At 57.7% G+C, this 115,343-nt stretch carries 102 protein-coding genes and 1 tRNA gene (2 of these 103 running past the window's edge); 54 read left to right on the top strand and 49 right to left on the bottom strand.

The annotated features are described in order from the left end of the window. The 11 genes from bioA to hutI form a co-directional block, all read right to left on the bottom strand. Positions 1 to 450, bottom strand: the 5' portion of a protein-coding gene (gene bioA, locus ACR0L4_RS08315) for an adenosylmethionine--8-amino-7-oxononanoate transaminase (RefSeq protein WP_480512073.1). It extends 837 nt beyond the left edge of the window; only the first 450 of its 1,287 coding nucleotides appear in the window; it begins with the start codon at positions 448 to 450; its stop codon lies off the left edge, out of view. Beyond that, complete coding sequence (bioD, locus tag ACR0L4_RS08310) at positions 447 to 1,067, bottom strand: dethiobiotin synthase (protein ID WP_170749423.1); 621 nt, start codon at positions 1,065 to 1,067, stop codon at positions 447 to 449. Before bioD ends, bioA begins: the two co-directional genes overlap by 4 nt. Further along, on the bottom strand, positions 1,064 to 2,197 hold the full coding sequence (locus tag ACR0L4_RS08305) for an 8-amino-7-oxononanoate synthase (protein WP_480512071.1): 1,134 nt from the start codon (positions 2,195 to 2,197) through the stop codon (positions 1,064 to 1,066). The genes bioD and ACR0L4_RS08305 overlap by 4 nt, the downstream gene beginning before the upstream one ends. Further along, positions 2,194 to 3,174, bottom strand: coding sequence for a biotin synthase BioB (gene bioB, locus ACR0L4_RS08300; RefSeq protein ID WP_480512069.1), 981 nt, complete (start codon positions 3,172 to 3,174; stop codon positions 2,194 to 2,196). Before bioB ends, ACR0L4_RS08305 begins: the two co-directional genes overlap by 4 nt. Before the next feature lie 111 nt (positions 3,175 to 3,285). After that, entirely contained in the window at positions 3,286 to 4,134 is an 849-nt protein-coding gene (nadC, locus tag ACR0L4_RS08295) for a carboxylating nicotinate-nucleotide diphosphorylase (RefSeq protein WP_480512067.1), read from the bottom strand. Then, positions 4,131 to 5,699, bottom strand: coding sequence for an L-aspartate oxidase (locus tag ACR0L4_RS08290; RefSeq protein WP_480512065.1), 1,569 nt, complete (start codon positions 5,697 to 5,699; stop codon positions 4,131 to 4,133). The genes nadC and ACR0L4_RS08290 overlap by 4 nt, the downstream gene beginning before the upstream one ends. Positions 5,700 to 5,705: 6 nt before the next feature. Beyond that, entirely contained in the window at positions 5,706 to 6,755 is a 1,050-nt protein-coding gene (gene nadA, locus ACR0L4_RS08285) for a quinolinate synthase NadA (protein WP_480512063.1), read from the bottom strand. A 140-nt stretch (positions 6,756 to 6,895) separates the two neighbouring features. Beyond that, positions 6,896 to 8,578, bottom strand: coding sequence for a urocanate hydratase (gene hutU / locus ACR0L4_RS08280; protein WP_480512061.1), 1,683 nt, complete (start codon positions 8,576 to 8,578; stop codon positions 6,896 to 6,898). Next, the gene (gene hutG, locus ACR0L4_RS08275) at positions 8,575 to 9,369 is read right to left on the bottom strand and encodes an N-formylglutamate deformylase (RefSeq protein WP_480512059.1); all 795 of its coding nucleotides are present in this window, start codon (positions 9,367 to 9,369) and stop codon (positions 8,575 to 8,577) included. The genes hutU and hutG overlap by 4 nt, the downstream gene beginning before the upstream one ends. Next, positions 9,366 to 10,904 carry a histidine ammonia-lyase gene (gene hutH, locus ACR0L4_RS08270; RefSeq protein WP_480512057.1) on the bottom strand — a complete coding sequence of 513 codons (1,539 nt, stop codon included), beginning with the start codon at positions 10,902 to 10,904 and terminating at the stop codon, positions 9,366 to 9,368. Before hutH ends, hutG begins: the two co-directional genes overlap by 4 nt. Beyond that, positions 10,901 to 12,109 carry an imidazolonepropionase gene (hutI, locus tag ACR0L4_RS08265; protein ID WP_480512055.1) on the bottom strand — a complete coding sequence of 403 codons (1,209 nt, stop codon included), beginning with the start codon at positions 12,107 to 12,109 and terminating at the stop codon, positions 10,901 to 10,903. Before hutI ends, hutH begins: the two co-directional genes overlap by 4 nt. A gap of 82 nt (positions 12,110 to 12,191) precedes the next feature. On the opposite strand from hutI, the gene ACR0L4_RS08260 reads away from it, so the two are divergent. Both ACR0L4_RS08260 and ACR0L4_RS08255 read left to right on the top strand, forming a co-directional pair. Then, positions 12,192 to 13,556, top strand: coding sequence for a formimidoylglutamate deiminase (locus ACR0L4_RS08260; protein WP_480512053.1), 1,365 nt, complete (start codon positions 12,192 to 12,194; stop codon positions 13,554 to 13,556). 125 nt (positions 13,557 to 13,681) lie between these two features. Beyond that, on the top strand, positions 13,682 to 14,383 hold the full coding sequence (locus ACR0L4_RS08255; RefSeq protein ID WP_170749434.1) for a GntR family transcriptional regulator: 702 nt from the start codon (positions 13,682 to 13,684) through the stop codon (positions 14,381 to 14,383). Here ACR0L4_RS08255 and phnY read toward each other — a convergent pair. After that, entirely contained in the window at positions 14,377 to 15,822 is a 1,446-nt protein-coding gene (gene phnY / locus ACR0L4_RS08250) for a phosphonoacetaldehyde dehydrogenase (RefSeq protein ID WP_480512051.1), read from the bottom strand. The genes ACR0L4_RS08255 and phnY overlap by 7 nt on opposite strands. Between phnY and ACR0L4_RS08245 the strand changes: the two genes are divergently transcribed. After that, positions 15,821 to 15,997 (top strand): hypothetical protein, encoded by a 177-nt coding sequence (locus ACR0L4_RS08245; RefSeq protein ID WP_480512049.1) that lies wholly within the window; start codon positions 15,821 to 15,823, stop codon positions 15,995 to 15,997. The two genes, phnY and ACR0L4_RS08245, sit on opposite strands and share 2 nt — an antisense overlap. Here ACR0L4_RS08245 and ACR0L4_RS08240 read toward each other — a convergent pair. Next, on the bottom strand, positions 15,994 to 16,611 hold the full coding sequence (locus tag ACR0L4_RS08240) for a TetR/AcrR family transcriptional regulator (protein WP_170749437.1): 618 nt from the start codon (positions 16,609 to 16,611) through the stop codon (positions 15,994 to 15,996). The genes ACR0L4_RS08245 and ACR0L4_RS08240 overlap by 4 nt on opposite strands. Positions 16,612 to 16,769: 158 nt before the next feature. Here ACR0L4_RS08240 and ACR0L4_RS08235 point away from each other — a divergent pair, with 158 nt between their 5' ends. The 4 genes from ACR0L4_RS08235 (at position 16,770) to ACR0L4_RS08220 (ending at position 20,551) form a co-directional block, all read left to right on the top strand. After that, a complete protein-coding gene (locus ACR0L4_RS08235; protein ID WP_480512047.1) occupies positions 16,770 to 17,699 on the top strand; it encodes an AEC family transporter in 930 nt (309 codons plus the stop codon). A 105-nt stretch (positions 17,700 to 17,804) separates the two neighbouring features. After that, entirely contained in the window at positions 17,805 to 18,638 is an 834-nt protein-coding gene (gene fghA / locus ACR0L4_RS08230) for an S-formylglutathione hydrolase (protein ID WP_480512045.1), read from the top strand. A 3-nt stretch (positions 18,639 to 18,641) separates the two neighbouring features. Beyond that, positions 18,642 to 20,099 carry a Si-specific NAD(P)(+) transhydrogenase gene (gene sthA / locus ACR0L4_RS08225; protein WP_170749440.1) on the top strand — a complete coding sequence of 486 codons (1,458 nt, stop codon included), beginning with the start codon at positions 18,642 to 18,644 and terminating at the stop codon, positions 20,097 to 20,099. Further along, a complete protein-coding gene (locus tag ACR0L4_RS08220) occupies positions 20,096 to 20,551 on the top strand; it encodes a YaiI/YqxD family protein (protein WP_170749441.1) in 456 nt (151 codons plus the stop codon). Before sthA ends, ACR0L4_RS08220 begins: the two co-directional genes overlap by 4 nt. 106 nt (positions 20,552 to 20,657) lie before the next feature. On the opposite strand, the gene ACR0L4_RS08215 is transcribed toward ACR0L4_RS08220, so the two are convergent. Continuing rightward, entirely contained in the window at positions 20,658 to 21,899 is a 1,242-nt protein-coding gene (locus ACR0L4_RS08215) for an MFS transporter (RefSeq protein ID WP_170749442.1), read from the bottom strand. A gap of 150 nt (positions 21,900 to 22,049) precedes the next feature. Between ACR0L4_RS08215 and zapE the strand changes: the two genes are divergently transcribed. After that, complete coding sequence (gene zapE, locus ACR0L4_RS08210) at positions 22,050 to 23,108, top strand: cell division protein ZapE (RefSeq protein WP_480512042.1); 1,059 nt, start codon at positions 22,050 to 22,052, stop codon at positions 23,106 to 23,108. A 75-nt stretch (positions 23,109 to 23,183) separates the two neighbouring features. On the opposite strand, the gene ACR0L4_RS08205 is transcribed toward zapE, so the two are convergent. Genes ACR0L4_RS08205 through ACR0L4_RS08190 form a run of 4 tightly spaced genes read right to left on the bottom strand, consistent with a single transcriptional unit; the run spans position 23,184 to position 29,437 of the window. Further along, positions 23,184 to 24,458, bottom strand: a complete 1,275-nt coding sequence (locus ACR0L4_RS08205) for a bifunctional folylpolyglutamate synthase/dihydrofolate synthase (RefSeq protein ID WP_170749444.1) — start codon at positions 24,456 to 24,458, stop codon at positions 23,184 to 23,186. Continuing rightward, a complete protein-coding gene (accD, locus tag ACR0L4_RS08200) occupies positions 24,455 to 25,387 on the bottom strand; it encodes an acetyl-CoA carboxylase, carboxyltransferase subunit beta (RefSeq protein WP_480512040.1) in 933 nt (310 codons plus the stop codon). The genes ACR0L4_RS08205 and accD overlap by 4 nt, the downstream gene beginning before the upstream one ends. 59 nt (positions 25,388 to 25,446) lie before the next feature. After that, complete coding sequence (locus ACR0L4_RS08195; protein ID WP_170749446.1) at positions 25,447 to 26,337, bottom strand: type II CAAX endopeptidase family protein; 891 nt, start codon at positions 26,335 to 26,337, stop codon at positions 25,447 to 25,449. After that, positions 26,330 to 29,437: an ABC transporter transmembrane domain-containing protein gene (locus ACR0L4_RS08190; protein WP_170749447.1), complete on the bottom strand. Its 3,108-nt coding sequence runs from the start codon at positions 29,435 to 29,437 to the stop codon at positions 26,330 to 26,332. Before ACR0L4_RS08190 ends, ACR0L4_RS08195 begins: the two co-directional genes overlap by 8 nt. 216 nt (positions 29,438 to 29,653) lie before the next feature. Here ACR0L4_RS08190 and ACR0L4_RS08185 point away from each other — a divergent pair, with 216 nt between their 5' ends. The 3 genes from ACR0L4_RS08185 to ACR0L4_RS08175 all read left to right on the top strand — a co-directional run bounded on the left by ACR0L4_RS08185 (position 29,654) and on the right by ACR0L4_RS08175 (position 32,392). Further along, positions 29,654 to 30,415 (top strand): DUF6478 family protein, encoded by a 762-nt coding sequence (locus ACR0L4_RS08185; protein ID WP_480512347.1) that lies wholly within the window; start codon positions 29,654 to 29,656, stop codon positions 30,413 to 30,415. 75 nt (positions 30,416 to 30,490) lie between these two features. Beyond that, positions 30,491 to 30,787 (top strand): hypothetical protein, encoded by a 297-nt coding sequence (locus tag ACR0L4_RS08180; protein WP_480512037.1) that lies wholly within the window; start codon positions 30,491 to 30,493, stop codon positions 30,785 to 30,787. Between the two features lie 78 nt (positions 30,788 to 30,865). Further along, positions 30,866 to 32,392 carry an MFS transporter gene (locus ACR0L4_RS08175; RefSeq protein WP_480512035.1) on the top strand — a complete coding sequence of 509 codons (1,527 nt, stop codon included), beginning with the start codon at positions 30,866 to 30,868 and terminating at the stop codon, positions 32,390 to 32,392. A 31-nt stretch (positions 32,393 to 32,423) separates the two neighbouring features. On the opposite strand, the gene ACR0L4_RS08170 is transcribed toward ACR0L4_RS08175, so the two are convergent. From ACR0L4_RS08170 to ACR0L4_RS08145, 6 genes are all read right to left on the bottom strand, one after another. Further along, entirely contained in the window at positions 32,424 to 33,764 is a 1,341-nt protein-coding gene (locus tag ACR0L4_RS08170) for a S41 family peptidase (RefSeq protein WP_170749451.1), read from the bottom strand. Between the two features lie 6 nt (positions 33,765 to 33,770). Further along, entirely contained in the window at positions 33,771 to 34,901 is a 1,131-nt protein-coding gene (locus ACR0L4_RS08165; RefSeq protein WP_480512033.1) for a murein hydrolase activator EnvC family protein, read from the bottom strand. Further along, positions 34,898 to 36,412, bottom strand: a complete 1,515-nt coding sequence (gpmI, locus tag ACR0L4_RS08160; RefSeq protein WP_480512031.1) for a 2,3-bisphosphoglycerate-independent phosphoglycerate mutase — start codon at positions 36,410 to 36,412, stop codon at positions 34,898 to 34,900. Before gpmI ends, ACR0L4_RS08165 begins: the two co-directional genes overlap by 4 nt. A 309-nt stretch (positions 36,413 to 36,721) precedes the next feature. Continuing rightward, on the bottom strand, positions 36,722 to 36,958 hold the full coding sequence (nqrM, locus tag ACR0L4_RS08155; RefSeq protein WP_480512029.1) for a (Na+)-NQR maturation NqrM: 237 nt from the start codon (positions 36,956 to 36,958) through the stop codon (positions 36,722 to 36,724). Between the two features lie 14 nt (positions 36,959 to 36,972). Further along, positions 36,973 to 37,998 carry an FAD:protein FMN transferase gene (locus tag ACR0L4_RS08150; protein ID WP_480512027.1) on the bottom strand — a complete coding sequence of 342 codons (1,026 nt, stop codon included), beginning with the start codon at positions 37,996 to 37,998 and terminating at the stop codon, positions 36,973 to 36,975. Positions 37,999 to 38,064: 66 nt separating this feature from the next. Further along, positions 38,065 to 38,250, bottom strand: a complete 186-nt coding sequence (locus ACR0L4_RS08145; RefSeq protein ID WP_170749456.1) for a hypothetical protein — start codon at positions 38,248 to 38,250, stop codon at positions 38,065 to 38,067. A gap of 112 nt (positions 38,251 to 38,362) precedes the next feature. Between ACR0L4_RS08145 and ACR0L4_RS08140 the strand changes: the two genes are divergently transcribed. Beyond that, positions 38,363 to 38,887, top strand: a complete 525-nt coding sequence (locus ACR0L4_RS08140; RefSeq protein WP_170749457.1) for a CBS domain-containing protein — start codon at positions 38,363 to 38,365, stop codon at positions 38,885 to 38,887. 42 nt (positions 38,888 to 38,929) lie between these two features. On the opposite strand, the gene ACR0L4_RS08135 is transcribed toward ACR0L4_RS08140, so the two are convergent. After that, the gene (locus ACR0L4_RS08135; RefSeq protein ID WP_480512025.1) at positions 38,930 to 39,673 is read right to left on the bottom strand and encodes a metallophosphoesterase; all 744 of its coding nucleotides are present in this window, start codon (positions 39,671 to 39,673) and stop codon (positions 38,930 to 38,932) included. 158 nt (positions 39,674 to 39,831) lie between these two features. Between ACR0L4_RS08135 and ACR0L4_RS08130 the strand changes: the two genes are divergently transcribed. Further along, positions 39,832 to 40,845: an NAD-dependent epimerase/dehydratase family protein gene (locus ACR0L4_RS08130; protein ID WP_480512023.1), complete on the top strand. Its 1,014-nt coding sequence runs from the start codon at positions 39,832 to 39,834 to the stop codon at positions 40,843 to 40,845. 66 nt (positions 40,846 to 40,911) lie between these two features. Here ACR0L4_RS08130 and nqrF read toward each other — a convergent pair whose 3' ends face one another. From nqrF to ACR0L4_RS08100, 6 genes are read right to left on the bottom strand one after another with little or no spacing between them, the layout of a single operon-like run. Then, positions 40,912 to 42,135, bottom strand: a complete 1,224-nt coding sequence (gene nqrF / locus ACR0L4_RS08125; protein ID WP_170749460.1) for an NADH:ubiquinone reductase (Na(+)-transporting) subunit F — start codon at positions 42,133 to 42,135, stop codon at positions 40,912 to 40,914. Between the two features lie 10 nt (positions 42,136 to 42,145). Further along, positions 42,146 to 42,754, bottom strand: a complete 609-nt coding sequence (gene nqrE, locus ACR0L4_RS08120; protein WP_039526851.1) for an NADH:ubiquinone reductase (Na(+)-transporting) subunit E — start codon at positions 42,752 to 42,754, stop codon at positions 42,146 to 42,148. Next, entirely contained in the window at positions 42,754 to 43,407 is a 654-nt protein-coding gene (locus ACR0L4_RS08115) for an NADH:ubiquinone reductase (Na(+)-transporting) subunit D (protein ID WP_480512020.1), read from the bottom strand. The genes nqrE and ACR0L4_RS08115 overlap by 1 nt, the downstream gene beginning before the upstream one ends. Further along, complete coding sequence (locus ACR0L4_RS08110; protein WP_170749462.1) at positions 43,407 to 44,222, bottom strand: Na(+)-translocating NADH-quinone reductase subunit C; 816 nt, start codon at positions 44,220 to 44,222, stop codon at positions 43,407 to 43,409. The genes ACR0L4_RS08115 and ACR0L4_RS08110 overlap by 1 nt, the downstream gene beginning before the upstream one ends. Further along, the gene (locus ACR0L4_RS08105) at positions 44,215 to 45,423 is read right to left on the bottom strand and encodes an NADH:ubiquinone reductase (Na(+)-transporting) subunit B (protein ID WP_170749463.1); all 1,209 of its coding nucleotides are present in this window, start codon (positions 45,421 to 45,423) and stop codon (positions 44,215 to 44,217) included. The genes ACR0L4_RS08110 and ACR0L4_RS08105 overlap by 8 nt, the downstream gene beginning before the upstream one ends. 5 nt (positions 45,424 to 45,428) lie before the next feature. Next, on the bottom strand, positions 45,429 to 46,772 hold the full coding sequence (locus tag ACR0L4_RS08100) for a Na(+)-translocating NADH-quinone reductase subunit A (RefSeq protein WP_480512345.1): 1,344 nt from the start codon (positions 46,770 to 46,772) through the stop codon (positions 45,429 to 45,431). 298 nt (positions 46,773 to 47,070) lie between these two features. Between ACR0L4_RS08100 and ACR0L4_RS08095 the strand changes: the two genes are divergently transcribed. From ACR0L4_RS08095 to ACR0L4_RS08055, 9 genes are all read left to right on the top strand, one after another. After that, a complete protein-coding gene (locus ACR0L4_RS08095; protein ID WP_480512018.1) occupies positions 47,071 to 48,186 on the top strand; it encodes a THUMP domain-containing class I SAM-dependent RNA methyltransferase in 1,116 nt (371 codons plus the stop codon). A 104-nt stretch (positions 48,187 to 48,290) separates the two neighbouring features. Then, positions 48,291 to 48,367: transfer RNA gene (locus tag ACR0L4_RS08090), tRNA-Pro, on the top strand. 29 nt (positions 48,368 to 48,396) lie between these two features. Then, on the top strand, positions 48,397 to 48,597 hold the full coding sequence (locus tag ACR0L4_RS08085) for a hypothetical protein (protein WP_480512016.1): 201 nt from the start codon (positions 48,397 to 48,399) through the stop codon (positions 48,595 to 48,597). Then, the gene (locus ACR0L4_RS08080; protein ID WP_480512014.1) at positions 48,590 to 49,366 is read left to right on the top strand and encodes a helix-turn-helix domain-containing protein; all 777 of its coding nucleotides are present in this window, start codon (positions 48,590 to 48,592) and stop codon (positions 49,364 to 49,366) included. Before ACR0L4_RS08085 ends, ACR0L4_RS08080 begins: the two co-directional genes overlap by 8 nt. Positions 49,367 to 49,385: 19 nt before the next feature. Continuing rightward, a complete protein-coding gene (locus tag ACR0L4_RS08075; protein ID WP_480512011.1) occupies positions 49,386 to 49,814 on the top strand; it encodes a plasmid mobilization protein in 429 nt (142 codons plus the stop codon). After that, the gene (locus tag ACR0L4_RS08070; protein ID WP_480512009.1) at positions 49,808 to 51,370 is read left to right on the top strand and encodes a relaxase family protein; all 1,563 of its coding nucleotides are present in this window, start codon (positions 49,808 to 49,810) and stop codon (positions 51,368 to 51,370) included. The genes ACR0L4_RS08075 and ACR0L4_RS08070 overlap by 7 nt, the downstream gene beginning before the upstream one ends. 16 nt (positions 51,371 to 51,386) lie before the next feature. After that, positions 51,387 to 51,680: a hypothetical protein gene (locus ACR0L4_RS08065; protein WP_170417284.1), complete on the top strand. Its 294-nt coding sequence runs from the start codon at positions 51,387 to 51,389 to the stop codon at positions 51,678 to 51,680. A 315-nt stretch (positions 51,681 to 51,995) separates the two neighbouring features. After that, complete coding sequence (locus ACR0L4_RS08060) at positions 51,996 to 52,334, top strand: helix-turn-helix domain-containing protein (protein WP_480512007.1); 339 nt, start codon at positions 51,996 to 51,998, stop codon at positions 52,332 to 52,334. Then, positions 52,331 to 52,954 (top strand): mobile mystery protein B, encoded by a 624-nt coding sequence (locus ACR0L4_RS08055; RefSeq protein WP_480512005.1) that lies wholly within the window; start codon positions 52,331 to 52,333, stop codon positions 52,952 to 52,954. The genes ACR0L4_RS08060 and ACR0L4_RS08055 overlap by 4 nt, the downstream gene beginning before the upstream one ends. Before the next feature lie 194 nt (positions 52,955 to 53,148). Here ACR0L4_RS08055 and ACR0L4_RS08050 read toward each other — a convergent pair whose 3' ends face one another. Further along, positions 53,149 to 53,838, bottom strand: coding sequence for an HhH-GPD family protein (locus ACR0L4_RS08050; protein WP_480512343.1), 690 nt, complete (start codon positions 53,836 to 53,838; stop codon positions 53,149 to 53,151). Between the two features lie 253 nt (positions 53,839 to 54,091). Here ACR0L4_RS08050 and ACR0L4_RS08045 point away from each other — a divergent pair, with 253 nt between their 5' ends. Continuing rightward, entirely contained in the window at positions 54,092 to 55,570 is a 1,479-nt protein-coding gene (locus tag ACR0L4_RS08045) for a DNA cytosine methyltransferase (protein WP_480512003.1), read from the top strand. 26 nt (positions 55,571 to 55,596) lie between these two features. Here the strand turns inward: ACR0L4_RS08045 and ACR0L4_RS08040 are convergent, their stop codons facing one another. The 5 genes from ACR0L4_RS08040 to ACR0L4_RS08020 form a co-directional block, all read right to left on the bottom strand. Next, positions 55,597 to 61,227, bottom strand: a complete 5,631-nt coding sequence (locus ACR0L4_RS08040; RefSeq protein WP_480512001.1) for an ATP-binding protein — start codon at positions 61,225 to 61,227, stop codon at positions 55,597 to 55,599. Positions 61,228 to 61,230: 3 nt separating this feature from the next. Then, the gene (locus ACR0L4_RS08035) at positions 61,231 to 62,709 is read right to left on the bottom strand and encodes a hypothetical protein (RefSeq protein ID WP_480511999.1); all 1,479 of its coding nucleotides are present in this window, start codon (positions 62,707 to 62,709) and stop codon (positions 61,231 to 61,233) included. Between the two features lie 12 nt (positions 62,710 to 62,721). Further along, positions 62,722 to 64,878: a hypothetical protein gene (locus tag ACR0L4_RS08030; RefSeq protein ID WP_480511997.1), complete on the bottom strand. Its 2,157-nt coding sequence runs from the start codon at positions 64,876 to 64,878 to the stop codon at positions 62,722 to 62,724. 475 nt (positions 64,879 to 65,353) lie between these two features. Beyond that, the gene (locus ACR0L4_RS08025) at positions 65,354 to 65,929 is read right to left on the bottom strand and encodes a hypothetical protein (RefSeq protein ID WP_480511995.1); all 576 of its coding nucleotides are present in this window, start codon (positions 65,927 to 65,929) and stop codon (positions 65,354 to 65,356) included. After that, a complete protein-coding gene (locus ACR0L4_RS08020; protein ID WP_170417167.1) occupies positions 65,929 to 66,363 on the bottom strand; it encodes a helix-turn-helix domain-containing protein in 435 nt (144 codons plus the stop codon). The genes ACR0L4_RS08025 and ACR0L4_RS08020 overlap by 1 nt, the downstream gene beginning before the upstream one ends. 358 nt (positions 66,364 to 66,721) lie before the next feature. Here ACR0L4_RS08020 and ACR0L4_RS08015 point away from each other — a divergent pair, with 358 nt between their 5' ends. From ACR0L4_RS08015 to ACR0L4_RS07990, 6 genes are all read left to right on the top strand, one after another. Next, entirely contained in the window at positions 66,722 to 67,816 is a 1,095-nt protein-coding gene (locus ACR0L4_RS08015; protein WP_480511993.1) for a tyrosine-type recombinase/integrase, read from the top strand. A 588-nt stretch (positions 67,817 to 68,404) separates the two neighbouring features. Then, the gene (locus ACR0L4_RS08010) at positions 68,405 to 69,535 is read left to right on the top strand and encodes an ABC transporter substrate-binding protein (protein WP_480511991.1); all 1,131 of its coding nucleotides are present in this window, start codon (positions 68,405 to 68,407) and stop codon (positions 69,533 to 69,535) included. Positions 69,536 to 69,586: 51 nt separating this feature from the next. Continuing rightward, positions 69,587 to 70,507, top strand: a complete 921-nt coding sequence (locus ACR0L4_RS08005; RefSeq protein WP_480511989.1) for a branched-chain amino acid ABC transporter permease — start codon at positions 69,587 to 69,589, stop codon at positions 70,505 to 70,507. After that, positions 70,504 to 71,490 (top strand): branched-chain amino acid ABC transporter permease, encoded by a 987-nt coding sequence (locus tag ACR0L4_RS08000; RefSeq protein WP_480511987.1) that lies wholly within the window; start codon positions 70,504 to 70,506, stop codon positions 71,488 to 71,490. Before ACR0L4_RS08005 ends, ACR0L4_RS08000 begins: the two co-directional genes overlap by 4 nt. After that, the gene (locus ACR0L4_RS07995) at positions 71,483 to 72,232 is read left to right on the top strand and encodes an ABC transporter ATP-binding protein (RefSeq protein WP_480511985.1); all 750 of its coding nucleotides are present in this window, start codon (positions 71,483 to 71,485) and stop codon (positions 72,230 to 72,232) included. The genes ACR0L4_RS08000 and ACR0L4_RS07995 overlap by 8 nt, the downstream gene beginning before the upstream one ends. Beyond that, on the top strand, positions 72,229 to 72,915 hold the full coding sequence (locus ACR0L4_RS07990; protein WP_480511983.1) for an ABC transporter ATP-binding protein: 687 nt from the start codon (positions 72,229 to 72,231) through the stop codon (positions 72,913 to 72,915). The genes ACR0L4_RS07995 and ACR0L4_RS07990 overlap by 4 nt, the downstream gene beginning before the upstream one ends. Positions 72,916 to 72,976: 61 nt before the next feature. On the opposite strand, the gene ACR0L4_RS07985 is transcribed toward ACR0L4_RS07990, so the two are convergent. Next, a complete protein-coding gene (locus tag ACR0L4_RS07985) occupies positions 72,977 to 73,594 on the bottom strand; it encodes a helix-turn-helix transcriptional regulator (protein WP_480511981.1) in 618 nt (205 codons plus the stop codon). A 3-nt stretch (positions 73,595 to 73,597) separates the two neighbouring features. Then, on the bottom strand, positions 73,598 to 74,731 hold the full coding sequence (locus tag ACR0L4_RS07980; RefSeq protein WP_480511979.1) for an aminotransferase class I/II-fold pyridoxal phosphate-dependent enzyme: 1,134 nt from the start codon (positions 74,729 to 74,731) through the stop codon (positions 73,598 to 73,600). A gap of 397 nt (positions 74,732 to 75,128) precedes the next feature. Here ACR0L4_RS07980 and ACR0L4_RS07975 point away from each other — a divergent pair, with 397 nt between their 5' ends. Then, positions 75,129 to 77,156, top strand: coding sequence for an adenylate/guanylate cyclase domain-containing protein (locus ACR0L4_RS07975; protein WP_480511977.1), 2,028 nt, complete (start codon positions 75,129 to 75,131; stop codon positions 77,154 to 77,156). Here the strand turns inward: ACR0L4_RS07975 and ACR0L4_RS07970 are convergent. Beyond that, entirely contained in the window at positions 77,153 to 79,297 is a 2,145-nt protein-coding gene (locus ACR0L4_RS07970; protein ID WP_480511975.1) for an ATP-binding protein, read from the bottom strand. The genes ACR0L4_RS07975 and ACR0L4_RS07970 overlap by 4 nt on opposite strands. Continuing rightward, positions 79,294 to 80,001 carry a response regulator transcription factor gene (locus ACR0L4_RS07965; RefSeq protein ID WP_170749476.1) on the bottom strand — a complete coding sequence of 236 codons (708 nt, stop codon included), beginning with the start codon at positions 79,999 to 80,001 and terminating at the stop codon, positions 79,294 to 79,296. Before ACR0L4_RS07965 ends, ACR0L4_RS07970 begins: the two co-directional genes overlap by 4 nt. A 217-nt stretch (positions 80,002 to 80,218) precedes the next feature. Here ACR0L4_RS07965 and ACR0L4_RS07960 point away from each other — a divergent pair, with 217 nt between their 5' ends. Further along, entirely contained in the window at positions 80,219 to 80,947 is a 729-nt protein-coding gene (locus ACR0L4_RS07960; protein WP_170749477.1) for an adenylate/guanylate cyclase domain-containing protein, read from the top strand. A gap of 144 nt (positions 80,948 to 81,091) precedes the next feature. Here the strand turns inward: ACR0L4_RS07960 and ACR0L4_RS07955 are convergent, their stop codons facing one another. Then, a complete protein-coding gene (locus ACR0L4_RS07955; protein ID WP_480511972.1) occupies positions 81,092 to 81,772 on the bottom strand; it encodes a DUF5765 domain-containing protein in 681 nt (226 codons plus the stop codon). Positions 81,773 to 81,932: 160 nt separating this feature from the next. Here ACR0L4_RS07955 and ACR0L4_RS07950 point away from each other — a divergent pair, with 160 nt between their 5' ends. Beyond that, complete coding sequence (locus ACR0L4_RS07950; RefSeq protein ID WP_480511970.1) at positions 81,933 to 82,769, top strand: class I SAM-dependent methyltransferase; 837 nt, start codon at positions 81,933 to 81,935, stop codon at positions 82,767 to 82,769. A 72-nt stretch (positions 82,770 to 82,841) separates the two neighbouring features. Continuing rightward, a complete protein-coding gene (locus tag ACR0L4_RS07945) occupies positions 82,842 to 83,846 on the top strand; it encodes a fatty acid desaturase (protein ID WP_480511968.1) in 1,005 nt (334 codons plus the stop codon). Between the two features lie 45 nt (positions 83,847 to 83,891). Here the strand turns inward: ACR0L4_RS07945 and ACR0L4_RS07940 are convergent, their stop codons facing one another. Both ACR0L4_RS07940 and ACR0L4_RS07935 read right to left on the bottom strand, forming a co-directional pair. Next, on the bottom strand, positions 83,892 to 84,902 hold the full coding sequence (locus ACR0L4_RS07940; RefSeq protein WP_480511966.1) for a cytochrome d ubiquinol oxidase subunit II: 1,011 nt from the start codon (positions 84,900 to 84,902) through the stop codon (positions 83,892 to 83,894). A gap of 6 nt (positions 84,903 to 84,908) precedes the next feature. After that, positions 84,909 to 86,282 carry a cytochrome ubiquinol oxidase subunit I gene (locus tag ACR0L4_RS07935; RefSeq protein WP_480511964.1) on the bottom strand — a complete coding sequence of 458 codons (1,374 nt, stop codon included), beginning with the start codon at positions 86,280 to 86,282 and terminating at the stop codon, positions 84,909 to 84,911. A 625-nt stretch (positions 86,283 to 86,907) separates the two neighbouring features. Here ACR0L4_RS07935 and ACR0L4_RS07930 point away from each other — a divergent pair. The 9 genes from ACR0L4_RS07930 to ACR0L4_RS07890 all read left to right on the top strand — a co-directional run bounded on the left by ACR0L4_RS07930 (position 86,908) and on the right by ACR0L4_RS07890 (position 98,282). Continuing rightward, the gene (locus tag ACR0L4_RS07930; RefSeq protein ID WP_480511962.1) at positions 86,908 to 88,395 is read left to right on the top strand and encodes a YfcC family protein; all 1,488 of its coding nucleotides are present in this window, start codon (positions 86,908 to 86,910) and stop codon (positions 88,393 to 88,395) included. Positions 88,396 to 88,404: 9 nt separating this feature from the next. Beyond that, a complete protein-coding gene (locus ACR0L4_RS07925) occupies positions 88,405 to 89,784 on the top strand; it encodes an amino acid permease (protein ID WP_480511960.1) in 1,380 nt (459 codons plus the stop codon). After that, the gene (locus ACR0L4_RS07920) at positions 89,781 to 91,007 is read left to right on the top strand and encodes an arginine deiminase (protein ID WP_480511958.1); all 1,227 of its coding nucleotides are present in this window, start codon (positions 89,781 to 89,783) and stop codon (positions 91,005 to 91,007) included. The genes ACR0L4_RS07925 and ACR0L4_RS07920 overlap by 4 nt, the downstream gene beginning before the upstream one ends. A gap of 56 nt (positions 91,008 to 91,063) precedes the next feature. Then, positions 91,064 to 92,062, top strand: a complete 999-nt coding sequence (gene argF / locus ACR0L4_RS07915) for an ornithine carbamoyltransferase (RefSeq protein WP_480511956.1) — start codon at positions 91,064 to 91,066, stop codon at positions 92,060 to 92,062. A 3-nt stretch (positions 92,063 to 92,065) separates the two neighbouring features. Next, positions 92,066 to 93,004: a carbamate kinase gene (arcC, locus tag ACR0L4_RS07910; protein WP_480511954.1), complete on the top strand. Its 939-nt coding sequence runs from the start codon at positions 92,066 to 92,068 to the stop codon at positions 93,002 to 93,004. 1,352 nt (positions 93,005 to 94,356) lie between these two features. Further along, positions 94,357 to 95,775, top strand: coding sequence for a circularly permuted type 2 ATP-grasp protein (locus tag ACR0L4_RS07905; protein ID WP_170749487.1), 1,419 nt, complete (start codon positions 94,357 to 94,359; stop codon positions 95,773 to 95,775). Positions 95,776 to 95,777: 2 nt separating this feature from the next. Further along, on the top strand, positions 95,778 to 96,719 hold the full coding sequence (locus ACR0L4_RS07900; RefSeq protein WP_480511951.1) for an alpha-E domain-containing protein: 942 nt from the start codon (positions 95,778 to 95,780) through the stop codon (positions 96,717 to 96,719). A gap of 4 nt (positions 96,720 to 96,723) precedes the next feature. Further along, positions 96,724 to 97,521, top strand: coding sequence for a transglutaminase family protein (locus ACR0L4_RS07895; RefSeq protein ID WP_480511949.1), 798 nt, complete (start codon positions 96,724 to 96,726; stop codon positions 97,519 to 97,521). Between the two features lie 11 nt (positions 97,522 to 97,532). Continuing rightward, positions 97,533 to 98,282, top strand: coding sequence for a proteasome-type protease (locus ACR0L4_RS07890; RefSeq protein WP_480511947.1), 750 nt, complete (start codon positions 97,533 to 97,535; stop codon positions 98,280 to 98,282). Positions 98,283 to 98,380: 98 nt separating this feature from the next. Here the strand turns inward: ACR0L4_RS07890 and ACR0L4_RS07885 are convergent, their stop codons facing one another. Continuing rightward, entirely contained in the window at positions 98,381 to 99,061 is a 681-nt protein-coding gene (locus ACR0L4_RS07885) for a GntR family transcriptional regulator (protein WP_480511945.1), read from the bottom strand. 122 nt (positions 99,062 to 99,183) lie between these two features. Here ACR0L4_RS07885 and ACR0L4_RS07880 point away from each other — a divergent pair, with 122 nt between their 5' ends. The 8 genes from ACR0L4_RS07880 to rplQ all read left to right on the top strand — a co-directional run bounded on the left by ACR0L4_RS07880 (position 99,184) and on the right by rplQ (position 105,949). Further along, the gene (locus ACR0L4_RS07880) at positions 99,184 to 100,203 is read left to right on the top strand and encodes an AbrB family transcriptional regulator (protein ID WP_480511943.1); all 1,020 of its coding nucleotides are present in this window, start codon (positions 99,184 to 99,186) and stop codon (positions 100,201 to 100,203) included. Between the two features lie 285 nt (positions 100,204 to 100,488). After that, on the top strand, positions 100,489 to 100,962 hold the full coding sequence (rplO, locus tag ACR0L4_RS07875; RefSeq protein WP_480511941.1) for a 50S ribosomal protein L15: 474 nt from the start codon (positions 100,489 to 100,491) through the stop codon (positions 100,960 to 100,962). Positions 100,963 to 101,071: 109 nt separating this feature from the next. Next, positions 101,072 to 102,436 (top strand): preprotein translocase subunit SecY, encoded by a 1,365-nt coding sequence (gene secY / locus ACR0L4_RS07870; protein WP_170749494.1) that lies wholly within the window; start codon positions 101,072 to 101,074, stop codon positions 102,434 to 102,436. Further along, positions 102,433 to 103,077, top strand: a complete 645-nt coding sequence (locus ACR0L4_RS07865; RefSeq protein ID WP_480511939.1) for an adenylate kinase — start codon at positions 102,433 to 102,435, stop codon at positions 103,075 to 103,077. Before secY ends, ACR0L4_RS07865 begins: the two co-directional genes overlap by 4 nt. A 413-nt stretch (positions 103,078 to 103,490) precedes the next feature. Beyond that, positions 103,491 to 103,859, top strand: a complete 369-nt coding sequence (rpsM, locus tag ACR0L4_RS07860; RefSeq protein ID WP_008757392.1) for a 30S ribosomal protein S13 — start codon at positions 103,491 to 103,493, stop codon at positions 103,857 to 103,859. A 15-nt stretch (positions 103,860 to 103,874) separates the two neighbouring features. Beyond that, positions 103,875 to 104,264: a 30S ribosomal protein S11 gene (gene rpsK / locus ACR0L4_RS07855; protein ID WP_008757289.1), complete on the top strand. Its 390-nt coding sequence runs from the start codon at positions 103,875 to 103,877 to the stop codon at positions 104,262 to 104,264. A gap of 115 nt (positions 104,265 to 104,379) precedes the next feature. Next, a complete protein-coding gene (locus ACR0L4_RS07850) occupies positions 104,380 to 105,396 on the top strand; it encodes a DNA-directed RNA polymerase subunit alpha (RefSeq protein WP_170377644.1) in 1,017 nt (338 codons plus the stop codon). A 130-nt stretch (positions 105,397 to 105,526) separates the two neighbouring features. Then, complete coding sequence (gene rplQ, locus ACR0L4_RS07845) at positions 105,527 to 105,949, top strand: 50S ribosomal protein L17 (RefSeq protein ID WP_170749497.1); 423 nt, start codon at positions 105,527 to 105,529, stop codon at positions 105,947 to 105,949. Between the two features lie 135 nt (positions 105,950 to 106,084). On the opposite strand, the gene ACR0L4_RS07840 is transcribed toward rplQ, so the two are convergent. Together ACR0L4_RS07840 and ACR0L4_RS07835 are read right to left on the bottom strand one after the other, a co-directional pair. After that, positions 106,085 to 107,029, bottom strand: a complete 945-nt coding sequence (locus ACR0L4_RS07840; RefSeq protein WP_480511936.1) for an alpha/beta fold hydrolase — start codon at positions 107,027 to 107,029, stop codon at positions 106,085 to 106,087. A 1-nt stretch (position 107,030) separates the two neighbouring features. Continuing rightward, positions 107,031 to 108,503, bottom strand: coding sequence for a flavin-containing monooxygenase (locus ACR0L4_RS07835; RefSeq protein ID WP_480511934.1), 1,473 nt, complete (start codon positions 108,501 to 108,503; stop codon positions 107,031 to 107,033). A 472-nt stretch (positions 108,504 to 108,975) separates the two neighbouring features. Between ACR0L4_RS07835 and ACR0L4_RS07830 the strand changes: the two genes are divergently transcribed. The 4 genes from ACR0L4_RS07830 to ACR0L4_RS07815 all read left to right on the top strand — a co-directional run bounded on the left by ACR0L4_RS07830 (position 108,976) and on the right by ACR0L4_RS07815 (position 114,000). Beyond that, the gene (locus tag ACR0L4_RS07830) at positions 108,976 to 110,802 is read left to right on the top strand and encodes a BCCT family transporter (protein ID WP_170749500.1); all 1,827 of its coding nucleotides are present in this window, start codon (positions 108,976 to 108,978) and stop codon (positions 110,800 to 110,802) included. Between the two features lie 143 nt (positions 110,803 to 110,945). Further along, positions 110,946 to 112,493, top strand: coding sequence for a trimethylamine methyltransferase family protein (locus ACR0L4_RS07825; protein WP_480511932.1), 1,548 nt, complete (start codon positions 110,946 to 110,948; stop codon positions 112,491 to 112,493). 44 nt (positions 112,494 to 112,537) lie between these two features. Then, positions 112,538 to 113,269, top strand: coding sequence for an SDR family NAD(P)-dependent oxidoreductase (locus tag ACR0L4_RS07820; protein WP_480511929.1), 732 nt, complete (start codon positions 112,538 to 112,540; stop codon positions 113,267 to 113,269). Further along, complete coding sequence (locus tag ACR0L4_RS07815; RefSeq protein WP_480511927.1) at positions 113,266 to 114,000, top strand: SDR family NAD(P)-dependent oxidoreductase; 735 nt, start codon at positions 113,266 to 113,268, stop codon at positions 113,998 to 114,000. Before ACR0L4_RS07820 ends, ACR0L4_RS07815 begins: the two co-directional genes overlap by 4 nt. Here ACR0L4_RS07815 and ACR0L4_RS07810 read toward each other — a convergent pair whose 3' ends face one another. Together ACR0L4_RS07810 and ACR0L4_RS07805 are read right to left on the bottom strand one after the other, a co-directional pair. After that, complete coding sequence (locus ACR0L4_RS07810; RefSeq protein WP_480511925.1) at positions 114,001 to 115,341, bottom strand: NAD(P)/FAD-dependent oxidoreductase; 1,341 nt, start codon at positions 115,339 to 115,341, stop codon at positions 114,001 to 114,003. Next, positions 115,338 to 115,343, bottom strand: partial view of an aldehyde dehydrogenase gene (locus tag ACR0L4_RS07805; protein WP_480511923.1) — the 3' end only. Its footprint extends 1,491 nt past the window's final position; the window shows 6 of its 1,497 coding nt (coding positions 1,492-1,497); its start codon lies off the right edge, out of view — the gene reads right to left on this strand; it ends in the stop codon at positions 115,338 to 115,340. Before ACR0L4_RS07805 ends, ACR0L4_RS07810 begins: the two co-directional genes overlap by 4 nt.

The following is a 115,343-nucleotide window of genomic DNA, read 5'->3' as shown; positions in this document are numbered from 1 at the left end:
CGCCTTCCAGGTGTCGCCGTGATAACCGCCCCGGATAGTGGCAAACTCGACCTTGCCGGTGCGACCATGCGCCATCTGATACTGTACGGCCATCTTCATCGAAACTTCGACCGCAACCGATCCGCTGTCACAGTAGAATATCCGGTCGAGTCCCTGAGGCAGCATCGCGACCATTCTGCGCCCCAGATCAATGGCCGGTTGATGCGTCAGACCCCCAAACATCACATGCGGCATCTTCTCCAGCTGTTGTTGCATCGCAGAAGTGATCTTTGGATGTTTGTGTCCATGAATTGCGCACCACCAAGAAGACATGGCGTCGATCATCTTTGCGCCGTCCTCGAGGTGCAGATACACGCCTTCTGCCCGGTCGATCAGGTGCATCGGCCCCGGGTCGGCCACATTGGTATAGGGGTGCCACAGATGTCGGGCGTCAAATTCCAGCGGGGTCATAGCGCCCTCCGGATGGTATCGACATCAATGGCCGAGAATGCGCCGGCGACTGTGTCGCGCGAGAGCTGGGACACCAAGGCCAGACGACCCAGATGGCGTATGTCACTCATCTGAACAATGGTCTGCTCAACATCAGGCTCGGGGTCTCCGACAAAGGCAACGCCGACGACACCGCAACCCGCAGTCTGCAAGGCCATCAGGGAGAGCGTGGTATGGTTGATCGTACCCAAGGAGGTGCGGGCCACCAAAATAACCGGAGCCTGCCATTTGGCGATCAGGTCCAGATAGTAGGTCCTGCGGTTCAACGGCACCATCAGTCCGCCGGCCCCTTCGACGACCAGCGGCCCTTCTACCTGCGGCAATCTCAGTCGCGCCGGATCGATCTCGACACCCATATCCTCGGCAGAGAGATGCGGCGAGGCAGGCATATTCAGGCGATAGGCTTCGGGCAGGACCGTGGCCCCTGACAATCGCTGCACGATATCGGTATCGGTTTCGTCCCCAAGCCCAGACTGTACAGGCTTCCAGTACGTGGCGCCCAAAGCGGCGGTCAGCCCCGCCGAAAAGACGGTTTTGCCGACACCTGTGTCGGTGCCGACAACGATCAGCGCGCTCATGCGGCCTCCGATTTTTGACGAGCCAAAATGGTGAACAGGTCCGAGATGTCCGCGTGATCTACATTGCCGGTGATCGAAATACGCAGCCGGGATGAGCCGCGCGGAACAGTCGGCGGGCGGATCCCGCGCACGTCATAACCCAGCCCTTGCAGGGCCGAGGCCCTGGCCATCGTTCGCGCCTCATCCCCCAGTATGACCGGGATGATCTGACTGTTCAGAGCGGTTTCAGGAACACCGTGCCGACGCGCCACCGCATGCGCATGACGGGTGCGATCCTGCGCGGCCTGAATAAGACTGGGATCTGCCGCCAGCGCCTGCAGGGCAGCGCGCACCAGGGCCGCGTTCAAAGGTGACGGCGCAGTGGCAAAAATGAACGGTCGCGCACGGTTGATCAAAGCATCGATCATCACCTGAGGTCCACAAATCAAACCGCCAGAGACACCCAGACCTTTGCCACAGGTGTGCAGCGTCAACAGCTGCGCCTTAAGATCGTGGGCCAGACCCGCGCCACGCGCACCGAACACACCGGTGGCATGCGCCTCATCCACAACCAGAACCGCATCTGTGTCCCGTGCCAAGGCGGCGAGGTCGTGCAGGGGTGCAAGATCGCCCTCCATCGAATAAACGCTTTCAACGGCAATCCAGATTTGACCCATACCGCCCGCAGCCCGCCATTTGGCCGCAATGCTGCGGGCATCTTCAACGTCATTGTGCCGGAACGGGCGCAGATCCGCGCGGTTGCTGCGCATCCCATCATGTGCGCTAGCGTGAACCAAAGCGTCGTGCAGCACCAGATCGCCAGCAGCCGGCAATGTGGAAAAGATCGCCTGATTGGCCTGAAACCCACCGCCCATGAACAAGGCCGCTTCTGCCGCGAAAAAGGCAGCGGCCTCGTGTTCCAGGGCTTCATGCTCGGCGTGATTTCCACGTAGCAGGCGCGAGCCGCCGGAACCCACAGCCACACCTCGCGCCAACGCATCTTGCGCGGCCTTCAGCAGCAGGTGCGAACCCGCAAGGCCCAGATAATCATTCGATGCAAAATCCAAGCCCTGTGGTGGCGCCAAACGGCGGCGGCGATGGCGGGCATCCAGCACGCCCAGCATGGATTGCAGCCGGTCGACCGCTGTCATTCCGCAGCTTCCGTCTGAGCATGATCTGCGGTGCGCTCGGCCTGAAGGCCCAGTTTGGCAAAGAGGATTGCGTCTTTATCCTCTTCCGGGTTCTCGGCGGTCAGCAGAGTTTCACCGACGAAAATCGAATTGGCACCGGCAAAGAAACACATGGTCTGCATCTCATCACTCATATCGCTGCGACCGGCAGAGAGACGCACATAGGATTTGGGCATAAGGATGCGAGCCAATGCGATAATGCGTACAAATTCGATCGGGTCGATCGGCTCGGCATCGGCCAGTGGCGTGTCGGCCTGTGGCATCAGCATGTTGATCGGAACCGAATCCGGTGCAGGGTGCATATTGGCCAGCGTCAGTAACATGTCGATGCGGTCGCCGGTACGCTCGCCCATACCCAGAATACCGCCTGAACACACTTTGATCCCTGCGTCCTGCACCCGGTTCATCGTGTCGATCCTGTCGGCAAAGGTCCGGGTTGTGATCACCTCGGAGTAGTAGCGTTCCGAGGTGTCGATATTGTGGTTGTAGTAGTCCAGCCCGGCATCGCGCAGTTGCACGACCTGAGTGTCGTCCAGCATCCCCAGCGTCATGCAGGTTTCCATCCCCATCGCCTTGACACCCTCAACCATGGCCACCAGCGCCTCCATGTCCCGCGCTTTGGGTTCGCGCCATGCGGCACCCATGCAGAATCGTGTCGCCCCGCCATCCTTGGCTTTCTTTGCCTCTGCCAGAACACGCTGAACCTCGATCAGTTTCGATGCTGTCAAGGTCGACCCGTTGCGGGCCGATTGCGAGCAATAGGCGCAATTTTCGGCGCAGCCCCCGGTTTTGATCGACAACAGTTTCGACGTCTGGATCTTGTTTGGATCGAAGTGATCGCGATGTACGGTCTGTGCCCGGAAAAGCAGATCCATCAACGGAAGGTCATAGACAGTTTGCGCAGATTTACGGGTCCAGCCGGAATGGGGAATGATCATTTTATCTATAAAATATCCTGCAGCTTGCGTTGGCTCCAATTTATTATCAATAAAAAATCAACACGCAAGCAATCTGGCAGGATTCATCCAATTTGACGCATCAAAGCCCGGCTAAAAATCCAACCCCAGATCAACCGTGCGCACCGAGTGGGTCAAGGCACCAGACGAGATATAGTTCACGCCTGTCGCCGCAATTGACGCGATACGCTCCAGCGTCACATTCCCGCTGGCCTCTGTGGTCAGACGCCCGTCCACCATGGCCACTGCCTCGCGCAGCGTGTCGTTGTCCATGTTGTCCAAAAGAACAACCGAGGCCCCGCCGACCTCCAATACCTCAGCCAGCTGATCCAGACGGTCCACCTCGATCTCGACGGCCATCATGTGGCTTGCATGCGCTTTGGCGGCGTCCAATACCTGACGCACCCCACCCGCAGCGGCGATGTGATTGTCCTTGATCAGGATCGCATCGGACAATGAATAGCGATGATTGAAACCGCCGCCATGCAGCACTGCCAGTTTTTGAACAATCCGCAATCCCGGTGTTGTTTTGCGTGTGCAGGTGATCCGCGCCTCCGTGCCTTTGGTGCGATCGACAAAGGCAGCGGTTTGCGTCGCAATGCCGGTCAAACACCCGGCGAAATTCAGCGCCACGCGCTCGCCTGACAGGATCGACGCGGCAGAGCCCTTGATGGTCATCAGCGTGTCCCCACGCTGACACGGGGCACCGTCCTTTACATGCGTCTCAATCTCCAGCGCGGGATCAACGAGACGAAAGGCAAGCGCAGCCACCTGCATGCCTGACACAACGGCCTCTTCTCGCGCGTTCAGCCGCGCCTGGTACGTGATGCTATCCGGGATGACGGCACGTGTGGTCACGTCTCCGTAGCTGCCCAGGTCTTCCATCAGCGCAGCGCGGACCATCGGCTCCAGAACCAGATCAGGCAGGGTAGCAAAACTCATGTCAATTCCTTGCAGGCTTGGGCCCGAACGGCAAGCGCCTCGGGCAGATACATCCATGAACGTTTGCCGGGTTCTGAGGCGGTATCGGGAAAGTCCGAGCGCTCATGGGCGCCGCGGCTTTCTTCCCGAAGCAATGCTCCCGCTGCGATCAGGGTTGCCGTGGCGCACATGTTCACGAACGACGCGCAATCGACGTTTTCCTCTTCCAGCGCCGCAATCTTTTGCAGCGCCCGGATCAACCCGGAACGGTCGCGCACCACGCCGACATGGCGGGTCATCGTTTCGCGTAGCTCATGTACCGCCTTGGCCGTATCCAGCCCTGCGTCTTTGTCAAAACGAATGTCCAAAACGTCGGCCTGACAGACCGCAGGCCCGCCGCTGGCGATGTCCTCGGCACAGATACGGGCAAACACCAAAGCCTCAAGCAAACCGTTTGAGGCCAGCCGGTTCGCGCCATGCAGTCCGGTCGACGAGGCCTCGCCGCAAACCCACAACCCTTCCAATGTTGCACGGCCCTTCGTATCGGTAGCAATGCCGCCCATATGATAGTGGGCCGCCGGGGCAACGGGTATGGCTTGGGTCACTGGGTCAATGCCATTGCGTGCGCAATACTCGGCCACTGCTGGAAACAGATCCGTGATGCGGGCGCCCAAGGCAGGGCGCGTGTCCAGCACAGGGCGGTTCTCAGCCTGAATTTCAGCGAAAATTGCACGGGCCACAACGTCGCGCGGGGCAAGCTCGGCATCCGGATGAACGGTCTGCATAAAGCGTGCGCCATGTTTGTTGGTGAGAATCGCCCCTTCGCCCCGCAACGCCTCGGTTGCCAATGGTGCCGGGTCTTCTCCTACATCCATTGCCGTCGGGTGAAACTGAACAAACTCGGCATCGGCGATCTGCGCCCCGGCGCGCGCCGCCATTCCGATCACTTGTCCCCGAATGCGTGGCGGATTGGTGGTGAGCGCATAGAGACCGCCAGACCCGCCCCCCGCCAATAGAACGGCAGAGCCCCGCAACACCACGGTTTCCGATCCGGTCTCGGACGCCTCTTGAAGCGCAACTCCGGTTACTTGCCCGTTCGACACATCCAACCCAACGGCCAGAACCCCCTCAAGAACCTGAACTGAAGGCGTTTCGCGGACCTTTTCGATCAGGGCCGCCATGATCTCGGCGCCAGCCTGATCGCCCTTCACCCGCACAACCCGCGCAAAGCTATGGGCGGCCTCGCGTGATAGCACATAGTCTCCGTCTCCGGTGCGATCAAAAGGCGTGCCCATCGTTGTCAGGTCCAGAATGTAGTCGCGCGCCTCGCGGGTCACGAGGTCGGCAACTTCAGGAGCAACGGTGCCCGCCCCGGCATTGACCGTGTCCGAGGCATGGCTTTCCGGGCTGTCGGCCACATCCATTGCCGCCGCGACACCGCCTTGGGCCCAGGCCGAGCTGGCCCCCTGCCCCAACGGGTCCGGCGAGATCATAACCACTGACCGAGGCGCCAGTTTCAGCGCTGCATAAAGCGCGCCAATGCCAGCCCCCACGATGACAACGCGATCCGTGGTGATGTCTTGCATTTTGGATCAGAGACCCAGCTTACGCGACAGATCAATCATCGCCTGCACCGACTTGCGCGCCTTCACGGCGACATCCTCGGCAACCTCGACCTGCCCCTCCATCGTGTGCAGGGCATAGAGGATTTTCTCGAGCGTTATCTTTTTCATGTACGGGCACATGTTGCAGGGCCCGACAAAATCGACCTCGGGCAGCTCATCCGCGATATTGGAGGCCATCGAGCATTCGGTGATCAGCATTGCCTTTTCGGGCTTTTCATCATGCACATATTTGATGATCCCGCTGGTCGAGCCCGAATAGTCGGCCTCGGCCACAACGTCCGGCGGACATTCGGGATGGGCAATCAGACGCGTGCCTGGATTCCATTCTCGGAAATCTCGCAGGTCCTGGGCCGTGTATTGCTCGTGCACGATGCAGGAGCCCGGCCAATAGACCACGTTCTTGTGACTCTGGTTCGCAACGTTCTGCGCCAGATACTGGTCCGGCGTCATGATTACCGTGTCGCTGTCCATTGCATTCACGATCTGCAACGCGTTAGACGAAGTGCAGCAGATATCCGAGCCCGCTTTTACCTCAGCCGTGGTGTTTACATAGGAAACGACCGGAGCGCCGGGGTACTTTGCCCGCATCTCCTCGATTCCATCGGCGGTGATCGATTCCGCCAGCGAACAACCCGCCTGCATGTCCGGCATAAGAACGGTCTTTTGCGGACTCAGGATCTTTGACGTCTCGGCCATGAAGTGCACACCAGCCTGAACGATCACGTCCTCTTCAACCTCACTTGCCTTGATCGCAAGCTGCAGGCTGTCGCCGACAAAATCCGACACGCCATGGAAAATCTCGGGTGTCATGTAATTGTGCCCCAGGATCACGGCGTTACGCTGTTTCTTGAGCGCATTGATCGCACGTATATAGGGCGCGTAGACAGCCCAATCTGGTGGGGTGACCACGCGGTCCATTCGGGCATAAACATGCTGCATCTCATTGGCCAGCGTGGCCGATGGTGCAAGGTCGTAATGGTCCGCGAGAACCGAGCGAACGTTCGTAAGATCGAGCAACGGGCGAGCTACCTTTTCAGCTGTCGTTTACCTAGCGGGCTGCTTAAGAACGTAGGCCTAGCCGATACATTTCCTATATAAAACCGGAAAATTCGTCGTTAGCGCTAAGAAAGGCGGCCAAACTGCCGCGAACGCGGCGATCAGCCCAGGATTCCCGGCAACCGCAGCCCATATTCGCGCGCGCAGGCCCTGGCATCCTCATATCCTGCATCTGCGTGGCGCCACACACCCGAGGCAGGATCGTTCCACAACACGCGCTCCAAACGCTTGTCCGCGGCGTCAGTCCCGTCGGCGCAGATGACAACGCCCGCATGTTGGCTGAAGCCCATGCCGACACCGCCGCCATGGTGCAAGGATACCCAGGTTGCGCCCGAGGCTGTGTTCACCAGCGCATTCAACAAAGGCCAATCGGAAACAGCGTCCGAGCCGTCCTTCATCGCCTCGGTTTCACGGTTGGGCGAAGCGACCGAACCGCTGTCAAGATGGTCACGACCAATCACAACCGGCGCTTTCAGCTCGCCGTTGCGCACCATCTCGTTGAAGGCCAACCCTGCCTTGTGCCGGTCTCCCAGCCCGATCCAGCAAATGCGCGCCGGCAGGCCCTGAAAGGCGATGCGCTCTTGCGCCATGTCGAGCCAATTGTGCAGATGCGTGTTCTCGGGGAACAATTCCTTCATCTTGGCATCGGTCTTGTAGATATCTTCCGGATCACCGGACAACGCGCACCAGCGGAACGGGCCGATACCACGGCAGAACAGCGGGCGGATATAGGCGGGCACAAAGCCGGGGAAAGCAAAGGCGTTTTCAAGTCCTTCATCCTGTGCCACCTGCCGGATATTGTTGCCATAATCCAGCGTGGGCACGCCTGCGTTCCAGAAATCAACCATCGCGGCCACGTGCTGCTTCATCGAGGCGCGGGCCGCTTTCTCGACCGCCTTGGGATCGCTTTCACGCTTGTCCTTCCATTGCGCCATGGTCCAGCCCAGCGGCAGATACCCGTTTACAGGATCATGCGCGCTGGTCTGGTCGGTGACGATATCGGGGCGCATGCCGCCCTCAGACATCCGCCTATAGATTTCGGGGAAGATGTCCGCAGCATTGCCCAGCAGGCCAATAGATTTTGCCTCGCCCGCCTTGGTCCAGCGGTCGATCATCTGAAGCGCCTCGTCCAGCGTCTCGGCCTTTTCATCAAGATATTTGGTGCGCAGCCGGAAATCGATACTGTCCGGGTTGCATTCGACCGCCAGACAGCACGCCCCGGCAAAAACAGCCGCCAGAGGCTGCGCGCCGCCCATACCACCCAAACCGCCGGTCAAGATCCACTTGCCCGTCAGATCGCCGCCATAGTGCTGACGCCCGGCCTCGGCAAAGGTCTCATAGGTGCCCTGCACGATGCCCTGCGTGCCAATATAAATCCACGAGCCGGCAGTCATCTGGCCGTACATCATCAGCCCCTTCTTATCCAGCTCGTTGAAATGATCCCAATTCGCCCAGTGGGGCACGAGATTCGAGTTGGCGATCAGTACACGGGGCGCATCCGAGTGGGTGCGCACGATGGCCACCGGCTTGCCAGACTGCACCACCAGCGTCTCGTCCTCTTCCAGATCCTTGAGGCTGGCGACAATCGTGTCAAAATCGGTCCACGTCCGCGCCGCGCGACCGATGCCGCCATAGACCACCAGCTCATGCGGGTTTTCGGCCACATCCGGGTGCAAGTTGTTCATCAGCATCCGCAGTGGCGCTTCGGTCATCCAGCTTTTGGCATTCAGCTCGGGCCCGGTCGGGGGATAGACGTCGCGGGTGTTCTTTCGGGGATCAGTCATGGGGCAATCTCCAATGCGGTATCCTGGATCGCATCCAGTATGTCTTTGAGCCAACGGCGCAGGCGGTCGGCCTTTTGGCTGTCATAGGTCCAGGGCGCGGCTTCGGCGCTCAGATAGGTGGATTGGGCAAGTTCCATTTGTATGGCGTGCAGACCCTCGGCCGGTCGGCCATAGTGCCGGGTCGTCCACCCCCCCTTGAACCGCCCGTTCAATACGGTGCTGTAGGGAGACGAGGCCGCGAATTCATAGGCAACGGCCTCGATCTGAGACGCGCAGGTCACGCCAGTGTTGGTGCCCAGGTTCATGTCGGGCAGCGCCCCGTCAAACAGGAACGGGATATGGCTACGGATCGAATGGCAGTCATAGAGGACGGCAAAACCGTGCAACGCCTTCACCCGCGCCAATTGGGCCTCGAGGGCAGCGTGATAGGGCGCATGGAAAGCCGCGCGGCGCTCGGCGATCTCCACCTCGGATGGCGGCTGGTTCCAGATGTCCTGCCCGTCAAAATCGGTCAGCGGCACCAGCGTCGTGGTGTTTTGACCGGGATAGAGCGATAGACCCGACGGGTCGCGGTTGGCGTCGATCACATAGCGGTGGAACGTTGCGCGAACGGTGGTGGCACCGGGCAGCAGACCGTCATAAAGCCTGTGGATATGCCAATCCGTGTCGGCCAGCTCTTTGCCCCGTTTGTTCAGTTTGGCTTTGATCTCGGGCGGCACATTTGTGCCCGTGTGGGGTAGGCCCAGAACAAGGGGGCCGTCGCCCTGTACGACGTCCACAGGGCCAGTCACGCGCCCAACTCCGGCATGGCGACGCCTGTATTGCGGGCGATTTCACCACTGGCGATCAGGGTCGAGGCCGCCTCGATATCCGGCGCAATATAGCGGTCATCGCCCAAGGGCGGCACAACCGCGCGCAGGCGGGCCATCACACTCTGCAAGGCGTCGCTGGTGGGCAGCGGGGCGCGGAACTCGACGCCTTGCGCCGCGCAGAGCAGTTCAACCCCCAGAATGCGTTCCAGGTTGGTCACCATCTGCCCTAGACGCCGCGCCCCGTGGGCGGCCATCGACACGTGATCCTCCTGATTGGCCGAGGTCGGCGTTGAATCCGTTACGCAGGGGTTGGCCAGATGCTTGTTCTCGCTCATCAAAGCCGCGGTTGTGACCTCGGCAATCATCAGGCCCGAATTCAGCCCCGGGTTGGGCGACAGAAAGGGCGGCAGATCAAAGCTGAGCACAGGATCGACAATCAACGCGATGCGACGTTGGGCAATTGCGCCGATCTCGGCCACGGCCAGCGCAATCATGTCGGCGGCAAAGCCGACCGGCTCGGCGTGAAAATTGCCGCCCGAAACAATCAGCCCGGACTCGGACAAGACCAGAGGGTTGTCGGTGGCCGCATTGGCCTCGATCTCAAGCGTCACAGAGGCCTGACGCAGCACATCCATCGCCGCGCCGACCACCTGAGGCTGGCAGCGAATGCAATAGGGGTCCTGCACCCGGGTATCGCCCTCACGATGACTTTCGCGGATTACCGATCCGGCCAGCAGGGCACGCATGGTGGACCCGGCTTCGATCTGGCCGCGATGACCCCGTAGGGTGTGGATCTCGGGCTGCAGCGGTGCGGTCGAGCCCATAATGGCATCGGTGGTCAGCGCCGAAGTCACCAGTGCGCTTTGCGCCGCTTGCCAAGCGTCAAAGAGACCCGCAAGCGCGAAAGCAGTCGAGAATTGAGTGCCGTTGATCAGCGCAAGCCCTTCCTTGGGACCGAGGTTCACAGATGTCAGGCCGGATGCGGCCAGAGCATCACCTCCGGGCATCACTACGCCGCCGAATTCAGCCTCGCCTGCGCCCATCATCACGGCAGCCATGTGTGAAAGCGGGGCCAGATCGCCGGATGCCCCCACCGAACCCTGTGCCGGGATCACCGGGGTCACACCTTTTTCCAGCATCGCTTCCAGCAGGTCGATCAGTTCAAGCCGCACACCCGAGGCCCCACGCCCAAGGCTGAGCAGTTTCAGCGCGATCATCAACCGCGCATGAGCGCGCGGGATCGCAGGACCCACACCGCAACAATGAGACAGGATCAGGTTGCGCTGCAGGGTCGCCGTATCCTCGGCCGCAATCTTGACGCTGGCCAGTTTGCCAAAGCCGGTATTGACCCCGTAAACCGCCGCATCCCCTGCCGCCGCGACGGCTATGCGTGCATGGGCCGCCTGAATACCCGGGCGACAGGCAGGGTCGAGTCGCACTGCACATTCTTTACGGTAAACCTGTTCCAGCTGCACCAGCGAGACCGCGCCGGGGGTAAGGGTCAGGGTGGTCAAATTGCGCCTCCAAATATGCGGGTATGAAGCGGATTGAAGCCGACACGATAGGCCAGTTCAGCCGGATGAGTGACATCCCAGACAGCCAGATCGGCACGCAGACCGGGAGCGATCCGACCGCAATCTTCCAGACCCAGAGCGCGCGCGGCGTGAGTGGTAACCCCCGCCAGTGCCTCCTCTGGCGTCATGCGGAACAAGGTGCAGCCCATATTCATAGTCAGCAGCAAAGACGTGACCGGGGCCGAACCCGGATTGCAATCGGTCGCCAGCGCCATTGGTACGCGATGTGTGCGCAGCAGATCGATCGGTGGGGGCTGCGTTTCCCGCAAAGTATAGAAGGCACCGGGCAGGATCACACCGACGGTACCGGCCCCGGCCATGGCAATCACGCCGTCTTCGTCCAGGTATTCGATGTGATCAGCAGACAATGCGCCGTAGCTGGCTGCCAGCTGTGCTCCGCCAAGATTGGACAATTGTTCGGCATGAATCTTGATCGGCAGTCCCAGCTCCTGCGCGACATCAAACAAAGGCACCAGTTGATCGGGCAGGAACGCTATTTTTTCGCAAAACGCATCCACTGCGTCTACGAGCCCTTCGTCATGCGCCGCGCGTAGGGTCGGGATACAGATTTTGGAGAGATACGCGTCCGGGCGATTTTTGAACTCCACCGGCACAGCATGGGCGCCCAGAAAGCTGGTTTTCACGCGCACCGGGCGAAGCTCGGGCAGGGACCGAGCTGCGCGCAGCATGTTCAGTTCGGTGTCACGATCCAGACCGTAGCCCGACTTGACCTCGATAACCGCGACACCTTCCGCCAACATGGCATCCACACGCGGCAAGGCCTGCGCAATCAGATCGTCCACACTGGCCGCACGGGTGGCGGTCACGGTCGAGATGATCCCGCCTCCGGCGCGCGCGACATCTTCATAACTGGCCCCGTTCAGGCGCATCTCGAATTCAACAGCGCGATGGCCGCCATGTACCACATGGGTATGGCAGTCGATGAATGCGGGCGTCACAAGACGCCCCTCAAGCGTCGTTCTGGGCAGCGCTGCTTGGTCGGTGGGCAACTCTGTCCGAGGTCCAACCCAGACGATCTGACCATCCTGAACGGCAATCGCCGCGTCCTGTATCAAACCGTATGCGTTCCCACCTACAAAAGTGGCGGCGTGCAGATCGGTGAACAGCTGATCGCGGGCCTGCATTCGATTCCCTTTTCTCCGAAGATAGTTCTTTTCTAGTACAAGTCTTTATGCAATATGTCTATTCATAAAATCGGAGGATCGTATGACGTCGATATTCGCAAACCGCGCCCTGTTGGCGACAGGATGGGCAGAAGATCTGCGGCTTGAGATCGAAGACGGAAAAATAACCCAGTTGGCTCCGAACGCGGTGGCGCAGGGTCGCGATACGCGGGTTGACACTTTGCTACCGGCACTGGCCAATCTACACAGCCATGCCCTTCAGCGCGCCATGGCCGGGATGACCGAGTACCGTCTGGCGGGCCGCGACAGCTTCTGGACCTGGCGCGACCTGATGTATCGCTTCACGGCCCATCTCAGCCCAGAACAGGTGCAGGCCATCGCCGCGCTGGTGTATCTTGAAATGCAAGAGGCTGGATACGCTTCGGTTGGCGAATTCCACTATCTGCATCACCAGCCAGATGGGCAGCCTTATGACCGTCTCGCCGAACTCAGCGACCGGATCATGGCGGCGGCGGCCGAAACCGGGATCGGACTGACCCATCTGCCAGTGCTCTATTCGTATTCGGGCGTCGGGAAAGAACCGTTGGAGCCGGGACAGGCCCGGTTCGGCAATGACGTTGAGCGCTTTTGTTCGCTGGTTGAACAAGCCCACACTGCGCTCAGCCATCTGCCCACCGACTGCCGCGTCGGCATTGCGCCACATTCCCTGCGCGCCACCGCACCCGACGATCTGCGGCAGGTCCTGGCAGCGCAGGGTACGGGTCCGGTTCACATTCACATCTCTGAGCAGCCCAGGGAAGTCGCCGAAGTGCAGGCCGGTCTGGGTGCCCGCCCCGTCGAATGGCTATTGGACAACGCGCCGGTCGACGCCAAATGGTGCCTGATCCACGCGACCCACATGACCGAAGATGAGACCCGGACCATGGCCGCGAGCGGGGCTGTGGCAGGCCTGTGTCCTGTGACCGAGGCCAATCTGGGCGACGGGCCCTTCAATGGTTCCACCTATCTGAACGCGGGCGGGGTGTTCGGTGTGGGGTCGGATTCCAACATACTGATTTCTCTGACGGAAGAGCTGCGAACGCTGGAGTATTCCCAACGCCTGCGCGACCTGTCGCGGAACGTGCTTGTGGTCGGGGAGGGATCGGTTGGACGAACGCTGTACGCAGGTGCTGCCCAAGGTGGCGCACAGGCTCTGGACCGTGCCGCCGGGCAAATCACCAAAGGGATGCTGGCTGATCTGGTCGCGATAGACAGCCAGGACCCCGCGCTATGTGCGTTGACGCAGGACCAACTGCTGGACGGGCTGGTTTTTGCAGCCAAGGATCACGTGATCACCGACCTTTGGTCGGCAGGCCGCCATAAGGTGCAAAATGGGCGCCACGTGGATCGCACGCGGATCGTCGCCCGTTACCGAACAGCCATGGAAGGATTGATGTCAGCGCTCTAGGCCGGGATTGTCAAAAATTAGACCCGCTGCGCTCAGGCGCCCGTTCATGACGAGCGAAACCTTTGCATAGATTCAATAATACGGACATAATATGAATATGACCACTATAATACTGCGAGCAAGATGTGACTGAGCAGAAAATTGTCGGCTTTCAGGATATCCGCGAGGAAGTTCTGAACCGCATCCAGACCCGCATCTGGCCGCAAGGCAGCCTGCTGCCCACCGAACTGGAGCTTGCCGCCGAGTTTGGCTGCGCCCGCGCCACCGTCAACCGCGCCCTACGCGAACTGGCGGATCAAGGTATTGTCACCCGCAAGCGCAAAGGTGGGACGCGGGTCGTCACCACCCCGGTCAAGCAGGCCAAACTGCCGATCACTGTTGTGCGCCAGACCATCGAGGATATGAACGCCCGGTACCGCTATGCTCTGGTCAGCCGAACCGTCCTGGGTTGCCCGGCCTGGCTGCAGGCCAAGCTTGGGCTGGCAGAGGGCGCTCAGGTTCTGCATCTGCGTTGTATGCATCACGCGGACAACCGTCCCTTTCAGTTCGAGGAACGCTGGATCAATGTCAGCGCCGTGCCCGATGTCGTGGACGAGGATTTCCTGACGGTTGGACCCAACGAATGGCTCTTGGCCCAGGTTCCGTTTTCGGATGCTGAAATCGCGTTCTCGGCCGTTCCGGCGACCGGAGAACTACAGGAGTTCCTATCGGTGCCTCCGGGAACGCCCCTGTTTCAGATGGAGCGCACCACATGGTTCCGCAAGGACCCTGTAACCTTTGTGCGTATGACTTTTCATCAGGGCTATCAGATGCGCACAACCTATTGAGGCCAAGGCAAAGAATAGGTCTTTACGTTGGTAAAGAACTTCATCGCTTCGATGACGCCTTCCTTAACGCCATTGCCGCTGTCTTTGATACCACCAAAGGGTGACATTTCAATCCGATAGCCCGGCTGTTCCCAGATGTTGCAGGTTCCCACGTCAAGCCCGTTGATAAAGGCGATCGCACGGTTCATATCGTTGGTACAAACACCCGAGGACAGGCCGAACGGCGTGCCGTTGGAAATCTTCATCACCGCGGCGTCATCGTCTGGAACACGCAGGATAGGTATGATCGGGCCAAAGGTCTCCTCCATGACCAAATCGCTGTCATAAGGGACACGATCAACCACAATCGGGGGCAGCAAGGCCCCTCGCCGCTCCGGGTGGTAGAGGATCTGCGCGCCCTGTTTCTCAGCGCTTAGTACACGGGTTTCGAACAGCGCGGCGGCTTCGGCGTGTATCACGCAACCCAGTTCGGTCTCTGGGTCCTGCGGGTCGCCAAATCGGATGGCCGTGGCTTTTTCCACAATCATAGGCACAAAGCGGTCGGCCACGCTGTGCTGAACCAGAATACGTTTGATGGCCGTGCAACGCTGACCGGAATTGCCTGTCGCGCCGGCCACGGCGATGGCAGCAGCCCTGTCCAGATCGGCGTCGCTCAGATCATTCAGGACGATCAGGGGGTCATTGCCGCCCAGTTCCAGCGCCTGACGTTTGAAACCTGCCTTGGTGGCGATCATCTTGCCGACCGGAACACCGCCTGTGAAGGTGACGATGTCGATGTTGTCGTTGGTGATCATCTCGTCCCCGATCTGACCCGGCCATCCGGTGACGACCTGAAACATCTCCGGCGGCAACCCGGCCTCATAAAGGATATCCGCAAGGCTTATCGCGGTCAGCGGGGTCAATTCTGTCGGTTTGCAGACCATGCAATTGTTCGTCGCGATCGATGGCGCAATCTTGTGTGCAACCATGTTCAGCGGATGATTGAAGGGTGTGATCGCACTGATGGCGCGCACGGGTTCGCGTTTGGTGAAAATCTTGCGTGCCTTGCCGTTATGCGTCAGATCGCACGAGAACACTTCGGCATCATCCCGCAGCGCTTCTGCAGCAGCGAATTGAAACACATCCTGCGCGCGTCTGGTCTCGTAAACGGCGTGCTGATGACAGATTCCAAGCTCAAGCGTCAGCCATTTCGCAAGTTCCATGTGTCGTTCGCCGATCAGCTGACCTGCGCACTGTAGAATCCGACTGCGGTCATAGCGCGTCAGACGGGGCGTAAACCCAGCCGCAATCTCAAAGGCCTGCCGCACATGATCCGCTGAACCCGCCGGAACGGAACCTATCAATTCATTCGTGTAGGGATAGTGAACTGGAATAGTTGCATCGGTAAACACCACTTGGCCGCCAATGCGCATCCCTTCGTGTCGAATGTCCAAGGCCATGAACCCGCTCCTGTTTGTGCTGGATCAACCGATAGAGCGGCCCTTTGCGTCGCGTCAAGAAACCTCAGACATCGACAAACCTTGGATCGGCCAAATCATCCGCATCCGGTGGTCTGCCGTGGCGCTGGCGGATACTCCGCAGGGGCGTGGGTATGGGTTCTTTTGCGGCCTTTAGACGCCGTAGCGTGCCATGAACATATCGACGGCCTGAAGCGCAATCTCATCAATCTCGGTCTGCGCAAAACTCTTCTGTATGCCAAAGGCCGCACGCACCCACAGACGCACTTTGCACAATTCGGCAAACTGTTCTGCCGCAATCTGTACATCCTCTATTGCCAGTTCACCCTTGGCGACAGCCTTCTTCAGATATTCTTCCATCTTGCGCTGACCGTTTTGAGGGCCTGCTTCGTAAAAGGCCTGCCCCAGTTCAGGGAACCGGTCCCTCTCGGCCACGCACACGCGGAAGACCTGCTGGTTGAAATCCGACACAAAGAATGTGACCAGCTGAGTTGCCGTGATAGTCAGAACTTCGCGCGCCGGTTTGCTTTCGTCGATCATCGAGATCACACGTTCGGCCATACGGCTGCATTCGGTCTGCGCCACTTCGACAAACAACAGGCGCTTGTCGGGGAAGTAACTATAAAGCGTCGCTTTGGACACACCTGCGGCGCGCGCGATGTCATCCACACTGGCGCCTTCGAACCCATCCGCCATAAAAACCTCTCGGGCCCCGCGCAGAACCTGGTCGAATTTTCGCCCGGTGCGCAGGATGGTGGCGGTCTGGGACATGATCTCTCCTTCGGTGGGCTGTGACACGAATTTATAAACCGTTCGGTTCAGATACAACGATTCGCAGGGCTTTCTGACGGAGCGTCCCAAAAAAAGCCGGGTTTTTAAGTATCATACCGTGACTTGCGGCCCGCGCAAACCGTGCTAGGAGGGTATCCATGGTCGAGATCTTTTTGCGCACTCTCCCGTTTTTTGTGATCATCGGCCTGGGTTACTGGGCTGGACGCACGCGTTTTTTCACAGAAGACGCCACAGCCTATCTGACCAAATTCGTCTTCTACTTTGCCTTGTCGGCCATGCTTTTTCGCTTTGCCGCCACCCTGCCCTTTGACGAAATCTTCAACGGGCGATTAATTGTCGGATACCTGATCGGCACACTCGCCGTTTATGCACTGGCCACTCTGGTGGCCTGGCTTCGCGGGCTTGATATCCCCACAGCAGCGGTTGAAGCGCAATGCGCCGCCATCGGGAATGTCGGCTTTCTGGGTTTGCCAATGTTGGCGCTTTTGCTAACCGAAGCTGCGATCGGACCGGTCATGTTGATCCTCGCGGTCGATTTGGTGGTGTTTTCTTCCCTCATTGTAATCCTGATCAACGGCGGGCGGGACGGAAAACTGACTGTGTCGACGCTGCGCCTGATTGGTCTCGGGTTGCTGAAAAACCCGATGATCGTGTCGATCTCTGCCGGGTTGATCTGGTCCGCGCTGCGAATCCCCGTCCCCAGCCCTATGAACGACTTTCTGACCATTCTGGGCGGTGCCGCAACACCCGGCGCCTTGTTCGCAATCGGGGCGTCGCTGGCCGGCAAATCCGCGGAACGTATCCACATCGCGGGTTGGCTGAGCTTTTGCAAACTGGTTATCCACCCAGCCTGCGTCGCCATCGCGCTGCTTTGGCTTGTTCCCGTGGACACATTTTCGGCCACTGTTGCCATTGCCGCCGCGGCTCTGCCGGTGGCGGGCAATGTCTACATGCTGGCGGCCCACTATCGGGTTGCACCCCATCGCGCCTCGGCGGCCATCCTGCTCTCGACAGTTGCCAGTATTCTGACCGTGCCGCTGGTTATCGGCTGGGTCTCGACACTCTGACCCCAAAAACCGGGCAAAAAATCCTGATCTGTACGACCTGCATACTTTACGGCATGCGCGCGGACCGTTAGCCATGACGCGACCCTAACCTAAGGACACTGTCAGATGGAAACCCTTTCGGAAAATGCCTGTTTCGGTGGCGTGCAAGACGTCTATCGTCATGCCTCGACGGCCTGCCAATGTGATATGACCTTTGGTTTGTTTCTGCCCGCCGAGGCAAAAGACGGTCCGGTTCCGATCCTGTGGTACCTGTCGGGTCTGACATGCACGCATGAAAACGCCATGACCAAGGCGGGCGCTCAGGCCTGGGCTGCCGAGCAGGGTATTGCAGTTATCTTCCCCGACACCTCACCGCGCGGTGATGGCGTGGCCGACCACGAGGACTATGATCTGGGTCAGGGTGCCGGGTTCTACGTGAACGCAACGCAGACCCCCTGGGCCCCGCATTTCAACATGTGGGACTACGTGGCTGACGAACTGCCTGCCCTTCTGGCCGAGAACTTTGCAATTGATATGGACCGTCAGGCCATCACTGGTCATTCGATGGGTGGCCACGGCGCGCTGACGCTGGCGATGAACCTGCCGGGGCGGTATCGTTCGGTCTCGGCCTTTGCGCCGATCTCGAACCCGACTGGCGCGGATTGGGGGCGCAAACAGCTGAGCGCCTATCTGGGCGAAGACGAGAGCACGTGGTCCAAGCATGACGCGTCCTTGATGATGAGGGAAGTCGGCTTCGACGGTCCCGTCCTGATCGATACCGGTGCCAGCGACCAGTTCATCGATCTGCTGCGCCCCGAAACACTGGCCTCGGCCATCGCCGAACGACGCCAGCAGGCGACCTATCGCCTGCAACCGGGATATGACCATTCCTATTTCTTCGTTTCTACCTTCATGGAAGATCATATTACCTTCCACGCCGAAGCGTTGTACGGAGAATAAGGCATGAGCGGGTACGACTATGATCTGATCATCATCGGGTCCGGTCCATCGGGCCGGTCTGCAGCCATCCAGGCCGGTAAACTGAAACGCCGGGTACTGGTGATTGATCGCAAGGATCGGTTCGGGGGTGTCTCGGTTCATACAGGCACCATCCCGTCCAAAACGCTTCGCGAAACGGTGCTTAACCTGTCGGGTTGGCGCGAACGCAGTTTTTATGGGCGATCCTACCGAGTCAAGGACCAGATCCGGGCCGAGGACCTCAAGGCACGTCTGCATATGACGCTGGATCACGAGGTTGACGTGTTGGAACACCAGTTCAACCGCAACCATGTCGAAACCCTGAACGGGCTGGCCAGATTTGTCGGCCCGCACCAGGTTGAGGTCGCCACGGATGCAGGCGAGAAAACCCGTCTGAGTGCAGCCAAGTTCCTGATTGCGACCGGAACCAAAACCTATCGCCCGGAGTATGTGCCTTTTAATGGCAAGACCGTGGTCGATGGCGACGACTTTCTGGAGATGGCGGAAATTCCCCGCTCGCTGGTCGTGATCGGTGCCGGGGTTATTGGCGTGGAATATGCCACCATGTTTTCGGCTCTGGATGTGCGGGTCACGTTGATAGAACCGCGTGAGAGCTTTCTGGATTTCATCGACAAACGCCTGATACATGATTTCACTCATCAGATTCGTGAAAACGGCGTCGATCTGCGGTTGGGCTCTTCTGTTGAAAGGATCGAAGACGCGGGCGATCATGTCGAAGTCACACTGGACAACGGACGTCATGTCCGGGCCGAAATGCTGCTGTTCGCGGCGGGTCGGATGGGTGCGACCTCGGCGCTGAACCTGGATGCGGTTGGATTGGAAACCGATCATCGCAACCGGATCAAGGTGGACCGCAAGACGTATCAGACGACGGTTCCGCATATTTACGCAACCGGTGATGTGATCGGGCACCCCTCGTTGGCCTCGACCTCGCTTCAGCAAGGCCGCGTCGCTGCCTGTCACGCTCTGGAAACACCGACCCTGCCGGAAAGCCCGTGGTACCCTTATGGCATCTATTCGGTGCCCGAGATTTCCACCTGCGGCATGTCCGAAGAGGAATTGCAGGAACGCGACATCCCCTATGAGGTGGGTGTGGCGCGGTTCCGCGAAACCTCGCGCGGACATATCATGGGGCTGGAGCATGGCATGCTGAAAATGCTGTTCTCATTGAAAACCCGCCGGGTCCTGGGTGTGCAGATCGTTGGTGAAGGTGCCACCGAACTGATCCACATCGCCCAGGCCGTCCTGAACCTGAAGGGCACGGTGGACTACTTCGTGCAAAACACGTTCAACTACCCGACACTTGCCGAAGCCTACAAAATCGCGGGTCTTGACGCGTTCAATCGGATGCCGATCCCGGATGAATTCAAGGTGAAGAAGAAGCCGCCTGCCCCGACCCAGAAAGAGGCCAAGAAGGCGTGACGACACTCTATGTCGATGGCGATGCCTGTCCCGTGAAAGCCGAGGCCGAGCGGGTGGCCACCCGACACAAAGTGCCAATGGCACTGGTGTCGAATGGTGGGTTGCGGCCATCGGCGAACCCCATCGTGCAGGTGGTCATCGTGGATGAAGGCGCGGATGAGGCGGACAAATGGATCGCAGAGCGCTGTGGGGACGGGGATGTGGTGGTCACTTCGGACATTCCTCTGGCAGCCAAATGTGTCGAGGCGGGCGCGCGCGTATTGCGGCACAATGGCGAGGCGTTTACGGCGGCGAATATCGGCCAGCAACTGGCGATGCGTGATCTGATGGCGGATTTGCGCGCCGCCAACCCCCTTGGTTCCGGAGGAGGTGGCAAACCCTTTGGCAAAGCGGATCGATCGCGATTTCTGGATGCGTTGGAGCGGGAACTGCGCGCCGCAATGCGGGGTTAGCGCTCCCGTCAGGTGAAGTCGCATCACAGATGCGCCTCCGCCTGTTGGGCCAGGCAGCGCTGCGCGCTGCGATGGGGCTGTTTCTACCGGGTGCCGCGTTATCTACCTAAGCGGCGACGGGTGTCGGCCCCCGATTTTCTCGGATGGGCAGATGGACAATCGCGCTGAACGCACCCACGGCGACGCCGATCCACCAGACCATGGTGTAATCGCCATAAATGTCGTACATCCGCCCACCCAGCCAAACTCCGAGGAAGCCCCCGATCTGGTGGCTGAGAAAAATGAACCCGTACAAAGTTCCCATATAGCGCAGCCCGTAGAGATGCGCGACAAGACCCGAGGTCAACGGAACGGTTGCCAGCCATAGCGACCCCATGACAATCGAGAAAACGATCACAGATGTGGGCGTGATCGGCATCAGGATGAAGGCGGCCGCTGCAATTGTGCGGGCTGTATAAATCGCGGCCAGCAGGTACTTTTTAGGGAAGTGGTTACCGGCCCACCCGGCAAGCAACGTACCGCCGATATTTGCCAGCCCGACGAGTGAGATCGCCACCGCGCCGAGAGCCGACGTTGTGGTGATCCCCAGTGAATGCAGGACCCCACCGGGCTGGATAGGGCCGCACATCTCGGTCACAAAGGCCGGGAAATGTGCAGTGATGAAGGCCAACTGATAGCCGCAGCTGAAAAACCCAAGGAAGATCAATGCGTAAGACGGATCTCGGAACGCGCGCCCCAGGATCTGACTCATGCTCTCTTCCAGTTCGGCCTTGCTGACCGGTTGTGGCGCGCGCATGAAGGGCAGCGTTAGAACAAGCGCAAGGACCGCAACGGCAAAGACGATGAAAACCTGCTGCCATGGCAGGAAGGTGAGTAGCCATTCGGCGGTGGGCGCTCCGATCACCTGACCGAAGCTGCCCGCAGCGGTCACAATTGCCAGTGACATCGACCTGTTCTTGTCTGACGAAGCGCGCCCAACCACGGCCAGAACAACGCCAAACCCGGTTCCTGCGATACCAAACCCGACCAACCACGCATACATCTGATGCCCGAACGGCGTGATGGACCAAGCCGACAACACCATGCCCGCGGCATAGGTCAAAGCGCCCAGAATGATTGCCTTGCGATCCCCGATCTTCTCTGCAATTGCGGCAAAGATCGGTTGTCCGATGCCCCATGCCAGGTTCTGAATCGCAATCGCCAGCGAAAAATCGGTACGTAGCCACCCGAATTCATCCGCAATCGGAATCTGGAATACGCCGAACGATGCCCGAACGGCGAAACTGACCGTGATGATGATACATCCCACAATCAGAATTGGATTCAGCAGGCGGACTGAGTGCGACATGGAAACCTCGGGCGCTTCGGTCAGGCGGACGTTAGCGAAATTGTGCAGCCCGTCAATTCAGCAGATTTGCGGTCACGGATCAGGAAATTTGATGTGTCATCGAAAATGGTCGCTTTTCAACCGCCAACACGGGCGCTATGGCTCCGGCTTATGACGGATCTGATTTCGCTGTACAACGCCCGCATTTCCGAGGGCACTCTGACACGGGATGACGCGCAAGAAGCAGTCCTGCCGCAATTCGAGCGCATTCGGGCGGATTTGGCCGCGCCGGTCAAACGGGGGTTTTTTCGCAAGGCTCCGCCTGCGCCCAAGGGGTTGTATCTTTGGGGTGGCGTGGGTCGTGGGAAATCCATGCTGATGGATATGTTCGTTGATGCGTTGCACGACGTTCCGGCGAGACGCGTGCATTTCCATGCCTTCATGCAGGAAATTCATGCCGGCATGCACAAGGCGCGTCAGGATGGGGTCGAGGATGCGCTGGCTCCGGTCGCGCAGGATGTGGTGAAATCAGTCAAATTGCTTGCCTTTGACGAAATGCAGATCACCGACATCACGGACGCGATGATCGTCGGGCGCCTGTTCGACATGCTGCATGCGGGTGGCGTTGTGGTTGTCACAACATCGAACCGACACCCGGATGATCTGTATAAGGACGGGCTGAACCGGCAGCTGTTTTTGCCCTTCATAGCGCATATCAAAGAGCAGCTGCAAATCTGGGAACTGGTCTCGCCCACAGACTACCGGCAGAACCGGCTAGAGGGTGCACCGGTCTATTTCACACCGATCGGGCCTGAGGCCCGAGCCCGAATTCGCAGCGTATGGCAAGACCTGTCCGGAGGAAGCGCCGAGCCGCTGATATTGCAGGTCAAGGGTCGGGCGGTGGAGTTGCCCGCCTTTCGGAACGGCGTGGGGCGGGCCTCGTTCTACGATCTTTGCGGGCGTATGTTGGGACCTGCGGATTACTTGGCAATCGCCGAGGAATTGAAGGTTTTGGTGCTGGAGGACATTCCGCGCCTGTCTCGCAACAACTTCAACGAAGCCAAACGGTTCGTCACCTTGATTGACGCCTTGTACGAGGCGAAAGTTCGATTGATTTGCTCGGCGGCAGCAGAACCCGAGATGCTGTATGTTGAAGGTGAAGGCACATTTGAATTTGAACGCACTGCCTCACGTCTACGCGAGATGCAGGATCAGAATTGGGGATCATAGGGGCTCTGCCCCCGCCGCCTCTGGCAGCTCCCCCGGAATATCTTTGGCCAGATCAAGCCCTGCGGGCGGAAACCCCTAGCCGTTTTCTCGCAGAATATTTCCCGCCAGGTAAAGCGAGCCGCAGATCAGCACGCGGGCGTGGGGGGCGTTGGTCAGGATCGCGTGAAGCGCGTCTGTGACGCTGTCCGCGGTTGAGGCCGGCAGATCAACCTTGGCCGCAGCTGCGGCGGTTTCCTCGGCGCTGAGCGTCGCAGCCTCACCGGGGATTGATACGGCAGTCAGGCTGTTGGCCTGTGCTGCCAGAGGCGCAAGGTAGCCGGTTACATCCTTGGTGTTCAGCATCCCACAGATCATATGGGTCGGGCGTTTGGGCAGTTTGCGCAGAACGTCGGCCAATGCGATACCAGCGGCGGCGTTGTGCCCCCCGTCCAGCCAGAGCTCGGCCTTTGGCGCTGACTCCACAAGTGGGCCGGTTTTCAGGCGTTGCATGCGGGCAGGCCACTCTGCCTTGGTCACAGCAGCCTCATAGGCGTCGTCACCGAGATCGAGGTGGCGCAGAACGGCCAGTGCCGCACCCGCGTTCTGAATCTGGTGCGTCCCCAGCAAGTTGGGCAACGGCAAGTCGCACAGGCCGGTTTCATCCTGATAGATCAAGCGCCCGTTTTCCTCGGACACATGCCAATGCTGTCCGCAGGCAATCAGCGGCGCACCAAGCCGGGTGGCTGTCTGTTCGATGACCTCCATCGCCTCTTCGGCTTGCGGGCCAACGACGCAGGGCACGCCACGCTTGATAATCCCGGCCTTTTCGGCCGCGATCTTGGCCAGCGTGTTGCCCAGAAACTGTTCATGGTCGATCGAGACCGGGGTGATCACCGTGACGGCAGGTTTGTCAATAACGTTGGTCGCATCGAGCCGCCCGCCCAGACCAACCTCGAGCAGCGTGTAATCCGCCCGAGCGCGCGCAAAGGCCAGCAGGGCAGCGCAGGTCGTGATTTCAAAATAGGTGATGTCTTGTCCGCCATTGGCGGCATAACACTCATCCAGAATCGCCGTCAGATCGGGTTCCGAGATCAGCTCTCCGGCCAAGCGAATACGTTCGTGGAATCGTGCCAGATGCGGTGACGTATAGGCATGCGTCGACAGTCCTGCCCCTTCCAGCCCGGCGCGTATCATCGCCTGAGTTGATCCTTTGCCATTGGTCCCCGCGATATGGATCACAGGTGGCAGCTTGGTCTGAGGGTTGTCCAACGCGGCCAGCAAACGCCAGACGCGATCCAAGGTCAGGTCTATGATCTTGGGGTGCAGCGCCATCATCCGGTCGAGGATGGCGTCCGATGTCTGTGCCGTCATTTCTGGTCCGTGTCTTCGGCAACAGCCTCAGCCGCGGGTTCTTCCGGCTCTGGCGCCGGCAGGTCGCCCATGATCGCCGGGGGCTGGTTCATCAGCATTCGGGTGATGGTGATCAACTCGTCGCGCATTTCGGTCCGTTTGGTAACCCGGTCCAGCATGCCGTGATCCAGCAGATACTCGGCGCGCTGAAACCCTTCGGGCAGTTTCTCGCGGATGGTCTGTTCGATAACGCGCGGTCCGGCAAAGCAGATCAGCGCATTGGGTTCGGAGATATGGACATCGCCCAGCATCGCATAAGACGCCGTTACGCCACCCGTGGTTGGGTGGGTCAAAACAACGATGTAAGGCAGGTTGGCCTCTTTCAGCATTTCAACCGCAACGGTGGTGCGCGGCATTTGCATCAGGCTCAGGATACCCTCCTGCATCCGCGCGCCGCCAGCGGCAGAGAACAGGATCAGGGGGCGTTTGAGCTTTACGGCCTCTTGCGCTGCGGCGATGATCGCGTTGCCGACATACATGCCCATCGACCCGCCCATGAATGAAAAATCCTGAGCCGCCGCCACGATCGGAGTGCGCCCGATTTCCCCGGAGGCGACAAGCATTGCCTCTTTCTCGCCCGTGTTCTTCTGTGCCGCTTTCATGCGATCCGGGTATTTCTTCTGGTCGCGGAATTGCAGGGGGTCTGCCAAAGGGGCAGGAACCTCGACCTCGGTGAAGATACCGCCGTCAAACAGATGCTTGAACCGGTCACGCGGGGTGATCGCCATATGATGGTCGCACTGGGTGCACACGTTCTGGTTCTCGGCCAGCTCACGGTGGAACAGCATTGTTCCGCATTCCGAACACTTGTGCCAGAGGTTTTCAGGCACTTCGCGGCGCGAGAAGATCGAGTTGATCCGTGGGCGGACGTAGTTTGAGATCCAGTTCATGTCGGAACCTTGCTTGAACGGCGTTGACGTCAAATAAGACGCAACGGAAGGAAATGCAATCAGCGCCTGATCGCAAACCGCGCTGTTAGCCAACCGACGATCATCGCAATGAAATCCACCAGAAGCCATTGCCTCAGCATCCCGGTTTCCGACATGTCGTAGGGCAGCAGATACAGCGCCAGCCCGCTGAGTGTGTCGGGAAGCGAGATGAATAACAGCGCAATAACATTGTTAAAGAAATGCAATGCGATAGCGGGACCCAAAGTGCCTGACCGGGCCGTCAGATCAGAGGCCAGAAATCCAAACACACAGGCCCACACCGCGACCAGCAACGCATTTTCGCCGGCAACACCGGGGGCATAGTGACCGGCTGCAAAAAGGGCCGAGGGCAAACCCATCCAGACTATCGGAGACTTAAACCGCGCGGCCAGGGTCTGTTGGATGTACCCACGAAACAGGATCTCTTCGGCGCTGGTTTGAATCAGCACCGCGCTGGCTGCAAAAGGCAACAGCATCAGCCACTTTGACCATGAAATGTTCTGGGTCAAAGGCTCGCCCATGCCGTAAGGTGGCAGGGCCAGCATCACCAGGCCAAGGATCACCAAAGCCAGCAAAACCCGCGTAAACTGCCGGAGTGCCAGGCCACGTGACCCCACAATCGCTGATAGCGACCGCTTTTGCATCTGCCGGGCGGCAACCGCGACACCCAACGTCAGAAAGCCGAAGCTGGCAAGCAGTGTAAGTGTCGCAAAAGATGAAGTGCCGCGTAAAAACCCCTGGGTCTGCGAGGGCGGGATCACATTGCTGATGGCCGCAAACAGAACGGCATTCAGTGCCACGTAAAGTGCACCAACAATGATCAAGCCAGCCAGCAACCGCCAAAGTTCAGGCCGGGTGCGGGCATCGCGGACCAGCTGATCATGTGGCGAATACGGGGTCAGGTTAGACATTCCTGTCGACCTCTTCCAACGATGAGACCTGTTCTATGTCCGGAAAGACATCGGCAGGGTTCTTGGCTGTGGTGATCCGCGTCGAAAGCGTGGTCAGATATCCCGCTACGGTCCGCAACAGTTGCGTTGCCACCGTAGCGTCGCTTTCGACAACCGCCCTCAGTTCTTCCGCCCCGATCCGAAGGAAGGCGCAATCCTCGGTGGCAACCAGATCCAATTGTCGGGGCTCACCGGTGATGATCGACAAATCACCGATCAACCTGCCCGGCTCGACGATCGAGACTGTGCGTTTGCTGCCATCATCATCAGACCAATCCAATCGGGCCTGACCCTTGATGCAAAGATAAGCGGCATCCGCCGCCTGCCCGCGTGAAAAGATCGCCTGCCCCGCTGCGACGTCGTACCATTGCGCGGAAAAAGCCAGCAGACGTTGGTTGCGCGCGTCAATGCCAGAGAACAACTCGGTGGATGAGATGATCTCAAGCTTGCGGCTCAGATCGGCGGTCGCCCCTTCCTGATTGGTGACACGCGTGCGCGACACACCATCGATGCGACCATCTTTAACCTCGATAAACAGATCATAGGCTTCGGGATGAGCGAAATGGTCTTCCATGAAGATCATGATCGAGTCCGGCAACAATTCGCGCAAACGTAGCCGGGTACGCAGACGACTTTCCGAGTCGTGACTGGCAAGGGCCTTGTCGAGTATCAGAATATCCGGCCGCTTGATGCCGGCGCGGGAAAATGCAGCCCGTTCCTGAAACACCGTCGGCAGATTGTTCCCGCCCAGCCCTGTCGGCAAATCAAACAAGGTGGCCGCGGCCCGCCGCCGAAGCCCGGCCCGATTCATGGCGTCGGCAACCACATCCTCGATGTCTTCTGCACGCGCCCCTGCCATCAGCGAGACGCGCCCATACAGAACGTTCTCCATCACGGTGAGGCGCGGGAAATAGACGTCAGGGGACAATGGAACGAACATTCCGTCAAGCGCGTCATGCAAAAACTCGGATTGCTCTTTGCGGATTGCAAGGATCTTGTCTTTGTACTGGTCGGGGAAGTCGGGTCCGATCTGCTCGGCAGTCAACAGGAACGGCACCGTCAACATCAGCGCCCAGTCCTGTTCGGAAATTGCAGCATCGCCCTTGGCCTTGAGACGATCCCGGATGTCCAGCAACCGGTGATACATGCCCTTGGACATACCCAGACGCAGGAACAGAGGGTGATCCGTGCCATCACGGCCAAAAGCCTGATCCAACGTCTCGATCACCGCCTTGGCCATATTCATGGCCTCGTCCGCCAGATCATGGGAACTGAGCATGTTGCGAAAGCGCCCGTCGTCGGCCAGTGAGTCCGGTGTAATGTCCCGCGCGGGCGTGGCAAACAGCAGATTGCCCCCCAGGGGTACGGCCGGGTTGAATCGGTCCGGATCGAACCGGTAGACATATCGATCCAGCCCTTTTTCGCGAAGACGTTCGGCCACGGTCTCTCGCAGTTTCACAACCTCTTCGGCCAGAACAGGGTGCAGTTTCGGGTCGAACTGGGTCCGCAACGTGCGGCGCAACATCAATTCATCCGTGCCCATCGCCTCGACCAATTGGAACCACCAGTCCCGGATGTCGTCCACGCCATCCAACCCCGCCAGCCCTGGATCGATCCATTCATCCTCGATTGAATCCACAGGATTGCCTGAGCGCGCGGATTCGATCTGACGCCGCGTCGGGGCTTTGATCGGATCGACCTTGCGCTGCGGATGTGGGCGCAACGGCATCAAAAGATTGTCGCCCAAGGTGCCATCGAACAGATAGGGCCGCGAATACGCATAGCCGATCCGCGCCGCTATGACCGCCTGGTGCAGTTCGTTCAGCTTATGCCCGGCCAAGATCACATCACCCTGAACAGGAACCATTTCTCGTGTCAGAACCTGCGCCAGGGCACTCCGTTCTGCCGCATTGCTCGATTGGATCGCCACCCGTGCACCCGCAGGAATTTTCAGGTCGATGTCTTCCAGAATGGTTTTGCCATCATCATCGCGCACCGTGACATTGCGCAGTTCGATGTCGCCGGTCAAACGTGGAATCGACTCGGGGCGGCCATCGAACAGAGTCTCTGGGATCATGTTGGAGGGTGCAAACCGCTCGGTCACGATTTCCCAGCGCAGCGACATGTCCTGCACCTGATTATAGTAGGTCAGCAGGTCCTTCCACGGGCCGCTCAGGTCCTTGTATGCCGCCAGCGCAGCGACCAACGCACCCACAGTCACCTCACCCTTGATCGCCAGATAACCGCCCACCGAATAAAAGAAAAACGGCGTCATCTGAGTGATCAGATTGTTGAGAAACTTCATGAAGAACTTTTTGTTGTAGATCTTGGAGCGGATCTCGAACAGAGTGCCCAGCCGATAGCTGAACTGGGCCAACCGATAGCGCCAGCCGCCATTGGTGCGCAAATCGCTGATGCCGGCCGCACTTTCACCGATCTCGGAGCTCAGGTGGCGGACTTCTTGAATACGATCCTTGTTCAGCAGGTTGATCTGGCGTTGCAGCTTAGGGATCAGCCAGGCCTGCAAGGGGATCAGCGCAATACTGGCCAGGCCAAACCAGACGCTTTGCATAAATAGAAACGTGACGATGGTCATCATCTGGCCAAACTGGAAAACCGGCTGCGCGATGGCGTCCCCCATCAGACCCCCCATCGGCTCGGCCTCGGAGGTGATCATCGACACCAGTTCACCCTGACTGGTGGTCGCGAAATAGGACCTTGGAAACCGCATCGAACGATTGATGAGCGTATAGCGCAGACGTCGCAACATCCGCTCGGCCAGAACGCCTTTCATCGTGTTGATCCGCATCTTCATCAGACCGCTTGCAAGTACCGTGGCCAGGAACGCGCAACACAGGATCAGCAGGTATTGAATCTGCGTGACCGATACACCCCAAATCGTCACCGTATTCGACGGCGCACCAATAGCATCGTTGATAATCTGCTTGGGCAATTCAAGCGAAGCATAAAGAAACGGAAAAGACAGGACGGTCAAAGCCAACAGCACAAGCTGCTGTTTTTTGGAGTATTTCCAAATGAACGAGAACAGGGTGGGTTCCATGACCGGGCCTTGTCGAAAGAAAAACTGATGCGTGGCGTGGTTGCTGGCGACCCACTTTTTCAGGAGGCTGACGGTAAGCACTGACCAAGGGCTTTGCAAGAACGCTTGGAGTATTGTTGATCCGATTCCGGGCCCTGATACGGGGTTGATTTGAAATCCGGGTTTGTCCCTCGTCCCTTCTTTGACTAAAGAGGTGCAACTTTGGACGATGGGACCATGGGCAGGATTCTGGATCGCTATTTTCACCGCACGGTTCTGGCACGCTGGCGCAAGGCCGCGCAATCGGCCACCGAAGCCCCCAAGGCACAGCTGCGCCGGCAGCGTGATCGCGCTCGGGCGTTGCGCGTGCATCTGACACATTTGATCCATACTGCGGACATGCGTCTCAGCGATCCGCAGATCGGATCGGCGCAATTTCCCAAACCGGTCGGAACAGATTGGAGCTGGCGTCCCGACCTCTGGCGGTGGCCGCTGGGCACACCCGGTCTCGCCTCACCCCAGCGCAAAGCGACAATCGATGATCAGGTGACGTTGTTTCATGATTGCCCGCAGGCCGAGATTGCCGTGCGGCAAAACCGGAACCGACGCCATAGTGATCTTGCGCCTTTCAGCTTGTCGGTTGAAGTTTTTGGCTTTGACGGCACCTTCCTGTCCCTTTCGATCGCATTGCCGATGGACGTGGCGCAGGACCTGACGCTCCAGCATCTGATCCGGCTGGACACACTGATCGACAGCGAGCAGACCACAGGCGTGTTTGCCCGCCTAAACATCAGAAGCGGACCCAATACCGAACAGGTGGTGCGGAAGTTGGATTTGTCACACTCCTCTCAAAGCGTGGATTTTGATCTGGCCCATCTGCCGTTGAACGAAAAGCGGATCGAAAGACTGTGGCTGGACCTGATCGTTGAACATCCCGGCATGAACAGCATTACATTGCGCGACCTGACATTCTGCCGTCGTCACCGTGCAGATTTGTGAGATACCCAGAACATGACTGAAGCGACACTAACGCAAACCCGGTTTGAAAATGGCCTCTGGCACGGGCATCTCCGCATGGATACCAGACCGGATATTCAGGTGCTTTATCGGGGTGAAACACTTGAGGATGTGACTCTGACCGCAGAGGAAGACGGCTGGACATTGACCGTCTCCGTTCCTGTCTCGGCCCTGTCGGATGGCGTACACAGCTTTGTCATCACCGAACGGGCGGAGCATCGGAAATTGGGCGATTTCACCATCATCGCGGGCACTCCGGCTGCCGATGACCTGCGCACCGAGATCGAGTTGCTGCGGGGGGAGCTGGATGTGCTGAAACGCGCATTTCGACGGATGTGTCGGGACGACGCCTAGAGTTCGCACCCGGGTTTTTCTGTCTTTTTGGCCGTTTCCATGCATCAATGAGGCATTCGCAACAGCCCGGATGCCACCATGGACCGAAATAGCATCGTCAAAGTCATCGCCCTGATGATCACGGGATTTGGCATTGGGATCGACTTTACCGGGGCATTGATGCTGGTTCCGGCCATCGAAAACAGCTTTGACGCCGATATCACCAGTACCCAGTGGGTTCTGAATATCTACGCGTTGTTCTTTGCCATGACGATGGTCGCAGGCGGGCGGCTTGGCGACATGTACGGTCATCGCAGGATCATGATCATCGGCCTGACGATCTTTCTGTTTGCCTCGGTGATGTGCTTTTTCGCCCCCAGTCTCGACTTTCTGGTCGGAGCACGGGCGTTGCAAGGGATCGGAGCCGGTTGCGTCTGGCCCTGCACACTGGCCTTCGGGGCAACCAAGGTTTCGAAACAGGAGCACCGTGCCCTTGTCATGGGCCTGATCCTGGCGGGCGTTACCTCTGGCAACGTCTTTGGTCCCATGATCAGCGGCTTGGCGGTGAGTTTTGGCGAATGGCGCTATTTCTTCCTCGCCAATGTGGTCTTTTCCTGCATCTCGATGACGTCCGCCTTGCTGCTGATGGAGCGGGAGACCCAGCACAAACAAGGCGAGCATATCGACTTTGCCGGTATGGGGATTCTGTCCTTTGCCGTTTTGTTGCTGCTTTACGGACTGGATGTGGGGGCGGATTGGGGCTGGTCTTCGGTCCCGCTATTGCTGCTGTTCTTTGTCAGCGCGGTTCTGTTCCTGTTGTTCCCAAGGATCGAGAAGCGCGTGAAAGAGCCGTTGCTGTTGCCGCAGATGATGCAAAACCGTGAGTTCCTCATCACACTCGGCTTGAACATGTTCAACGTCTCTGCCGCTTTTGTCGCCCTGCTATATTTCCCGCAATACATGCAAAAAGTGTTGGGTTGGTCGACGTTCCAATCGGCACTGGGGCTGGCCCCTTTGACAATTCTGCTGGCAGTCGGCTCGGTGGTCTCGGGCACTTTGTACAATGACTTTGGGCCCAAACGGCTGCTGTTCTGGGGCTATGTAGTGGCGACCCTTGGGTCCGCCAGCATCGTAATTCTGCCCAGCGGACTGGGGTATTTCCAGATTCTACCCGGCATGGCGATGATCGGTCTTGGGGCGACGCTGACAGTCGGCCCGTCCGGGACTGCAGCGGTCTGCGCAGTCAAACCCGAACGCGCCGGACTGGTTGGCGGCCTCAGTTTCATGACACATCTTGTTTACGGCGCCATATCTGTCGCCGTCGCGACGGCCATCATGTATGTTGCATCTCTGGCCAGCCTGCGGGACAAACTGGCCACAAGCGGCATATCCCTGACGGATGCAGAGCAGCGCACCATCAACGGCGGAACGCTCAGCACCGATTCAGCCAAGGCTGTCTTGGCCAAACTGAACCCGGATCAGGTCGAGACAGTCAAATCCGCCATCGCGGTCGCGTTTGACAGCGGCATGAGCATGGCGTTTGTCTTTTCCACGATTTCCGTATCCGTTGGCATCGTGCTTGCGTTGATGCTGGACGAAAGCAAGTTGCACAAGATCGAAAGCTGAAAAGGCCGCGACCTGCGCGGCCCTGCTTGCCTTATTGAGATGGTCCATCCGGATTGAAAGCCGATAGACCTTTGAGGATATCTATCGCATAGGCCATCTGATAATCTTCCTCCCGCAGTTCGGCAGTGGCTTCTGCCTTGGCACGGTCTTCTTCAATCTGGCGGATTTCATCTTCGCTGAGACTGTCATTGTTCAAACTGCCGCGCAGGTCCGCCTCAGACCGGGTTGGACGATCCGAGTCTTCCTCTTCAGAAGCAGGGGCCGGGCGAGGCTGTTCAACGATAATATCGGGGCTGACGCCCAGAGCCTGGATAGAACGGCCCGATGGGGTGTAATAGCGCGACGTCGTCAAGCGCATCGCCCCGTCGCCCCGCAGCGGCATCACAGTCTGAACCGAACCTTTGCCAAAACTTTTGGTGCCCACAACGATCGCCCGGCGGTGATCCTGCAACGCACCGGCCACAATTTCAGAAGCCGAAGCCGAGCCGCCGTTGATCAGCACGACGATAGGCTTGCCCTCGGCAAGATCGCCAGGGGTTGCGTTGAACCGCTCACCGTCTTCCGGGTTGCGACCACGGGTCGACACGATCTCACCTTCGTTCAGGAATGCGTCCGAAACCTTGATCGCCTGTGTCAGCAGGCCACCGGGGTTATTGCGCAGATCCAGTACGACGCCGTTGACCTTTTCGATGCCACCGGCATCTTCGATCTGTTCCTCCAGCCCGGCCTCAAGGTTTGGAAAGGTCTGGTCGTTAAAGGTTGTGACGCGAAGAACAACGCTTGTGCCTTCGGTTCGGGCGCGCACGGCGGTCAGTTTGATCGTGTCACGGATGATGGTCACGTCGAACGGATCGGGCTCGCCTTCACGCACGACGGTAATCACGATTTCCGAGCCAACTGGTCCGCGCATCAGATCGACTGCCTTGTCCAGGGTCAGACCCAGGATGCTTTCGCCGTCGACATGGGTGATGAAATCGCCCGCTTCAATCCCTGCTTCATCCGCTGGGGTATCATCGATAGGAGAAACCACTTTGACAAAGCCGTCTTCTTGCGTGACCTCAATACCCAGCCCGCCGAACTCACCCCGTGTTTGCACGCGCATCTGCTCGGCATCGTCCGGGGACAGGTAGCTGGAATGCGGGTCAAGCGATGTCAACATGCCGTCAATCGCCGCTTCGATCAGCTCTTCTGATTCGACCTCTTCGACATATTGCGCGCGAATACGCTCGAAAATGTCACCAAACAGGTCCAGCTGCTGATAAACGTCCGCTTTGTTTTCGGCCTCCTGCGCCAGTAGCGGCCCTGCGATCTGAGTGGTTGCGACTATGCCTGCCAGGGTTCCGGCCAAACCGGCCATTACAAATTTCTTCATACTCGTTTATCCATCCTTGCTGGTCCGAAACCACGATTCCGGGTCCACGGGGCTGTTGTCTTCTCTGACCTCTATATAGAGCGTTTCTGACCGTTCAGTTCCAGTGCCATCACCACTAGTTGACAAAATAGCGCCTATTTCAGGTGTTTCCCCCGGCATCAACCCGACCGGAGTGCCTTCGGGAATCACGCGTCCGATATCGCCATAGACTTCCTGCAGGCCGGAAAAGACGAATAACAGGCCGGGCTGCGGCTCCAGAATGATCAGGTTTCCCAAGTCCAGCAATGGGCCGCGATAGCGAATTGTTGCCGCCGTGGGCGAAGTCACCAAAGCGCGAGGTCGCGTACCCAGCACCACCCCCGGACGCGTCACGCCCGCCGCATCTGTTTCGCCCGCACGATGTAAAAGGACACCCTGGACCGGCAGTGGTACATTCCCTTTGCCACTGAGAATGCTGGCATCGGTAGACGCGATTTCCCCCTCCGAGATTTCAGACAGTCCGCTTGCGAACCCATCCAGCGTCTCGGTCGATGAGATCAGGATCGCTGTTTTGATCGGATCCTCGACGAAACGCTGAGGCAGATCCGTACGGTCGGCAATGGCCTCGCTCAGACGGGTACGGGCTGATTGCACACCGATCAGGCCCTCTGTCAGGGTCTCAGCCGCATCCTGCTGCAGCAGGCGCAAGGTCTGGACCTCTTGCAGGTCCTGCGCCAATGCGTCGGCCTTGGCATTCAGGCCCGGTGTAACCTCGGACAGCATCATGCCCGTGCGTGCGGCACCCAAGGGACCCGAGGGGTGCAACATCAGAACTGGCGGCGCGGTGGTTTCGATGGTCTGCAACACACCCAGCAACTGCGCCACATCCTTTTCCCGCACGCGCAGTTCGGCGGATAGCTGCGCCTCGCGCGTGGCGGCCATGCGCAAACCGTGACGCATGGCCGACAACCCTGCCTCATACGCCTGAATCGTTTGGGTCAAAGCACGCACCCTGTCCCGCGCGCTTTCGGCCTCGGCAAGAGAAATCGACGCTTGTTCCAGCATGTCTGCGGCTTCGAGCGCTGCCTGAGACGGGTTGGTCTGGGCCAGCCCCTGCCCCGCAAGGCACAGCGCAAAAACTGCGGTCAGAACTTTCATGACAACAGGCTTTCCCCGGTCATTTCAGGAGGTTTGGGCAATTCCATCAATTCCAACAAAGTTGGCGCAAGATCCGACAAACGCCCGTTGCGCAATGTTGCCCCTTTAGGACCACCAACCAAGGCCACAGGCACCGGGTTCAGCGTATGCGCGGTGTGCGGGCCGCCGGTATCCGGATCGACCATCACTTCGCAATTGCCGTGGTCAGCAGTTACGATCATGGCTCCGCCTGCCTTGTTCAATGCCGCAACGACCTGTGCCAAACCCTGATCCACCGCTTCACAGGCTTTGATCGCTGCGTCCAGATCACCTGTATGCCCGACCATATCCGGATTGGCATAGTTGGTGACAATCAAATCATAGCCCGCCTCAATCGCTTCAACGAATTTTGCGGTCACGTCGGCTGATGACATCTCGGGCTGCAAGTCATAGGTCGCAACTTTCGGCGATTTGGGCATATAGCGATCTTCATCGTCTTCTGGCACCTCCTTGCCGCCGTTCAGGAAGAAGGTCACGTGGGGGTACTTTTCGGTTTCGGCCAGTCGGAACTGACGCAGCCCCTGCTTGGCCACCCATTCGCCCAGAGTGTTCGTGATGGCGCGTTTGGGAAACACCGTGGTCATATAGGCGTTGTGGCCATCGGAATACTCGACCATCCCCAGCAAAGCCGACAACGCCGGACGCGAGCCAGTTTCGAACTCGGCAAAGCCCGGCTCGCCAATGGCGCGCAGGATTTCCCGTGCGCGGTCAGCGCGGAAATTCAGACAAAAGAACCCATCGCCATCTTTGACGCCCTCATAGCCGTCCAGCACGGTTGGCGCGATGAATTCATCTGTTTCCGACTTGTCGTAGGCCAAATCAACGGCCCGTTCTGCCGTGCTTGCCATACGCCCCTGCCCGTCAATCATGGCGCTGTACGCCGCTGACACGCGCTCCCACCGGTTGTCCCGATCCATGGCAAAGTAGCGCCCGCATACCGAGACTGTACGGGCACCTGCGGGCAGGCGATCCTCAAGCTCGGAGATGTAGCCAAGGGCAGATTTGGGGGCGACGTCGCGCCCATCAGTCACGGCGTGCAGCACCACAGGGACACCCGCGTCGGTGATCGCCTTGGCTGCCGCAATTATGTGGTTCACGTGGCCGTGTACCCCGCCGTCAGACGCCACGCCCATCAGGTGCGCCGTACCACCCGACGCTTTCACCTTGGCGATGAAGTCCTGCAGCGCTCCATTTTCGAAGAAGCTGCCATCTTCAATTGCAAGATCGATCTGGCCCAGATCCATGGCCACAATACGGCCCGCGCCAATATTGGTATGCCCTACCTCAGAATTGCCCATCTGCCCGCTAGGCAGGCCGACATCCGGGCCATGGGTAATCAGCGTCGCATGAGGCCCTTTCATGACCGCATCGAACGTGGGTGTTTTTGCAAGCAACGGCGCGTTGGCGCGGGTATCTTCGGACAATCCCCACCCATCAAGAATGCACAGGACTACAGGTTTGGGCGCGGCCATCTTGGTCTCCGGTAACTGCTCTTATGTGCTGTTCTATCTTCTGGCCGTCCAAGGGTGAACCGTCTTTGCGGCGTTTGCTGTAGATTTAATCATTTCACCACGACGGACAGACACCGGGCAATGCTGGGGGCTTGGTTAGGTCGACACACGACAACGCATACGAAGGGCCAGCTTGGATGGGGATAGCCAGACTGCCCAATATCAAGGGGAAGGGACCACATCCTCAGGCCAACATTGCGCACCAGCGCCCGCAACACGTAGTTCATCGACAGATCAAGAAAGGCAGTACCTGTACAAAATGACCGCAGCCTAAGCCTGACGGTCCATCTGTTCGAGCATCTTCTTGGCGCGCTTGCATTGCAGTTGATCGCGCAAAGGGCTGTTCGGATCGACATCTTTTTGACAGACAACGCATTTATCCGCGCCCGAGATCGCATTCAGACCACCACAGCTGCCCTTGATGGTCTTGCCCATCAACATCACGCCCAGCGACATGCCGACCATAACCAGGGCCAGAAGAATAAAGGCAAGAATGAAGGTGCTCATCTCAGATTTACCCGTCAGTTTGAGCCGAGCGCATCTTTGAACGCACTGCTGTGAACAGTAATATAGGCATCGTCGTCGCCTGTCACATCCCGCGAGATGAAATACACGGCAAGTTTATGCTGTTCGGCAAGTTCCAGCCCCTTTTCCTGACCCAGCGCCAACATCGCGGTCGCCCAGGCATCTGCCATCATCGCATTCTCGGCCAGCACAGTAACCGAGGTCGTGCGGTGCGTAATCGGCCGGCCTGTTGTGGGGTCAAGGATGTGCGAATAGCGCACGCCATCTTGTTCGAAAAAATTCTTGTAGTCCCCCGAACTGGCCATACCGCGATCCTCCAGCGGTACGATCAACTGTATGGTCTGGGAACCAGGTTCGGGCTTTTCGATACCGATCCGCCAGGGCTCGCCCTGATCGTTCTGACCCTTGGCAACCAGATCACCGCCGATCTCGACCAGATAGTTCTCGATACCCGCGTCCTGCAAAGCCTCGGCCAGCGCATCGATTCCATAGCCCTTGGCAATGGCAGACAAGTTGATCCCGACGCCGGGTGCGGATTTCGCCAGTGTTCCCGCCGAGCGATCCAGTTTCAAAAGCCGCGCCTGACCAACGCCACCCAATGCGGCCTCAATCTCGGCGTCAGTCGGCACAGGATCTTCAGGTTTGCGCGGTCCAAAGCCCCAAAGTTCGATCAACGGGCCGAGCGTGACATCAAAGGTTCCACCGGACTTTGAGTGTACGTCGTTGGCTGCAGACATGATCAACGCGAATTCTTCGGAAACGGGCATTGGATCGGTGCCTTGTGTCGCCGAAAAAACCGAGACCTCGGAATTCGGGTCCCAGTTCGACATCTTTGCGTTGACCTCGGTCAGGGTCGCTTCAACGGACACAGCCAAGGCGGCTTCATCCAAATCCTCGCCGATTGCGGTGATGTTGAAGGTTGTGCCCATCGTGTCACCAGACAGGCGCACCACGTCGGGCTCCTTTTCAAACAGGCAGCCGGTCAGCAGGATCGCAAGGGCCAGAGCAGGCAAAAGACGCATAGGTCGGTCTCCGGGAAAATCAGTGCCCGGCATATGCCAGCCACCCCAGCCAGAGTCAAACCGGCATCATAGTTTCAGCGGCAAAAAACCCAGTAGCAAAAGACCAATACCCGCCGGCAACCCGAACAGCCAGGCCCGTTTTTGCCACCCTTCGGGCTGCTGTTTCCACACCATGCGGAAATTGTGACCACACACAACCACGGCAAAGAAAATCAGCGCGGCTAGAGGTGGAGTTAAGTACAGATCGCTCACAGGACTGGCCTCTGGGTTTTCATGGATGCGGGCATTTGCACCCTATACAGGCCATTTAGCTGCGCTAAGGTGAAAGGGAAAGACTTTGCAAGAACCAAGAAGGAGATTGCCCATGGCCCCAAGCTCTTACCAAGCGCCGATGCGCGGCGACAAGGAAGACAAGACCACCTATAGCCAGTCGACAGGATCAAACCTGTCGCAGTCGCAAACGACCGTGGCCAAACTGCTTGAGGGCAAAGGGGACGCAGTATTTTCTGTGCGTCCGAATGAGACGGTTCATTCCGTTGTAAATATTCTGAAGGAAAAACGGATCGGGGCCGTTCTGGTGACAGATCAAAACGGCGCGTTGCAGGGGATTTTGTCCGAACGGGATATCGTGCGCCGGATGGCGGATACGCCCGGCCAGACTTTGCCCCAATCGGTCGAAGATCTGATGACGAAAGACGTGCAGTCCTGCGCGCCGGAAGACACGCTCAACGATGTGTTGAAAACGATGACCGAGGGTAAGTTCCGCCACATGCCGGTCCTGCGTGACGGCAACCTATGCGGTGTGATCACCATCGGCGACGTGGTGCATTTCCGCCTGAAGGAGTTGGAATACGAAGCCCTGCGCATGAAGCAAATGATCGTTGGCTGAGACAAATCAGTCGGCTCGGGTCAGTCCGGGCCGATAAACCAACTACTTGGTTGAGATAAACCGAAGACCACCGGGGGACAGGTCTGCAGCACTCAGCTGGCCGGTTGCAAAGGCACCCGTGTCAACAGAAATCACGCCGTCCTGCGCCTGGGGTTGATTGACGATTGTATGGCCATGGACAACCCATTGGCCATCACGTCGAGGTTGCTGGCGAAACTTGGGATGACCCCACAGACAGGTTTTCCGGTCCTGACGAGTAATGGGCTTCTTTGGGTCCAATGCGGCATGGACAACCGATACGTTCCCGCTGGTCCAGATCAATGGCCGTTCGGCCAGCCAGTCCAGCAAGCTCTGCCCCATCGCCTGCCGAAGCCGATCAGACAGCTCACCCTTGTCCGCCGTCAAATCCGTGATCCCAAAAGAAGCCAGCGTCTGAGCGCCCCCATTTCTCAGCCACATCGGACCCATTGTGAAAGGATCTTTGAGGAATTCCAGTAGCATCTCTTCGTGGTTGCCCATCAGGCAGGTGACGCGCCCGTTCGACGTGACGCTGAGATGCATCAGTTGCCGCAGCACCTGCGCGCTGTAGTCGCCGCGATCAATGTAGTCGCCGACAAAAACCCACGGGCTGCCGTCATCCAGCCGGGGCAAGAGCGCCTGCAAAAGATCAAGACGGCCATGCACATCCCCGATGACCAGACAACGCTCTTTTGGCGCAAGGTCCGTCTCATCGGCCCCGCGCATTCCGCTGTGTCCCAGAAGATCTTTGATCCAACTCTTTGCCATATAGAAGTCTCTACTCTGACCCGAAGCAGCGGACAATCGACAATCCGCTTTGGAACCAACGGTTGACCAACCCGGGCAGAACCTTGATAGGAAATTCGTGTACGTCCGGTTCACTCCGAGCACGTCCATTTGGCACTTGGCCAGAACCAGAGGGTTACATGAAGCGGGTTTTGATTACAGGTACGGCGGGTTTCATTGGATTTCACCTGGCACGGCTGCTGTTGTCAGAAGGGTTCCGGGTTCATGGCTATGATGGCATGACGGACTACTACGACGTCACACTCAAACAACGCCGCCACCAGCTCTTGATGCAAACACCCGGTTTCTCGGCGACCGAGGCCTTGCTGGAAGATCACGAACAGTTGATCAACGTCGCCGACCAGTTCCAACCCGAGGTGATTGTTCATTTGGCAGCGCAAGCCGGGGTCCGCTATAGCCTCGACCATCCCCGCAGTTATATAGACTCGAACGTTGTGGGCACTTTCAACGTCATGGAGGTCGCACGCGAACACAAGGTAGACCATCTGTTGATGGCCTCGACCTCTTCGATCTACGGCGCCAGCGAGGATATGCCGTTCACCGAAACCGACAAGGCGGACAATCAGCTCACGATCTATTCCGCCACCAAAAAAGCAAATGAGGCGATGGGGCATTCCTATGCCCATCTGTGGGATCTGCCCACGACCATGTTCCGGTTTTTTACCGTCTATGGCACCTGGGGCAGACCCGATCTGGCGTATTTCAAGTTCGTTGCTGCGATCCTGGATGGCCGCCCCATCGACATTTACAACCACGGCGATATGTACCGGGACTTCACACATGTTGAAGACCTTGTGCGCGGCATCAGACTGCTTGTCGATGTGCCTCCGGTTCGACCTGCCAGTGCAGATGACATCGAAGATGGAGACAGCCTGTCCCCGGTCGCCCCCTACCGGATTGTCAATATCGGCAATGGAGAAAAAGTCCGCCTGATGGACTTTATTGAAACGATTGAAGACGCGGTTGGGCAAAAGGCCATTCGAAACTACATGCCGATGCAATTGGGTGATGTTCCCGCCACCTGGGCCGATAACAGCCTTCTGCAGCGCCTAACCGGCTATACCCCGCAAACTGAATTCAAGGACGGTATCGTTCAGTTTGTCAGCTGGTACCGCGACTACTACGGGAAATAGGCTTCATTCCCGGTCGGGGCTTGGGTCAAAAAAAACCGGCGCTGTTTGCGCCGGTTTTCTTGTCTCTTACCCGCCAAAATCGTCGAGCATGATATCTTCGCGGTCCACGCCCAGGTCCAAAAGCATGTTGATGACCGACTGGTTCATGATTGGAGGACCACACATGTAGAACTCGCAGTCTTCGGGCGCGGGGTGGTTCTTGAGGTATTCCTCGTACAGAATGTTGTGAATAAAGCCGGTATAGCCTTTCCAGTCATCCTCGGGCTGTGCATCTGACAGCGCGACATGCCATTCGAAATTGTCGAACTCTTCGGCAAGCTTGTCGAAATCCTCGACAAAGAACATCTCTTTCTTCGACCGCGCACCGTACCAGAAGCTGATCTTGCGATCGCGGTTTTCCAGCCGCTTGAGCTGATCGAAGATATGGCTGCGCATGGGGGCCATGCCCGCACCACCGCCGATGAAGACCATCTCTTTTTGGGTGTCGCGGGCAAAAAACTCGCCAAACGGGCCCGAGATCGTGACCTTGTCACCCGGTTTCAGGTTGAAGATGTACGACGACATCTGACCCGCCGGGATACCCTCGGACCCCGGAGGCGGCGAGGCCACGCGGACGTTCAGCATGATCATGCCTTTTTCATCCGGGTAGTTGGCCATCGAATAGGCGCGTTCGATCGGTTCTGCGACTACAGATTCGTACTGCCACAGATTGAACTTGTCCCAATCCTCACGGTACTCGTCCTCGACGTCGAAATCAGTGTATTTCAACTGATGCGCGGGGGCCTCAATCTGGATATAGCCGCCAGCGCGGAAATTCACATCCTCGCCTTCCGGCAAATCCAGTGTCAGCGCCTTGATGAAGGTTGCAACGTTTTCGTTCGACCGGACGGTACATTCCCATTTCTTGACGCCAAAGACCTCTTCGGGAACTTCGATATCCATGTCCTGCTTGACCGCAACCTGACAGGACAAACGGTCGCCGCATGACGCTTCGCGTTTGGTAATGTGGCTTTCCTCGGTCGGCAGGATGGACCCGCCGCCAGAGTGAATGCGCACACGGCATTGCGCGCAGGTGCCACCACCGCCGCAGGCCGAGGGAACAAACAGTTTCTCTGCCGCGAGCGTCTGCAACAGTTTGCCACCCGCCGGAACCGAAATGGTCTTTTCGCCATTGATGGTTATGTTGACGTTCCCGGTCGAAACCAGCTTGGATCGCGCGGCCATGATGATGGCCACCAGACCCAGAACGATAGCGGTGAAAAGGGCTACACCTAAGCCAAAGGTTTCCATTCCGCCCTCCTTACAGTTTCACGCCCGAGAAGGACATGAAGGCCATGGCCATCAGTCCCGCGGTGATGAAGGTGATGCCCAGACCCTGAAGACCGTCGGGAATGTCCGAGTATTTCAGTTTCTCCCGAACACCTGCCATTGCAGTGATCGCCAGCGCCCAGCCAAAACCCGAGGACAGGCCGTAGGTCGTTGCCTCTGCAAAGTTGTAGTCGCGTTCCACCATGAACAGCGAGCCACCCAGAATGGCGCAGTTCACCGTGATCAGCGGCAGGAAGATCCCCAGCGCGTTGTAGAGCGGCGGGAAATACTTATCGAGCACCATCTCAAGGATTTGCACCATTGCCGCGATCACGCCGATATACGAGATCAGGCCGAGGAAGGTCAGGTCCACATCCGGGAACCCGGCCCAGGCCAGCGCGCCGGGCTTGAGCAAATAGTTCAAAAGCAGGTTGTTGGCAGGCACGGTGATGGCCTGCACGACCATGACCGAAATCCCCAGACCCAGCGCGGTCGAGATCTTCTTGGACACGGCGATGAAAGTACACATCCCCAGAAAAAAGCTGAGCGCAAGGTTTTCGACAAAGATGGCCTTTACGGCCAGAGAGATCAGACCTTCCATCAGTGGGCCTCTACCTGCTGAATTTTGTATTCACGCTCTTCCACCTGGTTCGGCTTCCATGTGCGGAAGGCCCAGATGATCAGACCGATGATGAAGAACGCCGAAGGCGGCAACAGCAGCATGCCGTTGGGCACGTACCAGCCACCATTGTTGACGGTCTCCAGAATGGTGACACCGAAGAGCGACCCGGCGCCAAACAGCTCACGAATGAAGCCGACCAGCAGCAGGATCAGGCCATAGCCCATGCCGTTGCCTGCCCCGTCGATGAAAGAGGCGACGGGCGGGTTCTTCATTGCAAATGCCTCGGCCCGGCCCATCACGATACAGTTGGTGATAATCAGACCCACAAAGACCGACAGGGTTTTTGAAATCTCAAACGCATAGGCCTTGAGAATCTGGTCCACCAGGATCACCAGCGAGGCGATGATGACCATCTGCACGATGATCCGGATCGAACCGGGGATCTGGTTGCGCAGACAGGAAATGAAGAAAGACGAGAACGACGTCACAAAGATCACCGCCAGCGCCATCACGGCCGACACCTGCAGCGACGACGTCACCGCAAGGGCGGAACAAATGCCCAGCACTTGCAGCGTGATCGGATTGTTGTCGACAAGCGGGTCGACCAGCATCTCTTTCTTAGTCTGTGACATCAGATCTCTCCTGCTTGCATCTTGGCCAGAAACGGCCCGTAGCCGGCATCACCCATCCAGAACCGCACGAGGTTGTCGACACCGACCGAGGTCAGCGTGGCACCGGCCAGCGCATCGACATAGAAATCCGGCCCGGCGGCAGGTTGCGATTTCGCAACGGTGATCTGAATTTCACCGGAATCGTCGCGCAGCCTTTTGCCGCTCCACAACGCGCGCCAGCGCGGGTTGTCGATTTCGGCCCCCAGACCTGGGGTTTCACCATGCTGATAGAACTGCAGGCCGTAGATATCGTTGCCATTGTTTTCCAGTGCGATGAATCCATACATCGTCGACCACAAACCATAGCCGTGCAGCGGCAGAATGGCCTTGTCCAACCCGCCCGCATCATCGCGGAGCAGATAAACAACGCGATACTGTGCCTGACGCCCGATCCCCGCCGGATCGTCATCCAGCGCTATACTCAGATCGGGATCAGAGGCGGCGGCCTGATCGTCGAACGTGGTGGGGTCAAACCGGTCATCGACAAAATTGCCCGTCGACAGTTCCAACACATGCGGCTCGAACGCTGCGAAAGCTTCGGTCACGTCAATGCCAGGTTCGTAAATCCCTGCGACCTGCAGGACGTTGATCTGTTTGTCCTTCAGCTGGTTTGCTTCTTGCACCGGCCGCAGGCTAACGGCTGCAGAGGAGACCACCATCGAAGCCACCAGACAAACGGCCACTGCGACGAAAATCGTCTTGCCAACGGAATCCGGCGAAGCTGCCAGGAATTTGGCCAGCGCGCCTTTTGGTTCAGGGGATTGCGTTTCAGACATGGCGACGCGTCCTCCGTTTGATGTTGGCTTGCACGACGAAATAATCGATCAGCGGTGCAAAGACGTTGCCGAACAGGATGGCCAGCATCATGCCTTCGGGGAATGCCGGGTTGATGACACGGATCATCACAACCATGACACCGATGAGCGCGCCATAGATGTAGCGGCCCATGTTGGTGTGGCTGGCCGAAACCGGCTCGGTCACCATGAAGGCCAGACCAAAGGCATAACCACCGATCACAACATGCCAGTACCACGGCATAGCGAACATCGGGTTCGTGTCCGACCCGATCAGGTTCAGCAGCAGCGTGAAGCCGATTGTGCCTGCCAGACAGCCAACAATCAGGCGATAGTTCGCAATCCGCGTTGCAAGCAGGAAGGCCAGACCGATCATACACGCAAGCGTGGACGTCTCACCAAAGCTACCTTGAATCGAGCCAAAGAACGCGTTCCACCAGCTAATGCCGTCGGCAGCCAGCGCCTGATAGCCCTGCGAGGCGGAAACGGACAATGCCGTTGCGCCCGAAAAGCCGTCGACCGGTGTCCAGACGGTGTCACCCGACATGCTGGCCGGATAGGCAAAGTACAAAAACGCACGGCCCACCAGAGCAGGGTTGAGGAAGTTTTTGCCGGTACCGCCAAAGACCTCCTTGCCGATCACCACACCAAAGATGATGCCCAATGCGACCTGCCACAAGGGCGCCGTTGCCGGCATGATCAGCGTGTAAAGCATTGAAGTGACAAGGAAGCCTTCGTTTACTTCGTGCCCGCGCACGGTTGCAAAGATGACCTCAAAAATACCACCCGCGACCAGGGTCACGATATAGATCGGCAAGAAGTACATCAGCCCGTGCATGACGTTTGCAAAGATGCTGCTTGGGTCCAGAGAAATCCCGAACATTTGCAGGATCGCAATCCGCCATCCGGTTGCCGAGTCAGGCCCCAGCACCGCAATGGCTGAATTCGCCTGATATCCGGTATTGTACATCCCCCACAGAATACAGGGGATCGTCGCGATCACGACGTAGGTCATGATCCTCTTCATATCGATATACGACCGCGCATGCGGTGCGACAGTGGTCACGGTTTTCGGAGTGTAGATAAAGCTTTCGACCATCTCGTAGATGGGGAAATACTTCTCGTACTTGCCGCCCTTGGTAAAGTTCGGTTCGATCCGATCAAAGAAGCTGCGCAAACCCATGTGGCTCAGCCCTCCTTTTCAATCTTTGCAAGGCAGTCGCGCAGCGCCAGCCCATATTCATATTTCGCCGGACAGGCAAAACCCACAAGGCCCAGATCCTCTTCGTCCAGCTCCAAAGCACCCAAGGCCTGCGCGGTGTCCGTATCCATCACCAAAAGCGCGCGCAGCAACTGCGTTGGCAGGTAATCTTGCGGCATCAGACGCTCGAACACACCGGTTGGCACCATTGCGCGACGGCCACCATTCAGGTTGCTGGTCAGCTTGAACAGTTTGCTTGTCAGCGCCGAACCCAGCACGGGCTGGACAGAGTATTTCGACGGCATCGGACGAATCCAGCCCATTGGGATTTGGTCATGATCTTCGCGAATGACGCAAATCTGGCGCGCAAACCGACCCAGAAAGGCGGTGGGGCCTTCGGCCTGTGTGCCAGACAGGATCGAGCCCGAAATGATCCGGGGCGTGCCATCCACATCGATCTCGTCGCGGGTCAGTTCGTCGGTAGACGCGCCCATGACCGTCCGGATCAGACGCGGCTGACGCGCGCCCGGACCGCTCAGCGCGATGACGATATTGGGATCCAGATGCCCGGTCTGCATCAGGCGGCCAATGGCGATTACGTCCTGATACCCGATGGTCCAGACCTGTCTATCCCCTGCCAGAGGTTCGAGGAAGTGAATATGCGTTCCGGCCAGACCAGCGGGGTGCGGGCCAGAGAAAGATGCCACCTCGACCCCCTGTACATCCGCGCCTTGAACGGAATCGCCATCCTTGTGACACAGATAGGTATTGCCTTCGGTCAATTTGGAGACCGCAGCCAGACCAGCCGCGAAGGCCTCACCCGCGTCCGCAATGACAACGGCGGCATCGGCCGCAAGCGGCTCCGAATCCATCGCTGTCACGAAGATGGCTGTTGGCTTTGTCCCCGGAACGGGCATCTTGGAATAGGGCCGAGTGCGGAACGCAGTCCAAAGACCCGCAGCACACAGTTTCTCGGTCACGCCATCGGCGCTGTCCGCATGACCTACACCCGAAAAGTCCACGCCTGCGTCATTGGAATCCGAAACCTCGATCACGACGCTCTGCAACACGCGACGCGCGCCCCGGTTGATGGCGACAACCTTGCCCGTCAATGGGGCAACCATCATCGCCTCGGGCGCATCCTTGTGACAAAACAGCGGCGTACCGCGTTGAACGGCATCGCCTCCCTGTACCAGCATCCGCGGTTTCAGGCCAAGGTAGTCTCCGCCCAACGCAGCCACGTGTGAGAATTCTGGCCCTGGATGGATCGTTTGATCCGGGGCGCCCTCAACCGGCAGTTCCAGCCCTTTTTTAAGTTTGAAAGTTTGCATCTCGCTACGGTCTTCCAAGCCTCTTTCCTGCGCCAGCCATCGCCAGCCTACCTGTGGCGGCATGCGATAGCGCGGATGAAAGACTGGCAGATGCGCAAACGCGCCATATACCGGCCGGAATCCGCAGGCGTATATCCGATCACGGACCCTTTACGCGCCGACGCCCAGAAACGCAAACCTGTTACGTCCGAATTTACCCTGAGTTGGCCACTTTATCTTTATACTTTCTTCATTCTTGCACAGCCGCGACAGAATATAGCAGGTCGCACCTGTCAGACATCCGGTGTAAGCAGCCCATATGGACAAGAAACAAGACCTCGAGATCTTTCTGGTGGCTACGCCCGGCCTCGAATCTCCCCTTTGCGCCGAAGCGATCCAGCACAGATTCGTGGATGCGCGCGTTGTACCGGGTGGGGTCAGTTGCAGGGGCGGGTGGTCCGAGGTTTGGCGGGCCAATCTGTGTCTGCGCGGCGCAAACAAGGTGCTTGTGCGCATCGGAAGCTTCCCCGCGGTACATCTTGCCCAACTGGACAAGCGCGCGCGAAAATTCCCTTGGTCCGACTTTTTACGCCCAGATGTCCCAGTCAGGGTCGAAGCCACCAGCCGCAAATCCCGCATCTACCACGCCGGTGCCGCGCGTCAGAGGATAGAACGCGCCATCTCCGAGACCCTGGGCGCCCCGGTTTCTTCCGATGCAGAACTGCGAGTGCTGCTGCGTATCGAAAAGGACATGTGTACGCTCTCGCTCGACAGCTCGGGCGAGCCGCTGCACAAACGTGGCCACAAACCGGCTATTGCCAAGGCACCAATGCGTGAAACCATGGCGGCGATGTTCCTGCGCGAATGCGGCTTTGATGGGACAGAACCGGTGCTGGACCCGATGTGCGGCTCGGGCACCTTTGTCATCGAAGCCGCCGAGATTGCGCTTGGCCTGGCGCCTGGACGATCCCGATCCTTCGCTTTTGAACACCTGGCCGTATTCGACAAAGACGCATGGCAAGCAATGCGCACGACATCTGGCAAAACCGAGGGAAATCTGCATTTCTACGGCTCGGACCGCAATGCGGGCGCAGTTGAGGCCGCATCAACCAACGCAGCCAAAGCAGGCGTTGCGCACACCACCCGTTTTTATCATCGTGCCGTCAGCGACATCAAACCACCCCCCGGACCTGCAGGCTTGGTCATCGTGAACCCGCCCTACGGCGGTCGCATCGGAGATGAGAAGCGCCTGCGCTCGCTCTATGGCAGCCTCGGGAAGACCTTGATAAACCGGTTTCACGGCTGGCAGGTCGGGGTAGTCACAAGTGCCCCTGCCCTCGCCCGTGCCACTGAATTGCCCTTTCTGCCCACAGGCCCGGTTGTCGATCACGGAGGCACCAAGATTCGCTTGTATCGCACCGACAAACTTCCTTAATCCCCAGCATAAGAATAGAACGGGCGTGCCCGGGTATCCAAGGATCATCGTCCAGAATTGCCCTTGCACATCCCAACCCTCGGGTATAGACCCGCCGCCACGGTCGGAGTGTAGCTCAGCCTGGTAGAGCACTGTCTTCGGGAGGCAGGGGTCGGAGGTTCGAATCCTCTCACTCCGACCAATAAATCCAGATACTTAGTCGGTTTTGTCATGACCCTTGTTAAGGCTCGATCCGGATTTGATCCGGATTATGCGGCTTTTGAGGCGGGTTTCGGTGAGTCCAGCCCCCTCAGAAATCGAAAGGCCGCTGACTGGGCTGGCACCCGCGTCAACGGCCAAATCGAAAAGTTTGCACAGAATGGATACCAGATCGCGGGCGTGATCGCAATCGCGGGAGGGGCCGATGTCTGAGCTTCTGCCCTTCTGCAAGATCAAGCTGCAATACCTGCTGGAGATGGTCACCGACCACGAACTGGACGACAACGCCCTGCGCGTGGCGCTCTATCTGGCACTGGCACATGCCGATCATGAGACCGGCGAGAGCCGCCCGTCTTTCGAGACCATCGGCGCGGCAATCGGCAAGCACCCCAAGTCGGTCAAGCGAGCGCTGAACAAGGTCGAGGCGGCGGGTTACATGACCATCGAGCGCGGGACCAACAAGGGGAACGCGTCCCGTTATCGCCCGACCGACGCGGCTCTGAAACGAGCCACGGATCGCCGCCGCGAGGGGGACAAGGTTGTCCCGCTTAGCCGCACCAAAGGGGGACAATCCTGTCCACAAAGCGGGACAGACCTGTCCGGGAAAGGGGGACAGGATCGCCCCCCGAACAGAGAACAAGAACTTAGAATAGAACGAGGGCGCGCGTCCGCGCCGGATTTGCTCGATGAAGGGCAATCCGGCGGAACACGCTCAAAACGAGCCCCGGATGGCCAGCACCTGGTCTTCGTCCCGAGGGGCATCTGCTTTGTCCGGGACTGGAACGAGAGGCTGGCCAGGGAAGGTATGACCACGCTGGAACGCAGCCTTCCCCTGTCACCGCATGAACATCACCTGGGATTCTGGCTTCCAGCGAGAACACCGGCCCCGTTGGGCAGCGCTGAGTGGCAGGACCAGCTCCAATTGCTCAGAGATTTGATCCGCGAGACGTCAGAAAACGCGGAGCACCGCCATGCGGTCTGAGCAAACAGCAAGGCGACCCATGTCATACGCTGGCGCGGATGACTTGGGACCTTGCGAGGGGCGGCAAGCCTCCCCTTCGAACCCCACCGGCGCGGGCAAGCCCCGCGCGAAGGAGCCGCTGACAGAGACCTTCGTCTTCCGTTGCACGGCGACCGAGAAGGCCGAGCTGCGCGCCAGAGCCGAGGCCGCTGGCCTGCCCGCCGCGACGCTCCTGCGGGAGGCACTTGGCCTGACCGAGGCCCGCCGTCGCAAGCCCGTGCCGCGCGTCGATCCGGCGCTGGTGCTGGCCGTGGGGCGTATCGGCGGCAACCTCAACCAGATCGCGCGTTGGCTGAACCGGGCGATGCTGGTGGGTCGCACCGACCTCGACAGCCTGGTGGTTGCGCACCGCCTGTTGGTGATCGAACGCCAGCTTGCCCAGCTCCTCGACGAGGCGCGGCGGTGCTGATCAAGTTCTTTCCCAACGGCAAGGGCGCGGGCGCCGGGCCGGTCGGCTACCTCGTGGCTGAGCGCGTGCTGGCCTATGACGGCAACCGTGACCTGATCCCCGATGCAGACGGCCAGCCGCTGACGGTGACGCGCGATCCCTTGCCCGAGGTGCTGCGTGGCGATCCCAGCCGCACTGAGGCCCTGATCGATGCGAGCCGTCACCAGTGGACCTATCGCGCAGGCGTGATCAGCTTTGCCGCCGAGGATGCACCCAGCGAGGCGCGGCAGGCCGAGGTAATGGACGCCTTTGAGCAACTAGCCTTCGCCGGGCTGGACGGCGAGCAGTATGACATGCTCTGGGTCCGTCACAGCCACGAAGACCGCGTCGAGCTGCACTTCTGCACCCCGCGCCTGGAGCTGACCACCGGGCGCAGCCTGAACATCGCGCCACCGGGCTACCAGGACGCCTATGACAGCCTGCGCGACCTGATGAACCAGCGCCACGGCTGGGCCGATCCAATGGAACTGGAGCGCGCCCAAGAAGTGCGTGACACCATCGAAGCTCCGAACCGCGCCCAAGGCCGCGACGAACTGCATGCGTGGATCCTCGATCAGATTTCCATGGGTCTGATCGAGGATCGTGCAAGCATGATCGAGGCGCTCACCGACGCGGGCTTCGACCTACCTCGTGCGGGCAAAGCTTACCTGACCGCCCAAGACCCCGAGACCGGCGAACGCTGGCGCTTGAAAGGAGAGATTTTCCATGAAGACTGGCAAGCCGACCCGGCTGAGCGAGAAATTGAATGCGGAGCTGGACACGATACGCCAAGACTACGCCGCCTCGATGGCATCCCAGCTGGAGAGCTTCAGAACCGATTTGACAGCCATTGTGAGCGGCGCGCGGCGTACCATCGAAAGCGATACGCGCCACTTCCTGAACGAGAGCGGGAGCTTGTTCGAGACACGGACCGAGCAGATCAGGCGCTGGCTGACGATCTCTCCTTGGGTGATCTCAGGGCTGATCGTGACGGGGATCGCCTCGATGATGGCCGCGAGCTGGTTTTGGATGGTTCTGCTGACACGTTCGGAGCTGGCGGAACTGGGCCTGACGCGGATCGACCAAGGGGAACAGACCTGGCTGACGGTGAACCCCGACCAGACCGAGCTGAAGACCTGCACGATGGCTGGGACGCCGGTCATTTGCATCAAGATCGAGGAGAGATGAATGACAACGCCCCTGACAGCCTTGGAACGCGACTTGCTCGCCTGCGTCGAGCGGTTGGTGACGGCCTGCGAAACCTCAGCCAAAGAATTGAGCGGATTAGAGGCACGCTCAACGAAGAGACTGCAAGCCCAATTGGATGGTATCGCGGCCTGCACGACGTTGCTCATACGCTCGCAGATCGCGTCAATGGGGGCGTTGCGTGGCTTGCTGAACGAAGAGGCCACTTACAACGCGCTGGACACGAAGTTGAACGAGAGCTTGAGCTTAGTGAAGGCCGCCGAAGAGAAGCTGAAGCAGAGCTGAACGAATTGCAGATCGAACGAGGCCACAGCCATGGTCTGGAACTTTAGCGAGGAAGGGAAACCAATGAGTTTTGCACACGACCACTTCACCATGAGCTATCATCAAGCCCGCGAATACGGCATCGACTATCGCGGTTTTGAAAAGGTGGCCTGCCTTCCAGAAGGGGTTCCGCTTATTGCCGTAGCGGGTGTCTGGGGCGACTACCAGAACATCCGCTGCTTGTTTGTGGACGTTGCTGGAAATGGCTACATGCGAAATATCCGTTGGTGGGGCGATAAAGGTTATCCGATCAAGGAGCTGGGTATCAATGCGAAAGAAATTGCCGTTGGACAGCAATTTCTCCTCGCGGAAACTTAGTGATTTCTGCTCGGCCTTCCCAGCACATCAATGAGTTTGAGTGTTTCCGGTTACGAAAACTTTTGGTAGCTCTGCAATACTATGCCATGGCAAAATCAAATCACTTGTCATATTATAGTATTGCAGATCGAGTAATAGTGACATACTAGGGTATTACAATATACACAAATATGCAAAACTATAGGTTGGCAGATGTCCGTTTCAAGCGCAAAACAGCGGCAAGCCGAAGGCAAGATAAATCAGGCTAGTCAAGTGGCTCAGGCCTTCGCCAAGCCACTTGGAGGTTGGATCGCAACCTTCCAGGAAGCCATTGGCATGAGCGCACCAACGCTAGCCGAACGGCTAAGCGTATCCAGGAACAGCGTTTACAGCTCTATCCAGAAGGAAAAAGCTGGAACAATCTCCCTTAACCAGCTGGACAAGATGGCTGAGGCGATGGGCGGTAAACTGGTCTACGCGATCATTCCGCGCAAAGGAGCGGTCGAGGAGATCGTCATGGCTCAGGCTCGCAAGAAGGCCAAACGCATCATACAACGCACCCGCGCGCACATGGCCTTGGAAGAGCAGATCGAAGGCCTGCGCAGCCAGGAAGAGATGATTGAAGAGCTTGCGAAGGAAATCGCACGTGAGATGCCGAGGGATTTCTGGAAGTGACCTTGGAACTGCACGAACCCACCGGCACAACACCACTGACACCGGACGAGTTGCTTGGCCTTAAGGCCAAGCACATCACCACGCGCGGCGAGCTGAATGAGCTGGAGGGTGAAAACATTATCGAAGGGCTTACCTGGCTAGATCGGCGGCCCAAATCATTTGACGTCCTGACCGACGATGCAGCACGAGAGGTCCACAAGCGATTGTTCGGCCAAGTCTGGGATTGGGCAGGCGTCTACCGCTTGACCGAGAAGAATATCGGCGTGCCGGTCTGGCACATCTCGACCGAGATGCGCACCTGCCTCGACGACGCCCGATACTGGTGCGACAACGGCACCTACGAGCCGCTGGAAGCCACCGCACGCTTCCACCACAAACTGGTATGGGTTCACCCCTTCGCCAACGGTAACGGACGCTGGGCTCGGATCATGGCGGATGCCTTCTTAACCACGATTGATCCGGACATATTCCTCGACTGGTCAGGCAGTGGGACACTGACTGCGGACGGTGACCACCGCACACGTTACATCGCGGCACTACGGGCTGCTGATGGGTTTGATTTTGAGCCATTGATTGAGTTTGTGGGGTCGCTTAAGGCTGGGGGCGATATAGTACGCTAGCGCCGGAACGGCCATTCATGGTGTGCGCAGAGAAGGTCAGTTGCGAGCCCGAGGCGGACCTTTAATTCATGGTTTCGAGTAATGGTCTCGAGGAGGCCGCGCATCAGAACTGACCTTTGTGCGTATGGCGTGATTATCGAGAGGACGACAGGTTGAGCCAATTACTAGGATTGAGAGCTGCGCTGCGCCAGCCCTTAGCATGGGGCTCGGATCGAGCGTTTGGAGTAACTGCAAGTTCGGCGAAAGATACAGGTTCCACAGAGAGGCTTGCGCGCACGGCACGTGATTGCAGCGTGATCTAGTACAGCCCAGTTGACGCTTATCGGGTCGGCACAGTCGACAAGCCAATGACAAGCCGCCTGCAACCATGGGTCGTGCCGAATGTCCGCCAAGCGCCTCGGTCGCAGGTACCTCTCCAGGAATCTTGCCATGTTGACGTCGACAAGTGGCTTGCGCCTATCGTGCTGGAACAGTTGAATGGCGTTTGCCACGTATTGCCCAACGGCCGGCACCGCGGCCAATTCGCGTTCCAACGAGGGAAACTCCCCACGGTAGGTGCTTGCGTAGGTTGCAAGGGCACCAATTGACTTGGCCCGCCGGCGCCAAAGGCCAATTGGTTTAAGCGCCTGCTCAAGTTCCTCGTTGGTGGCTGACGCCAAGCTCGGCCAATCGGGATAACGTTCAAAGAACGCAACATACATCCCGGCCACGGTTTCCGCCCGAGTCCGCTGGAGCAAGACCTCAACACAAATGCGCTCATATTGGGAAGCACTTGGCTTTCGCCAAGGGAAATCACGCCCATGCACCTTGAACCAGGCCAACAGCTTCCCACGCGCTCTTGTGATCCGGGATTTTTCGCCTCTGGTCAGTTGATCCGGTGACATTTGCCCCTCGCCCGTGTGGAATGATTTGGTAGACGTAGCCTGCCTTAAAGCATTTAACCATGCGGGAGCGCACCCGTTGGAACTGAGAACCGAGCGCGCCGGATCATGCAACACATCGCCCAAATGCGCCTCCCATTCACTCGATGTTGTGCAGATAGCGGGGTTAAGTGTTGCCTTGGCTTCCCTTCCATGGTCGAATGGACACCCACAAAAAGTGCAAAACAGCAATCGAGCAGGAAGCACCGCACCAAACATGACGAAGAACTCCGCCATGACTTGTGTTGACTTGTTCGCGGGCTGCGGTGGGCTGTCGCTCGGGCTTAAACAAGCCGGCTTTAAGGTTGAGTTGGCTGTAGAAAAGTCTCCCATGGCTGCGGAGACTTACTACCACAACCTCATTCAACCACTTGATGATCCCGGGCAATGGCGCGCATTCCACGAAGACCTCTCGGTCGAAAAACAGGCTGATGCCGGACTAGTCGTGCGTGAACTGGAGGCCGTGCTCGGATCGGAGCGGATAATATCCCGACTTCGAGAGACTGACATCGACCTCGTTGCAGGCGGCCCGCCATGCCAAGGCTTCTCGCTCGCCGGACGCCGCGATCCAAACGACATAAGAAATCGGCTGCCCTGGCAGTTCCTATCCTTCGTCGCGTTGACCAATCCGAAGGCCGTGATCATCGAGAACGTTTCCGGCTTCAGGCACAATTTCCGGAAGCATGGTGCAAGGTCACCTTTCGAGGAGCTTCGTATCGCGCTCGCTGAGACAGGGCTCGGCTATGCAGTACAACCCATGCTGCTCAACGCAGTTCACTTCGGCGTTCCGCAGCACCGCCCGCGGGTCTTCCTCGTCGGGCTGCGCTCTGATCTGGCGACGAACGCTAACATTTCTGTCACGCCAGAGATCTGGGACTCTTCATTAGATTCCCCAGATGTCTCGTTGATCGGACAGCGTCCAGCCCTCGCACCCCGGCGGTCTCATTTCGAAGATGAGCTGGCACCCCGGCACTTGACGGTTGCTGACGCGATCGCGGACTTGGTGGAACATGGATACGATACCAACGGTGCTCCGTCGCAGTACGCGATGGAGATGAAGTCCGATTTAAGGTTCATAGCCGGGATTGAACGTCGATGCGATCGGCCAAATGCCTTGAACAACCATGTTCGCCGGCAGCACTCCGACCCCATCGAGAACCGCTTTCGGCTCTACCAGTACTTCCGGGATTCTGGAATGCACCCGGGGGTCCTCGCACTCCCCCTCCGCGAGGACAAATCAAGCTATTGGATTCGGAAATCCTTGTTGCGCTCGATTTCCAACGTTCGATACCCCGTGCGAAGTGGAGACGGTACCGTCGTTGCGAGAAATCAACGCGCGCTCGTGCGGCTCATTGGGAAGCTGGCGACCAAGAAACACAGCCAGCGTGCCTTGGCGTGGGAAAAGCCCGCGCCAACTGTTTTGAGCCTTCCCGACGATTACGTGCATCCATCGTCACCCCGTGTTCCGACGGTTCGCGAACTTGCTCGCTTCCAATCGTTCCCTGACGCTTTCGAATTCCGCTCCAAAGAGACAACTGGAGCGCATAGGAGGAAATTCGAGGTCCCGCAATACACGCAGGTCGGAAACGCTGTACCTCCAAGGCTCGCGCACGCGCTTGGCTCGCAGCTACTCGAAATCCTCGACGCGGATATCAACGTGGCGCCCCGCGATCAGAAAGCAACGGCAGTTGCCTAGGGCGCAAAAGCGAGTGTTTTTTCGAGTTACCTTGGCAACGAGAAGAAAGGCTGTCCTTTCATAAGGATACCTTCGTTGTAGCCGTTGACGCATCGATAATACGCCCAATGCGTTTCAAGGCCCGTGACCTCCTGCACCATTCGAGAAACACCATGTCGGAATCCAATGCGCTCGAATTGCTTCGCGCTCGCGTTTCGTATGTTGTGGACGACCCAAGTAGACAATGCTTCGCCCCAGTCATTTTTCCCCGCATCGAAATGAGACAGGAACTGCGAGGACAAGACGACACCCATCCCGAATTCTCGACCCTCTAGCATAAGCTTCATTAGGACATCGAAATCGCGGTTCATCGCATGGTGAGCTTCATCGATTAGCACGAATGAATCGACTTTGCGTCGCGAGATGCCATCCGGGCCTTCCAAGAAAGGTTCCTTGGGTAAAGTCTTCATGTAGTCGGTGTAAAGGTTGTCTAAGAACATGGTCGCCACGATGTCCACGATGTCCTGTCCTGCACCACTCAAACCGGACAGATTCAGAACCGTACTCCTGTCAAATAGGTCAACGAACGTGGTGGTGTTCTCGGGATTGGTCTCGAAGATCATTAGGTCACGAAGCAAGGTCAGAACCGAGACAACGCTGTCGTTCTTACCTAGCGCCGAGTAGACGTCGAAGACGTCATTTATCGAGGGCGCGTGTCCCTGTGCGCAGGACTGGTACGCTTGCATGACGCTGGAATAGAGATCGTTTCTTTGTACTTGTCCGATGCCGGAGATTCGTCTCAGCAGGTCGCAGAAGAAATTCGCACGTCGCACACGTTCGATTTGCACGGCCATGCGGTCATCGGCGTCAACGCCAAGGGCAAAGAAGTTGATTGGCAGTGGTGATTTCGAGGGGTCCAGAATCTTGGCTCCCATCACCTCGGGAAACTCTCCCTCTGAGTAGTCGCGCTTGTAGTCAAAGATGAACACCTTGGGAGAATGCCCACGGTTCGACGGCGCCGATCGCGAAAGTTGGAATACAAACGACTTGAGGAACTGCGTCTTGCCGGTGCCGAGGTCGCCCACGACCCCGACGTTCAGCTGGTTGAGAGAGGTTTCACTGGGCCGGAAACTCACCGGCTCCAGCGCGGTCCCGCGTGGACGGTGCCCAACGAGCACGTCGATACCAAGGGGCGCCTCTTCACCTTCCTCCACCCCGTCACCAGATGACTCCTCTTCTTCTTGTTCATTCTCCACAACTTCGAGTCCAACGACTGCATCTTTTTTTTCCGCAATTTGCTGATCGTCGGAGGGCAGGGAGTCATCCTCCCGCCCGTCGATAGGCTTATCGGGTGTCTCCTCGTCTACGCGTGTTCCGCCATCACCAAGACCCAAGGCTAGCTGCCTGTCCTCCGTGTCCATGTCTTCGTCGGACGGCTTGACGATCTCAAGGGCAACTGCCTGCTCAACGATTTCCGCGACTCGCTTACCGACTTGGGAGAGGCGTTCAGCATCATCGAAACACTTTGGATTTGCAAAGAACTGGCCAGCTTCGCCAGCGCCTCCAGCGCGCTGCTCGTAGAGGCCACCACCTGCGCCGACCGCATCCACTTGGAACCAGAACAGCGTTCCTGCAGATGCAGAAATGCGTGCTTTACCGGCGGCAACCCGGCTGAGGATTCCGGTTTCCAAGTGCACCTGCCCCGGCTGTCGCCCAGGGCGAAGCGAGAATGCTGCCTCGATCAGGGTGCCCAACGCAGCATTCACTAGGGCAAGTCTCCCTCCTTCAGCCGCCATGTTATTACCGAGCTTCTCCAAGACACGCTTGGTCGAGTCCAACTGGTCCTTCGGGTCGGCCAGTAGCTGGGAGCCCCGCGCCGGGAATGAAGCCTTGTCGCCCGACCTCATTTTTACCTCGACAGGATGAAGCTCAATCGAACAGGTACCGTCGTCCGCCAAACGACTTGTCACAAGCAGCAGATCTGCACGCCTTTGATCATCAACGGCCCGCGCCCCTTCCCCGAGAATGTCGATCAAGGGGAAAACAGCATCCATGGGAACAACACAGCGGATCTCCGCGTCGCCAGCGCGTCTTTCCCATTCAGTGAGGGCCTTGAACGCGAGGGAAAAGCCCATCGCTCCCAGGCTTTGCGTGTGCCCCATGGTTAACAACGAGGATAGGCCTACACCTCGCACACCTAGGCTCGCTATGACGTTCCGTACATCGCTTGGTGTACTCGCCATACCGCAGTCTCGCAATATCTTGGCCACCTCTTCGTACAAGGCATTCGAAGGACGCGCCAAGACCGTGTAGGGATGCGTCGATGCGATTGACCCGGACGACGCCTTCTGCTTCTCGCGCGACAGGAAGGCTGGTCGCCATTCCCAAAGAGCCAATTCGTCGGTCGCGCGGCGAAGCTGAAGCGACAAGACGGACGGGTCTAGGTGCCTGTTACCCGTGATCGTCCAGCGGGCATGATCACCAAGTAGGTTTTCTCCAAGGCGAAGCGCGGACGCGAGCTTGATGCCCGCACCCGAAGCTTTCAGCGTCTCTACCTTGGCTAGCGCATCTCGAAATGAGGGAAGCTCGCCGAAACTCTCTGCCTGCAAACCAAGCGCAAAACCCGAAACGTCGTCGGACATCTCGTCGGCACGCCAAGAGCGGAAGCGGTTAAACGGCAACGAAGGCCCTGAAGTCCCAACGGGATCATCTTCACCGATGATTTCTTCTGCGCGCACGCGGACCACAGTATCTTCGATGAACTGAAGATCGACATTCGATGACGGTCCATGCTCGGGATCCGTCGTCCACTCGAACGGGGCGTGCCCGGAAAACCTTCGTGTCTGCAACGCCTCGGGCAGGATTTTCTGCAGGACATTCACGGCACTCGGCAGGTTCCCCTTTCTGTTGCTTGCATCGAAGATGCGAACGCCTCCGGGAAGTTTGTCACCACGTCGCGCAACTAAGTCTCCAGAAGCCGCTATTATGGCTTCGTCGGTTTCGACGTATCTTTCTCCTCCACTTGGCGCCGCTAAGCCTATTCTTAGCTGGGGCGACGACGGGTAAACCCGCATGTAATCGCGCAGGGCCGAAGAAACGCCGCCTTGGTCGAGCCCCGACGGGGCCCCGAATGGCAACTCGAGGCCGAGCAAGTTTATAGACTTGCCCGAGTGGTTTTCCCTCAAGGCCGTTCCAGCTAAGAGCACCCAGCTGGCGAAAACCTCCCTGGGACCCGGTGCAAGCCCCGCGCTGACCCAACGCTCGCTTCCACGAGTTGCTGGTCCCGTTAAGGGGAGAAGCTCACCATCAACGAACCGCAGGAATGACGATGCGACCTTTCCGAAGGTCTTACTGGCGACAAGGTCCCCGCCAGCTTTTTGAACGCTCCAGGACCACGCAATGCGCAAAGGGTGAAGCGGCGAAATCAGCACGCCTTCGGGTTCACCCCTCTGTTGGTTAAAGAGCAAGGCAGAGAATGGGTATGCAATCCAGGAGTGGACGCGGGGTTCGCCGGCTTCGTCGAGCATTCTCGCGAATGCATCTAGGTAAGCGGCCATTTTCTCCGGAGACATGTCCCTTAGGTCAAGCGCACTGGGCCAGGCACTGACCTCCTGTGCTCCGCAGAACTGACCCAGGTCTAGATCGTCAAACGCTTGCCAGAACGCCTTCGCGCCACTCGACTGAAGCAGTTCAGCGGGAAACTCCAAGTGCACGGGCGCGCTCGTGTTTGAATAGGCTTTTATGCTGTCGGAGTAGGTCAATGCCTGTGCACCACGCCCGCTTGCCTCGAGCACGCAAGCGCCGAAGCAAGAGCGGAGCTCACTCGATGGTGACGCCACAATGCATTGCTCCATGTACCATTGCTCCAGCCAGCCTCGGGGGTCCGACATGAGCTCGTTGCGAAGAGCATCGTCTGCGGGAATGACCGGTTCACCGGTAATGGCGGCGGCCAGTGGATTTACGTTTCCTCGCTCAACTTCCGGCACCTCGACGGTTACTTGGTAACCATCGACCTCAACCACAGGGTTTTCTGGCAAGGGGGAAGTCGAGTAGATCGCGGGAAAGGCATCCCTGTCCTGCTCAGCCATGCGCGAGAGCGTCCGCCCACCCACCAATATCGGCTCGGATGCGGCGCCAATGACTGCCAACTTGATATTGCTCTGCCCATCGCTCAACTTCAGCGGGGTGGCCTCATTGCCTTCGTCGACTTGTACGACGGCCCTCGCATCTGCATCAATTGCGTAACGACCGTCTGCCGCGAAGGATGCCAGCGGTTTCCCGGCGGCTCGCCGTTCCTCGATAGCGATAAGTGTTGGCCTAGCCGGATGCGGAGCACATATCTTTAGGTTCAGTGGTGTCACGAAGTTGGAGCCGGCAACAACACGGACCGGAGAAACCGAAAGGGTGAACGGTTTCTCTCGCCACTTACCTCCCGAATTCGCGGCGCGTCGCGACAACTCGAAGGTGACCTCGATGACACCCTCCTGCGTGTTGCATGACAGTAGGTCTACTTTCGCGGCACTTGCAGGTCTTACCTCGAATCGTGCGGGACAGTCCTCCACGCTTTCCCCCACGTCGACCATCAACCTAAGCCGCACGCGGCCCAGCATTATATGCCCATCGCTCCCTAGCTCCGGTGAGCAGGGTGGCAAAACGTGATCAACACCTTGCCAGCCGAGCTCATCGAGGTTCGTCGCACATCCTTCGTCGTCTAGTGATGAGAGTTCGTAGTTCGGTTCCCGCGAATCCTGTTCCTGAAAGAACGCCCGCTCCGAGGTACTGGCCCATCCATGCAACCAAGATTCCATGCCCCTTGTTTCCGAACCGTGGAAAGCAACCGAAAGCAGGGGATGCCCGCGCAGTGCGCGGGAAGTCGCGATACTCTTCCAGTCGAGCTCGGCCAGCGCGTGTTGACCACTGCCTCCACTATCAACCATATCGATTGCAACGAGGGAGCGTTCTATCGTTTCTTGGGAGTTCCAGTTCTCGGAGATGATCTTGGCGTACTTTTTGGCGCTATTTCTTTCCGCGTAGAAACCTACACCGGCCGGCCGAGGCAAGCCAGCTGACGCGAGAACAGCGTCTCGAGCGTGCCCGGGCGACCCAGAGGGTATGATCTCGAGTGCCCCTGACAAACGGTCGACGAGCATGTCGAGGTGCAACCAGAAGGCATCCGTCCACCGTTTCTCATCGTTCCCGGCTTCCCGGTAAGCACGAGAAAGAAACGGAATCACGGCCATGAGTGAATCTCGCAGCCGCGGTTTGTCTACAGGCAGACCAACGGCCTGATCGGCAAGTTCGGCAATCTCCCGCGCAAGTGCTTCCACGCCGACGATAGCATAAGTCGACTCGTCGACACCTCCTGGCATGCCTCCAGCCAAAGCATCCCGAAAAGTCTCGAGCGACTTTAGTTCGCGCGATTGGCCGTCAAACGCAACGAGGACGATAGAACTATCTTGCGCGTTATCCTCGGGGGTACGAAACGCGATGGCCTCACCAGCGGAGTACTCGCCCTTGTCGTTTCCAATCCGGACGGCGACCGCTCCAACCGCCTCAATGGACCTCGCAACCTCTTGCTTAAACTCGACTGCAAGAGACCTCGGCAAAACAAGCTTGTAGAGGCCATTTTGTCGACCGCAGATGCTCCCGATCGCGGTTGCTAGTAATTTTTCGGACATGCTTTAGAACCCTGCTACTATCTCGAGCGCATCGTCAGCATCGTGGCTGCTGCGCGCGAGTCCGAAGCCCTCAAGGCGAGAGACGATCGTTTGCTGCGAGGCTTCCACGCCGATCGAGGAAAGCGCGTCTTGAACTTCGTTCAATCGGCACAACGATTTGGGACGCGCACAACAAAGACTGGCAATAGTCACGAGCCACTCCTGACCAGGCTCCACCCAGGTGTAACGCCCTGAACTACGCAACATGGCATACAGGTCGCCTGCCCCAGATGGACTGCGATCAACCAGCGAATATCGGATCGTCTCCCAGGTATTGTTCGCGCCCCCGGCTTTCGGCGCGTCGAGCGCCTGCGATACCATCGGCGCGATGTCGACGCCACGAGCGGAGAGCCTTGCGCGTGATTCTTCAAGCCAGTTAGACAACCCATCTGGGTCGTCGTCATATTCCGCAGGTGCTTCGATGCCTTCCCAGTCGCCCGGCTCGACCAAATCGGCAAGTAATGACAGGCATTCGGTACCAGCGGCAGCGAGTCTGTTAACAATTGGTCCAACGTCGGCAGCAGCACGATCGAGTCGATCGTCCCAAGTGAAGAGACGCTTGGCGTCTTCCACTGCCACTCGCACGGATTGCCTCGCATCATCGCTGGACGCGAGGGCCGATAGCATCCGTCTGGCGAGATGCAACTCGAACATGTATCCCGTTGCGATTCCCGTTCGCGCTAGGCAGGCCGCCCAATCAGTCCAACGCCTACGTGGCATACTATCGATCCAGTCATCGGAACAAAGGCTGGTCCAGGCGCTCGAGAACCAATGGTAGGGCGTGGCGGGCATGGACGAAAGCCAAGCTGGGCGTCGCACGTCCCTTGGTTCATAGGTCTCAATTCGATTGGCCAGGTCATCGACACTGTCTTGGAATGGCACCGGGACCAGTTCGGTGATAGCCTCGCTGGCCCACCGCGGCAGCCCGGCCTGACTGGCTTTCAGTACTGCCTGTGCCCACAGTGCCGCCACCGAGGAATTCCCTCCTCCCAGGGCAAACATTTGCTCCAAGATAAGGGCGATATTGGCCGGATTGCTCTTACCGGTAGCCCCGCGCCGGTCTTGCAGCAGGGCGGCTTCGAGAGTGAGCGGTGTCACGACGGAGCGCGTCGCCTTTGCAGACGAGGGTGCCTCTAGTTCGTGCAACAGCACGTTGGCAACCACTCGCGCCTGGATTTCGCTATGCAGTCGCAGGTTATCCTTTAGCTTCGTGGCGAACGCATTGAATCGGTCACTGCCCTCTTGAGGGCGGGTGGTTTCGATCGCTGGGTTCTTTCGAGTGCCTCGATCGCTAAAGGCAATGCCTGCCGGGCCGAAATCTTTGTCTATTCGGCGCGGCGATCCCTGCGTTGTGAGTGACCAAGCCAGTTCCGACAAGAACAGCTCCCTTGAAGGAATATACTCCGGTCGATTAAGCCCAAAGAATGAAGTGTCGCTCGCCATACACTCGCCCTCCTATCTCGTGAAGACCGGTTGGCCGCGGTTGCTAAACTTGAAGCGATGCCGGCTCTCGTCTTGTGACAGCTGGTAGCTCACGAGGCTCGCCCTGATCCTCTCGATCCGCGGCTCGATCAACATGAGCGAGTCAGTGAATCCATGGCCGTTCTGGCGCGCCATTGCTTCACGGAGCAGGTGGAAATCTAGTAGCGCAGTTGCAGCGGGGGGAGCTTCGCCATACCGCCCCTGTTCGATTTGAAGTTCGACCCTTTCGCCCTCTGCCCTGGCGGTGATCTCGAACCGGTTTCTTTGCAAGCCAATCATTGCTCGCTCTATCGCGTTATCTCCTGCGTCTACACGGGCTTGCAAGAAAGTGAAGAAAGATTCTGCCCCCCGCTCGGTCGAAGGTGGCGCCACGATGTCTAGGATTGCTTCGGACAATTCGTGGGAAAGCCGTTGGCTTCGGTCAGCATCGATCCAAGCTTTTTGCCATTCGTTAACCACGGAACAGTGGGCCGACCATCCATTTGCAACCCCAACCAGACGGAACATGTAACGCCCGTACCAACCCAAGAGCCAATTTCGTTTCACAAGGCTTGATTGCTCGTTCCTTGGATCGATCTCGTCGCGGATCACACGCTCGATCTCCGCGTCGAGCGGGCTCCAGTAGCTGGCAACTGCCGAGTTTTCCTCCGCAATTTTTTGCCCTGGGAGTTTGCCCTCCTCGATCTCCGATAGCGTTTCCGCGAGTTCCGTACTTTGGCGACCATCGGCGGGCCCGAAACTCCTGAGCGGATCGGCAAGTCGAACCGCGCGCAGCGCATCGTTCTCTGTATCCGCCCATGGGAAAAGGTCACCCGTCTCCCTGTACTTTGAAACGTTGCCCGCATCGAACATGAGCATGTGGGTCCTAATGCTCCCGAGCGCAAGCAACGCTTGCAAGCGTGGCTCCCCTGACCGGTCGCGTACCTCGTGAATGCGTTCATCTACCCAGTCGCGAAGAGACCCCAAGTTGTCGGGGCTCGCCGGACCAAGAACCGATTGGACGAAGAGTGCCCAAAGCTCGCGATAGGTAAAATGGGTCCCTGAAATTACTGCGGCCCCCCGCAGCAAGGAGCACCAGCCGCTTGCAACGTCGTCAGAAGACAGCGAGGCAAGGTTTGCCTGCACGGGATCAAGTTCGTCACGGTCAAGCATATGACCTAGTTTAGTAGCGGCCTGAGTCACGCACTCGTGGAAGGCTACACGCCGTGCACGGCGGTCGTCCGAGAGTACCGGCGTAACCTCGACAGACCCCGTCGGCAGAGGCGCTCGATAATCTCCGGACTGATCCTCGGGTGGTGTCCACTGCTCTAAGAGTGACGCGCCGTCCATGTAGACAACGTGGACCACCGCGGAAGGCTCTCCGTTCTTTCGCACCTCGCCGAACACGTAATGTGCTGATGACTTGTCACCGTCGAAAAGCGCAATTGTCCAATTCCCGGTTTCCGCGTCGCGTATTTCGCCAGAAAGCAACCAGCCCGCGATTACCGATGCCATTTGCTCGGCTTCGTCCGCGCCATTCTCTTCAGGATTGCGCGTTTCGCCGATCAACACGCCCCTGTTGACACATGCCAAGAGGTGATCACCTGATCGCAGGACGTCACCAAGATCCCTTACGAGGGGAGATTGGTGCCGATCAGTGGGAGGGATGGTGGCATCGTTGATGATGCGGAGCCGCTCACCAGTCTCCAAGGCATACTCGTAGGTTCTCTGCGCGAAGCGCGTCTTTTCACCAAGTCTCTCGCCGTGTATGGCAGAGACCATGTCCGCGGCGAGTTTCGACTTACCGTTGCCGGCTCCTCCCACCAAGAAAACGAGGCACGAGGGACCATTGCCACCCACCGCTTCGTTACAGGTACGCACCAATGCATCGCATGCCTCGCGTGCCATAGGCGAAGAGGGACCATCGGGCCAACTCGTTGCGGTGCTTTGGTACTCCGGAGATACCGCTGCGCCGAGGCCACCAAAGGACCGCTCCAGAATCCAAGTTGGATAGCTGCTACTCAATTCGTTTTCTCTCACTACTCTTTCGGTCCGGCTATCGATTTGTTGTGGCGAAACTTTGAAATCAGGGGCGCTGAATAACAACCTGAAAAAATCTCTTCTTTTCTGTGATCTTAACAGGGCAATCACGCGCTGCAACCGAATGTGGAAGTACAAGTTCCAGGGAATGCAAATCCATGGCGACCTAGAAATAGCGGTCTAAGGCAGACGCAGGATCGCTAATCTTCCAAGTGGCTCTTCGTCTTTGCAAGACATCGACTTTGGCTTCTTAGTCTAGCGGTGTTTTTTTGTTTGAGAGATGTCTTTGTCCGCATCTTACCAGTTCGCTCCTGTTGAAGCGAACGGCAGGTGTACGATTATGGCCCGCGCTCTGATAAAGTCCCCGTACCAGCTAAATGATACGCGTCTGAGGATAAAATCCGTGGTCAGAAGGAAAAAGATCACCGCCGAAGACTGCATTCGTGCCCGTCAAATCGTGAACATGATAGCGTGACGACTCGGTGAGCACTGACCAAAATTCTTCGAGTCTGGCATGTTCGCTCCCACCGGTGTATTTCCAGTGCGCGACGAACTCGTCGATCTGTGGGGCTTTGCTCATGTGAAGTTAGTTGTTCGAAACGGGAATGCGCTCAGTTAGAAATTGTTCGAAGGTGGCGGTTTCGACCGCATATGCGCTGGTATCGCGCTTCCGGGTAATAACCTTTTCGATCAAGGCACACAGGCCAAGAATTACCATGCCCGGGAAGAACCAAAGCCCCGTCGCCAATGGCATTTGCTCACTGTAGAGCAAAGTTTGGAGAAGAGGCCAAATCAAGAATGGCATGGCAGCCAAGGCTGACCACTTGACTGGTTTCATCTTTTCCTCGGCTTCCGCAGCCAACCGGGCATGATTCTCGACCAAATCGCGCTCCCATGCTAGGAATTCGTCCATGACTTGGCCAGCGAGGTAGTGGCCGCAACGGCAATAATCGCGTGTGATGTACTCAACCTGTCCGCAGGCTGCGCAGCGGACCGCATTGATGCTATCCGCTTTCGGGCGCAGGTGTTTCTTCTGACTTTCGCGATCGGGGACTTCTTCAGCCCCGCAGACGCCTTCGAGCAGGCGCTCTATATCCTGACCAAGCCGCAGCTTTCGCGGGCGTAGTTTCAGCACTTCATCGGGAAATTCTTCATTCAACATCAGCTTACAAGCCTCAATACGCTGTCGATCCTTGTTGTGTCCGGTTCCCCGCCTTCAATCGTCAGGGCATCGGTGTTCAGGAACTCATCGAAGAGAAAATCGATGGCATCCCACTTCTTTTCAGGGGTCACGGTCAGCCCGCGTTCATTGATCCGGCGCTCGACTGCGATGCCGATCTTACGATAGGCGGCGGCGATCTCTTCGTGCCTTCGGCTCTTGCCGTCTTCCGAGTCGCCTTCGAGCATCCAGAGCGGATCAACGTCGAATTCCTCGTAGACTTTCAACAGTAGTGAAGCCGTCAAATCCCGCTGGCTGCGTTCATAGTACTGGTATGCGCTCCGACTGGCGCCTAGGCGCTGCGCCATCTCCTCTTGGGAGAGGCTTGCCATGTTTCGCACAGCCGCAAGGCGATGCCCCAAACCGGGAACTGTCATAGAAAACCTTCTTAATGGTTGTATTGACCACGATACTGGTTATATTAATCACATATGACCATAAATCGTGGCAACACGCTCGATTCACGTAAGATCAGCGTATGTTTGTTTCATTCTGAACGCAAAATGAAATTAACTGCCTCGATTTGTGAGCAAAGAGTTTGAGGAGGTGAAGCGTGGAAAAGCTCTTGGAAACCCCGAAAGAACTGGCCGAGCGCGTTGGCATTCCCGTGTCCAATATTCGCTACCTGATCCGCGAAGACATGCTGGACCACATCTATACGGCCCCTGGGCGTAGAAATCCGAAAATCCCTTCCGGCGCGTGGGAGCGGTACGTCGACAATTTCACGGTGAAAACATGCCCAGAAAGCCATCCCCGCCGCGCCTCGAGCGCGACCGCAAGCGTCCGTCCGAGGGCAACTGGTACATCTACTGGACCGAGGGGGGACGCAGCCGCGAGCACTCGACTGGCACTGGGGATCGCGACCAGGCTGAACTCTACTTCGCAGAGTGGAAGCTAAGGCGCTTTAGGCCAGATCGAGCAGTCGAGCCTTACGAATTCTATGTGGCCGACGCAATTTCGCACTACCTGGCAAAACGGCTTGATGACGTCACCGATCCGGAGCGCTTGGCCAATGCGGCAAAGCCGATCATCCGATTTTTCGATGGCTATGCCGTTGGTGACATCAATGATGCGCTCATCAAGGAGTATTGCCAGAAGCGACGAAAGGGCCGGGGTGAAAAGGGTCTCAAGGACGGCACGCTCAGACGAGAACTCAGCCTGTTGTCGACCGCTATCAGGCGCGCCGAAGAAGATCAGCTGATCACGCGCAGGATAGCCGTTCGACTTCCACCGAAGCCCGAAGGCCGAATCCGGTTCCTGACGTGCGATGAAGCGATAAAACTGATAAAAGCCTCGCGAAGCTTCGATGCCCCTTTGGAAGATGGTGTGCCGACGGAGTCAAAAACCGAACACCTGACCCTGTTTCTCCGTATCGGTTTACTGACGGGCCAGCGGAAAGAAGCGATCCTGTCCTTGCGTTGGTCCGATATCGATTTCTACAGCAACATCATCTACTGGAACCCGGTCGGGCGTCGACGGACCAAGAAGGAGCGCCCGAGCTCAAGGTTGCCCGCGCGCCTGAAGAAACACTTGTTGCGCAGGCGGAGGCGATTTCCGGAAGACGAATTCGTTGTCACCCATCGCGGCAAGTCCCTGCAGAATATCAAGCGTGCGTTTCGATCCGCCGTTGTAGCGGCTGGCCTCGAGGGTCAGGGAGACCGGAAAGTCGTGCCGCACACTCTGAGGCACACTTGCGCAACCTGGCTCATGCAGAAGGGTGCGCCAAAGTGGGACGCCTGCGGCTTTCTGGGGATGACCCTCGAGACGCTCGAAAAGAACTACGGGCACCACCACCCAGACCATCAGCGCGGGGCGGCGGATGCCATCTGACATCCGGATCATTTCCGGAAATAGACCATCACAAACGTGAACAAAGGAGCAGTCAAATGATAACGCATCATAATAAATACAGGGGGTTAGGCTCCGGCCTGATCCTTCGGGAGGCAGGGGTCGGAGGTTCGAATCCTCTCACTCCGACCAATAAAACAAGGCGCCCTTGGGCGCCTTTTTGTTTTGAGGGAGCCGGTTGAAAGGACATTCGCAACGTTTCATTCGATATCCAGTCATCAGCTTGTTCGCGACTGCCTGACTCCCAACTCAGTTAGAGCCCGTCATGTATTTCAGTTTATGATCCTGGCAGCGTTCTTCAACGCATCCGGACTGTAGGAAAAGTTGACGTTTTCTACCCTCTTGCGATACGTTGCAAAGTAGGCAGTGGCATCCTTGAATGTCATTCCCGCATGAACTTCCAAGCGACAAATGTGTGCTTAATTGAAGCCTTCCCGCCGCCGGTCTGCGGCTTAGGTCTTACAGTCAACAACAATCCATCAAAGGCGCGTGCGTATTTTGTGCCAGGAACGGGTGTGCAGAGCGCCCGTTTTTTGTATGAAGAATGAAAGACCAAACAGGGAGAAACTCATGAAAAAGTTTGCATTGGCCGCTGCGGCCTCGATGCTGTGCGCCACCGGTGCGCTGGCCGAGGTCAAGGTTGGGATGATCACCACTCTGTCCGGCGGCGGTGCAGGGCTAGGGATTGACGTGCGCGACGGGTTCATGCTGGCTATTGCACAGTCGGGCCGTGACGATATCGACGTTGTCATCGAAGACGATCAGCGCAAACCCGACATTGCCGTGCAACTGTCGGACAAAATGATCCAGTCCGAGCGGGTGGATGTCATGACCGGCATTATCTGGTCCAATCTGGCAATGGCCGTTGTGCCATCCGCCGTGAATCAGAACGTGTTCTACTTGTCGCCCAATGCGGGCCCCTCGCCGCTGGCGGGCAAGGGATGCCATCAAAACTATTTCAACGTCGCATGGCAGAATGACAATCTGCACGAAGCGGCTGGTGCTTATGCAAACGGTGCGGGCTACAAGAACAGCTTTATCCTCGCCCCCAACTATCCGGCCGGAACAGACGCGCTGACAGGATACAAACGCTTCTTCGACGGCAATCTGGCTGGTGAAATCTATACCGAACTGGGTCAGACGGATTATGCCGCAGAGATCGCCCAGATCCGGGCAAGCGACGCAGACAGCGTGTTTTTCTTCCTGCCTGGCGGCATGGGGATTTCCTTCCTCAAGCAATATGCAGACAGTGGCATTGATCTGCCCGTCGTTGGACCAGCTTTCAGCTTTGATCAGGGCATCCTACAGGCTGTCGGCGATGCGGCACTTGGGGTCGTGAACACGTCGCAGTGGAACAAGGACATCGACAACCCGACCAACGCAGGTTTTGTTGAAAGCTTTCAGGCGGAATACGGGCGTCTGCCCTCGCTCTATGCCAGCCAGGGGTTTGACACGGCGAACCTGCTGCTGTCGGCGCTGAACAAGGCTGATCCCTCTGACGCCGATGCCTTCCGCGCAGCGTTGCGGGCCGCTGATTTTGACAGCACCCGAGGTGAATTCGCCTTTGGCCCCAACCACCACCCGGTTCAGACGATCTATGCACGTGAGGTGATCAAGGAAGGTGACGTGTTCACCAACAAGATCATCGGCACCGCGCTGGAAGGTCATTCAGACGCCTACGCCGGCGACTGCCAAATGTGATCTGCCTCTGCCTGCCTTCCAATCGAGGGCAGGCAGACAGACGGAGTTTTCATGTCCTCGATCCTGATTTTCGAGCAGATCCTGAACGGTCTGCAATTCGGCGTCATGCTGTTTCTGATGGCGGCTGGCCTGACCCTGATCTTTGGCGTTATGGGCCTGATCAATCTTGCCCATGGGTCTCTGTACATGGTTGGAGCCTTTGCAGCGGCCGCTGTTGCAGGTGCGACAGGGTCGTTCCTGTTGGGTCTTGTGGCCGCATTGGCCGCCGCCGCATTGGCCGGAGCGATTGTCGAGATGGTAGTGATCCGAAGGCTCTATAATGCGCCGCATCTGGATCAGGTGTTGGCGACCTTTGCCCTGATCCTGATTTTCTCCGAGGGCACGCGATGGGTCTTTGGTTCGTTCCCCCTGTTTCTGGACATCCCCGACGCGTTGTCTGGCCCGGTCACTCTGCCCGGAGGGATTGAGTATCCGCTCTACCGTCTGGCGCTCATCCTGATCGGATTGAGCGTTGCTGCGGGTCTTTGGCTGCTGATCGAACGCACCCGCATCGGAGTTCAGATCAGAGCAGGCGAAAATGATCGCGAGATGATCGCAGCCCTCGGCGTCGATATCTCGAAGCTCTATACATTGGTGTTTGCCTTGGGTGCAGCCCTGGCCGGGTTTGCTGGCGCATTGGTCGGCGCGATCCAGTCCGTACAAGTCGGCATGGGAGAGCCGGTGCTGATCCTCGCCTTCGTCGTCATCGTGATCGGCGGCATCGGGTCTATCCGCGGTGCCTTCGTCGGTGCGTTGCTGGTGGGTCTGACCGACACGTTGGGCGGTGTGCTGCTGCCCGAGCTGTTCAAGCTCTTCATGGACACCGGAGCCGCTCAGAAAAGCGGCTCAGCCATTGCCTCTATGGGAATCTATATCCTGATGGGCTTGATCCTGATCTGGCGGCCAACCGGCCTGTTCGGAGCCCGCGCATGAAGCTGGACGAACGCCTCATCAACATCCTGGTCCCGCTGGGGCTGCTGGCCCTGCCCCTTTGGGCGCTGGCGGTGGATGAACCGTTCACGATCACTCTGGCAACGCGGGCTGTGATCCTGGCGCTGGCCGCTGTGGGCCTGAACCTCATTCTTGGCATCGGTGGCATGGTCAGTTTCGGGCATGCCGTGTTCTTCGGCCTTGGCGGCTATGCGATGGGGATTCTCGCCTACCACGCGCAAACCTATACTGCCCTTGAACTGGGACTGTTCCAGACCGACGGCACCAAGCTGATGCCGGTCATCTGGCTGGCCGCCATCATGATCTCGGCCCTTGTCGCCTTTGTCATCGGTCTGCTGTCGCTGCGTACCTCGGGCGTCTATTTCATCATGATCACCCTCGCCTTTGGTCAGATGTTCTTCTATTTTGCGATCTCATGGGCACAGTATGGCGGTGAGGACGGCCTTTCGATCTATGTCCGAAACGACTTTCCCGGCCTGAACACGTTGGTGCCGATCCAGTTCTTCGGCATCTGCTTTACCCTTCTATGCGCTGTTTTGTTCGTGTTTGCGCGCCTGCAGGCCTCGCCATTTGGTCTGGCTTTAAATGCGGCGCGGCAAACCTCGACACGCGTCGAGGCGGTCGGGCTGGACCCGACACGGCTCAAGCTTGTGGCGTTTGTTCTGTCGGGCGCGATCACGGGCCTTGCCGGAGCCCTGTTTGCCGACCTCAACCGCTTTGTATCGCCCACCATGTTTAGCTGGCAGCTGTCCGGCGAGTTGATCGTGTTGATCATTATCGGCGGCGTTGGTCGCCTGATGGGGCCGGTTGTCGGAGCCTGCGTCTTCGTCGCACTCGAACACTTTCTGGGTGAAATCACCGATTTCTGGCACGTTTTTCTGGGGATCATTCTGCTGTGCATCGTTCTGTTCGGGCGCGGTGGTATTGTCGGGTTGTTGACCGGCAAGGAGGGTGCCCGTGTCTGAACCCGTTCTGTCGACCCACAACCTGAGCAAAAGCTTTGGGGCCCTGACCGCGACCAGTGATGTCTCTATCGATCTGAAGGCGGGTGAGATCCACGCGATCATCGGGCCAAACGGCGCGGGCAAATCAACGCTGATCAAACAGATCTGCGGCAATCTGAAATCGGATGCAGGGACGGTCTGGATGTGCGGTCAGGATATATCGGGCCAATCCGCAGAGGCCCGCGCTCAGGCGGGTTTGGGACGGACGTTCCAGATTTCCGATCTGTGCATGGAAGATACCGTTCTGGCAAACACCGTTCTGGGTGCGATTGGCGCCACGGGCATGGCTTGGCGGTTCTGGCGACGTGCTCTGAGCACGCAGGCTCTGACCCAGCAGGCCGAAGGTGCTCTGGAGCGCGTCGGGCTGCAAGATCAGCGCAATACGCGCTGTGCAAATCTCAGCCACGGTCAACGTCGCCAATTGGAGGTCGCCGTCGCCCTGACCCTGAATCCCCGTGCGTTTGTAATGGACGAACCGATGGCCGGCCTTGGCGCAGAGGGATCAAAACAACTGACGGAATTTCTGAACGGATTGCGCAGTGAGGCCCCGATCCTGCTTGTGGAACATGACATGGATGCGGTCTTTGCGCTGGCCGACCGGATCAGCGTTCTGGTCTATGGAAAGATCATTGCCACCGGCACAGCAGACGAGATACGCACCAGCCGCGCCGTGCGCGAAGCCTATTTGGGGGACACTGCATGACCTTGCTGCGTCTCGAAAACCTCACGGCAAGCTATGGTGTCAGCCAGGCGCTTTTTGGTGTCGATCTGACCATGGCGCAGGGCGAAGTGACGGCTTTGCTGGGTCGAAACGGCATGGGCAAATCGACAACGGTCAAGGCGATCTGCCGGATGATCTCGTCTCAGGGAAGTCTGACGATGGACGGACAAAGCCTGCATGACCTACCCAGCCACCAAGTTGCCCGCAAGGGTGTAGGTCTTGTTCCAGAAGGCCGACGCTGCTTTGCCGATCTGACCGTACGCGAGAACTTGATTGCCGCCGCCCGCCCCGGCGACTGGACGCTGCAAACTGTGGCCGCGTTGTTTCCCCGACTTGGCGAGCGCGCGCAACAGCGTGCGGCCTCGTTGTCCGGCGGGGAACAGCAGATGCTTGCCATTGGCCGGGCCTTGATGACCAACCCGCGCCTGCTGATCCTGGACGAGGCTACCGAGGGGCTCGCCCCCCTCATCCGTCAGGAAATCTGGGCAGCCCTGCGCCAGCTGAAACAAGAGACCAGCGTTGCAATCCTGCTGATCGACAAATCGTTGAAAGAACTGGCCACCGTGTCGGACCGGGCAGCTGTTCTGGAACGCGGCAGGACGGTCTGGTCTGGCCCGATATCAGACCTGACGCCGGATATCTCGGAACGGTATGTTGGGGTCTGACCGCGCGGATGCGGTCTGGTGATTTTCCGCAAGCCCGCAAAGTCTCGTTGTTGGCCATGCCTCAGCCCGTGTGGGCCTTGAGATCATTGTAGACCGTCGCCCGGCTTACCCCCAGCAGACGTGCCACATAGGCAGCTGCGTTGCGTTCGGACAATGCCCCGGACCGGTCCAGCGCCCGTAGTAGATCTCGCCGGTCCTCGCGTTTTAGCGCATCGGCTCGCCCACCCCGTTCTGCACACCAGTCCCTGACAAACACATTCAGCCGTTCGTGCCAATCATTGCGGAACAGCGCCTCAGGCTGCGCCACGGCAGGCTGGGCGGGCAAGAGCGATCCGACCAGGCGCTGCAAGTCATGCAGATCGGTCTGGTCATGATTGATACATATCAGGACCTGCGCCCGCCCTGTCCGATCCTTGAACGCCACGCTGATGGAACGGAAGACACTGCCATCCCAATTCACCTTTTCATATGGCCCGATCACCTTGTCTTCGCTGCGAAAATCGATCTCGTGCATATTGGACGGATCGCCGGGCTGGCGCTGTGAAAAAGGATTGGCGATATGGGCAATGGTTTCAGATGACAGATCATGCACAACAACCTCAATCCGATCGCCAAACAGCAATGGCAGCGCATCGGCCATCACGCGCGCATTGGCCAGAAGTTCGGTGCGGTCAACCATCGCTCAACCCTCGTTCAGGATGTCCCCGGTCAGGTCGTTCAACCGGGCGAGCCCTGCGCGCAAATGATCTTCGGGAAGGGCTGAGCTAAAGCGGAAATGCCCCTCGACCCCGAAACGTGCACCGGGGATGACCAGCAGATCTTTTTCCTGCAGCAGGCGCATGCTGAACGCTTCGGACGAAATCGGCAGATTGAACCGGACAAAGGACATGGCCGAGGCCTGGGGTGGCACCACATCAAACACCCCTTGGTGGCGTCCCAACTCTTGGCTGAGCAGGTCAAAACCGGTTCGGATCAAGCGGCGCGCACGCGCTTTCAGTTTGGATCGGGCCGGTTCCGCCAACGCCTTGTCGGCCAGTTCCATCGACAGCATCGACGCTGCGATCGAGGCGTATTCATGCCGCCGCCAGGCGTGTTCGATGAAGTTCGCAGGCCCGACCAGCCAACCCAGCCGCAACCCCGGAAGCCCATAGGCCTTGGACATGGAATTGACGATAAGCACTCGGTCGGTACTACCCCAGAAGGAGGGCGTTTCGCTATCCCCTTCCCGCTCGGTTCCGGCATAAACCTCATCAGCCACGATCCAGGCACCAACACGGTCCGCCGCAGCGACGATCCGGGCGCGATCTGCATCGCTTAGGACACGACCCGTTGGGTTGTTGGGATTGACCACATGAATGATCCGGGTGTTGTCATCGACCGCGCGGTCCAGCGCATCGGCCTCTATGGCCCAGCCCTCGGCCTCGACAAGATCGACCCAGCGCACCTCATTTCCTCGGTTGGTCGCATTGCCCGAGATCTGTTCGTAGGTCGGGCGGAAACACACTATATTGTCGCCCGGTCTTAGCAGTGTATTGACCACCAGTGTGTTCGCCTCGGTGGCACCTACTGTAATCATGACACCCTCAGCCGAAACGCCCGGATAGAACCCGGCGATGGTTTCCCTGAGGGAGTGTTTGCCGTTGACCTGAGGGTAGTCGATCATCGTGGCCATCAGCTGTCCGACATCGATTTCTGCCAGATCGACAAGACCTTGCAGCGACATCGGATGAACACCGCTTTCCGAAAAGTTGTAGACAACCCCGTGCTCTAACTCCGAAAGGAACTGTTCAACGTGAAAGGGCTGAAAACTCTGCATGGATCGTGGGTGTCCTTTGGGTGACGAGCAATTAGACGAAAAGTACCAATATGGATAAATCTGTCTAAAACCGGGGTCAATAGCCCAGATGTTCGGGGATCTAGACCGAATTGGCCTTCAAAATCGCCGCACACTTCAAAAGTGTTCGATCAACGGCACCCTGCGCAACCTTTCCGGTCGGCAAACTTCAAGGGTTTGGCGAAGTTAGCGGTGCCGCTAGGTGCCGTTACTGATTGAACCTCAAGTCTAAGGCTCAAGCCGCGTTGACACCGAGTACACAAGATAGAGCGCAGGTTGAAACCAACTGGCAACTGCAAGTTGCACCTCCTAAACTCGGCCTGAACATTTGGCTGACCCAACGTACGCGTCAGTCGCCACAGGCCGGTTTGGAGCTAAAATGCGTGTCACTGTCGGGATCGCTGTTTCAATGCTCATCGCCCTTTCGATTGGCGTGTCGACCTTTATTGTACATTCCCTGTGGTGGACAACAGCGCGGGAAAACAGCCGGATGCTGGCTGCCGAAATCAACAGTCAGATCGCCAACACGGTTCGGATCGAAGTCGGGCTGACCCTGAGATCCGCCGAGGCGGCCTGGGCCGCTGTCAGAACGATCTTCATTCAGAACGTCATTCAGACCCGCCAAGCCGACAAACGAGAATTTGTCTTTTTGTCCCAGTTGCAGGCGCAGCCCAACATTTCATGGATCACATTCGGCTGGCCTGACGGAAACTTTTTCGCCGCCCATCGATTGGGCGACAGCGGCTTGGAAATGATCGAGATCGACGAAAACATTCGGGACAGGATGCTGCGCAACGACCGCTACATCTTTATTCCCGGTGACATCCAGTTCGAAGAGCGCACGTTTAGCGAAACGGATTACGACCCACGCACTCACCCCTGGTATGGCAACTTCATCGGTCGCGACACGCCTGACTGGATCGAGGTCCGCGATCTGCCCGGCAGCGACAAGACGGTTTACGCCTTCGCCGGACCAATCGACGTGCGTCGTCAAAGACAGGGCGTGCTGACGGTGGCAATCGACACTGATCGTCTGTCGCGTTTTCTGGGCTCGTTGAGGCCGGGTGAGTTCGGAGCCGCCTTTATCCTGAGCGCGGATGGCAAGGTTATTGCCGTGCCTGACCCAAACGCGGATGAGATCACGCCCGCACGCATGGGCGAAGGCGATCTCTACGAAGTCGCCAAAATCTCGGGCGAAAGACTTCTGGCTGATGCCGAGACAATCGTTCCCGGGACATTAACCAAACGGTTGGTCTACGACGATGTTCCCTATGCGGTGGCTCTGACGCCATTGGGGTTTTATGGATGGCGCGTTGCCACGGTCATTCCCGAGTCCGCGTTTCTGTCAGGTATCGACCGGACGCTGGTCAATCTTGTCTATATTCTGCTTGGCGTAGTTGGCTTGGCGACTGTCGCCGCGATCTGGCTGGTCCGCCGTGTGGTTGCCAACCCTCTGTCGCGCGTTGCCGAAGACCTCAGCCGCATTGAACGCTTTGATGTCGAGCAGGTGTCGCGCCGCCCTTCCCGCCTTAAAGAACTTGAAAACCTGTCCGCCGCGACGGCGAGCATGGCGGCAGGTTTGTCAGCCTTCCGGAAATATGTACCAACCGATCTAGTGAAAATGCTGGTCGCCGCGGGGATCAAGACCCAACCCGGCGGTGAGACAAAGCAGATTTCGGTCCTGTTTTGCGATGTTTCAGGTTTTACCGGCCTGGCTGAAAAGCATGGGCCCAAGATCGTGGAGTTGATGGCACCCTTTTTCAGCGCCGCGTCTTCGACGATCGAGCGACACGACGGTACAATCGACAAATTCATCGGTGACGCAGTCATGGCGTTCTGGGGGGCCCCAAGGCAAAACCCCAACCACGCTGAATACGCCTGCCGCGCGGCCCTGGAACTGCTTGAGGTTGTCGAGACGACCAGCCTGCAAAACACCTCCGATGAGACCCTGCATGTCCGCATTGGTTTGAACAGTGGCGACGCACTGGTTGGCAATATCGGGTCCGAGCAACGCTTGAACTACACCGCAATCGGGGATGTCGTAAACGTCGCAAGCCGCCTGGAGGGGGCAAACAAACTCTACGGCAGTTCGATCCTGATTGGTCCTGAAACCCGGCGCGAAGCTGGTGATGCCGTTGTTGTACGCGAGTTGGACACGCTTGAAATCATCGGCCGCTCGGAAGAATTGGTGGTGTTCGAGTTGATTGCGATGGCAGAACACTTCAAAGAGTCGCGGGCCTGGATCGAAGCCTATGAAACAGGTCTGGCCCATTTTCGCGCTGAGCGGTTCTCTGACGCCATCACCGCCTTCGAAACCGCGGACAGTTTGCGCGGGGGCGACCCGGCCTCGGCCCAGATGATCGAACGCGCATCCGACACACGCCGAACATCCCTGCCCGGTTCCTAAGCTGTGCGCTGTTTAAGGCTTTTTACAACAGTGCCACAGGACCGAATAAGGTCTTCCACCTCGCGGGTGTAGTTCTCTGCGCCGCTATGCAGCAGTGTTTCGACGGATTTGGCCATGCTGGCAAGCTCGGTTTCGCCAAAGCTTGAAACACTTCCATAAACCCGGTGAACCAGAAACTCTATGCGGTCCCTGTCGCCCTTTTTCTGGGCTTTCTTAAGCTCGACATAGCAGTCTTCCAGCGAATCCCTGAAGGTCAGAAAAACCTGATCCAGTTCTTCGTTGCTCAGGAATTGTCTCAGGCGCGCTTTGGTATCTTCCGAACTTTTTGACACAAAGGGTTTTCCGGATGTTCGTTTTCCGATTGTCGCCCGCATCGCGCCATACAGGACACGTTCATCCAACGGTTTGGAAACAACCGCGTCAAACCCCGCAGACGTATACTCATCCAAATCTTCTGGCATGACATTCGCAGTCACAGCGATCGTCGCGATTGCTTTTTCGGGCCGCTTGGCCTGTGCAATGTCCCTGAGGTCCCGGGCCAACTGAACGCCCGTTGTGTCAGGAAGTCGAATGTCAGTCAAAATGCAGTCGACATCCTCGGGGCGGAACAGCTTTTTTGCGTCATTGCCATTGGCGGCCGCTGTGACCTTGTGACCGTCGCGCTCCAACAGGCTTTTGAGGATTTCCATGCTGGTCGGATCATCTTCGATGATAAGAACGTTCTGCGGCTGTCCCACCGTGACAGACAGCCCGGCTGCTTCAGATTGGCGGGACGGTGCCGGTGCGGCTTGAAACGGCACTTCGACCCTGAAAACCGTTCCCTCGCCCAAACTGCTTTTCACGGAAACATGCCCTTTGAGCGAAGACGCAAGCCCGCGCACGATCGAAAGGCCCAAACCGGTCCCGCCGGTTTTGCGGGAATCAATATTCGATGCCTGCGTGAAGGGCTCGAATATGTCGGCGACCTGATCTTCGGGCACACCAATCCCGGTGTCGCTTACGGTAAACGCAACAGACTGTTTTGATTGCTCGAATGACAGGGTCACGGACCCCTCATGGGTGAATTTCACCGCATTTCCAAGAAGGTTCAGCAGGATATGCCTGAGGTGACCGCTATTGCCACTCAGGTAAACGCCATCATCAAACTGAGGGATAATCAGCTGTATGTTCTTCGACCGCGCCAAGGGGCGCAAAACGGCTTCGAGGTCCTGAAGGATTTCAGACAAGTTGAAGGTTTGAAATTCGTGGTCTTCGGCTTTCTCTTCCAGTCGGGCGATGTTGAGAACGTCGTCGATGAGGTTCCGCATCGCCAGACTTGAACGTTCTATTTCATCCAGTCTCTGATCCAGCGTGTCGCGGTCTTGCGGCATCAGTTTGATCAAGCGGATGTTTCCGACAATGCCGTTCAGCGGTGTACGCAGTTCATGGCTGGCCGTGGCCAGAAACTGAGATTTTGCTTCGTTCGCTTTTTCGGCGTCGTTTCGTGCTCTTTCCAGATACACACTCTGAACAAAGTTGACCCTGAGCGTCCTTTCCGAAAAGAACTTTGCGTACAGGCCCATCAGAACCACGGAACACAGAACAAATGACGGGCCAATCCAGGTATCGACACCACTGCTTATGCCCGCATCGTTAAAGACCAGATAATACGAGACCGGGACAAACAGCAGAAGCTGCAGCGCTGCCGAATGCGAGAACACAAAAGGCAGAAAAACCGTGCCTGCAAGGCTTATCAACGCAAAGCGATACAGGAAATCCTTGGATTCATGGTCACCCGAAAAGGCAAACGCAGCCCAGATGACCAGATACATCAGGGACCAACCCGTCGAAATGATGACGGGCAACGTTCTCGCCGGAAGTTTGTGGGAAAAGAAGAATAGCGCGAAGATAAACGAGATTATAAACAGTCGCGCGCCCCAGACCGCCAGATCTTGTCCCGAAAAGCTGCGTGCATTCAGAACAAAGACTTCAAGGAACGCAAAAGCGACGTAAAATGATGCGCCGAACAGCAAGGCCGTGCGGAATTGACCGCGTGTGGATTCGAAATACCAGTCGCGGTATTGGGCCTCGAAATTCCGATCAAGAAAGTTCTGAGTCACCGCATTGATCGGTTCGTCATATATGAAGGCGCGTGGTTTCAACTGCGCGCAACTCCTAGCCTATACCCAACACTATGGACGGTAACGATGATTTTGGGACCCTCGCTTCCACCAGACAGTTTTTTGCGAATTTTCGCGACAAGAGCATCGATGGTGCGTTCTCCTGCGTCATGATCCGGGGACAGAGCAACTGCGTCCAACAGGACCGCACGCGACAGGACCCGCCCGTTGGCATTGACGATTGCCATCAACACATCAAACTCGGCGCGGGTGAACGGAATGGTCTCAAGACGCTTGTTCCAGACCTGACGACTGTCCAGATCTATCTCGACATCGCCCAAATGCACCCTTGCGTCCTGGCTTGGCATCTGGGCATGGGAACCGGTGCGCCTGAGAACGGCGTTGATCCGTGACAAAAGTTCATCGGGATCAAAGGGTTTGGTCAAGTAATCGTCACCGCCAATATCGAGACCGCTGATCTTGTCACTGGCGCTGCTTCTGGATGAGATGAAAATGATGGGAGGATGCGCTGATTTTGCCCGCATCGAACGCGCAAGAACCAATCCATCCTCATCCGGCAACCCAAGGTCAAGCAAGGCGATATCAACCGTTTTAGAAGCCAGAATCGCGCGCGCGTCCGCGACGTTGGATGCCTGCAGGACACCGTAGTGAGGCCTGAGCAATGCTGACGTCAAAGCCAGCAGCGACGGGTCATCTTCCACCAACAATACGTTCAGCTTCTTCAAAAGTCAGTTCCCATCAGTTTTGGACACGTTGCGCCACGCATCCAGGTTTCGCCAATCACAGCGTCCCTGCCTTCTTTTCTGGAGTATGTATACCCAAAGGCACAAGCCTAGCGTGCGCAAAGCCATCAGCTGTTAACATCTCATTAACATCTAGGTCGCTGTTTGGTGACAATATGAAATTAACCTGCCTCCACAGACCCTAGTTGCTGGTGCAGTCATGTTGAATACATCTTTCGCAATAATCGAACCCGTCGACGATCCTGACCTTCCCGAACCTCTGTCCCCGTGGGAAAACCATGGCACTCTGGGTGTCATAGACATTTGCAGCGATGAGCCCACGGTTGTTAAAAAGTTCCCGGTGCGACCCAACATGATGCAGCCGGATCAGACCAACCTGATCGATCTGACCTTTGAAGAAAACATTTCGATGTCTCCGACCGATGGAGAAAACGACAGTCTTCTGATCACGATCATGATGACGGATGTCGTGAATTCGACCGAGATTATCGCCAGTCTGGGGGACGCGAAATGGCGAGACATCATGGACAATCTCGATGCAGCCGCGATCCAGACAGTTGCTCGCCACGAGGGGTCGCTCATCAAGCTGATGGGCGACGGGATGCTTGCCGCTTTCCCACGGCCCAGTGCGGCCATCGCATGCGCCAGGGAGTTTCAGGCCGAGGCTGAGAAATCCGGTCTCAAGATTCGTGCCGGGCTACATTCGGGTGAATGCCTGCGGACCGTAAACGATGTGACAGGGATCGCCATTGCCATTGCGGCGCGTGTGCTTAGCCTCGCACCGGGCGGGCATGTTTGGGTGTCAAGCACAGTGCGCGATCTGGTTCTTGGGTCGGGACTGGAATTCAAGAAGGTCGGCCCCAAGAAACTCAAGGGTCTGTCCGAAGAATGGATTTTGTACCAATTGATGGATAGCGACATGGCCTAGGCGTCGTGTCAGTGCAGATTTTTCGTTTCGAAAAAGCTTGAGGGGGGTTTGGATTTTCAGCGTGTACCACATACGGGAATTCAGATCGCAGGCCTTATGAGAGGCGAAAAAAGTGATGCGCGGGTGAACGGGTTGTTCGGTGTTTCAGAGTATTCTTTTGCTAGTACCGTTCACCCTGCGCAGCACGTCCCATAGAGGCCACGCAGTTACACGCAGGCCATTCCTTAGTGGCGTAAAGACGATCACCATCACGATCCCCAGAGAGAACAGGCACCAGATCGCCGGCATTTCCGTTGGGCTATCTGTTGTCGCCCAGGCCAGTGTTGGGCCGATCAACAGTTGAAATCCCGCGACCTTCCACGCACCGACAACGGCTGGCAGCAGGAACATGACCGTGAAATAGACCGGGAAGTTGAGGTTATACTGCTGACCAAAAATCGTGGCCGGAAGCCGTTCGCCCAGATCGTTCAGCGGCAAGTGCCAGCCGATATGCCAGCTTTCCTTTTTGACGCACAGGTGATCACTGCACAAAAGACGCCCTGGCCTGCAGGGACCGGCCCAGTCGAACGGGTAGATTTGCAGCAAAAGATAGGCCGCCGTCAGTGCGCCGATCCCCAGAACGACCGGTGCAATAGCCCGTCGCACATCGCTTGGGATGAAATACAATGCGAGGATGCCGGTAAACAAAGGCTGGAACGCAATGTGCACATAGGCGAGCAGGGCCGCAACTTGGTTCTCGGGTAATGCGCATTGACCTTCAACGGAATAGGAATACCCCTGAAGCGCTTCGATCGCGGTAAAATACAATAGCGGCGACCAGAGCAAAGCGCTGTCTCCCTGCCGTATCGCCTTGACCGTGGCCGCAACCCCCACCGCTGCGATCGTATAAGACGCTGGCCCACTCCAACACATTATTATATCAATTCCCGTAACCTACTATGTCGGGATCAGTATGCATTCGTTGAGTTGTCGAGAAAGACCTTTTTTGATTGATAAGGTTCTGGATGATTTTGCGAGGTTCGAGTTTCCCTTAAAAGACATCTGGCTGAGCGCGGCCCGGTTCCATTTTCAAAACATTGACCCTGAAGTAGCGACCCTGACCGCAGGATCGCGGGCGCTTGAGATTGGCTGCGGGGCCGGGATTTTGCTGACGCTGTTGCGCCAAAGCAACCCCGGCATCACACTGGATGCGATCGAACCCTTTGCCGAAGGCTTTGCGCCGATGGAGGATGTGCTGAACCATGCAGCAGAATTGGGTGGTGAGATACAGCGCAGTTCATATGAAACCTTCGAGCCCGCTCGGCCCTATGACCTCGTCTATATGGTCAACGTGCTGGAACACTTGCCGAATTGGCGTCATTTTCTGGATACGTTGCCCCGGTTCCTGGCTCCGCAGGGGCGCTGCCTGGTCCTGTGCCCCAATTATGGCTTCCCGTACGAGCCGCATTTCAACATTCCGGTCGTCGGCTCCAAGGTGACAACCGGGCGCATCTTCAGGCGCCGCATAAACTGGGTTGAGACCACCTATGGGGTTCACGGGCTTTGGAACAGTCTGAACTTTGTACGTCTGTCTCAGATCAAACGGCACCTGAAAGGCCTACCGCTCAGCTTGCGTGTCCGGCACGAAGTCACTGACCGCATGATCGACCGGTTCAGTACCGACCCTGTGTTCAAGAAATATCTCGGCGTGTTCAGCGGGGTCGGACCCGCCACGAAAGCCCTTGGTGTCACCAAAGCGTTTCGCCTTGGGCCTTGCGAGAACATCCAACCTTACATGTTCCTGGAATTGACCCGAAAGACCGACGGGCGCAAGTTTGGATGATCGACCCTGTTAAATTGTGGCTGTTAATGGCATTGTTCTGTCATACAGCTTGATTTTAGTCAGTGATTAAGAATGAACTCGATCAAAGTTCCGCGCGAATATGTAAAAGCAGACGATTGGACAGCCTGCAAAGCCTTAGCAATCAGTGTAATAGTCGTAGCGTTTGGCCTGTACGTTCCAGCCACGTTTCCAGGATCATGGATTTCGCTTTTTGTTGGATCGGTTCTGTTTGGGGCTGGCATACTGAGGCTCTATTCGATCCAGCACGACTGCGGGCACTATAGCTACTTTTCCAATCGCAGACTGAACGATCTGCTTGGCACCAGCCTGTCGCTTTTCTCTGGAATTGCGCATAGTGTTCTGAGGTATAACCACAATCTGCATCACGCGCATCTGGGTGATTTGAAACACCGCGACGCCCATGAAGTGTTCGTTATGACCCGGCGCGAATACGAAGCCGCGCCAGTGTCAAAAAAGCTTTTCTACCGTATCTACAGACACCCGATCACACTGTTTCTTGTGGGACCTTTCCTGATCTATTTCATTCAGTATCGCTGGCCCAGAAATACACTGAAAGTCAGTATTCGGGACGTGGTGGTTCAGAATATCGCCATGTTTGTCTTCTGGTCTCTGGTGGTCGTGGTTTTGGGATGGTGGGCCTTTTATGCCATCCTGTTGGGCAGTCTTGGTGCCGGCAGTTTTGGAATTTTCGTTGTGTATGTCGGACATAATTTTGAAGAGACCTACTGGCGCGAGACCGACAGCAAGACGGCACAAGCGGCGGCCTTGCAGGGCGCAAGCTCACTCCGGCTTGGACCCGTTGTGGACTTTGTGCTTTTGAATTTCGGGTTCCACGATCTGCATCACTACAACGCCAAAATCCCCTGCTACCACCTGAAAGCTTGCAATGACGCCATAGCGCAGGACTGGAACAGCGCTGCGATTGGCGTCAGGGAGGCGATGGAATGCCTGCGCTGGCGATTGTGGGACGAAGATACCAACCGAATGATCCCTTTCCCACAATCGCTTCGCCATGACATCGGGGTTGGATGGCGTAGATCGATGCCGTCGGCGTAGTTTCAGCGCCTAAGACTGTGTGATCGGACGTGTATAGCATCTGATCTAGTCATAGCGCAGTTCCGTCGCTTTGCCGCGGAAGATCACGTAGGACAGCACCGTGTACCCCGCAATGACCGGCAAAACAAAAACCGATCCGATCAAGATGATAAACAGGCTTTCCGGCGCGCTTGCCGCCTCGTAAATCGTCAGCTTCTCGGGCACGACGTAGGGGTAGAAACTGTAGGCCATTCCAAAAAATGCCAATGCGAACAGCACAATCGAGGCCGCAAACGGAAACCACGCCCAGCGATCATTTCGTGTTGGCAAATGCCGCAGGGCATACCACAGCAGTGCGATCAGGATACCCGACATCAGCGGTAGAGGCAGCAGCAGCAGGAATTCGGGGAAGGCAAACCATTTATCGAAAATGCGCGGACTGACCAGAGGTGTGGCCAGCGACACCGCTCCAATGCCGATGATCAGGCCCCAAATCCCGCCTTTGGCCCAGCGGACAGCCTTTTCCTGTAGCGTTCCATCTGTTTTGAGAATGATCCAGCAGGCCCCGATAAAGGAATACCCCACAGCCAGAAAAACCGCCGTGATCATGGCGAAGACCCATGTGCCAAAGCCACCGTCCAGCCCCATGATGTATTTACCCAGCATGAAACCTTGTGCCAACGCTGTCATCATCGACCCCGCGAAAAACGCCTTGTTCCAGAGGTGTTTGAGGTGGGCTGGTGCCTTGACCCTGAATTCGAACGCAACACCCCGCAGGATCAGACCGATCAGCATGATCGCAACGGGAAGATAGAGCGAGGTCAGGATCACCCCATGAGCGGTCGGAAAGGCCACCAGCAAGATACCGATGGCCAGAACCAGCCATGTTTCATTCGCGTCCCAGAACGGTCCGATGGATGCAACCATTCGGTCTTTCTCGGCGTCATCGGCGAACGGAAACAGGACGCCTACCCCCAGGTCGAACCCATCCAGAACAACATAGACAAGGATCGACAGCCCCATCAGCGTTGCAAAAGTCAGCGGCAGCCACTGTGCCGGATCTCCAAAAAAGTGCATCTTCATTTACTCCGCTGGCACGGCCTGCGGGTTTTTTGCATCTGACCGGGCCGGTATGTCACTCCGTGCCGCTTTGCGGGCCAAGTAAAATAACACACCGATATAGGCGGCCATCAACACCGCGTAGATCAACAGATATGCGGCAAGCGTCGTACCCACCATCGGTGCCGGGACGTCTGCAACAGCCTGCTCGGTGGTCAGTACACCCTGCACCAGCCAGGGCTGACGTCCGATTTCAGTTGTGTACCAACCGGCAAGCGTGGCCACCCAGCCGGAAAAAGCCATTGGCACCAGGGCCAATTGCATCAGTTTCGGCACGCCGCCCGGCCCCCTTTCGCGCCGCATGAACCACACGGTCGACCAGCTGAACAGCAACATCGCCACACCTGTTCCCACCATGATGCGGAAAGACCAAAAAACGGGCAAAACCGGGGGGTGCAGAACTGTGCCATCCTCGGCGACAAAGTCGTTCAACCCAGGCACAACCCCATCGGCCTTGTGCGTCAGAACAACCGACGCGAGGTTGGGGATGCTGATCTCGTACAGGTTTTCCCGAACAGCCTCGTCCGGGATCGCAAACAGAACCAACGGAACATTGGGGCCGGTTTCCCAATTGCCTTCCATCGCTGCAATTTTCTGCGGCTGATGTTCCAGTGTGTTCAGGCCATGCAGGTCGCCCATATAGATCTGGACCGGGATCAGCAGCGCCCCCAGCCAAGCGGCTGTCTTGAAAGTTGCACGCACATCCTGTCCGCGGTCGCCGACCAACCACCGGAAGGCAGAGAGCCCGAGGATCAGAAAAGCCACTGTCAAACCGCTGGCCAACAGCATGTGCGCCAGCCGGTAAGGCATTGAGGGGTTGAAGATGATCGCCCACCAATCTGTGGCAAAGGCTACGCCATCGCGCATTTCGAACCCGGCGGGCGTGTGCATCCAGCTGTTCAGCACCAGGATCCAGAAGGCCGACATGGTGGTGCCAAAAGCAACAAGGAAGGTTGCTGTCGTGTGCAGCCAGTTGGGCACCTTTGAAAAGCCGAACAACATGATGCCCAGAAAGACGGCCTCAAGGAAAAATGCCGTCAGAATCTCATAGGCCAACAATGGCCCGGCGATGTTGCCAACGCTTTCCATAAAGCCCGGCCAGTTGGTGCCGAACTGGAAGGACATTGTGATCCCGGACACAACCCCCATCGCAAAGGACAGAGCAAAGACCTTCACCCAAAAGCGGTAGGCTCCCATCCATTTTTCATCCCGCGTTGCGTTGAAACGCAGCTTGAAAAACAACAGCACCCAACCCAAGGCGATGGTGATCGTCGGGAAGAGAATATGAAAGGAAATATTTGCCCCAAACTGAATACGGGACAGCAGTAGCGTGTCCATCTCACACCTGTCATTGGTTCGTTTAATCGACAGATAGAGTGGGATAGCGATCCTTGAAGACACCCTGCGACAGCCCGCCCTGCGGCAGAGTAGCCCAGCCCCGCCAAAGGCGTGTCGGCGCGTCAGGAAAACAGCCACAGAGCGGCCGAGCAAGACTGACCAAAAGCGAAAACAACCCCATCTTCAACGCGCTCTACCCAGCACAGCGACCGCGAATGTGCATGTATTTGAGGTACCCCAGATCCTTTGCCGCAAGTGCTTGCGTGCAATACGTCGCTCTACAAGGCTCAGCAGGTTTTTCGTTTCAATGCCAAACCAGCGCACCGTGCGATTGATGGCAACGTGGTCCAGCGCAGGATGGCTTGGAAATAGGTCGAATCTGAACCTAATGCGGGCGATCAAAAGACCAGTGTGAAACGTTCCGTTTGGGAAATATGCGGCTGCGTTGAAGGCCGAGGATGGTGGTCGTTTTGTGTGGCCCGAACGTGGTTTGTATTGCGGTCCAAAATCAACCTCGACTCTGCCGATCGAGAGTGACAAGGTGTCATCGAAGTATTAAAGTGAGACTAAAAAACCTAAGTGTTTGGCCTGTTTGCTACTCAACACCCCCAAAATGCGAGCTCAGATGTCCAAGTTCAAGTTTCCCTCCGCTTTCACAATCCTATTCATTCTAATCGCCGTGGTCGCGGCCCTGACCTGGGTCATCCCGGCCGGTGAATATGATCGCCAGATGAACGAAGCTTTGGGCAGTGAAGCGCCTGTTCCTGGCACCTATCATGAAGTCGAACCAAATCCACAGGGCCTGACAGCGGTAATACTCGCCCCGATTGCCGGAATGTATGATCCCGGATTGCTGGGAAGTTCATCAAGTGCCGCCATTGATGTCGCTGTCTTCGTACTGATCATTGGTGGTTTTCTGATGGTTGTCACCAAGACAGGCACCATAGACGCCGGCATCGGGTGGTTGTTGCACAGGCTTGCCGGGCGCGAAATTCTGATGATTCCGATCTTGATGACCGCCTTCGCCTTTGGAGGGACGAGTTATGGCATGGCCGAAGAATCCCTGGCGTTTTATGCGCTGATTATTCCGGTCTTCATACGTGCTGGCTACGACTCGCTGACCGGTGTTGCCGTGATCATGCTGGGCGCGGGTATTGGGACGCTGGGCTCGACTTTCAACGCCTTTGCAACCGTCGTGGCATCGCAGGGCGCAGGGATTCCCTTCACCAACGGGATCGTTCTGAGGTTCGTTATTCTCGCGCTCTGCCTGGCCGCCGGTATCGCCTTCGTCATGCGGTATGCAACCCGGGTCAAAGCCGATCCGTCCGCATCAGTGGTTGCGGATCAAGCAGACGAGAACAGGGCGCATTTCCTTAAAGGCTCAGCAGGTGATGACGCGTTCCCTGAATTGACCCGAACCCGTTCGATGATCTTGGTTCTGTTTAGCCTGACATTTGCAATCATGATCTACGGGGTGGTTGCGGCAGGGTGGTGGATGGCCGAGATGTCCGGTCTGTTCCTTGTCATGTCGATCATCGTCTGGTGGGTGGGGAAAATGGACGAAGGGTCCCGGATGGACGAAGCAACCTTTGTTGAAACCTTCGTCGATGGCGCCCGCGATCTGCTGGGTGTGGCGCTGATCATTGGCGTTGCGCGTGGCGTGGTTGTCATCATGGACGCGGGCAAGATCACCGACACGATTTTGGCCAGTGCCGAAGGATTTGTGTCCGGCCTGAGTGAGTTTGCCTTTATCAACGCTATGTTCGGCATTCAGATTCTGATGTCCTTTCTGGTACCGTCCTCGTCGGGGTTGGCGACACTTTCCATGCCGATCATGGCGCCACTTGCTGATTTCGCCGGCGTTGGACGGGATCTGGTGGTGACGGCATACCAGTCTGCAAACGGCTGGGTGAACCTGTTCAACCCGACCTTTGCGGTGGTCATGGGCGGGCTGGCGATAGGCCGCGTGTCCTATGATCGTTGGCTGCGCTTTGTGTTCCCGCTTCTGCTTATACTTGCCGTTATTATATGTGCGGCCCTTACGGTCGGAGCAATGGTGGACCCCGGTATCGACGCACCTACAGCAGAGACTTCGGGCCCCTCGACCGATTGAGCCTGCGACATGTCTGATCGTTCCTCATCCGCGACGATGCGAACATCAGCCGCACTGGGGCTGCCTGCATGTATTGCGCTTGTTGTCGGAAACATGATCGGCTCCGGGGTGTTCCTGCTGCCCGCTTCTCTTGCGCCTCTTGGACCAATTGCAATTGGCGGTTGGGTGCTGACATCGGCCGGTGCGATTATGCTGGCGATCATTTTTGGACGCCTGTCGCGGATCGTCTCAAAACCCGGGGGGCCCTACGCCTACTCACAAGAGGCGTTCGGTGATTTTGCCGGGTTCATCATAGCCTGGGGGTATTGGATCGCGCTCTGGACCGGGAACGCAGCGGTCGCGGTCGCTTTGGTTGGGTATCTGGGGTTCCTGTTTCCGATCATTGTTGACGTTCCCATGTACGGTCTTTCGACTGCTTTGCTTGCGATATGGATTCTGACTCTGGTCAACATTCGCGGTGTCGAAGGGGCTGGTCTGGTTCAGATTGTCACAACCGTTCTCAAACTCGCTCCGCTCATCCTGATTGGCACGCTGGGTATCTTTTGGGTCGACACCAAGAACTATATTCCGATCAACCAAAGCGGCACCACGGCGTTCACTGCGATTTCAGCCGCAGCGGCCCTGACGCTTTGGGCTTACCTCGGACTTGAATCTGCAACCGTTCCATCGGGCGACGTCATCGAGCCGGAAAAGACCATACCGCGGGCTACCGTGATCGGTGTGATTATCGCGGCCAGCGTCTATATCTCGGTGACAGCCGTTGCGATGGGCGTCATCCCCCCCGCGATGCTCGCCGTGTCCGCCGCCCCACTCGCCGCCGTCGGCGAGGTCATGTTCGGCCCCGTAGGCGGGACCCTTGTCGCCATTGGGGCGGTGATTTCGACATTCGGCACCCTCAATGGTTTTACTTTGCTTAGCGGTCAGGTGCCCTATGGGGCGGCTTTGGACCGCGTTTTTCCAGCCGCGCTCGGGCGGAAATCGAAATACGATACGCCTGCAAATGCACTAATCCTGTCGAATGCACTGGCCTCGGTGCTGATCATCATGAACTATGCTCAGGGTCTGGTTGCTGCATTCAACTTTGTGATCCTTCTCGCTGTTGTTGCCAGCCTCCTGCCCTACGCCATCTGTTCGGTGGCCGAGATCATGATCCGGCTGAAAGGTGGGCAGGCCCTGCATGGGCCGGAACTGGCCAAAGTCGCCATCCTTGGCACATTTGGGTTCATCTACTCGGCCTGGGCCTTCATCGGCTCGGGTGCAGAAACCGTGCTGGTTGGCTCGGTCCTTCTGCTGGCAGGCGTGCCAATCCATGTCTGGGTCCGCTGGAGCCAGTCCAATGACGTTGAAAACACTCAGAAAACGGATACCTCGAAAGGAGAGATGCAATGAAGCTCGGCGTTCATTCCGAGATCGGAAAGCTCAACAAGGTGATCGTTTCGCGCCCTTCTCTGGCGCATGATCGTCTGACACCGCGAAATTGCGAAGAACTTCTGTTCGATGATGTCATCTGGGTCGAACAGGCCCGCAAGGATCACGCCGAGTTCTGTTCGCTCATGCGGGAACGCGGGGTCGAGGTTTACGACATTCAGGATCTGTTGGCCGAAGCGATAAGATCGGACCCGGCGGCGCGCGCTTTCCTTCTTGATCGCCTGATCACGCCCAACATGGTCGGGCTGGGGTTTTCCGTGGAAATGCGTGCCTGGCTGAACGAGATGGACGCAAAGCTGCTTGCGCGGCATATGCTGGGCGGGATCATCTTTGCGGATCTTCCCAAAGGCATGATCGACGAGCAGTTCGGCGATCTGGTGTCACTGGGCGATTTCATTCTTCCGGCCATTCCGAATGCGCAGTTCCAGCGTGACCCCTCGTGCTGGATATTCAACGGCGTGACGACGAACCCGATGTATTGGCCTGCGCGCAAACCGGAAACCCTGATCATGCGAACGGTCTATCGTCACCACAAGATGTTCAAGGATGCCGAATTCGAGTTCTGGTGGGGCGACAGTGACGACGATTTCGGCTTGGCCTCGGTCGAAGGCGGTGACGTTCAGCCGGTGGGCAACGGAACTGTCTTCATTGGAATGGGCGAACGCACAACCCGGCAGGCTGTCGCTCAGGTCTCAGAAGCCCTGTTCAGAATGGGTGGCGCTGAGCGTGTCGTCGCCTGTGCGATGCCCAAAAGCCGCGCGGCCATGCATCTGGATACGGTCTTTACCTGTCTCGACCACGACAAGGTCACCGCATTCTCGGAAGTCGCCGATCAGATCACCTGCGTCTCGATCCGCCCCGGTGACCGAGGCGATCTGGATATCCACGTGGAAAAAGGACACCTGTTCGACGTTTACAAAGAAGCCCTGGGGCTGAATTCGCTCGAAGTGATCTCGACGGGCGGCAACGAATTCCAGGCCGAGCGCGAACAATGGGATGACGGCAACAACGTCGTGGCCCTCTCGCCGGGTGTTGTTGTCGGCTATGCGCGCAATACGTTTACCAACGGAAAGATGCGGGCGGCTGGGGTCGAAGTGATCGAGATATCCGGTCAGGAACTTGGGCGCGGGCGTGGGGGTGGTCACTGCATGACCTGCCCGATCGATCGCGACCCCGCGTATTGAATTCATCACCAGCGCAGCCCCCTGCGCTTGCAGCTTTTTGTTAGGGAGAGACAAAAATGGCATTCAATCTGAAAGGCCGCAGCTATCTGAAAATCGCCGATTTCAGCCAACGTGAAATGCTGTATCTGCTGGATCTGGCCCGCGACCTCAAACGCGCGAAATACGCCCGCGCCGAGAAGCAATCGCTAACGGGCAAGAACATCTGCTTGATCTTCGAAAAAACGTCGACGCGGACCCGGTGCGCCTTTGAAGTGGCGGCCTACGATCAAGGGGCGAACATCACCTATCTCGATCCCTCGGGCTCGCAGATCGGACACAAGGAGTCGATGAAAGACACGGCGCGTGTATTGGGCCGCATGTTCGACGGCATTGAATTTCGCGGCGCAGGTCAGGACATGGTCGAGACGTTGTCGGAATATGCGGGTGTGCCGGTTTACAACGGCCTGACGGACGATTGGCATCCAACCCAGATGCTTGCCGACATGCAAACCATGATCGAGCACGCTGACAAACCGCGCAAGGACATCATCTATGCCTACTCGGGCGATTGCCGGTCGAACATGGGCAATTCGCTACTGATGCTAGGCGCGATCATGGGCTGCGACGTACGTATGATCTCACCCAAAGAAACCCAGCCGCATGATGATGTCAGGGAACTGGCAATGGAGAGGGCCGAAAAGTCCGGCGCGCGCGTGACCATCACCGATGATACGTCTGCCGTGGAAGGCGCTGACTTTATCCATACGGACGTCTGGGTCTCGATGGGTGAGCCCAAAGAGGTCTGGGCCGAGCGTATCAAGTTGCTCAGCCCCTATCAGGTCAACATGGATCTGATGAAGAAAACCGGGAACCCGGGCGTCAAGTTCATGCATTGCCTGCCGGCCTTTCACAATTTGGAAACCAAGGTCGGTCAGGACATCCATGAGCAGTTCGGCATCACCGAAATGGAAGTGACGGAAGACGTGTTTGAAAGCGATATGAACATCGCGTTCGAGCAGGCCGAAAACCGGATGCACACCATTAAGGCGATCCTCGTCGCAACGTTGGGGGCCTGATCCATGGGACGTGTTGTCATCGCATTGGGCGGCAACGCGCTTCTCAAACGGGGTGAGGAAATGACGGCGGACAATCAGCGCAAGAACGCCCGGATTGCCGCCGAAGCCCTTGCCCCGCTCTGTGAAGCGCACGAAACCGTCATCACCCACGGCAATGGTCCGCAGGTCGGAATGCTGGCCCTGCAAGAGATCACCTACACCGATGTCGAGGAGTATCCGCTGGACGTACTTGTCGGTGAAACGATGGGTATGATCGGTTACATGATCGAACAGGAGCTTGGCAATATCCTGCCATTTGAACACCATATAGCGACGCTCCTGACCATGACCGAAGTCGATCCTGATGACCCGGCCTTCGACAACCCAACCAAGTTCATAGGTCAGGTCTATTCTGAAGCTGACGCACAGAAAGAGGCCGACGAAAAGGGTTGGACGGTCAAGCCGGACGGAAACTATTGGCGTCGCGTGGTACCCTCGCCCCAACCAAAGCGCATTTTTCAGGTCGAGCCGATCCGTTGGATTCTGGAAAAAGGCGCAACCGTCATTGCCGCTGGCGGGGGCGGTATTCCAACGATGTACAAAGAAGGTGCAGAGCGAAAACTGATCGGCGTCGAGGCCGTTATCGACAAGGACTTCGCATCCTGCCTATTGGCCCAAAATCTTGGTGCAGACGTGTTCGTGATAGCAACTGACGCTGATGCTGTGTTTCTGAATTGGGGAACACCGGACCAAAAAGGCATTCGCGCGATAACGCCGGACGCTTTGGACCACTACGACTTCCCAGCGGGGTCGATGGGTCCAAAGGTAAAGGCCGCGCAAGAGTTTGTGCGATCAACTGGAGGACGCGCCGTTATATGCGCCTTGGCCGATGTTCCCGACGCCGTCCGGGGGAAAAAGGGAACAACCGTTGCGATGTCAGTCGAGGAAACCCAGTTTCACTAGGCCCGCCATTGCCACACATTGCCGGAGGCCACCCTTGGTCTTGCTTTCTCAGAAACCAGTTCCGTTGCTTGGTTTGCAGTTCCAAAGGAGGCACCCAACCCGCTCTGGTCGAATACCATTTTAAATGAGGGGTCATGCAGAATGCCAATGCCGATGCGGTTTTTTGCAAACCCTCCTATTGCGGGTCATCAGGGGCGATTTCTGAGCCGTTCTCACGACTACCCGCGCATATTCGGCATCAGAATGCCTCTGCCAGCGCCGGCCCGATTGCGGAAGAGCCGGACGCCAGAGCATCACGCAGCGATAGCAATAAGAACCCCGGATGTCGTGCAGAGCCGTCAAAAACGACGCTGCGGATGGTGTCATGAATGGCTGTGTTCCAACCCAAGGTGTTCGTTCGCTGTGGTTCCGGGAACCGCGTCGATATAAGACAGAATTTCTTCAGCCTGGACTTTGTTAAAAAACACCACGATGCCCGGGTCTTGCATACAGTTTAAAACGGTCGGCGCACTCAGGATTTATCCGCCATTTGCAATAAGTTGGTGGCCTTCGTTCAAAAAACGAAGTTTCATGGTCTCGTAGCTGTGAACATCGTGGGTCAGCGCTACCCCGACCTGTTCCAAGGGTGGCCGTCCGGCACAGAAGTCATCCTCGATCACCCATTGGCGCAAATTCTCGTATGAGACTGGCGCTTGGTCGCCGAAACCAAGCGCCGGCACTGCGATACCACTTGGTCCATCGTTGCAGGCGCGATGCAATCCACCGTCGAATTCGGAAACACGCCGATCCGGTCAATCCAGTTGGCCAGATCTGGGTCGGACATACGGGCCAAACCAACAACGCAGTTTCGCAAGATCGCCCATTTCGTTGACTGTCTGCTGACCCGCGTAAACCGTCGAGAAATCCTGGCTCACCAGTGTGGGAATGCCAGAAAACTCCACGATCGCAACGAACTGGTTGGCCGCATCTTCCTGCTTTGTGCCAGTAGGAATGGCCTGGGCCTAGACCCATAGTCAATTTCGCGTCGTCAACTAGTGCTCTGTGCGCGTCAAAATTTTTACATTTTCTTTACGCGCGCCAAAAAATCAATGGGCACAAGGATGCCCGGTCATCTTGGGGGTATGAAAGCAAGGCTGTACCAGAGTGTGATGATCTGGATACGTTTCAACCACAGATCTGCAAAATGATGGGCAATCTGGGTTGGCCTGTCTGCAGTTTGGGGGCAGCGCTTTTTGATAAGGCCCACACGAAACAATGTCTTTTGGCTCGAAAAATAGACATCTTGTGTGGCTTTGAAGGGCAACCGCCAGCGTTTCTCTTGAAAACTTTCAGTTGTTGGGCAAACTCAGGACATGAGTGAGTACTTTGATGAGATGTTCAACGGCGATGGATCACTTAGGGATCCCTACGAACAAATCGGTCGTTGGTTTAATTCGGAAGATGTTTCCAGACTTAGAGCCAAACAACGAGAAGCCGAGGAAGTCTTCAGGCTGACCGGCATCACCTTTAATGTCTACGGAAAAGCCGAGGCCGAAGAGCGTTTGATACCGTTTGACATCGTACCACGGGTGATTTCCGGGCGCGAATGGCAACGCCTGGAACGCGGCATCGAACAGCGGGTGCGTGCGATCAACGCGTTTCTCCACGATATCTATCACCGTCAGGAAATTGTTCGGGCCGGACGTGTTCCCGCCGAAATGATAGCCGGAAACGAAGCCTTCTTGCCTCAGATGCTGGGCGTTTCGCCGCCCGGGCAGGTTTATACGCATATAGTCGGTATCGATTTGGTGCGTACCGGGCCAGATGAGTTTTTCGTGCTAGAAGACAATGCACGCACCCCATCCGGCGTCAGCTACATGCTCGAGAACCGGGAAACTATGCTGAAGATGTTTCCCGAGCTTTTCAGCGCGACCAATGTGCGCAATGTCTCGGATTATCCGCGCAATTTAAGGCAGTCATTGGCTGCGTGTGCGCCGAATTGCGCCGAAGGCGAGCCCACAGTTGCAGTGTTGACGCCGGGCATTTTTAACTCGGCCTACTATGAACATGCGTTTCTTGCGGATCAGATGGCGGTGGAACTTGTGGAAGGGCATGACCTGCGCGTGGTCGATGGGCGCGTTTGTATGCGCACCACCCGGGGCTATCGACCCATTGATGTCCTGTATCGGCGTGTTGACGATGACTTTCTTGACCCGCTGAACTTCAACCCCGATAGCGCGTTAGGGGTCCCGGGTATTCTGGACGTCTATCGCGCGGGCGGCATCACGATCGCCAATGCGCCGGGCACCGGGATTGCCGACGACAAGGCCATCTATTCCTACATGCCGGAAATCGTCGAGTTCTATACCGGCGAGAAACCCCTGCTTCAAAACGTGCCGACCTGGCGATGCAGCGATCCCGAGTCTCTGTCCTATGTGCTCGACAACCTGACCGATCTGGTGGTGAAAGAAGTGCACGGATCGGGTGGGTACGGGATGTTGATCGGGCCCACCGCAAGCAAAAAGGAAATCGCAGCCTTCCGGACCAAACTGAAATCGCGCCCAGCGAACTATATCGCCCAACCGACATTGGCCCTGTCCACGGTTCCGATTTTTGCCCGGTCCGGATTGGCGCCCAGACATGTCGACTTGCGCCCGTTTGTTCTGGTTTCTCCCGAAGGCGTCAGGATTACGCCCGGTGGATTGAGCCGGGTTGCACTCAAGAAAGGGTCGCTTGTCGTGAACTCAAGCCAGGGCGGCGGAACCAAAGACACCTGGGTTCTGGAGGACTGACCATGCTGGGAAAAACTGCCGGTGGGTTGTTCTGGATGTCCCGTTACCTGGAAAGGGCGGAAAACACCGCAAGACTGCTGGAAACCGGGCAACGGATGGCTTTGACCCGAACCAAGAACTCGGCCGAGGAATGGGGGTCCGTGCTAAAGACGGCGGGTGTGCTTGATGGATACCTCGACAAACACGACGAGATATCGAAAGACAATGCGGTAGACTGGGTGCTGCGCGACGCCGACAATCCGTCTTCGATCAAATCGGTTATCAAACAGGCCCGTGACAACGCCCGTCTTGTCAGAACAGCCCTGACGCACGATGTCTGGGGCGCAGTAAACTCGACCTGGATGCAGATTGACGAGGCGATGAAACGCCGGGTCAACGAACGGGACCTGCCTGCGATGCTGGAACTCATTCGGCATCAGGCCGCATTGGTTCGTGGCGCGACCCTTGGAACCATGCTGCGCAATGATATTTTTGATTTCACCCGCATTGGTACCTTTGTCGAGCGGGCCGACAACACCGGGCGGATTTTGGACGTCAAGTATTACGTCCTTTTGCCCACCGCATTCTCGGTCGGCTCTTCACTGGACAACATCCAGTGGGAGAGCATACTGCGTTCGGTCGGCGCAGGTGGCGGGTATCGGATGACACATGGCCAGCAGACACGCCCCTCAGATATTGCACAGTTCCTGATCCTTGACCAGCGCATGCCGCGAAGCCTGCACTTTTGCTGTCGAAAGATTCAGGAGAACCTGTCCTATCTGAAGAAAGACTATGGCTTTGCCGGGCCTTCATGTGAGGCGTCCAATGCGCTTTTCGAAAAATACCTGGACCGGCAGATATCCGACATTTTTGATTTTGGCCTGCACGAGTATATTGAAGAGTTCCTCAGCGACCTCGGTCGCTTGAGCCGGCAGATCGAAATTGACTACCGGTTTTATGAGTAGACCAATGAAACTGCATATTCGACACGAGACACGATACGATTTCGACGCACCGGTTCCCTTTGGGCTACAGCAACTGCGCAAGACGCCGAAGTCATTTCGCAATCAGAACATTGTCAGCTGGAACACCGAAGTCACCGGAGGGCGCAAGGAACTCAGTTTTGAAGACTATCACCGCAACACTGTGGAACTGATCAGCTTCGATGCGAATACCCAATGTGTCTCATTGATTTCAGAAGGCGTTGTTGAAGTAGAGGACTCGCATGGCGTCCTGGGGCGTCATGAAGGATCCACGCCGTTATGGCTGTTCAAACGCGGCACACGCCAGACGAAACCGGGAAAAGGCGTTTCAGAGTTGATCAGATCGCTGCCACAGGGCGAACCCCTTGAACAGATGCACGCCCTGTCCGAGGCAATTCGAAAGCACGTTGACTACGAAATCGGAAGTTCGCACCCCGACTGGAGTGCAGAAGAAGCCATCGAAGCAGGTCGCGGAGTCTGTCAGGATCACGCCCACATCTTCATTACCTGCGCCCGCCAGATCGGCCTGCCCGCACGCTATGTCTCGGGCTATCTGATGATGAACGAAACCGAATTGCAGGATGCGACACATGCCTGGGCCGAGGTACATTTGGACGGCCTCGGATGGGTTGGGTTTGACGTCTCGAACGGAATTGCGCCTGACAATCGCTATGTCCGCGTTGCAACCGGTCTGGACTATGCGCAAGCTGCCCCGGTAATAGGAAGCAGAATTGGGACAGCGGGCGAGCAATTGACGGTGCAGTTGCAGATCGCACAGCAGTAACGGAGACAAGAATGACCTATGCTGTGGGCATGCGGCTGAACCGCGGTCTGGTGTTTATGGCTGATACGCGCACAAATGCTGGCGTAGACAACGTCTCGACCTTTAACAAAATGTTCAATTGGACAGTGGACGGTGATCGATCGATCACCTTGCTGACGGCTGGCAATCTTGCAACCACACAGGCCACGATAAGCCTACTGGAAGAGCGCACAAAAGCCCCCGAAGATCGTTCACCTTCGATCCTTGAGGCACCTACCATGTTTCAAGTCGCACAATTGGTGGCCGAAACCCTGAATGACGTGATCGAACAGCACTCGCGGTCCGGTCAGCAGGCCGATAGCTCATTTCATGCCACGCTTATCCTGGGTGGTCAGATCAATGGCGGACCGTCGCGCCTGTTCCTGATCTACCCAGAAGGCAACTTCATCGAAGCCGGAGACGACACCCCTTTCTTTCAGATCGGAGAAACCAAATACGGTCGTCCGATACTGGTGCGGGCGTATGATCCGGAAATAGACTTTCCCGAGGCAGTAAAGCTTTTGATTGTCAGTTTTGACTCGACGATCAAGGCCAATCTCTCTGTCGGCGCACCGCTCGACCTGCTTTTGTACGACGAGGACAGCCTCAAGCCGGGTCGGCGGTCAAGGTTTGAAGCTGACGACCCCTATTTCCGAACGATTTCCGAAGGATGGGGTGACGCGCTGAAATCCGCGCTTTCCAAATTGCCGGACTTTGACGCTGCGGGCGACCAAATAGATTGATTCCCACCTAGCAAAACGACACCACGCCAAAGCCTCGGCGGCGATCATGGCGGCGCCAAATACCGCGATGTCGCAAGCTGCCCTTTGGGGGCGACTAGCTACTGATCTTCGTCGTTTGTGCGGTCACGCTCCTGCAACGCGCGGATACGCATCCGCTGTGCGGCCTGAATATGCGCCCGCATTTCGGTCTCGGCAGCAGCACCTTCGCGGGCCTTCAAGGCGACCATGATGCATCGGTGTTCGGCCACCGCCGCTTCGGCCCGCTCGGCGTCCAGCATCTGCGACGGTCCAAGGATCAACAGCGCCTTTTGCAAAGTTTGTATGGACTTTGTCAGAAACCGGTTTTTGGCTGCATCCAACAATGTGGCGTGAAAAATCCGGTTGATCCGGACGGCATCGGGGGCCGTACCTGCCTCGGCCAGGCGGTCATTCAGCACGTCCAACTCATCCAGTTCGACATCCGACGCAGCCCGCGCCGCAAGCCGTGCAGCCGTACCTTCGAGCACGGCGCGCATCTCGTAGAGTTCCATGACCTCGGCATAGTCCAGGCTACGCACTGTCGCGCCCTGCCTGGGAACATGGGTGACAAGCCCATCGGCCTCAAGCTGCCGGATCGCCTCGCGCACCGGGGTGCGACTGACACCTAAGCGTTCAGACAACTCGATCTCGCGCAGGCGTTCGCCAGGCAACAGCATACCATCGCGAATTTCATCCAACAGGCGCTGATACGCGGACGTGCCCTGTGGGCCGGGTTGCACGGGGTCGTCCTGACTGGTCATCATGGCCTCACTTGTCTTATTGCGTACAACTGTATACATTTGGATACTAATCGAGTCAACGACGCTGGAACCGCACCTTGTTCACGCAGACCAACCCGCCTTCTCTTCTGATGAAACGTGCTATGACGACTGCTCTGGCACTGGCGGGCACCGGGGCATTCTGGGCATTGGATCTGCCCCTCCCTTTTCTGTTCGGACCCATGACAGCCTGTCTGATCGCAGCGCTGGCACACGCACCATTGGAAGGGTTCGGGCAAGTCTCGGTTGCGGCGCGCACCATATTGGGGGTGGCTGTGGGCGCGTCGATCACACCGGCCCTGTTTGGTGAATTGCCAAAGATGGCAGCATCGATCGCGCTGGTCCCGCTTTTCATTCTGCTCATCGCGCTGGTCGGCGTCCCTTTCTTTCGCAAGTTTTGGGGCTTTGACACCACCACCGCGTTCTATGCGGCCATGCCCGGCGGGTTGCAGGATATGATCATATTCGGCACCGAGGCTGGTGCCAACCCGCGTACCTTGTCTTTGATACACGGCACACGCGTTCTGATCATTGTAACGCTGGCCCCACTGTTTCTGACTGTTTTCTATGACGCACAGCTGACCAACCCGATCGGAGAGCCCGCGCGCGATCTGCCCGTCCATGAACTGGTCCTAATGGTACTGGCGGCCCTTATCGGTTGGAAAGGCGGCGAGCGGATCGGCCTGTTCGGTGCATCCATCCTCGGCCCGATGATTCTGACGGCGGCCCTGTCACTTGGTGATTTCATTCACACCCGGCCTCCGGGCGAAGCCATATTGGCCGCGCAGTTCTTCATTGGCTGCGGGATCGGCGTGAAATTCGTGGGCGTCACATGGATAGAACTGCGCCGCATCGTGTCGGCGGGCTTCGCCTATGTCATCGTGCTTGCCCTGCTGGCAGCCGCCTTCACCGCTCTTGTCACCACGTTGGGATTTGGTCAGCCGATTGAGGCTTTCCTTGCGTTCGCCCCTGGCGGGCAGGCTGAAATGACGGTCCTGGCCATCGTTTCAGGCGCCGATTTGGGCTTTGTAATCACTCACCACCTGACGCGGATCGTTCTGGTGATCATCGGCGCACCCATCGCTGCAAACCTGATTCTGCGCTGGTCAAGCCCACGAAATTGACCATGCAGATTGCTGTGCTCGCGGTAAAGAAACCCTGCCCGACGGCGAATCGCGCATGTAAACACATTTGCCCGTATGGGTCGGACAGGTCTGCGCACATGACCAAGTCATACTGATAGTCAGCAAGCAAAAAGTCTCGACCCATTGCGGCACGGCAGTGCTTGCAAGACCGAGCACAAAGCTGTAAGGCGCTCCGGTGGCTTTCGGGCCACAAGAATCAAAACCAAGAAACGCCGTGGTTGGCCCATCACGCTTCGGGGTCACATCCGGCTTAGGAGAAGCGATATGAAACTGAACGAATTGCGCGACAATCCCGGCGCCACACCAAAACGCACGCGCGTGGGTCGTGGTCCCGGTTCCGGCAAAGGTAAAATGGGTGGCCGCGGTATCAAAGGCCAGAAATCCCGTTCGGGTGTGGCCATCAATGGCTACGAAGGCGGCCAGATGCCGCTGTATCAGCGCCTGCCCAAGCGTGGCTTCAACAAGCCGAACCGCAAGGCATTTGCCGTTATCAATCTGGGCCTGATCCAGAAATTCGTCGACGCCGGCAAGCTGGACGCCAAAGCCGCGATCACCGAAGACGCGCTGGTTGCCTCGGGCCTGGTGCGCCGTAAGCTGGACGGTATCCGCGTTCTGGCCAAAGGCGAAATCAGCGCCAAAGTGAACCTGGAAGTGACGGGCGCCTCGAAAGCCGCAGTTGAAGCGGTCGAAAAAGCGGGCGGCTCACTTAAGGTCACAAAAGCTGCTGCGGCAGAGTAAGCGCTTGTGAGCGGGCGCAGACCCGCTTACATAGACCTCACAGTTTTCCTAGACGCCGTCCGAGCCGGAAAACGGTTCCGGGCGGCGTTTGCATAAGAGAGACCGATATATGGTATCAGCAGCAGAACAAATGGCAGCCAATACAAGCTGGGCTGCTTTGGGCAAGGCCACCGATCTGCGCAACCGCATCCTGTTTACGCTGGGTTTGTTGATCGTCTATCGCCTGGGCACCTTCATTCCGGTGCCGGGGATTGACGGGCAAGCCCTGCGAGAGTTCATGGAACAGGCGGGGCAAGGCATCGGCGGCATGGTTTCGATGTTCACCGGCGGGGCGCTGGGGCGGATGGGTATCTTTGCCCTTGGCATCATGCCTTACATTTCGGCCTCGATCATCGTGCAGCTGCTGACGTCGATGGTTCCCGCGCTTGAGCAACTCAAGAAAGAGGGCGAACAGGGACGCAAGAAGATCAACCAGTATACCCGTTTCGGCACCGTGGCACTGGCCACCGTTCAGGCCTATGGCCTTGCCGTTTCGCTGGAATCGGGCGATCTGGCGACCGATCCGGGCATGTTCTTCCGCATGTCGACCATGATCACGCTTGTGGGCGGCACCATGTTCCTGATGTGGTTGGGCGAGCAGATCACCGCGCGCGGCATCGGTAACGGTATCTCTTTGATTATCTTCGTGGGCATCATTGCCGAGGTTCCGGCTGCACTGGCGCAGTTCTTCGCATCCGGTCGTTCCGGTGCGATCAGCCCGGCCGTAATCGTGGGCGTAATCGTGATGGTGATTGCCGTGATTACCTTTGTGGTGTTCATGGAGCGCGCCTTGCGCAAGATTCACATCCAATACCCGCGCCGTCAGGCCGGTATGAAAGTGTATGAGGGCGGCTCCAGCCACCTGCCGGTCAAGGTCAACCCGTCGGGCGTAATCCCCGCCATCTTCGCCAGCTCGCTGTTGCTGTTGCCAGTGACAATCTCGACCTTCTCGTCGGGCGCGGCCAATGGCCCTGTCATGTCGTGGCTGCTGGCAAACTTTGGTCCCGGACAGCCACTCTATCTGCTGTTCTTCGCGTCGATGATCGTGTTCTTTGCCTACTTCTACACGTTCAACGTGGCCTTCAAGCCGGACGATGTGGCAGACAACCTGAAAAAACAGAACGGCTTTGTGCCCGGCATTCGCCCCGGCAAGAAAACCGCCGAGTATCTGGAATACGTGGTCAACCGCGTTCTGGTACTGGGGTCGGGCTATCTGGCAGCTGTCTGTCTGCTGCCCGAGATTTTGCGAAACCAATACGCCATTCCGTTCTATTTCGGCGGCACCTCGGTTCTGATTATCGTCTCTGTGACCATGGATACGATCCAACAGGTTCAGAGCCATCTGCTGGCGCACCAATATGAAGGGCTGATTGAAAAGTCCCAACTGCGCGGCAAAAGCAAGAAACGCGGCAGAAAGGGAGCTGCTCGCCGATGAACATCATTCTTCTCGGCCCCCCGGGGGCAGGCAAGGGAACGCAGGCGCGTCACCTGGTTGAAACCCGCGGTATGGTGCAACTCAGCACCGGAGACATGCTGCGCGAGGCCAAGACCTCGGGCACGGAAATGGGCCAGAAGGTTGCTGCGATCATGGACGCGGGCAAGCTGGTCACCGACGAGATCGTGATCGGCCTGATCGAAGAGAAACTGACCACCGAAAAAGGTGCCGGTTTCATCTTTGATGGCTTCCCCCGCACGCTGGCACAGGCCGATGCGCTGTCGGCTCTGCTGACCAAGCTGGGCCAGTCGCTGCATACGGTGATCGAGATGCGTGTGGACGATGACGCGCTGGTGGGCCGGATCACGGCGCGGTCAACCTGCGGCGGGTGTGGTGAGGTCTACAACGACATCACCAAGCCGATCCCGGCAGATGGCAAATGCACCAATTGCGGCAAGGAAAACGACTTCGTTCGTCGTGCCGACGATAACGAAGACAGCCTGCGCACGCGGTTGATGGAATACTATAAAAAGACCTCCCCGCTGATCGGCTACTACTACGCCAAGGGCGATCTGCGACCGGTGAATGGGCTGGCGGATATCAAGGAAGTCACGGCGTCGATCGAGGCGGTTCTAGGCTAAGAATTGATCGCACAAAAACTCAGGATACCAGCGATGTGGAAGTTTTTCGGGTTCGCTGGCGGATGTCTGGTTGGTTTTTTAGTCGGTGCTGTAGTCGGTGGATTTTGGGTAGGAACCTTAGGTTCGCCAAACACGCACGTCGACTTTTGCTCCGACGAAAGCAGCAAACACTTCATCTTTGATGAGCATGTCAGAGAGAAGGTTTGCTGGCCTGACTGATAAGGGCTTGACGGCACCGCCAAAAGCCCATATCGACCCCCATCCCTAAAGGGAATCAAGACCGCATGCGGGATTCGTCCCAAATGCCCCGACCACCTCGAATAATACTGGACCCTCTGGCGTCACTGCCACGGTCAAGTGTTGTGAAAAAAGGTTCCGGAGCTACGGAACCGCAACAAAAAGGAAAGTGACACGTGGCACGTATTGCCGGCGTAAACATCCCGACTGCAAAGCGGGTACCTATCGCCCTCACATATATCACCGGTATCGGAAACACCTCGGCCAAAGCGATCTGCGAAGCCGTGGGCATTGAAGCGCATCGTCGCGTCAACGAACTGTCCGACGCCGAAGTTCTGGCCATCCGCGAGCACATCGACGCAAACTTCACCGTCGAAGGTGACCTGCGTCGTGAAGTTCAGATGAACGTCAAGCGCCTGATGGACCTGGGCTGCTATCGCGGTCTGCGTCACCGCCGCAACCTGCCGGTTCGCGGTCAGCGCACCCACACCAACGCTCGTACCCGCAAAGGCCCCGCAAAGGCCATCGCTGGTAAGAAGAAATAAGGGAGGGTCTGACCGATGGCACGTGACAAGACTCGCGTTAAGCGCAAAGAGCGCAAGAACATCGCATCGGGCGTTGCCCATGTGAACTCGACCTTCAACAACACCAAGATCCTGATCTCGGACGTACAGGGCAACGCCATCTCGTGGTCGTCTGCCGGTACCATGGGCTTTAAGGGATCGCGGAAATCGACCCCCTACGCCGCTCAGATGGCTGCAGAAGATGCAGGCAAAAAGGCGCAGGAACATGGCGTCAAGACGCTCGAAGTCGAAGTTCAGGGCCCCGGTTCGGGTCGTGAATCGGCTCTGCGTGCGCTGGCTGCAGTGGGCTTCAACATCACGTCGATCCGCGACGTGACCCCGATTGCTCACAACGGCTGCCGCCCGCCGAAGCGCCGCCGCGTCTAAGCGATTTTGAATTAGGCTGGGGCCCGCGTTTTCGCACGGCCCCAGCACGTCATTTTGAACCTCGGGCGTCTGCACCTTGTTGGTCATGGGGCGCGGACAGGAATGGAGGGATTACATGATCCACAAGAATTGGGCAGAATTGATCAAGCCGACCCAGCTTGACGGCAAGCCGGGCAACGATCCCGCACGTCAGGCAACCCTGGTCGCCGAGCCGCTGGAACGTGGCTTTGGTCTGACCCTGGGCAACGCGCTGCGCCGCGTTCTGATGAGCAGCTTGCAAGGTGCGGCCATCACCAGCGTTCAGATCGACAACGTCCTGCACGAGTTCTCCTCGGTTGCGGGTGTGCGTGAAGACGTCACCGACATCATCCTGAACCTCAAAGGCGTGTCGCTGCGCATGGAAGTCGAAGGGCCCAAGCGTCTGTCGATCAATGCCAAAGGCCCCGCAGTTGTCACCGCGGGCGACATCAGCGAAAGCGCTGGCATCGAGGTTCTGAACCGCGATCACGTCATCTGCCATCTGGATGATGGCGCCGACCTGTTCATGGAACTGACCGTCAACACTGGCAAGGGCTACGTCTCGGCTGAGAAAAACAAGCCGGAAGATGCACCCATCGGCCTGATCCCGATCGACGCGATCTATTCGCCGGTCAAAAAGGTTGCCTATGACGTTCAGCCGACCCGTGAAGGTCAGGTTCTGGACTATGACAAGCTGACCCTGAAGATCGAAACCGATGGTTCGATCACGCCTGAAGACGCGCTGGCCTATGCCGCTCGTATCCTGCAGGATCAGCTGTCGATCTTCGTCAACTTCGACGAGCCGGAATCGGCTGGCCGCCAGGACGAGGATGACGGTCTGGAGTTCAACCCGCTGCTGCTGAAGAAAGTAGACGAGCTGGAACTGTCGGTCCGTTCGGCAAACTGCCTGAAGAACGACAACATCGTTTACATCGGCGATCTGATCCAGAAGACCGAAGCCGAGATGCTGCGCACTCCGAACTTCGGCCGCAAGTCGCTGAACGAGATCAAAGAAGTGCTGTCCGGCATGGGTCTGCACCTCGGCATGGATGTCGAGGACTGGCCGCCCGACAACATCGAAGATCTGGCGAAGAAATTCGAAGACGCGTTCTAAGCGCGTCTTCCCAAATGCCCGGCCCAAATTGGGACTATCCGGGGACTGTATGGGCACTTCCGCCCCAAGGAGAGCCGGTGACACGCATCGCCGGCCAGACAAAGCAAAACGCGAAAGAAGGAACTAGAAAATGCGTCACGCACGTGGTTACCGCCGCCTGAACCGTACTCATGAGCACCGTAAGGCTCTGTTTGCGAACATGGCTGGCTCGCTCATCGAACATGAGCAGATCAAGACAACTCTGCCCAAGGCAAAAGAACTGCGCCCGATCGTTGAAAAACTGATCACTCTGGGCAAGCGCGGCGACCTGCACGCGCGTCGTCAGGCCGCATCGCAGCTGAAAGAAGACAAAGACGTCGCAAAGCTGTTCGACGTTCTGGGCCCTCGCTATGCCGAGCGTCAGGGCGGGTATGTCCGCATCCTGAAAGCAGGCTTCCGCTATGGCGACATGGCCCCGATGGCGATCATCGAATTCGTGGATCGCGATCTGGATGCCAAAGGCGCGGCTGACAAAGCCCGCGTTGCTGCAGAAGAGGCAGCCGACGAAGAATAAGAAAGCAAAGCTTTCTGACTGAACCCTTGCTTCTGAACCAAATCAGGTCGACGCAAGGAGATACAAGTAGCGCCTGCCGGGTATTCCATCGGCAGGCGTTTGTATTCAGGTAGCGCCACAGCAGCTCTGGGCGGATCAGATGGCAGAACCCGCAATGCTGCGGATAAACAGAGCGCAACGATCCGGTTCGGTGATCAGTATCATGTGCCCGGCCCCCTCAATCGTCTCGTATGTCACACCATGCTCCTCCATCGAAACTCCATGAAGCGAAGGTGACAAAATAGCGTCTTCCGACCCGAAAAGAATTGCGCGCGGGACCTGCAATTCTTTGTAGCGCGCGCTTTGGGCCTCGATGCTCTGCTCGACCCCAACAACGTCCTGCGACGCGGTGACGAAGGCCGACGGGCGCAGACCCAGTGCCCCACCTGCCCGGTCCAGAAAATCGGCAGGTGGTGTTTCCGGGTCGAACACGGCCCCTAGCGCGTGGGGGGCGGATTTGGACGCCAAAGGGACCGCCAGAGTATTGCCGATCAGTTTGCGCAACCAGTCCGCACGGATTTCGAGTGGTTTGAACACTGCCGGCGTCTCGGGCAGTTTCTGTGTCAGCGGAGCAAGCATTGCCAGCCCGCGCACCCGGTCGGGACAATCCAGCGCCATCGCCAGGGACACTGCACCGCCCAATGAGTGCCCGACCAGGATCGCCTTGGACACGTCCTTTGCTGCCAGGAATTCGTCTATCATCCGCGCCTGTTCCGGCAAATGCGCCAGATCAGCAGTGTCTCGGGTTGAGTATCCGCACCCTGGACGATCAACGGCGATGACGTGGTAGTCATCGGCCAGCTTGTCCATCACCGCATAGGTGAAATGCTGCAATTGGCCCGCCAGACCGTGGACCATCACGATCGTCTGGGCCTTGGGGTCGCCCTTTTCGACATAGTGAATACTGCCACCGCGCACCGGAACGATCTGGCCAAGCTGTGGAACGGTTTCATGGCCCTTGCGGGTCAGGGCCCGGGTCCAAAGATTCATGCCCAGCAAAAATGCTGCAATGGCCACAATCAGAATGAGGATCGTCGTCATGTTAGGTACCACCACTTGTAGTCAAGACAGGTTCGTATTGTTCGAGGCCTGACCGCGCCATGCGTTTTTGGAATTCTGCCACAGTTCCCGGCCACAGTGTGGTGTTTCGCCCCTCGGCGTCCTGATACCACGAAGTACATCCACCAACCTGCCACACGCTTTCGGAGTGGCGATCTTTCATTTCCTTTTCAAACGCAGCCTGTTTCGCCGAATTCGGAGTGATCGCATCCAATCCATTGTTCCGCATGGTGCTGAGCACCCTGCCGATATGGTTAACCTGCGCTTCGATCATCAGAACAACAGAGTTGTGGCCCAGCCCCGTGTGCGGACCAAGCAGCATGAAAAAGTTCGGGAAGCCCGCGATGGCAGTCCCAAGATTTGCCTGCATGCCGTCAGCCCAAGCCGCGCGTAGCGTTTGGCCGTCGGCCCCGGTGATATCCAAGCGCTCGACAACATTGGTGACGTGAAAACCGGTGCCCCAGATCAGAATATCGGCCTGCGTTTCGCTGCCATCTGCGGCAATGATCCGGTCTCCTTGGATCGACGTAACGCCCTGCGGAACAACATCGACCGTGTCGCGCGCCAAGGCCGGGTACCAGTCGTTCGAACTCAGAATTCTTTTGCACCCGATCCGGTATGTCGGCGTCAGTTTCTCGATTTCAACGGGATCAGAAATGGAGCCTTCCAACGATTTGCGCCACATTTTCATGGCGAAGCGCACCATGCCCGGTTCCCCACGAAAGACGCGGTGGCGATATTCGAAGACCGCAAAAATCAATTTGCGGCGCAGCCAGGGCAGCAACGGGATACGCGCATAGAGCCGCCGTACCCAGGGTGCAATTGGGCCATCGGGCCGGGGTAGAACATAAGGGGCGCTGCGCTGGAAAACTGTTACTTGGCGCGCCGTTTTTGCGATTTCCGGAACAAATTGAACTGATGATGCGCCGGTTCCTACCACCGCGATCCGCTTGCCGGTGACAGGTACATCGTGATCCCACAGCGCCGAGTGAAAACAGGGCCCGGGAAAGCTGTCCGCGCCTGGAATGTCGGGAATACTGGGATGATGCAGCGCACCGATGGCCGAAACCAGAAACTGCGCCGACCAAATCTGTCCTTGTTTTGTCTCGACACGCCAGCGTTTTCCGTCCCACTTGGCGGATTTTAACTCTTGGTGAAAATGGCACAGGTCGTACAATCCCTCGTCCTGTGCGACCGCCTGTAGATAGGCCTGTATTTCGGCACCGCCGGCATAGGCGCGGCTCCAGTTCGGATTCAGATGCGTCGCCATAGAGTACAAGTGAGATGGAATATCACACGCCACACCGGGGTAAGTGTTTTCGCGCCACGTGCCTCCGATGTCTCCGGCTTTCTCCAAAATAGCGATGTCGGCAATGCCACGTTTGCGGGCGTCCAGTGCCATCGTCAGCCCGGAAAACCCGGACCCGACAATCAACATGTCCACGTCGTGATCCATGCGCCCGCCCCTCCCAAAACGACCAAATGGTTGCCTGAAAGACTATAGGTGCATGGCACTGTCTGAACAGGGTCTCGTTGGGTCATGGGACCGGTAGCGGCACCTTGGTTGAGCTGACCTCGCCCCAGCGCCAATTTTATTATGGTTGAAAATGACAGACCGTTTCAAAGAAGGTGCATTTGACGCTCAACTTTACAGATCGGGTCGTCAAACCGGCGCAAAAGGTCGGTAATGGCCGGATCAGCAAACGTGAGTCCCGCTAGGGTGACGAACCAATTTACACGCGTTCCAAGGCTTTGCTGATCCTTCGGCGACCCGGAAACTGCAAAGGAAAAGTGGAGGCCCGGCAAGACGCGCAATTGGACCGGATGGCACCCGCTGCGCCCAGCCTCAAATACAATGAAAAACAAGAAAGAAGCGCCGCAGCGATAAAGGCCTTCCACCCCTCGCATCGACAACACGGAGGAGAGATATGTCGGTACCTGAACCCTTTACGGAGCTAGAGATAGAAACGGCGGATGCCGGTTTCTATGAGAATTACAGCGTGCCAATCGCACTGATCAGCAAAGGTATAATGGTCGGCCTTGTGCTATGGGCGCTGGTTTTTCCCGCCAACGCAAACAGCACTCTGGGCAGCTGGAACGGCCAGTTGCTGGAGATTTTCAACAGCTTCTACGTGATTATTGTCGGTGTGTTCTTCTTCTTTCTAGCAATTGTCGCCCTGATCCCCAGCACTGGCAAGCGGATCATGGGAACACCCGGCGAAAAACCCGAGTTTTCCAATTTCTCGTGGTTCTCGATGATGTTTGGTGCTGGCCTGGGGGTCGGCCTTATGGTCTTTGCCACGGCCGAGCCGTTGGGCTTGTGGGGGTCAAACCCTATTGTCGTTTCGGGCGCAGTCGAGGGAAACAGCCCCGAAGCACTGCAATCGGCGTACAGGTTTACCTATCTGCACTACGGTTTCCATGCCTGGGCCATCTACGTGGTGACCGGCCTGTCACTGGCCTACTACGCGTATACCCGCAACATGCCGCTTACGATCCGCTCGGCGCTGACGCCACTGTTTGGTCGGCTGATGAACGGGTTCCTGGGTCACGTGGTGGATGTTCTGGGCGTTGTGGCGACAATTCTTGGTGTGTCAGTCACCATCGGGTACGGAGTCAGCCAGTTCATTGACGGTCTCTATGCCATCACCGGCATGCAGTGGGTCATGGATCTGGGTGGCGAAGTTCCAACCCCGTCCAAGGTCGGCCTGATCTCGGGTCTGGTTGTGATCATGGGCCTGTCGATCATTTCGGCTGTGTCTGGTGTGGGTCGCGGAGTCAAATATCTGTCGAACCTGAACCTGGTTCTGTCGATCATCCTGCTCGGCACCTTTGTTGTGTTCGGTTCGTTCGTCTTTGCCATGACCACCTACGGCTCGGCGATGGTCGACTATATCCTGCACTTCCTGTCGCTCAGCTTCAGCGCCTATGGCCCGCTGTCAACCGAGGCCTTCGCGGCAGCTCTGCCCGAGGCAGCGCAGGCGCACGCCAATGACCTTGTGGGCGGCGCAACCAACGCATGGGGCAGCTTTGACGGCTTCAAGAGCGGTCTGGAAGGCGCGGCTGCAGAACTGGACGAGGAAACTCTGGCCGCCGTCTACGCGGCAGGCGAGCAGGGTCGTCAATTCGGCTGGCAGGCCGGGTGGACCACGTTCTACTGGGCCTGGTGGATCGCCTTCTCGCCTTTTGTCGGCTTGTTCCTGGCGCGCATCTCCAAGGGCCGTTCCGTGCGTGAGTTCATTCTGGGCTGCGTCTTTGCACCGGCTCTGGTGTGCTTTGCCTGGATGACGGTACTGGGCGGCACTGCGATTGATCTTGAACTGGCGGGCGCCGCAGAAGGCGCGATCATCGGGGCGTCGAACACCAACAAACTGTTCGTCACTCTGTCCTACATGATCGATGGTGGCCTACTGTCCATGCTGAACATCATGTGCGTGATCCTGATCATGACTTTCCTCGTGACCTCGGCGGACTCGGGTATTCTGGTTATGAACACCATCATGTCGGGTGGCAGCCAGGAAACAGGCATCAAGCACCGCATTATCTGGGGTGTGATCCTGACGGCTGTGATCGGCGCGCTGATTCTGGCCGCGGGCGATAACAATCCGATGGATGCCCTTCGCAATGCAATGATCATCGGAGCCCTGCCCTTCACCATGGTCATGGGGCTGATGTGTGTGTCACTGGCCAAGGCTCTGTTCCGCGACGGTCAGCGCGACAAGCACGCGGCATCCAGCGCACAGGCCGCTGAATAGGCTGAGCCTTCATTCCTGAAAACACAGGACGCCGCCCCTCGGGGCGGCGTTTTTCGTGTCGCTTCCTGCAAGCACATATCGCAATCAGAGAGGTGCGCCACCAGCGAATCCTGCAAATTTGATCTCAGATTGGAGGATTGCCCGTGAATATCCGAACCCAAACCCGCGCCGGCGGCCGGTCGGCCCGCCGCGCCGCGCGTAGTGCCCCGAACTTCGAAATGTTGCCCGGCCTGACCCGGAACATCCCCGTGTGCGAGGTGATGGATGGCAGTCTGGTGGAACGGATCGACGCAGCCTCGATGCATATCCTCGAGACCGTCGGCGTGCAGTTCCGCGACCCGATTGCATTGGAAGACTGGAAAAAGGCCGGGGCCAAGGTCGAAGGCGAATTGGTCTATCTGGATCGCGGACTTGTGCGCGAACTGATTGCCACCATCCCCTCGGACTTCACCTATCATGCCCGCGACCCGCGCAAGAACGTGCAACTGGGCGGCAAGCATTCGGTCTTTGTACCGATGACCGGTGCGCCCTTCCTGCGCGATCTGGACGATGTGCGGCGGAACCCGATGCTGGATGATTTGGCGATGTTCCACAAGCTCAGCCACATGATGCCTGCGCTGCATTCCAGTGCGCATCACATTGTGGAGCCTTATGATCATCCAATCAGCCAGCGCCATCTGCGGATCACCTATTCATCGATGAAACATTCGGACAAAATGTTCATGGGCATGACCACGTCACCCAAGAACGCCGAAGACGTGATGGAGATGTGTGCCATTCTGTTTGGCGAGGATTTCCTTGAGGATCACCCCGTCACCACCGGCAATTGCAACGGCAACTCGCCGCTGGTCTGGGATGAAACCATGCTGGGGGCGATGCGGGCCTTCTGCCGCCGCAATCAGCCCGTCCTGTGCTCTCCCTTCGTGCTTGGCGGGGCCAACACGCCAGCGTCGGTTCCGGCCACGGTCGCGCAGCTGAATGCCGAAGCGCTGAGCGCGCTGGCCTATACGCAGGTGATCCGCAAGGGCGCGCCTGCGATCTACGGTCACTATCTGTCGACCGTGTCGATGAAATCCGGGGCGCCGATGGCAGGCACGCCCGAGATCAGCCTGATGAATTTCATGATCGGACAGATGGCGCGGTACTACGGGGTGCCGTGGCGCACATCGAACACGCTGGGCGGCGCCAAGACCTTTGACGCGCAGGCCGGGTATGAATCTGCCACCACTCTCAGCGCGGTGATCCATTCGGGTGCGCACTACATCTGGCACAGCGCCGGTTGGAATGAGGCCGGGATGCACTGTTCCGTGGCCAAGTTCATCGTCGATGCAGAACAATGCGCCATGGCCTACCGGATGGCCGAGGGGCCAAAGTGGGGCGATTTCGATCAGGCACTGGCAGCGGTCCCGGATGTCGGACCCGGCGGGCACTATCTGGGCCATCCGCATACGCAGGACAACTTCCAGACCGCATTCTTCATGCCCGAGATGTTTGACAACAACTCGATCGAGCAATGGGTGGCCGAGGGTGAGGTCGAGATCACCGAACGCGCACTCAAACATGCGCGCAAGCTGCTGTCCGAATATCAGGAGCCAAAGCTGGACGAGGCCAAGAATGAAGAACTACTCGACTATATCGCCCGCCGAGAACGGGAAATTCCGGCAGCTGACGAGCTGAACCAGAGTTACTAAGGCGCCTATCAAAGGCAGGTCTTTCTTGAAAAGCGAAGGACGATATGGACCTGAAAGGTAAGACAGCGCTGGTGACAGGTGCCGCTGGGGGCATCGGCGCGGCGATCGTCTTGCGCTTGCGCGCCGCAGGGGCACGCGTTGCCGCAGCAGATCGCGGGGTTGAGGGGATAGAAGCCGAGGCGCATCTGCCCGGCGATCTTCTCGATGCCGCGTATTGTGATGCATTGCCACAGCAGGCTGCAGAACGTTTGGGCAGACTGGACATTGTGATCAACAATGCTGGTGTCATCACGCGCGGTTCTGTCATTGAAACAACAGACGACGACTGGTCCTTATCCTTGGGTGTCAATGTCGAAGCCCCGTTTCGCATATGCCGTGCCGCCATCCCGATACTGGCGCGTACAGGTGGGGGCGCAATCGTCAACACGGCGTCGTGCTGGGGATTGCGACCGGGGCCAAACCATGCCGTGTATTGCATGACAAAAGCGGCCATTGCCTCGCTCACGCAATGTATGGGCATGGATCACGCACCCCAAGGTATCCGTATCAACGCCGTCTGCCCGAACGAGGTGAATACACCAATGCTGCGCTCGGGCTTTGCCAGGCGAGGGTTCGACCCTGATACGGCGGTTGCCGAGCTGGGCCAGACAGTACCACTGGGCCGGATTGCCGAGCCCGAAGATATTGCTGATGTCGTCTTGTTCCTGGTCTCGGACGCGGCGCGCTATGTCTGTGGAACGCTGGTCGAGGTTAACGGAGGGAAGCCCGTTTCATGACCCGATTTCAGGACAAGGTCGCTTTGGTCACTGGCGGACGCAGCGGGATCGGTCGGGCCATTGCCCTTCGGCTGCAGCAGGAAGGCGCGCGGGTTTTTACGGCGCAACGCGGCGCGGATCCTGATTTTGACTGCATCTCGGCAGACTTCACCGACCTAGACATCCCCGCGCAGGTGATCCAAACGCTGATCGACCAAACCGGGCGGTTGGACGTGCTGGTCAATAACGCAGGTATGATGCAAGAGGCCACGATTGACGACATGAGCCTTAATGACTGGCACCGCACGCTGACCGTCAACCTCACCGCGCCGTTCCTTCTGATCAAGGCCGCCCTTCCGCATCTGCGTCAGAGCCGGGGGAGCATCGTGAATACCGGCTCAATCGAAGGGCTTGGCAGCAATCCCGGACATGCGGCTTATGGGGCCTCGAAGGCTGGGCTGCACGGGTTGACCCGCGCCGTTGCCGTGGACCACGGGGCCGAAGGTATTCGCTGCAACGCTGTCGCGCCGGGATGGATCGACACCGATCTAAACGAGGATTTCATCGCGTCCATGCCCGATCCAGAGAGGTTCCGACGCGATATCGGTCGTATACATCCCGTCGCCCGCACTGGCACACCGGAAGATGTAGCCGCTTTGGTTGCGTTTCTGGCGTCCGATGATGCCAGCTTTGTCACCGGACAGATATATACCGTTGATGGCGGGCGGATGGCGAAACTCAGCCTGCCGTGATCACTCGGCCCGCGCCCGCCACTCTTTCCAGCGCAATACGGCATTTGCACCGATCTCGCGGAATGGTTGCGGAGGCAGACGCTTTGGGGCCTCTTCAGCTTCGAAATGCCGCGTAATTTCCGAACTGTGGCCGCAGGCTCGTTCGGCGGCTGCAATGCCGGTCAGCGTTCCGCGCGCCGTGCCCAGACCGTTCTGCACGCAGCCGGAGTACAGGCCGGGCTCAATCTCGCGCGCGACCGAGACACCGTTCAGGCTCAGACACAGATGACCGGCCCATTGGTACTCCATCTGCAAGCCCGCCACTTGCGGGAACCGCTGATCGAATTTGCGCTGCATGACTTTCGCGGCCCGCGCCAGATCCCGCGCCGTCGCCGCCATACCCGGGCGTAGCGCCGCACAGGTGCGCGTGATGATGCGGTTGCCGCCCTGACCGGTGTCTATCCGCCGCATCGTCGATCCCATCGGGTCAGATGGGGTCACGCCCCAACGCGGCTGTCCTCCCAAACGTCCCAATGTGTCAGCGTCCAGTTCCGGCGTCATGGCGGCAAACAGAAACAGTTGCATCAGGCGGTCGCGCGCGATGCCAAAACTTTCGAGATGGCCGTTGACAGTCAGAATAACGCTACCGGTGCTAACCATCCCAGCTGCGGTACGCACCAGCCAGTCACCACCGTGTTTTTCAATCCCGGTCACGGCAGAGTTTTCAAAAAGTTCCACTCCGTTTTCAACCACTCCAGCGGCCAGTCCGCGAATATACCCTGCCGGCTGCAGCATAACCGTACCGGGCGTATACAGGCCGGACCGATAGTGCCGCGATCCTGTCAGGTCGTACATCTGCCGCGGGTCCAACGTCTCGCTGTTTTCACCCAGCGTCTCCAAATGTTTGGCATAGCTGAGGTTGTGCGCATGGCCCGCTGCACTGGCCGCGCCATTAACCTTGCCCGCCATATCAAAAAAACTCGGGGCGATCTGATATTGCTCGACGGCCGAGCGCGCAAAGGTGATGGCCTGCCGGTTCAGAGAGATCATTGCCCTGTCATCCTCGCCACCGGCGTAGTCGTCTGACGCCAAATCATGGGGCAGATCAATCATGAAGCCGGAATTGCGCCCTGCCGCGCCCTCGGCCACGCGACCGGCCTCCAACAGGATGATGCGAGCCTTGGGTTGCAATTGGGTCAACCTTCGTGCCGCCGACAAACCAGCAAACCCGGCGCCAACAACCACGACATCAGCCGTCTGGTTCCCCTCCTGCTTCGGTGCGGGCGGGAAAGGGCCAAGAATTGCGCTCCAGGCTGCGGGTCCGCGGTGGGTGGGCAGAGTGTCGGCGGTGTAGGCCCTCAATC

It is taken from the genome of Ruegeria sp. AB5, assembly GCF_056542645.1.
This window is presented reverse-complemented; position numbering and strand designations above follow the sequence as displayed.

Bases quoted from the DNA above. Each gene is read 5' to 3' on its own strand.
- rplO (WP_480511941.1), top strand. From the start codon at position 100,489: ATGAAACTGAACGAATTGCGCGACAATCCCGGCGCCACACCAAAACGC.
- ACR0L4_RS08165 (WP_480512033.1), bottom strand. From the start codon at position 34,901: ATGAAAGTTCTGACCGCAGTTTTTGCGCTGTGCCTTGCGGGGCAGGGG.
- ACR0L4_RS08235 (WP_480512047.1), top strand. From the start codon at position 16,770: ATGGTCGAGATCTTTTTGCGCACTCTCCCGTTTTTTGTGATCATCGGC.
- hutU (WP_480512061.1), bottom strand. From the start codon at position 8,578: ATGACTGATCCCCGAAAGAACACCCGCGACGTCTATCCCCCGACCGGG.
- ACR0L4_RS07985 (WP_480511981.1), bottom strand. From the start codon at position 73,594: ATGGTTGACCGCACCGAACTTCTGGCCAATGCGCGCGTGATGGCCGAT.
- ACR0L4_RS08185 (WP_480512347.1), top strand. From the start codon at position 29,654: ATGGGCAGGATTCTGGATCGCTATTTTCACCGCACGGTTCTGGCACGC.
- ACR0L4_RS08215 (WP_170749442.1), bottom strand. From the start codon at position 21,899: ATGTCGCACTCAGTCCGCCTGCTGAATCCAATTCTGATTGTGGGATGT.
- ACR0L4_RS08100 (WP_480512345.1), bottom strand. From the start codon at position 46,772: ATGCAAACTTTCAAACTTAAAAAAGGGCTGGAACTGCCGGTTGAGGGC.
- ACR0L4_RS07815 (WP_480511927.1), top strand. From the start codon at position 113,266: ATGACCCGATTTCAGGACAAGGTCGCTTTGGTCACTGGCGGACGCAGC.
- ACR0L4_RS08000 (WP_480511987.1), top strand. From the start codon at position 70,504: ATGAAGCTGGACGAACGCCTCATCAACATCCTGGTCCCGCTGGGGCTG.
- ACR0L4_RS07865 (WP_480511939.1), top strand. From the start codon at position 102,433: ATGAACATCATTCTTCTCGGCCCCCCGGGGGCAGGCAAGGGAACGCAG.
- nqrE (WP_039526851.1), bottom strand. From the start codon at position 42,754: ATGGAAGGTCTGATCTCTCTGGCCGTAAAGGCCATCTTTGTCGAAAAC.
- ACR0L4_RS08080 (WP_480512014.1), top strand. From the start codon at position 48,590: ATGTCTGAGCTTCTGCCCTTCTGCAAGATCAAGCTGCAATACCTGCTG.
- argF (WP_480511956.1), top strand. From the start codon at position 91,064: ATGGCATTCAATCTGAAAGGCCGCAGCTATCTGAAAATCGCCGATTTC.
- ACR0L4_RS07930 (WP_480511962.1), top strand. From the start codon at position 86,908: ATGTCCAAGTTCAAGTTTCCCTCCGCTTTCACAATCCTATTCATTCTA.
- ACR0L4_RS08015 (WP_480511993.1), top strand. From the start codon at position 66,722: ATGCCCAGAAAGCCATCCCCGCCGCGCCTCGAGCGCGACCGCAAGCGT.
- ACR0L4_RS07880 (WP_480511943.1), top strand. From the start codon at position 99,184: ATGACGACTGCTCTGGCACTGGCGGGCACCGGGGCATTCTGGGCATTG.
- ACR0L4_RS07905 (WP_170749487.1), top strand. From the start codon at position 94,357: ATGAGTGAGTACTTTGATGAGATGTTCAACGGCGATGGATCACTTAGG.
- sthA (WP_170749440.1), top strand. From the start codon at position 18,642: ATGAGCGGGTACGACTATGATCTGATCATCATCGGGTCCGGTCCATCG.
- ACR0L4_RS08190 (WP_170749447.1), bottom strand. From the start codon at position 29,437: ATGGAACCCACCCTGTTCTCGTTCATTTGGAAATACTCCAAAAAACAG.
- ACR0L4_RS08060 (WP_480512007.1), top strand. From the start codon at position 51,996: ATGAGCGCACCAACGCTAGCCGAACGGCTAAGCGTATCCAGGAACAGC.
- ACR0L4_RS08095 (WP_480512018.1), top strand. From the start codon at position 47,071: ATGGACAAGAAACAAGACCTCGAGATCTTTCTGGTGGCTACGCCCGGC.
- ACR0L4_RS07895 (WP_480511949.1), top strand. From the start codon at position 96,724: ATGAAACTGCATATTCGACACGAGACACGATACGATTTCGACGCACCG.
- fghA (WP_480512045.1), top strand. From the start codon at position 17,805: ATGGAAACCCTTTCGGAAAATGCCTGTTTCGGTGGCGTGCAAGACGTC.
- ACR0L4_RS07850 (WP_170377644.1), top strand. From the start codon at position 104,380: ATGATCCACAAGAATTGGGCAGAATTGATCAAGCCGACCCAGCTTGAC.
- nadC (WP_480512067.1), bottom strand. From the start codon at position 4,134: ATGAGTTTTGCTACCCTGCCTGATCTGGTTCTGGAGCCGATGGTCCGC.
- ACR0L4_RS08005 (WP_480511989.1), top strand. From the start codon at position 69,587: ATGTCCTCGATCCTGATTTTCGAGCAGATCCTGAACGGTCTGCAATTC.
- ACR0L4_RS07975 (WP_480511977.1), top strand. From the start codon at position 75,129: ATGCGTGTCACTGTCGGGATCGCTGTTTCAATGCTCATCGCCCTTTCG.
- ACR0L4_RS08305 (WP_480512071.1), bottom strand. From the start codon at position 2,197: ATGACAGCGGTCGACCGGCTGCAATCCATGCTGGGCGTGCTGGATGCC.
- ACR0L4_RS07890 (WP_480511947.1), top strand. From the start codon at position 97,533: ATGACCTATGCTGTGGGCATGCGGCTGAACCGCGGTCTGGTGTTTATG.
- ACR0L4_RS08025 (WP_480511995.1), bottom strand. From the start codon at position 65,929: ATGTTGAATGAAGAATTTCCCGATGAAGTGCTGAAACTACGCCCGCGA.
- ACR0L4_RS08010 (WP_480511991.1), top strand. From the start codon at position 68,405: ATGAAAAAGTTTGCATTGGCCGCTGCGGCCTCGATGCTGTGCGCCACC.
- ACR0L4_RS07885 (WP_480511945.1), bottom strand. From the start codon at position 99,061: ATGACCAGTCAGGACGACCCCGTGCAACCCGGCCCACAGGGCACGTCC.
- ACR0L4_RS08115 (WP_480512020.1), bottom strand. From the start codon at position 43,407: ATGTCACAGACTAAGAAAGAGATGCTGGTCGACCCGCTTGTCGACAAC.
- ACR0L4_RS08085 (WP_480512016.1), top strand. From the start codon at position 48,397: ATGACCCTTGTTAAGGCTCGATCCGGATTTGATCCGGATTATGCGGCT.
- ACR0L4_RS07980 (WP_480511979.1), bottom strand. From the start codon at position 74,731: ATGCAGAGTTTTCAGCCCTTTCACGTTGAACAGTTCCTTTCGGAGTTA.
- rplQ (WP_170749497.1), top strand. From the start codon at position 105,527: ATGCGTCACGCACGTGGTTACCGCCGCCTGAACCGTACTCATGAGCAC.
- ACR0L4_RS07900 (WP_480511951.1), top strand. From the start codon at position 95,778: ATGCTGGGAAAAACTGCCGGTGGGTTGTTCTGGATGTCCCGTTACCTG.
- ACR0L4_RS08170 (WP_170749451.1), bottom strand. From the start codon at position 33,764: ATGAAGAAATTTGTAATGGCCGGTTTGGCCGGAACCCTGGCAGGCATA.
- ACR0L4_RS07960 (WP_170749477.1), top strand. From the start codon at position 80,219: ATGTTGAATACATCTTTCGCAATAATCGAACCCGTCGACGATCCTGAC.
- ACR0L4_RS08020 (WP_170417167.1), bottom strand. From the start codon at position 66,363: ATGACAGTTCCCGGTTTGGGGCATCGCCTTGCGGCTGTGCGAAACATG.
- ACR0L4_RS07940 (WP_480511966.1), bottom strand. From the start codon at position 84,902: ATGCACTTTTTTGGAGATCCGGCACAGTGGCTGCCGCTGACTTTTGCA.
- ACR0L4_RS08195 (WP_170749446.1), bottom strand. From the start codon at position 26,337: ATGTCTAACCTGACCCCGTATTCGCCACATGATCAGCTGGTCCGCGAT.
- ACR0L4_RS07925 (WP_480511960.1), top strand. From the start codon at position 88,405: ATGTCTGATCGTTCCTCATCCGCGACGATGCGAACATCAGCCGCACTG.
- nqrM (WP_480512029.1), bottom strand. From the start codon at position 36,958: ATGAGCACCTTCATTCTTGCCTTTATTCTTCTGGCCCTGGTTATGGTC.
- ACR0L4_RS08245 (WP_480512049.1), top strand. From the start codon at position 15,821: ATGAACCCGCTCCTGTTTGTGCTGGATCAACCGATAGAGCGGCCCTTT.
- ACR0L4_RS07920 (WP_480511958.1), top strand. From the start codon at position 89,781: ATGAAGCTCGGCGTTCATTCCGAGATCGGAAAGCTCAACAAGGTGATC.
- phnY (WP_480512051.1), bottom strand. From the start codon at position 15,822: ATGGCCTTGGACATTCGACACGAAGGGATGCGCATTGGCGGCCAAGTG.
- ACR0L4_RS08240 (WP_170749437.1), bottom strand. From the start codon at position 16,611: ATGTCCCAGACCGCCACCATCCTGCGCACCGGGCGAAAATTCGACCAG.
- secY (WP_170749494.1), top strand. From the start codon at position 101,072: ATGGTATCAGCAGCAGAACAAATGGCAGCCAATACAAGCTGGGCTGCT.
- nqrF (WP_170749460.1), bottom strand. From the start codon at position 42,135: ATGGAAACCTTTGGCTTAGGTGTAGCCCTTTTCACCGCTATCGTTCTG.
- ACR0L4_RS07830 (WP_170749500.1), top strand. From the start codon at position 108,976: ATGTCGGTACCTGAACCCTTTACGGAGCTAGAGATAGAAACGGCGGAT.
- zapE (WP_480512042.1), top strand. From the start codon at position 22,050: ATGACGGATCTGATTTCGCTGTACAACGCCCGCATTTCCGAGGGCACT.
- ACR0L4_RS08065 (WP_170417284.1), top strand. From the start codon at position 51,387: ATGAGTTTTGCACACGACCACTTCACCATGAGCTATCATCAAGCCCGC.
- ACR0L4_RS08150 (WP_480512027.1), bottom strand. From the start codon at position 37,998: ATGCGTCTTTTGCCTGCTCTGGCCCTTGCGATCCTGCTGACCGGCTGC.
- ACR0L4_RS07840 (WP_480511936.1), bottom strand. From the start codon at position 107,029: ATGACGACGATCCTCATTCTGATTGTGGCCATTGCAGCATTTTTGCTG.
- ACR0L4_RS08035 (WP_480511999.1), bottom strand. From the start codon at position 62,709: ATGGCGAGCGACACTTCATTCTTTGGGCTTAATCGACCGGAGTATATT.
- ACR0L4_RS07990 (WP_480511983.1), top strand. From the start codon at position 72,229: ATGACCTTGCTGCGTCTCGAAAACCTCACGGCAAGCTATGGTGTCAGC.
- ACR0L4_RS08135 (WP_480512025.1), bottom strand. From the start codon at position 39,673: ATGGCAAAGAGTTGGATCAAAGATCTTCTGGGACACAGCGGAATGCGC.
- ACR0L4_RS07945 (WP_480511968.1), top strand. From the start codon at position 82,842: ATGAACTCGATCAAAGTTCCGCGCGAATATGTAAAAGCAGACGATTGG.
- ACR0L4_RS08180 (WP_480512037.1), top strand. From the start codon at position 30,491: ATGGATACCAGACCGGATATTCAGGTGCTTTATCGGGGTGAAACACTT.
- ACR0L4_RS08130 (WP_480512023.1), top strand. From the start codon at position 39,832: ATGAAGCGGGTTTTGATTACAGGTACGGCGGGTTTCATTGGATTTCAC.
- arcC (WP_480511954.1), top strand. From the start codon at position 92,066: ATGGGACGTGTTGTCATCGCATTGGGCGGCAACGCGCTTCTCAAACGG.
- ACR0L4_RS08075 (WP_480512011.1), top strand. From the start codon at position 49,386: ATGTCATACGCTGGCGCGGATGACTTGGGACCTTGCGAGGGGCGGCAA.
- ACR0L4_RS08105 (WP_170749463.1), bottom strand. From the start codon at position 45,423: ATGGGTTTGCGCAGCTTCTTTGATCGGATCGAACCGAACTTTACCAAG.
- ACR0L4_RS08050 (WP_480512343.1), bottom strand. From the start codon at position 53,838: ATGTCACCGGATCAACTGACCAGAGGCGAAAAATCCCGGATCACAAGA.
- ACR0L4_RS08040 (WP_480512001.1), bottom strand. From the start codon at position 61,227: ATGTCCGAAAAATTACTAGCAACCGCGATCGGGAGCATCTGCGGTCGA.
- hutI (WP_480512055.1), bottom strand. From the start codon at position 12,109: ATGCAGGCCCGCGATCAGCTGTTCACCGATCTGCACGCCGCCACTTTT.
- ACR0L4_RS08045 (WP_480512003.1), top strand. From the start codon at position 54,092: ATGACGAAGAACTCCGCCATGACTTGTGTTGACTTGTTCGCGGGCTGC.
- accD (WP_480512040.1), bottom strand. From the start codon at position 25,387: ATGAACTGGATCTCAAACTACGTCCGCCCACGGATCAACTCGATCTTC.
- ACR0L4_RS08175 (WP_480512035.1), top strand. From the start codon at position 30,866: ATGGACCGAAATAGCATCGTCAAAGTCATCGCCCTGATGATCACGGGA.
- ACR0L4_RS08260 (WP_480512053.1), top strand. From the start codon at position 12,192: ATGACGTCGATATTCGCAAACCGCGCCCTGTTGGCGACAGGATGGGCA.
- ACR0L4_RS08140 (WP_170749457.1), top strand. From the start codon at position 38,363: ATGGCCCCAAGCTCTTACCAAGCGCCGATGCGCGGCGACAAGGAAGAC.
- ACR0L4_RS08205 (WP_170749444.1), bottom strand. From the start codon at position 24,458: ATGACGGCACAGACATCGGACGCCATCCTCGACCGGATGATGGCGCTG.
- rpsK (WP_008757289.1), top strand. From the start codon at position 103,875: ATGGCACGTGACAAGACTCGCGTTAAGCGCAAAGAGCGCAAGAACATC.
- ACR0L4_RS07835 (WP_480511934.1), bottom strand. From the start codon at position 108,503: ATGGATCACGACGTGGACATGTTGATTGTCGGGTCCGGGTTTTCCGGG.
- ACR0L4_RS07820 (WP_480511929.1), top strand. From the start codon at position 112,538: ATGGACCTGAAAGGTAAGACAGCGCTGGTGACAGGTGCCGCTGGGGGC.
- ACR0L4_RS08110 (WP_170749462.1), bottom strand. From the start codon at position 44,222: ATGTCTGAAACGCAATCCCCTGAACCAAAAGGCGCGCTGGCCAAATTC.
- ACR0L4_RS08290 (WP_480512065.1), bottom strand. From the start codon at position 5,699: ATGCAAGACATCACCACGGATCGCGTTGTCATCGTGGGGGCTGGCATT.
- bioD (WP_170749423.1), bottom strand. From the start codon at position 1,067: ATGAGCGCGCTGATCGTTGTCGGCACCGACACAGGTGTCGGCAAAACC.
- ACR0L4_RS07935 (WP_480511964.1), bottom strand. From the start codon at position 86,282: ATGGACACGCTACTGCTGTCCCGTATTCAGTTTGGGGCAAATATTTCC.
- bioB (WP_480512069.1), bottom strand. From the start codon at position 3,174: ATGATCATTCCCCATTCCGGCTGGACCCGTAAATCTGCGCAAACTGTC.
- gpmI (WP_480512031.1), bottom strand. From the start codon at position 36,412: ATGGCCGCGCCCAAACCTGTAGTCCTGTGCATTCTTGATGGGTGGGGA.